We start from the raw sequence: 111,402 nt of genomic DNA on the forward strand, positions 1-111,402 counted from the left end.
GGCGTGGGCAAGGAGATGTTCGCGCGCAGCCTGCACCGCAGCAGCGACCGCGCCGGCCAGCCCTTCATCGCCATCAACTGCGCCGCCATTCCCGAGACCCTGATCGAGTCCGAGCTGTTCGGCGTCGAGCGCGGCGCCTTCACCGGGGCCGGGGCCTCGCGCCCCGGGCGCTTCGAACGCGCCGACGGCGGCACCCTGTTCCTCGACGAGATCGGCACCCTCAGCCTGGTGGCCCAGGGCAAGCTGCTGCGTGCCCTGCAGGAAGGCGAGATCGAGCGCGTGGGCGGCACCCGAACCCTGCGGGTGAACGTGCGGCTGGCAGCCGCGACCAACGAGAACCTGCGCGCCGCCGTGCGCGAGGGGCGCTTTCGCGAAGACCTGTTCTACCGGCTCAACGTCTTCCCCATCCACCTGCCGCCGCTGCGAGAACGGCGCGACGACATCCCGCTGCTGATGCAGCACTTCCTGGACCACTACCGCGAGCGCTACCAGCGCGACGTGCCCGGCTTCAGCCAGCGCGCCGTCAAGGCGCTGTTCAACTACGGCTTCCCGGGCAACATCCGCGAACTGCAGAACCTGATCGAGCGGGCGGTGATCATGGTCAACGACGGCGAACTGATCGACGTGCACCAGCTGTTCCGGGGAGGCGAGGAACTGGGCGAGGGCGTGCTGTCGCTGCAGGCCGAAGGCGGCACCGGCGGGCGCCTGGTCGGCACACCCGAAGGCACCGCCGTGGGGGCGACACAGATGCCCGGCCAGACCCTGGAAAGCGCCGAGCAGCAGTGGATCGCCGCAGCCCTGCGGCGCACTGGTGGCAACATGGCCGCCGCGGCCCGGCAGCTGGGCATCACCCGGGCCACCCTGCTCTACCGCGCCCGCCGCCACGGCCTGCCGGTCGGCCGCAACGCCCGTCCCTGAAGGCGGCCAGCGCCACCACCCGCTGCCCCATGAAAAAAGGGCCCCTTGCGGGGCCCTTGTGTGTCAGGCGGGCGCGTCAGACGCCCAGCACCGGCATCACTTGAAGTTGTACTGGACGCCGACGCCCAGGTACATCAGCTCTTTCCACGAACGAGCTTCATCGGAGCTCTTCTTCAGGAACACGTCGAAGTCGCTGCGCAGGGACAGGTTCTTGCTGAACGCGTGGGTCAGGCCCAGGCCCAGGGTCGGGCGGGTCTGCGTGCCCTCCAGGGCGTCGGTATGCTTCACACGGGCCACGCCGGCCTTGCCGAACAGGCGGGTGGCTTCACCCAGGTCGGTGCCGACGGTGCCACGCAGGCCCAGGGCGCTGACCTTGGACTCCAGACCGTTCTCGAAGTCGTGACCCTTGCCGAACTGGGCGAAGGCTTCCGCACCCCAGAGCTTGTTGAACTGGTAGCCGGCGCCCAGTTGCAGGGCGGGCTTGGTGTCGTGGTCGTTGTGCTGGGCGATGCCGTCGATCGGGCCGTTGCCCACCAAGTCGCGCTGGGCGCCGACGGTGCCGAAGACGTACGGGAAGGCGACGACTTCCGCGGCCTTGGGCACCACCGGGGTGGGTGCAGGCACCGGAGCGGGCGCCGGCGCAACCGCCACCGGGGCGGGCGGGGGGACCACGGCGGGCGCGGGTGCCGGAACGGCCAGGGGAGTGGGGCGCGGCAGCAGGTCGGAGAAGTGGTTGTCGCACTGGCGCATGGTCACGCGCACGATCTTGCCGCTGGCGTCCTTGTACGCGTTGACTTCCATGTTCGGGCTGAACGGGATCCACTTGCCCTGCAGCGCCTTGCTCACACCGCCACGGCCGCGGGCGGTGGCCACGCCCTTGTCGCAGGCGCCCTTGCTGTAGTTGGGGCTCAGGTCCTTGAGCAGCATCGGGGAGACCGAGGCTTCGCCAGCGCGCAGCTTGGGCTTCTGCTTGGTCTGGGGCTTGTAGAACTTGGCGGAGCCGTTCTGGATGGCGGCGTCGCAGGCCTCGGGCGTGGCGTAGCCGGTGTTGCCGTCGCGGTCGGTCGTCATGCCGGCGGTCTGGGCCGTGGCGACGGAGGCGATGGAAACCAGCATGGACGCCAGGGCGACCCGATGAATAGCAAAGGACATAAAGGACTCCAAATAAAATTGATGTTTTTCCCAGGCTGTGCCGCTGCAAGGGCACAACAGGATGGTGCGGCGCAACAGAGGCCGCCCACGCAGGCCGAAAGTGTACCTTTCGACCTAAATCCGCCTGTAACAAGCCGCAATCTTGCGGGTTTTGACTATCGACTTGTGCATTGCAGCATACCGCAGTGCGAACCTGTTGCTTTTGACGCAACACCGCCCGGCCCGAGGCCCGACCGATGACCCCTGAAAAACTCGCCTTCGAAAACAAGAAACTCGAAAAACGCCTGTGCCGGGAGGTCGGCCGCGCCATCGTGGACTACAACATGATCGAGGAAGGCGACCGCGTGATGGTCTGCCTCTCGGGCGGCAAGGACAGCTACGGCCTGCTCGACATCCTGATGAAGCTGCAGAAGCGCGCGCCGGTGAACTTCGAGCTGATCGCGGTCAACCTGGACCAGAAGCAGCCCGGCTTCCCCGACCACATCCTGCCCGAGTACCTGTCCAGGCTCGGCATCAAGTACCACATCGAAACGCAGGACACCTACTCCATCGTCAAGGAGAAGATCGAGCCGGGCAAGACCATGTGCAGCCTGTGCTCGCGCCTGCGCCGCGGCATCCTCTACCGCGTGGCGCGCGAACTGGGCTGCACCAAGATCGCGTTGGGCCACCACCGGGACGACATGTTGCAGACCCTGTTCCTGAACATGTTCTTCGGCGGCAAGCTCAAGGGCATGCCGGCCAAGCTGGTCAGCGACAACGGTGAGTTCATGGTGATCCGCCCGCTGGCCTACGTGCCCGAAAAGGACCTGATCCGCTGGGCCGAGGCACGCCAGTTCCCCATCATCCCCTGCACGCTCTGTGGCAGCCAGGAGAACCTGCAGCGCAAGCAGGTGGGCAACCTGCTGCGCGACTGGGACAAGCAGTTCCCCGGCCGGCTGGAGAACATGCTGCACGCCCTGCAGCACGTCGTGCCCAGCCACCTCATGGACCGCTCGCTCTACCCCTTCCAGACCCTCAAGACCACCGGCGCGCCGGTGGAAGACGGCGACCTGGCCTTCGACGAGGAGCCGCTGGAGGCGCCCCCGCGCGTGGCGGACGAGGACGCGGACGAAGGGAACGCGCCGGTGCCGCGCACGGTCATACCGATTGCCGCCACCACCTGACCCCGGTGCCGTGCCAGACGCCCACCCAGCCGGAGGACCCATGACCCGCCTTGCCCTCACCCTGCTGACCACCCTCGCACTGGCCGGCTGCGCCGGCACCTACCGCGTGGACAACGCGGTGCAGAGCTACGCGCACTGGTCGGCCGACATCCCCACCGGCGCAGCGGGCACACCGGCCGCGGCGGTGCCCAAGGCCCCGCAGACCTACCGTTTCGAGCGACTGCCGTCGCAGCGGGAGGGCGGGCCCGCCGAAGACCAGAACCGGCTGGAGGCCTGGACCCGGACCGTGCTGGAGACACACGGCTGGACGGTCGCCGAGGCGCCGGCCAACGCCCCTTGGCGCGTGCAGGTCACGGCCAGCTCGGTGCGCAACGCGCGCAGCCCCTGGGACGACCCCTGGGGCGGCTGGCGCTTCAGAGGCCAGGTCGTGGCCGGCAACGGCCAGTTCTTCTGGGCCCCCATGTTCATGGTGCCGATGGACATGCCCTGGTACGAGCGCAAGGTGGCGGTGGTGGTCCGCGACGCGGCCTCGGGCCGTGTGGTCTACGAGACCCAGGCCAGCCACGACGGCCGCTGGAACAGCACCCCGGCGCTCTGGCAGGCCATGCTGCAGGCGGCGCTCAACGGCTTTCCGGTGCCCCCGGCCGGGCCCCGCCAGGTCGACGTCGATCTGCCGCGCTGACCCGGGCCAGCCCCCTCAGCGCGACGGCGGCTCGATCAGGGCACGCACCGCATCGGCCAGCGCGTCCATGCTGTCCTGCTTGCCCAGCACGTCGGTCACCCCCGCAGCGGCCGCGGCGCCGAGCAGCGCCTCGTTCACATGCCCCGAGACGATGGCGATGCGCAGCCCGGGCCGAAGCGCATGCACCGCCTGCGCCAGCTCCACGCCGCTCATGCCCGGCATGTTGTGGTCGGTCACGCACAGGTCCACCGGCTCCTGGCTGCTGCGGAACCAGGCCAGGGCCTCCTCCCCGGACAGAAAGGTGCTGACCCGGTGGCCGTGCTTGCGCAGCAGCCGCCCCGCCAGGAACACCAGCGCCTCGTAGTCGTCCACGTAGACGATGTGCCGCCCCGGCACCGCGGCGACGGCGGGCGGCGGCGCCGTTGGCGCGGGCGTCTCGGCGTCGGCCGCACCGGAGGCCAGCGGCAGGTAGACATCGAAGCGCGAGCCTTCGCCCGGCGTGCTGTGCAGCGTGATCGCCCCCTGGTGCGCCTTGACGATGCCGTGCACCACCGACAGCCCCAGCCCGGTGCCCCTGCCGGGCGCCTTGGTGGTGAAGAAGGGCTCGAACACGCGCCGCTGCGTCGCCTCGTCCATGCCCGGGCCGTTGTCGGCCACGCTCAGCAGGGCATAGGCGCCGGGCGGCAGATGGCCCAGCCGCAGGGCCTGGACCGCGTCCAGCTCCACCTCGTCGAGCCCCACGGTGATGTCGCCCGGGCGCTCATCCAGCGCCTGCCAGGCATTGGTGCACAGGTTCATCAGCACCTGCTGCACCTGCGTCGCGTCGGCCAGCACCGGCAGCGGCGACGGGGCCAGGCGGGCCGTCAGCCGCACGCCCGCGGGCAGCAGCGAGCGCATCAGCCGCAGTGCCTCGTTCACCAGCGGCTTGAGCGGCTGGCGCTGCAGTTCCTGCGTCTGGCGCCGGCTGAAGGCCAGGATCTGCTGCACCAGCTGGCGCGCGCGCACGGCCGCGCGGTGGATCTCGGCCAGGCTTTCCTGGGCGGCATGGCCCGGCCCCACGTCCTCGCGCGCCAGGGCCAGGTTGCCCAGGATCGCGGCCAGCAGGTTGTTGAAGTCGTGCGCCACGCCGCCGGCCAGGGTGCCGATGGCCTCCATCTTCTGCGACTCGCGCAGCTGCGCCTCCAGCGCCCGCTGCTGTGCCTCGGCCTGCTTGAGCTCGGTGATGTCGGTGTGGGTGCCCACCATGCGCAGCGGGCGGCCGCCCGCGTCGCGCGCGATCACCATGCCACGCGAGAGCACCCACTTCCAGGTGCCGTCCTTGCAGCGGATGCGGTACTCGTTGCGGTAGAGCGGGCTGCGGCCGTCGAAATGCGCCTGCCGGTCGGCCTGCATCTGGGCCAAATCGTCGGGGTGCGTGCGTTCATCCAGTTCCTGCGCGCGCGGGGCCAGCTCCTCGCCGGAGTAGCCGTACATGGCCAAGATGCGCGGCGACACGTATTCCTCGCCGGTCACCAGGTTCCAGTCCCAGACGCCATCGCCCGCGCTGTCCAGCGCAAGCTTCCAGAGCGCCTCGCTGTCCCTCAGCGCGAGCTCGGCCTGCATGCGCTCGCTGATGTCCTCGACCGTCCCCTCGTAGTAGAGCAGCCGCCCCTGCGGGTCGTACACCCCGTGGGCGTTCTCGTTCACCCAGCGGTGCTCGCGGTCGCAGTGGCGCACCACCTCGGAGACGAAGCCGCGCACAAAGCCTTCGCGCACCAGCTGCGCCTGGAACTCGGCCCGGCGCCCGGGCTGCAGGTACCAGTCGCTGGCCGCCCGGTTCACGTCGGCCAGCATGGCCTGTTCGTCGTCGTAGCCGTTGAGCAGCACCAGCGCGGGGTTGGCGCGCAGCATCACGCCGTCCCTGGAACTGCGGTAGGCACCGATCGGCAGGAACTGGAACAGCGACGAAAAATCCGCCACGCGGGCGTCGTGGTGCTCGGGCATCGCCGCACATTGTGTCTCGCCCGGTGATCCGCCCGCATCTGCCGGTTGTCCGGTGGTCAGACCGTCGGTCCGGCGCTACAGTGGCCGCTTTCTTCCCCGAGGGCTTTTTCTTGCACGTCACCCGCATCATCGCCGTGCGCCATGGCGAAACCGACTGGAACCGCGACACCCGCATCCAGGGCCACACCGACATCGCGCTGTCCGACAGGGGCCGCTGGCAGGCCGAGCGCCTGGCACAGGCCCTGCGCGACGAACCCATCGCCGCGTTCTACGCCAGCGACCTCTCGCGCGCCTTCGACACCGCCAGCACCACGGCCCGCGCGCACGGCAAGCCGGTGCAGGCCCACCGGGGCCTGCGCGAACGTGCCTTCGGCCGCTTCGAGGGCCTGACCTGGGCCGAGATCGAGGCCCACCATCCGCAGGACGCCCTGGCCTGGCGCAAACGCGTGCCCGAGTTTGCCCCGCCCGGCGGTGAGTCGCTGGTGCAGCTGCGCGAGCGCGTGGTGGCCGCGGTCGACGAGATCGCGGCGCGCCACCCCGGCGAGCAGCTGATGCTGGTGGCGCACGGCGGTGTGCTGGACATCCTCTACCGCGCCGCCACGCGGCTGGAGCTGCAGGCGCCGCGCACCTGGGACCTGAGCAACACCGCGGTCAACCGCCTGCTCTGGACACCCGAAGGCCTGGGCCTGGTCGGCTGGGCCGACACCGGCCACCTGCAGGACGGCGCGCTGGACGAGAGCACCACCTGAACCACCCCGGCCGCCCATGAGCCCCAACCAGGTCATCGTGCTCGCCACGCCGGTGTTCCTGCTGCTGATCGCGCTCGAGTTCTGGGTGGGCCGGCGGCGCGGCCGCAACACCTACGCGCTGGCGGACACGCTCAACAGCGTCGGTCTGGGCATGCTCAGCCGCGTGGCCGACGTGTTCACCCTCGCGCTGCGCCTGGGCATCTACGTCTGGGTGCAGGACCACGCCGCGCTCTGGCGCGACGACGCCTTCTGGACCTCGCCCGCCGGCTGGCTGCTGGCCCTGGTGTTCTACGACTTCCTGTACTACTGGAACCACCGCCTTGGCCACGAGGTGGGCGTGCTCTGGGCCGCGCACGTGGTGCACCACCAGAGCCAGCACTACAACCTCTCGACCGCGCTGCGCCAGCCCGCCAGCTACGCGCTGCTGGGCTGGGTGTTCTACCTGCCGATGGCGCTGGCGGGTGTGCCGCCGCTGGTGTTCGCGGTGGTGGGCCTGGTGGACCTGCTCTACCAGTTCTGGATCCACACCGAGCAGATCGGCTCGCTGGGCCCTTTCGACCGCTGGTTCGCTTCACCCTCGAACCACCGCGTGCACCACGCGGTGAACGGCCGCTACCTGGACAAGAACTACGGCGGCATCCTGATGCTCTGGGACCACCTGTTCGGCAGCTTCGAGCCCGAAGACCCGAAAGAGCCCTGCGTCTACGGCACACGCAAGCCGCTGGACAGCTGGGACCCGGTGTGGGCCAACGCCGAGGTCTACGCCGCGCAGGCCCGCGACAGCGCGCACACGGCCCGCTGGCGCGACCGGCTGCGCACCTGGCTCCGACCGCCCGGCTGGCGCGCGGCCGATGTGGCGGCGCGCTGGCCCGCCCCGGCCTTCGACCTCGCGACCGTGCAGCGCTTCGACCCACCCGCCGCACGGGGCACGCAGGCGCTGGCGGCGCTGGTGTTCGTGCTGCTGCTCGGCGGCGTCGCCTTCTTCCTCTGGACCGCCGACGCTCGACCCCTGACCGGCAACCTGCCCTGGACCGCCGCCCTGCTGGCCGGTCTCTGGGCGCAGGGCGCGCTGCTGCAGGGGCGCATCGGCCCCGGCCTGGCGCTGATGGTCCTCAGCGCCGCAGTGGCCACGCTTGCCGCCGCCGAAGGCTGGACCGGGCTGCACCGGGTGTTCAAGCCACTGACCATGCTGGTCGCCATCGGCCTGGTGTTGCGCGCGGACGGGCGCGGCCGAGGCTGGCTGCTGGCTGCACTCGTCGGCTCGCTCGTGGGCGACGCCTTCCTGATGTTCGACGGCTTCTTCATTGCCGGCCTGGCCTCGTTCCTGCTGGCCCACCTGGCCTACATCGTGCGCCTGCGGTCCGACGCCCCGTGGTTCGCCGACCGGCGGGCGCTGTGGGCGGTGGGCGCCGTGGGCCTGGCGATGTACGCGCTGCTCTGGAGCGGAGGTCCCTGGGGCGGCGGTCTGCCGGCGGGCCTGCGAGCGCCGGTGGCGGCCTATGTGCTCGCCATCGCACTGATGGCGTCGCAGGCCCTGGGGCGGGCCCGTGTACATGCGAGCCCGGCGGCCTGGTGCGTGGCGGCGGGTGCCCTGTGCTTCATGGCCAGCGATGCCTTGCTGGCGACCGACCGCTTCCTCGTGCCGCTGCCGGCGCGCGACCTGCTGGTGCTCGCGAGCTACTACGCGGCGCAGTGCCTGATGGTGGCCGGCCTGCTGCGCGAGGCGCCGCGTCAGGGCGCGTAGACCCGGGCTTCCAGGCCCAGCGCCCGCACCTTTGCCGCCGCCTGCTCGGCCTGTTCGCGCCGCTCGAAGGGTCCCACCCGCACGCGGGTGAGCGGACCGCGCGCCGACTCGATGGGGTCCTCCAGCACGGGCAAGCCGGCGTCCACCAGCAGCGATCTCGCCCGCTCGGCGTTGGCTTCCCGGGCGAACATGCCCACGTTGACGCCGAAGCCCCGTGGTCGGGGCCGGAGCACCGGCTCCGCGGGTGGGGGCGCGGGCGCCGCGGCCGGCTCGGCGGACACGGCCACCACCGCCGGGACCGGGGGTTGAACGGGGGGCTCGGGCGCAGGTGCCGCCGGTGCAACCTCGGTCGGTGCGGCCTCGGCCGGCGACACCGCGGCAGGAGCCGACGCGGGCTGCAGCGGCGGTCGCACCGGCCGCTGAACCTGCACCTCGTCCACCACGGGCGGACGCCACCGCTGCCAGACCACCCCCGCCAGCAGCACGACCACCAGCAGGACCGCCGCCGCGGCCACACGGCCCGCAAAAGCCCAGGCGAGCGCCGAACGCTCCAGCCGCTGCACCGCTTCCTGGAAGCTGTCGGCCTCCTCGACCGCAGTGGCCACCCGGTCGCGCAGCCCCCGGTGCAGGAACGCCATGCCCCACAGGCCGGGCAGCGCGCACCACAGCACCACGGCCGACACCGTCAGTCCGACCTGAATGCCCGTGGGCACACCCTCCGCGCGCATCCAGAGCCAGCCCAGCGCCGCCACCGCCGCCAGCGCCAGTCCGGCCTGCGCCAGCACCGCGTCCCACAGGCGCCAGTACACCAGCCAGGCCAGCTGGCCCAGCGCGGCGCGCGTGTTCCAGACCATGGCCGAGCGACCGCGCTCTTCGAAACGGGCGATGACCGGCAGGTAGGCGCCGGCACCGGACGGACCCAGGGCCGCGCGGTACAGCGTCGCGGCGCTGGCCGGCAGTCCCGTCGGGTCGTCCTGCGCCCTGTCCACGTCAGCCGGCGTCCTGGAACAGCTGGTCGCCGGATGCCGGCGGCGCCACGCCCAGGTGGCGGTAGGCGGCCAGCGTGGCGGTGCGCCCGCGCGGCGTGCGCTGCAGGTAGCCCTGCTGGATCAGGTAGGGCTCGATCACGTCCTCGATGGTGTCGCGCTCCTCGCCGATGCTGGCAGCGATGTTGTCCAGCCCCACCGGACCGCCGTCGAAGCGGTGGATCACCGCCTCCAGCAGCTTGCGGTCCATCAGGTCGAAGCCCTGCGGGTCGACGTCCAGCATGGTCAGCGCGCGGCCCGCGATGTCGGCCGTGATGCGGCCGTCACCCTTCACGTCGGCGAAGTCGCGCACGCGGCGCAGCAGGCGGTTGGCGATGCGGGGCGTGCCGCGCGAACGGCGCGCGATCTCGAACGAGCCGGCGGCATCGATGGGCGCGTTCAGCAGACCAGCGCTGCGCGTGACGATGCGCGAGAGCTCTTCGGCGGTGTAGAACTCCAGCCGCGCGACGATGCCGAAGCGGTCGCGCAGCGGGTTGGTGAGCATGCCGGCGCGGGTGGTGGCGCCGACCAGGGTGAAAGGCTGCAGGTCCAGCTTGATGCTGCGCGCCGCCGGCCCCTCGCCGATCATGATGTCGATCTGGTAGTCCTCCAGCGCGGGGTAGAGGATTTCCTCGACCACCGGCGAGAGCCGGTGGATCTCGTCGATGAACAGCACGTCGTTGGGTTCCAGGTTGGTCAGCAGCGCCGCCAGGTCCTTGGGCTTTTCCAGCACCGGGCCGCTGGTCTGGCGCAGGTTCACCCCGAGTTCCTGCGCAATGATGTGCGAGAGCGTGGTCTTGCCCAGGCCGGGCGGCCCGAACAGCAGCACATGGTCCAGCGCCTCGGCGCGCTTCTTGGCCGCGCCGATGAAGATCTCCAGCTGCTCGCGCACCTTCTGCTGGCCCACGTATTCGTCCAGCAGCTTGGGGCGCAGCGCGCGCTCGATCGCTTCTTCCTTGGGCGAAAAAGTGGTGGCTGAAACGACCCGCGGTGCGGGGGCGAAATCGTCGGTCTGGATACTCACGGAGCCGACTATACAGGCCTGTTTCCGGGGCCTGGCTCAAGTCGGTGGCGCCGGCTGCCGATACCCGGAACACCCCCGTTTCACGACCCGCCCGCCATGAACCGAACCGCCGCCGCCCACCATCCAGCGCCTCCGGCGCTGATCCGGACCGCCCTCGCTTCGGCGCTGGTACTGGCCGCCATCTGGTTCCTGACGGCGCCCGGCACAGCCCGCGCGACCGGTGGTGCCGCGACCGCAGCCCCGCCGCCACCCACCCCCATCGCGCTGCCCGTGGGCACCGCCAAGCCCGGCGCCCAGCCCAAAACCGCCACAGCCGAGCCGGCTGCCGCGTCCGCCTCAGACCCACAGGCCGTCGCCGCAAAAATCAAGGCGGTGCTCGACAAGCACCGCGGCACCGAGCACGCGCCGCCGCCCGCCCACCCGACCTCCACCCGGGTGGTCAAGGCCATCCGCGAAGGCCACGCCGCCCCCGAGGCCCATGGCGGCAGCGCGGCCAAGGGGCACGACCCCCACTGGGCCTACGAAGGGGAGCATGGCCCCGAGCACTGGGCCCGCGTGAAGCCCGAATTCAACGTCTGCGCCATCGGCAAACGCCAGTCGCCGGTGCACATCCAGGAGTCGGCCACGCTGCAGGGCCCGGCCGAACCGCTGCAGTTCGACTACCGTCCCACCGGCGGCAGCGTGGTGCACAACGGCCACACCATCCAGGTCGATCTGGAGCCCGGAAACACCCTGAGCGTGCGCGGCTCCACCTACGAGCTGCTGCAGTTCCACTTCCACCACCCGTCGGAAGAGCGCGTCAACCACCGCAGCTTCGCGATGGTCGCCCACCTGGTGCACCGGAACCACGAAGGCCAGCTGGCGGTGGTGGCGGTGCTGATCGACCCGGGTGCGGCCAACGGTCTCATCCACAAGGTCTGGACCCACATGCCGCTGGACAGCGGCGACCGGGTGCGCCTGCCCGCAGGCCTGATCGATCTGCGCGAGCTGCTGCCCACCGACCAGCGCTACTACCAGTTCATGGGCTCGCTCACCACCCCGCCCTGCACCGAGGGCGTGCTGTGGAACGTGCTCAAGACCCCGGTGACCGTGAGCCGGGAACAGCTCAAGCTGTTTTCGCAGATCTTCCCGAACAACGCCCGCCCGGTGCAGGCGCTCAACGGGCGGGTCGTTCGCGAGGGGATGTGAGCCGCCGCGCCACCGTCGGGGCGCCGCTGTACTCGTACTGGGTCAGGCCGTCGGCGCTGCGGCCGGCGCGCCGTCCCACCGGCTCGATCGGGTGGGCCTTCACGCGCGCCAGCAGGGCCGGGTCCAGGGGCGCGCGACCGGTGCTCGCCTGCTCAAGGAAAAAATCCATGTTGATCTGCCCCGACTCGACCACCACCCGGTCCAGCGGACAGGCCACCTCCTCCTTCTCCTCCCCTGGGGCGCAGCGCTGCGGGTCGTAACCGATGTCTTGCACCGGCACACGGACCGTGTTGATCAGCAGGGCCTCCCCGGCGCGGACCTCCAGCGTGGCCAGCGGCCCCCGCCTGCCGAAGGCCAGCACGCGGTCGACCACGTTGACCGCCGGGCGGTAGCGCTTCTCCTCGTACCAGCCCGCCTCCTGGGCGATGCGTTCGTAATAGGTGGGCGGGTTCTGGCCCCACACCAGGCAGTCGCCGTAGCGCCCCGCGGACGCGCAGTAGGGGGCTCCGGGAATCATCCCCCGCTCGACCACGCGGTCCTTCCAGACCCGCTCGATGTACAGCTCGCTGTACATCCGGTTGAGCATGATGACTTGCCCCACCGCCCCGACGGCGCCCGGCGCCGGCAGGGCCCCGGGGACCGCCCGCCCGGGCCCGGCGTAGCCGGACACGCCCACCAGGTGGTAGGTGCCCGGCTCGACCACCGCCATCTGGTAGGCGGTGCCGATGCGGGTCTTGGCCTCGGCCATGATCGACAGCGTGAACCGCTGGTCCGGGTTGCCCTGCCGCACCCACAGCGCCCCGCCCGCGGTGAACCCCGGACTGATGACCACCGCGCGGCCGGACTTCAGCGCCTCTTCCATCTTGCCGCTGGGCGTGAACGCACAACCCGACAGCGCCAGCACCACCAGGTGCAGCGACCACATGACTTTTTTCATTTCCCCTCCCCTGGCCGTGTCCGGCCTGTGCCTGCCTACTTCGCCAGCGACTTCAGCGCCAGCTTGATGCCCTCGCTCACCCCCACGCCCGCCGGCAGCGCCTTGAGCGCCGCCGCCGCGTCCTTTTCGCTGTAGCCCAGGGCCATCAGTGCCTGCTGGATGTCGCTGGCCGCATCGCCGACGGCGGTGGCCGCGCCCGGCAGCGGCAGGTCGGCACCCAGCTTGCCCTTGAGTTCGAGCAGCAGGCGCTCGGCGGTCTTCTTGCCGATGCCCGGCACCTTGACGATGCGGCCGGCTTCCTGCGCCGTCACCGCCTGCGCCAGCTCGGCCACCGAAAGACCCGAGAGCACCGAAAGCGCAGTGCGCGGGCCGATGCCTGAAATCTTGACCAGTTGTCTGAACGCCTCGCGCTCGGCCGCAGAGCCGAAGCCGTAAAGGATCTGCGCGTCCTCGCGCACCACGAAGTGCGTCAGCAGCGACACCTTCTCACCCGCCGCCGGCAGGTTGTAGAAGGTGCTCATGGGCACGTCGACCTCGTAGCCCACGCCATGGCAGTCGATCAGGATCTGGGGCGGGTTCTTTTCCAGCAGCGTGCCGGTCAGCTTGCCTATCATTGGGGGCCTTTCACCAATCAGCCCGGGATTATCTGTTTTGATCCTCCGCCACACCTTCTCCCCGCCCGACAACCCGCGCATGGCCCACCTCTGCGGGCCCATGGACCGCCACATCCGCGCCATCGAGGCGGCGCTGCACGTCAAGGTGGCGCACCGTTTCGAGCAGTTCCGCATCGAAGGCCCCAAGGCCAAGGCGAACCAGGCGCTGGAGGTGCTGCAGGCGCTGTACGAGATGGCCAAGAAGCCCATCCCCGAAGAGAAGGTGCAACTCATGCTGGCCGGCGACACCGCGCTGCCGCCCGGCGGCGACGAGGCCACCACGATGCAGACCCGCCGTGGCGAGGTGCGCGGGCGCACGCCGAACCAGGCGCGCTACCTGGACAACATGGCCACGCACGACATCACCTTCGGCATCGGCCCGGCCGGCACCGGCAAGACCTACCTGGCGGTGGCCTGCGCGGTGGACGCGCTGGAACGCAGCGCGGTGCAGAAGATCGTGCTGACGCGCCCGGCGGTGGAGGCCGGCGAGAAGCTGGGCTTCCTGCCCGGCGACCTGGGCCAGAAGGTCGACCCCTACCTGCGCCCGCTGTACGACGCGCTCTACGACCTGATGGGTTTCGACAAGGTGCAGAAGGCCTTCGAGCGCCAGCAGATCGAGATCGCACCGCTGGCCTTCATGCGCGGGCGCACGCTCAACCACGCCTTCGTCATCCTCGACGAGGCACAGAACACCACGCCCGAGCAGATGAAGATGTTCCTCACCCGCATCGGTTTCGGCAGCAAGGCCGTGGTGACCGGTGACGTGAGCCAGATCGACCTGCCGGTGACCCAGCTCTCGGGCCTGATCGACGCCGAGCGTGTCTTGAAGCGCGTGACCGGCATCGCCTTCAACCGCCTGACCAGCGCCGACGTGGTGCGCCACCCGCTGGTGGCGCGCATCGTCGACGCCTACGACGCGCGCAGCCCGGGTGCGGCCGAGGCGCCCGCCCGCACCCGCCGCAAGTCCGCCTGACCCTCCCGCCCGACGCTCCGAACATGGCCCTGCCCGCCCTCTCCCTCTCGCTGCAGTTCGGCGACCTGAAAGACGCCGCGCGCCACCGCGCCGCGCTGCCCCGCCACACCGTGATGCGCTGCATCCGCCACGCGCTGGAGGCCGACGCCGAGATCACCGTGCGCATCGTCGACGCCGAGGAAGGCCAGGCGCTCAACCGCAGCTACCGCGGCAAGGACTACGCCACCAACGTGCTGACCTTCGACTACGCCACCGAGCCGGTGGTGATGGCCGACCTGGTGCTGTGCGCGCCGGTGGTGGCGAAAGAGGCCAAGGAACAGAAGAAGGCCCTGGCCGCCCACTACGCGCACCTGCTGGTGCACGGCACCCTGCACGCCCAGGGCTGGGACCACGAGACCGGCGAAGCGGACGCCGAGGCGATGGAGGCGCGCGAGATTGAAATCCTCGCGGGTCTGGGCATCAAGAGCCCGTACTGATCAGCGGACGCTCTGCCCTTCGATCTCGACCAGCAGGTCGCTTCGGCAGACGTCGGCCAGCACATACGTCACCGGCGCATCGCCCAGGCGCTGCGCAACCACCTCGCGCACGGCATCGAGATCGGCCGCATGGCGCACATAGGCGCGGTAGCCCAGGTCGCCCAGCGCGAACGCGCCGCTGCGGGATTTCAAGGAAGCCTGCGCCAGCACCGCCGCAATGTTGTCCAGGCTCTCCGCGGTCTGCGCCCGCACATCGCCCGGGTGCACCGTTTCATGCCCGACGATGCTGGCCGTGCCCGAGACGAACAGGATTTCCTGGCCCGGCGGGTGCACCAGCGCCGCGCGCGAAAAGGTCGGGCTGCGCGGGCCGTAGCGGTCCGGGTAGAGAAAGGCGCTGACCTGGCGCGGGTTCTCGACCGGCACGATGGGCGTCGGCCCGGCGAGAAAGGCCACCGTGAGCGGGCCGGACGCCACGCCCAGCGCGCAGGCCGCCGGCACGCGGCCCACCACACTGCGTGCACCGGCCTCGAAGGCATCGCCGCGGCCCATGTTGAACTGCCGGTAGCGCTCCAGACCGTCGGCTTCGCCGTTGATGTCGGCCATGTAGTTCCACAGCCGCCACAGGTGCGGCAGGCCCTCGGCGTCGAGCAGGCGGAAGATGCGCGCATAGACCTCAAAGGCCGCCTGCTGCATGGGGCTGCGGCCCGGTTCGGGCAACACGCCGGCCTCCGCCACATCGACCACGCCGAACAGCAGGTCGCCGCTGCGGCGCCAGGCCACGCCCTCGTGCGCGCCGGCCTGCATCGGAGCGCCCTCCGGCACCACCCAGCACTCCAGCAGCGCCTCACCGCCGTGCAGCACCGGGGTCGACAGGTTCTGCAGCGGCCAGGCCGCCGGTGGTGGTGAGCCGGTACCGACGTGAAAGCCGCCGAGCACACGCCCGGCCGGCAGCGACGACAAGGAACAGGAGGTCAGGAGCGACAGGCTCATTCGGTCAACAGCATGGAAACGGGAAGGACGCGCTCAGCTCATGCGCATCGGGATGGTGACCGGGCCGTCGTTGACCAGGTGCACCTGCATGTCGGCGCCGAAGCGCCCGGTGGCGACGGTCGGGTGCTGCGCACGGGCCAGCGCCACGAAGCGGTCGTACAGCGCCTCGCCCAGGGCCGGCGGCGCCGCACCGGTGAAGCCCGGCCGGTTGCCGCCCGAGGTGTCTGCGGCCAGGGTGAACTGGCTGACGACCAGCAGACCGCCGCCCACGTCCAGCACGCTGCGGTTCATCTTGCCGGCCTCGTCGGCAAAGACACGCAGCTTCAGTATCTTGGACAGCAGCTTCTGGCCCACGGCCTCGGTGTCGGCGGGCTCGGCGCACACCAGCACCAGCAGGCCATGGCCGATCTGGCCCACGGTCTCGCCCGCGATCTCGACGCGGGCTTCGCTCACCCGCTGCAGCAATGCGATCATTTCAGGTCCGCCTCATCGTAGAAATGTGCCTCCACGTCCGAGGGCAGCAGCTGGATGCTGGCGCGCAGCCCCGGCACCGCACTCATCAGCGCCTGCTCGACACTGGTTCGCACGGCCGCGGCGCGGCCCAGGGTCCAGCCCGAAGGCATGTGCATGTGCAGGTCCACGAAGCGCCGCTGGCCCGCCTTGCGGGTGCTGACGTGGTCGAAGCGGATGATCTCGGTGTCGCCACGCTTGTGGGCAAACCCGGCCAGGGTCTGTTCGATGGTGGCCATCACCTCGGGCTCGACCGCCTCGTCCATCAGGCCCTGGGTCGAGCGCCAGATCAGGTGAAAGCCTTCCTTGAGAATGTTCAGTGCCACACCGATGGCCACCACCGGGTCCAGCCACAGCCAGCCCGTGACCTGCACCAGCGCAATGCCCGCCACCACGCCGGCCGAGGTCCAGACGTCGGTCACCAGGTGCCTGGCGTCGGCCTCCAGCGCGATCGAGCGGTGCTCCTTTGCCGCGCGGAACATCACCCAGGCCAGCAGGCCGTTGAGCGCCGAACTGGCCACCGACAGGGCCAGACCCCAGCCCACCTGTTCCAGCGGCTGCGGGTCGAGCAGGCGCTGACCGGCGGTCCAGACAATGCCCAGCGCGGCGACGATGATCAGAATGCCCTCGAAACCCGAAGAGAAGTACTCGGCCTTGTGGTGCCCATAGGGATGGTCGTCGTCGGCGGGTCGGGCTGCGATGGTGACCATGACCAGGCCGAACACGGCACTGGCCAGGTTCACCAGCGACTCCATGGCATCCGACAGCAGGCCGACCGAGTCGGTGACCCACCAGGCCAGGGTCTTGAGGGCAATGGTGATCGTGGCCACCACCACCGAGGCCATGAGCAGGCGGCGGGGGGTGAGCCATGACGAAACGGAGGAACTCATGGCCCGATTGTCGCCCGGTGATCCGATGAAACTTCGGACCCCGAAACGTGTAATTTTGTAACCCCTCGGTACCCGTTCGGTGCCAGAATGCCCCGAGAGCGAGACAAGCATGAACCACCCTACGCCCGCTGACGACACGTTCTGGATAGGCCCCACCGACGCCTGGCTGCTGGCCGAGGGCAAGCATCTGCGGCCCTGGCAGAAGCTCGGCGCCCACCCCACCACCCTGGGCGGCCAGACCGGCGTGGCCTTCGCCGTCTGGGCGCCGGCCGCACGCTGGGTCGGGCTCCGCGGCGACTTCAACGGCTGGCAGCCGCAGGCCATGCGCCACCGGCCGGAATGCGGCGTGTGGGAGCTGTTCGTGCCCGGCGCGGGTGTGGGCGCCTGGTACAAGTTCCAGGTCGAGGGTGCCGACGGCCGCACCGTCCTGAAGACCGACCCGTGTGCGCGCGAGACCGAACTGCCGCCCGGCAACGCGGCCCGGGTCTGCGAACCGCTGCGCACCGCGCCCCCGCCGACCGGACCACACCAGCGGCCGGCGGCGCCGATGGCAATCTACGAAGTCCACGCCGGCTCCTGGAAGCGGCCCGGCGGCTGGAACGTCATGCCCACCTGGGACGATCTGGCGCAACACCTGGTGCCCTACGCCGCCGGCCTGGGCTTCACCCACCTGGAGCTGCTGCCGGTCAGCGAGCACCCGTTCTACGCCTCCTGGGGCTACCAGCCCACCGGCCTCTACGCACCCACCGCGCGCTACGGCCGGCCCGACGGTTTCCGGCGCTTCGTCGACGCTGCGCACGCCGCCGGCCTGAAGATCATCCTCGACTGGGTGCCGGCGCACTTCCCGGCCGACGAACACGCGCTGGCCCGCTTCGACGGCACCGCGCTCTACGAACACGCCGACCCGCGCGAGGGCTTCCACCGCGACTGGAACACCCTCATCTACAACTTCGGCCGCCACGAGGTGAAGAACTTCCTGGTCGGCAACGCGCTGTACTGGATCGAGGAATACGGCATCGACGGCCTGCGCGTGGACGCCGTGGCCTCCATGCTCTACCGAGACTACAGCCGGCCCGAAGGCGAGTGGGTGCCCAACAAGGACGGCGGGCGCGAGAACTACGAGGCCATCGCCTTCCTGCGCGAGGTGCACGAGGTGCTGCAGCGCGAGGCGCCGCAGGCCATGACCATCGCCGAAGAGTCGACCGCGTTCCCGCAGGTCACCGGCGCCGTGCGGCACGGCGGTCTGGGCTTCGACCACAAGTGGAACATGGGCTGGATGCACGACACCCTGGCCTACATGGCGCAGGACCCGGTGCACCGGCGCTGGCACCACCACCAGATGAGCTTCGCGATGATGTACGCCTACAGCGAGGACTACGTGCTGCCGCTCTCGCACGACGAGGTGGTGCACGGCAAGGGCTCGCTGCTGGCCAAGATGAGCGGCGACGCCTGGCAGAAGATGGCCAACCTGCGCGCGCTCTACGCCTGGATGTACGCCCACCCGGGCAAGAAGCTGCTGTTCATGGGCGCCGAGCTGGCGCAGCCCACCGAGTGGAACCACGACGCCGAGCTGCCCTGGCACCTGCTGGAGCAGCCGGCCCACGCCGGCGTGCAGAACCTGGTGCACGACCTCAACATGCTCTACCGCCGACAGCCGGCGCTGCACGCGCGCGACACCGACCCCGACAGCTTCCGCTGGCTGGTGGTCGACGACGCCGACCAGTCGGTGATGGCCTTCGTGCGCTTCGGGCGCACGCTGGAAGACACCCTGGTGGCGGTGGCCAACTTCACCCCGGTGGTGCGCCACGACTACCGCGTCGGCCTGCCGCACGACGGCGCCTGGACCGAGCGCCTGAACACCGATTCGAGCCACTACGGTGGCAGCAACGTGGGCAACCACGGCCGTGTGCAGGCGCAAGCCCAGCCCTTGCACGGCCAGGGCTGGTCGGCGCCGCTGACCCTGCCTCCGCTGGGCGTTCTCTGGCTGCAACCCGAGAAGACATGACACACGCGGCCACACCGGCGCTCGGCGCCCACCTCGTCCACCACAACGGCGCCGAGGGTGTGCGTTTCACCGTCTGGGCGCCCGAGGCGACGGCGGTGGAGGTGCAGCTGTTCGGTGCGCTCCGCGAGTCCACCGGCAGGGTGGTGCTGGGCGCGGTGGGCGATGGCCTCTGGTCGTGTTTTGTGCCCGGCCTCGGCGCCGGCCAGGCCTACGGCCTGCGCGCGCACGGCCCCTGGAACCCCGATACCGGACAGCGCTTCAACCCGGCGCGGCTGCTGATGGACCCCTGGGCGACAGGCTTGGTCGGCGACACCGCGCGGCTGGCGCTGCAGACCGGCCACGCGGTGGCCAACCCGCTGCAGCCGGGGGAACCCTGGGCGCAGCACCGGCCCGAAGCGGCGGACAACGCGGCGGCCATGCCCCGCTGCCTGGTGGTCGACACCGCCGCTGAACTGGCGGCCGGCGCTGCGGTCACGCCCGGTCCGAGCATCGCGCCCGAGCGCGTGGTGCTCTACGAGGCCCACGTCAAGGCCCTGACCCGGCTGCACCCCGAGATCCCGCCCTCGCTGCGCGGCACCTACGCCGGCCTGGCCCACCCCGCGGTGCTGGACCACCTGCGCCGCCTGGGCGTGACCACGGTCTGTCTGCTGCCGGTGCACGCCTTCATCAGCGAGCGCCACCTGCTCGCACGCGGCCTCACCAACCACTGGGGCTACAACACGCTCAATGCCTTCGCGCCGCACGCCGGCTACGCGGCCTGCACGGCCGGGCGCGACCCGGTGGACGCTGCCGAGGCGCAGGCGGTGCGCGACGAGTTCCGCGCCATGGTCGACGCCCTGCACCGGGCCGGCCTCGAGGTGGTGCTGGATGTGGTGTTCAACCACACCGCCGAAAGCGACCTCGACGGCCCCACGCTCTGCTGGCGCGGACTCGGCCAGAACCAGTGGTACGCCATGGGCGAGCGCGGTGTGCCGCACAACTTCAGCGGCACCGGCAACAGCCTGAACGTGAGCGAACCGCGCGTGCTGCAGTGGGTGATGGACAGCCTGCGCTGGTGGGTCGCGGCCTATGGCGTCGATGGCTTCCGCTTCGATCTGGCGGTGTCGCTGGGCCGTGTGGCGGCGCAGGGCCACCGTTTCGACCGCCACGCACCGCTGCTGACCGCGATGCAGCAGGACCCGCTGCTGCGCCGCGTGCGCCTGATCGCCGAACCCTGGGACATCGGCCCGGACGGACACCGCACCGGCGGTTTCGCGCCCGGCTGGCTCGAATGGAACGACGCCTTCCGAGACGGCGTGCGCGCCTTCTGGCTCGGCCACCCGGCCTCGCGCGGCGAACTCGCCACCCGTGTCTGCGGCAGCAGCGACCGGTTCCGCCACAGCGCCCGCACACCACTGGCCAGCGTGAACCTGCTCACCGCCCACGACGGCTTCAACCTGGCCGACCTGACCTCGTATGCCCGCAAGCACAACCGGGCCAACGGTGAAGACAACCGCGACGGCCACGGCCACAACCTCTCGGCCAACGGCGGCACCGAAGGGCCGACCGACCAGCCGGCCGTACTGCGGCGGCGCGGGCTCTGGCGCCGCGCCCTGCTGGCCACGCTGTTCTGCGCCCAGGGCACGCCGCAGCTGCTGGCCGGCGACGAGATCGGCCACAGCCAGCGCGGCAACAACAACGCCTACTGCCAGGACAACGCCCTGACCTGGCTGGACTGGCCGCACGCCGACCCGGCGCTCGCGACCTTCGTGGCCGGACTGACCGCCCTGCGCCGTGCCCACCCCGGCCTACGGCAGGCGCGCTGGTTCGACGGCCGTCCGCCCGCGGACGGCGCCGCGCCCGACATCGCCTGGTTCGACACCGACGGCGCACCGCTGAGCGCCGCCGCCTGGCGCAGCCACGACCACCGCACGCTGGCCGCCGTCGTCACAGTCGGCGAAGGCGTGCAGCCGCCGCGGGAGTCCCTGGTGGTGGTGTGGCACGCGGGCGAAGCCGCCGAACTGCAGCTGCCGCCGGGGCTCTGGGCGCTGCAGCTGGACAGCGCGCAGGCGCTGGTGGCGGGCGGCCCCGGCGCCCCGGCGGGCCCCCCGGTCGAGGGCCGGCTGGTGCTCAGCGAGCCGACGGTGTGCGTGCTGGTCCGGGCCTTGCATGGCCCGTCGAGCCCTTCCGATCCCGCTTCATGAACACCACCGTCCACCCCCTGCTCGCGCGCCGCACCAGCGGCGTGCTGCTGCACATCACCAGCCTGCCCGGCCCGCACGGCTGCGGCGACCTCGGCCCCGCCGCACGCCACTTCGTCGACTGGCTGGCCGCCGCCGGCCAGTCGCTCTGGCAGGTGCTGCCGCTCTCGCCTGCCGGTCCCGGCAACTCGCCCTACCAGAGCGTCTCGGCCTTCGCCGGCAACCCGCTGATGGTCGACCTCGACGACCTCGTGCGCCAGGGCTGGCTGCCCTGGACGCCGCGCCAGGGCTTCGACCACCACCGCTGCGACTTCGAGCGCGTCGCGCCCTGGCGCATGGCCTGCCTGCGCAAGGCCTGGAACGGCTTCGCCGAGCGCGCCAGCGATGTGTGCCGCGCCGCGCTCGCCGACTTCTGCACCGAACACGCGCACTGGCTCGACGACTACGCCCTGTTCATGGTGCTGGACGAGCGCTACGGCGGCCCCTGGTCGCGCTGGCCGCAGCCGCTGGCGCGGCGCGATCCGGCCGCGCTGGACGAGGTGCGCGCGCAGTCGGCGCACGCCCTGGGCTTCTGGCGCTTCGTGCAGTGGCGCTTCTGGGTGCAGTGGCAGGGCCTGCGCGACTACGCCCGCTCACAAGGCGTACAGATGGTCGGCGATGCGCCGATCTTCGTGGCCCACCACAGCGCCGACGTCTGGGCCCACGCCGACCAGTTCCTGCTGGACGAGCGCATGGAGCCGCACGTGGTGGCCGGTGTGCCGCCCGACTACTTCAGCCCCACCGGTCAGCGCTGGGGCAACCCGCTCTACAACTGGGACGCCATGGCGCACCACGGCTACCGCTGGTGGAAGGACCGGCTGGCGCACCAGTTCAGGCAGGTCGACATCGTGCGGCTGGACCATTTCCGCGGCTTCGAGGCGCACTGGGAGATCCCGGCCAGCGAGCCGACCGCGGTGGCTGGTCAGTGGCAACCGGGGCCGGGCCTGCATTTCTTCGACGCCATCACCGAAGACCTCGGCCCGCTGCCCATCATCGCGGAGGACCTGGGCCTGATCACGCCCGAGGTCACCGCGCTGCGCGAGGCCTGCGGCTTCCCGGGCATGCGCATCCTGCAGTTCGCCTTCGGCAGCGGCCCGAAGAACCCTTACCTGCCGCACAACCTGGAGCGCCACGCCGTGGCCTACACCGGCACCCACGACAACGAGACCACGGTGGGCTGGTGGGCCAGCGCACCGGCCGGTGAGCGCCACGCGGCGCTGGACTACCTGGGCCCCTGCATCGCCACCGAACCGCACTGGACCCTGGTGCGCGCGGCCTCGCAGTCGGTGGTCAACACCGTGGTGGTGCCGTTCCAGGACGTGCTCGGCCTGGACACCCGCCACCGCATGAACACGCCCGGCATGGCCACCGGCTGCTGGGAGTGGCGCTTCGAATGGAGCCAGGTCAACCACGAGCCGGCCGAGCGCCTGGCCGCCATGACCCGCGCGCACGGCCGCTGGCCTGAACACTGAACCCGCCCCCTGTTCCACAACATCCGGAGACACGCATGGACAAGACATCCCCCCAGCAACTGGCCCGCCGCACCATCGGACTGGTGCTCGCAGGGGGCCGCGGCTCGCGGCTCAAGGCCCTGACCGACCGGCGCACCAAGCCGGCGGTGTACTTCGGCGGCAAGTTCCGCATCATCGACTTCGCTCTGTCCAACTGCCTGAACTCCGGCGTGCGCCGCATCGGCGTGCTGACCCAGTACAAGTCGCACTCGCTGCTGCGCCACCTGCAGCGCGGCTGGAGCTTTTTGCGCAACGAGTTCAACGAGTTCATCGACCTGCTGCCCGCGCAGCAGCGCATCGACGAAGACAGCTGGTACCTGGGCACGGCCGACGCGGTCTACCAGAACCTGGACATCCTGCGTGCCCACAACCCGGAGTACATCCTCATCCTGGCCGGCGACCACATCTACAAGATGGACTACGCCGAGCTGATCGCCGACCACGTGGCCCAGGGCAAGAAGTGCACCGTGGCCTGCATCGAGGTGCCGATTGCCGAGGCCAGCGCCTTCGGCGTGATGGCCATCGACCCCATGCGCAACATCGTCGAGTTCGTCGAAAAGCCGGCCAACCCGCCGGCCATGCCCGGCAAGCCCGGGGTCTCGCTGGCCAGCATGGGCATCTACGTGTTCGATGCCCAGGCGCTGTTCGCCGCGCTGGAGAAGGACGCGGCCACACCCGGCTCCAGCCGCGACTTCGGCAAGGACGTGATCCCCGCCATGGTGGCCGAGGGCCAGGCGGTGGCGCACCCCTTCGGTATGTCCTGCGTCAAGAGCTCACCCGAGGCCCCGGCCTACTGGCGCGACGTCGGCACCGTGGAGGCCTACTGGGCCGCCAACCTGGACCTGACCAACACCATTCCCGAGCTGGACATGTACGACCGCGACTGGCCGATCTGGACCTACCAGGAGCAGCTGCCGCCGGCCAAGTTCGTGTTCAACGACGACGGCCGCCGCGGCATGGCGGTGGACTCCCTGGTCTCGGGCGGCTGCATCATCTCCGGCGGTTCGGTGAACCGCTCGGTGCTGTTCTCCAAGGTGCACATCCACTCCTACGCCGAGGTCGACGAGGCCGTGCTGCTGCCCGAGGTCGACGTGGGCCGCGGCTGCAAGCTGCGCAAGGTGGTCATCGACAACGGCTGTGTGATCCCGGAAGGCATGCAGATCGGATACGACGCGGACGAAGACGCCAGGCGCTTCTACCGCTCGGAGGGCGGCGTGGTGCTGGTGACGCGCGCGATGCTCGAGGCCCTGAAGTGAGCCTGCGCGTCCTCTACGTCTGCTCCGAGGTGTTTCCGCTGCTCAAGACCGGCGGTCTCGCCGACGTGAGCGCGGGCCTGCCGCCGGCCCTGGCGGCGCAGGGCGCGGACGTTCGCCTGCTGCTGCCGGCCTTCCCGTCCATCGTGGCGGGCGTCGTGCCCGAAGGGCCGAGCCTGCTGGTGCCCTCGGGCGACACCGTCGGTCTGCCGCCGGGCCTCGGCCCGCGGCCCGACACCGTGAACGGCCCCACGCCCTGGCTGCAGCACGGACGCATCGAGGCCAGCGGGCTGCCGGTGCTGCTGCTGCACGCGCCTGGCCTGTACGACCGCCCCGGCAACCCCTACCAGGACGCCGGCGGCAAGCCCTGGCCCGACGCGGCCGAACAGTTCGCCTGGCTGGGCTGGGCCGCCGCCCTGCTGGGCACCGGTCTGGACAGTGGCTGGGTGCCCGACGTGGTGCACGGCCACGACTGGCACACCGGCCTGGCCTTCGCCTACCTGAACCGCCTGGTGGCCGCCGGCCACCGCCGCCCCGCCACGGTCTTCACCGTGCACAACCTGGCCTACCAGGGCGTGTTCGGCCCGCAGGTCCGCGCCCGCCTGGGCCTGCCCGATGCGCTGTTCCACCTGCACGGTCTGGAGTTCCACGGCCAGGTCTCGTTCATGAAAGCCGGCCTGCAGTTTGCCGACGCCCTCACCACGGTCAGCCCGACCTACGCGCGCGAGATCACCGGCGAGGAGCAGGGTTGCGGCCTGGACGGCGTGCTGCGCGAACGGCGCGACCGCCTGCACGGCATCCTCAACGGCGTCGACGACGCGGTCTGGGACCCGGCCAACGATGCGCTGGTGCAGCCCGGCTACAGCGCCGAGGACCTGCGCGGCAAGGCCGCCGCCAAGGTGCGGCTGCAGCAGCGCCTCGGCCTGCAGGAAAGCCCCGACGCGCTGTTGTTCTGCGTGGTCAGCCGCCTGACCGAGCAGAAGGGCCTGCACCTGCTGCCCGGCGTGGTCGACGAACTGGTGCACCGCGGCGGCCAGCTCGCCGTGCTGGGCGCGGGAGACCCGCTGATCGAACAGGCGCTGCAGCATGCGGCGCAGCGCCACCCGGGCGCGGTCGGCCTGCACATCGGCTACGACGAAGCGCTGGCCCACACCCTGATCGCGGGCAGCGACGTGATCCTCGTGCCCTCGCGCTTCGAACCCTGCGGCCTGACCCAGCTCTACGGCCTGCGCTACGGCACGCTGCCGCTGGTCCGCGCCGTGGGCGGCCTGGTCGACACGGTCACCGACAGCAGCCTGGAAAACATCGACGACGGCCGCGCCAGCGGTTTCGTCTTCCACGGGCTGACCGAGGCCGAGCTGCGCGCGGCGATCCGCCGCGCCTTCGCCCTGCGCCGCCGCGAGGCCGACTGGCGCACCGTGCAGCGCCACGCCATGTCGCTGCGCTTTGACTGGGCGCGCGCCGCCACCGACACCCTCAAGGTGTATGCCCAGGCCCGTACCGACGCCACTGGCACGGCATCTGCTTGATCCGAACACCCCTCGCACTGCAACGCACCGACATGCCCAACACGCTCCTGCCCTCCACCGTCGGCACCGCCACCGCCGCCTTCGAATACGACCAGCTGGAAAACAGTGTCGCGGCGCTGCGCAAGTCGATCGCCAACCGGCTGGTCTACGCCGTCGGCAAGGACCTGCGCTCGGCCACCCGGCGCGACTGGCTGTTCGCCCTGTTCCACGCCGTGCGCGACCGCATGATGCACCGCTGGCGCGAGACGCTGGCGGTCTCGCAGGACAGCGACGCCAAGCGCGTGTACTACCTCTCGATGGAGTTCCTGACCGGCCGCGCGCTCACCAACGCCCTGCTCTCGGTCGGCATCTACGACGACGCCAGGGAGGCCTGCACCCAGCTGGGCGCCGACTTCGATGCCCTGATCGACCTGGAAACCGACGCTGGTCTGGGCAACGGCGGCCTGGGCCGCCTGGCGGCCTGCTTCCTCGATTCGATGGCCACGGTCGGCCTGCCGGGCATGGGCTACGGCATCCGCTACGACTTCGGCATGTTCGCGCAGAAGATCGTCGACGGCCGCCAGGTCGAGGAGCCGGACTACTGGATGGTCAACGGCAACCCCTGGGAATTCATGCGACCCGAGTTCAGCTACGAGGTGCAGTTCGGCGGCCGCCTGGTGCAGGAGGGCGACCACGTGCGCTGGGTCGACACCGACGACGTGATCGCCACCGCGTACGACACCGGCGTGCCCGGCCACGAACTCAGCAGCGTCTCCACGCTGCGCCTGTGGACCGCGCGCGCCACCAGCGGCATCAACCTCGACGCCTTCAACAAGGGCGACTACATGCGCGCCGTGGAGGCCAAGAACCAGTCGGAGAACGTCTCACGCGTGCTCTACCCCGACGACTCCACCGAGCACGGCAAGGAATTGCGCCTGCGCCAGGAGTACTTCTTCGTCAGCGCCTCGCTGCAGGACATCCTGCGCCGCTACCTCAAGAGCCACGGCAGCTTCGATCAACTGGCCGACAAGGTCGCGATCCACCTGAACGACACCCACCCCGCGCTGGCCGTGCCCGAGCTGATGCGCCTGCTGGTGGACGAGCACCAGCTCGAATGGGACGCAGCCTGGGACCTGTGCCAGCGCATCTTCAGCTACACCAACCACACCCTCATGAGCGAAGCGCTGGAGACCTGGCCGGTGGACCTGATGGGCCGGCTGCTGCCACGCCACCTGCGCATCATCTACGACCTCAACGCGCGCTTCCTGGCCGAGGTGCACGACCGCTTCCCGAACGAGAACGACCTGCTGCGCCGCGTCTCCCTGATCGACGAGCACGGCCAGCGCCGCGTGCGCATGGCCTACCTCTCGGTGCTGGCCAGCCACAAGGTCAACGGCGTCTCGGCCCTGCACAGCGACCTGATGGTCAAGACCATCTTCGCCGACTTCGCACGCCTGTGGCCCGAGCGCTTCAACAACAAGACCAACGGCATCACGCCACGGCGCTGGCTGTCGCAGGCCAACCGGCCGCTGTCGGCACTGATCGACGCGCGCATCGGCACCACCTGGCGCCGGAACCTGGATGAGCTGGCGCAGCTGCGGCCGCTGGCCGACGACCTGGAGTTCCAGAGCGCCTTCCGCCTGGCCAAGACCCAGAACAAGAAGCGCCTGGCCGAACGCATCGCGCAAGAGACCGGCATCGTCGTCAGCACCGACAGCCTGTTCGATGTGCAGATCAAGCGCATGCACGAGTACAAGCGCCAGCTGCTCAACCTGCTGCACGTGGTCACGCGCTACCAGCAGATCCTCGCCCGCCCGAACCACAACTGGGTGCCGCGCACCGTGGTCTTCGGCGGCAAGGCGGCCTCGGCCTACTACATGGCCAAGCTGGTCATCAAGCTGATCAACGACGTCGCGCGCGTGGTCAACCACGACAAGCGCGTCGGCGACAGGCTCAAGGTGGTGTTCCTGCCGAACTACCGCGTCTCGCTGGCCGAGGTGATCATCCCGGCCGCCGACCTGTCGGAGCAGATCTCGACCGCCGGCACCGAGGCCTCGGGCACCGGCAACATGAAGTTCGCGCTCAACGGCGCGCTGACGATTGGCACCTGGGACGGCGCCAACATCGAGATCGCCGAGAACGTGGGGCTGGAGAACATCTTCATCTTCGGCCACCGCACCGAACAGGTGGCGGCCCTGCGCGCCAGCGGCTACAACCCGCGCCGCTACTACGACCACAACTACGACCTCAAGACCGCCATCGACCGCATCGCCGAAGGCGCCTTCAGCCCCGAGCAGCCCAACCGTTTCCACGACATCACGCGCACCCTGCTGGAGTCGGACTACTACCTGCTGCTGGCCGACTACGCCGACTACGTCGCCACCCAGCACAAGGTCGACGAGCTCTACCGCCGCCCGGGCGAGTGGGCGCGCCAGGCGATCCTCAACGTGGCGGGCATGGGCATGTTCTCGTCCGACCGCACGATCCGCGAGTACGCCGACGAGATCTGGAACGTCAAACCGCTCTTTGACTGAGGCCATGACAGAATCCGCCGCATGCGGACGAGCGGCGGATCGGTGCGGTGGTGGTGGCTTGGCGGCGCGGTGCTCGCCGCCGCCGGCGCGGTCGTGATCGCCCGCCAGGCCATCGACGACCAACGCGCCCTGTTCGAGACCGACGCCCGCATCGTGCACCGCCTGCTGAGCCAGCAGGTCGTGCAGCACGACGCCATCCTGGACACGCTCGCCCTCCTGCAACCCGCACCGGACACCAGCGGCGCCGCCGCGCCCGAGCAGCGCCTGCCGTCGCTGTACCCGCACATCCTCTCGGTGCAACGGCGCGAACGCGGCGCCGCCTGGTCCGACCCCGACCTGACTGCGGCGGAGCAGCGCTCGGCGCAGGACCGGCGGCCGGCCTTGGCCCGCCCGGACCTGGCCTCGGGCCGCTACCGGCTGGTGCTCGCCGCCCAGCCCACCGCCTACGCGCTCACCATCGACCTGCGTGGCATGGTGCCTTGGGACGAGTGGCCCATGCCGGCCGACAGCAGCCCGGTGCGCGTGCTGCTGGAACACGCGGGGCAGCGCCACGAACTGCAGCGCGGCGACCCGGCCGCACTGGCCGGCCCTGGCGGCTGGCGCTTCGAGTTCCACAAGCACCTGGCCGCCGCCAGCCAGCCCTTCGATGTGGTGGCCGAACGGCGGCTGGGCTGGTCGCAACTGCCCTGGGGCCTGATGGGGGCGTGGTCGGCCCTGGTCGCCACCGCGTTGACCCTGGGCGCCCAGTGGCAGCGCCAGCGCACTGCGCGGCAGCGCGCCGAAGAACTGCTGCGCCTGGGCCAGGTGGCGCGCCTGAACACGCTGGGCGAACTCGCCGCCGGCATGGCGCACGAGCTCAACCAGCCGCTGACTGCGGTGCTCGCCAACACGCAGGCCGCGCAACGCCTGCTGGCCGAGGACCCGCCCGAACTGGACACGGCGCGCCAGGCCATGGCGCAGGCGGTGGACCAGTCGCGCCGCGCGGCCGAGGTGGTGGGCCGTCTGCGGCGCACCGTGGAGCGGCCCGGCACGCCGGACGGTGTGTCGTCCGCGCTGCTCCCGCTGGACCTGGGCGAGGCGGCGCGGCGGGCGGTCCACCTGCTTGAACCGGAATGCCGCCGGCGCGGCGTGGCGCCGCAGGTGCAGGCCGATGCCGTGGTGGCGGTGACCGGCGACCCGGTGGCCGTCGACCAGATCGTGCACAACCTGCTGATGAACGCGCTGCAGGCGATGGACGCGGTGGACCCGGCCACCCGCGCGCTCACGCTGACCACCCGTCGCGAGGGCGGGATGGGCGAACTGGGTGTGGCGGACCGGGGCCCCGGCATCGCCGCCGAGGCCCTGCCGCGCCTGTTCGAGCCGTTCTTCTCCACCCGTGAAGGCGGGCTGGGCCTGGGCCTGTCGCTGTGCGAGACGCTGGCCCAGGGCATGGGCGGGTCGCTCGCCGCCACGAACCAGGCGGGCGGCGGCGCGGTGTTCACACTGCGCCTGCCGCTCTCCGGGGGCAACCCATGACCAGCCTCTCTCCCACCATCCACCTGATTGACGACGACGCGGCGGTGCGTGAAAGCCTCGCGCTGCTGATCGGCACCGTGGGCCTGCGGGTGACGACCTGGTCCGACCCGCAGGCCTTTCTCGACGGCTTCGACCGCGACGGCATCGGCGCCATCGTGCTGGACGTGCGCATGCCCGGCATCAGCGGCCTGACCGTGCTCGACACGCTGGTGGCGCAGGGCGTGGACCAGCCGGTGATCATGCTCACCGGACACGGCACGGTGGAGATGTGCCGCCGCGCGTTCAAGGCCGGCGCGGCCGAGTTCCTGGAGAAGCCGGTCAACGACGAGTTGCTGATCGAGGCGCTGCAGAACGCGGTGCGCCAGCACGTGCGCACCCGCGAGCGACACCAGGCCGACCGCGCGGCGCGCGAACGCTACGCGCAGCTCTCCGAGCGCGAACGCGAGGTGCTGGGTCTGATCGTCTCGGGCCTGACCAACAAGGAGATCGGCCGTGCGCTCGACCTCTCGCCGCGCACGGTGGAGACGCACCGCGCCAACCTGTTCGCCAAGCTGCAGGCCGAGTCGCTGGCGCAGCTGATCCGGCACTACGCGGCCCTGGTGGACGAGGCGTCCGCCGGTTGAGGCCCCGGGCGCCGGTGCCGCTCCGTAGTTCTACGGAGCCCGGCACGTAGCCGTCCGAATGGGCCGGCTGCCGCTGAATTTCTACAGTTCTCCCACGGTTGATCCAACCGCATCCAACCCCAGGAGAACCAAATGAAAGTCACCGCTTCCGCCACCGCCCTCGTCCTGTCCCTGATCGCCGGTGCCGCCAGCGCACAGGCCGTGCGCACCGAAAAGAACATGTCGCTGGAGCTGGCCAACCAGATCGCCGCTGCCACGGTCGCCGCGTGTGCCGCCAGCAACTACAACGTCGCCGCCGCCGTGGTCGACCGCGCCGGCACCCTGCGCGCGCTGCAGCGCGCCGACAACGCCGGCCCGCACACCGTGGGCGCCGCGCAGGCCAAGGCCTACACCTCGGCCTCGGCGCGCAACACCACGGCCGCGATGCTGGAAAGCGTGCAGAAGAACCCCGGTGCGCAGACGCTGGTGGACATCCCCGGTTTCCTGGTGCTCGGCGGCGGGGTGCCGGTGAAGGTGGGCAACGAGGTGATCGGCGCGGTCGGCGTGGGCGGTGCACCCGGCGGGCATCTGGACGAGCAGTGCGCGAACGCCGGCATTGCCAAGGTCGCGGACCTGCTGAAATGAAAGCCCTGCTGCTGGCCCTGTCGCTGGCGTTCGGCGGCGTCACCGCAACGGCCCAGGTCGCGCCCGGCGCGGCCGAGGCCGCGGCCTACACCGGTCTCCACGCGGCCGCCCACAAGGGCGATGTGGCCAAGGTCCAGCGCCTGGTCGCGTCGGGCGCCGCGCTGAACGCCACCGACGGCTACGGCCGCACGCCGCTGCACGTGGCCACGTTCGCCCGCCAGCGCGAGGCGATCGGTGCGCTGGCAAAGACGGGCGCCGATCTGAACCGGCTGGAGGCCGACCGCTATGACGCGGTGACCATCGCGTCGGTCGCGGACGACGAGGCCACGCTGAAGGTGCTGCTGGAACTGGGTGCCAGCGCGAAGCAGGTCACCAGCCGCTACGACGGCACGGCCCTGATCGCGGCGGCGCACCTGGGGCACGACGGTGTCGTGCGGCAGCTGATCGCGGCCGGCGCGCCGCTGGACCATGTGAACAACCTGCACTGGACGGCGGTGATCGAGTCCATCGTGCTGGGCGACGGCGGTGCACGGCACCAGGCGACGCTGAAGGCGCTGATCGACGCGGGGGCGAATCTCCAGCTGACGGACCGCAGTGGTCAGACGCCGTTGGCGCTGGCGAAGGCTCGCGGGTTCACGGCCATGGTTGCGTTGCTGGAGAAGGCTGGGGCTCGGTGAGCCTCTTGCTCTCCCGCGTTGCCTCATGGCCCAAAGCGATGGGGCGGACGGCTCCGCTCATGTCCCCCGGGCTGGCTGCGCCAGCCCTCCTCCTTTACTTCGCTGCGCCATCCGCCCCATCGCTTTGGGCCGCACAAACTTGGGCGCGCCCATGGTTGCACGCCCACATCACTTCGGAACGGGGTGACAGCGCGTTCTGTGCAGTGAGGTAAAGGAGGAGGACCGGCGCAGCCGGTCCGGGGGACACGAACGGAACAGAGCGCGCTGGCGCCCCGATCCCGACACAACGCAGGAATGAAAACTCAGGCCAAAGTCACGCGAGCAAACTTCCGCTTGCCCACCTGCACGACGTAAACGCCAGCACCCAGCTTCAACCCCTTGTCGCTGACCACCGACGAGTCGATGCGCACGCCACCGCCGTCGATCAGGCGGTTGCCCTCGCCGTTGGACGCCACCAGCCCCGCCGCATTCAGCAGCGCCGCCACGCCCATCGGCGCACCCGCCAAAGACACCTCCGGAATTTCGTCCGGCACCCCGCCCTTGCTGCGGTTGATGAAATCCTGCTCCGCCGCATCGGCCGCGGCCGCGCTGTGAAAGCGCGCGGTGATTTCCTTGGCCAGCATCACCTTCGCGTCCTTGGGGTTGCGACCGGCCTCCACTTCCTTCTTCAGCGCCTCGATCTCGGCCATCGACTTGAAGGACAGCAGCGTGTACCAGCGCCACATCAGCGTGTCCGAAATCGACAGCACCTTGGCGAACATGGTGTTGGGCTCTTCGGTGATGCCGATGTAATTGTTCTTGGACTTGGACATCTTCTCGACGCCGTCCAGGCCTTCGAGCAGCGGCATGGTCAGGATGCACTGGGGCTCCTGGCCGTATTCCTGCTGCAGGTGACGCCCCATCAGCAGGTTGAACTTCTGGTCCGTGCCACCCAGCTCCAGGTCGGCCTTGAGCGCCACCGAGTCGTAGCCCTGCATCAGCGGGTACAGGAACTCGTGCACGCTGATCGGCGTGCCGGCCTTGAAGCGGTCGTGGAAGTCGTTGCGCTCCATCATGCGCGCCACCGTGTACTTGGCCGCCAGCTGGATCAGGCCCATCGAGCCCAGCGGCAGGCTCCATTCGCTGTTGTAGCGGATCTCGGTCTTCGCCGGGTCCAGCACCAGGCTGGCCTGTTTGTAGTAGGTCTCGGCGTTGGCCTTGATCTGCTCGGGGGTGAGCGGCGGGCGGGTGCTGTTGCGGCCCGAAGGGTCGCCGATCAGGCTGGTGAAATCCCCGATCAGGAAGATCACCTGGTGCCCCAGGTCCTGCAGCTGGCGCATCTTGTTGAGCACCACTGTGTGGCCGATGTGGATGTCGGGCGCCGTCGGGTCCAGGCCCAGCTTGATGCGCAGCGGCACGCCGGTCTGCTCCGACTTCGCCAGCTTTTTCACCCAATCGTCCTGCGGAATCAGCTCGTCGCACCCCCTCAAAGTCACCGCCAGCGCCTCGCGCACGCCGTCCGTCGGCTGGACAGCTCCGCCGGCCGGCAAGGACACGGCTGAAACATCGGTATCGCTGTGATTCATAAGGGTTTTTTCAGATGCGCAACCCCCTTGCGGGGCTACAATTGCGGGTTTGGCGAGCCCCGGATTCTAGTGGGCGCGCTCCGCTGCTCAGCCTCCGTACGAGTGATCAGGGCAGGTTCTTCTGACGACAGGCGGCTTCGTTCGCCGCTTTTGCCGGACACCGATTTTGAAGTTCACCTCTCGCCACAACCAACTGCCCACCCTGGCACGAGCCACCAGCGATTCCCTGCTGTCCAGCATCGCCCGCCATCCCCGCCGCGTGATGGCCGGCATCGGTGTGCTGCTGCTGGGCACTGGCGTCACCGCCTTCGGCATTGCCCCCCTGGCCCCTGATGCCTCCCTGCTGCCCGTTCGGCAGGTGGTCGAAGAGATCCAGGCCCAGCCACTGGCCCCGCTCGAAGGAGCGGCGCTCGACACCTGGTCGCTCTTCCGCAGCGACACCCTGCGGCGCGACGACACCCCTCAGAGCCTGCTGCAGCGCCTGGGGGTGGTGGATGCGGCGGCGGTCGCCCTGTTCCGCAGCGACAGCAATGCCCACGAGCTGTTTGCGGGCCGGACCGGCAAGCTCGTCACCGTGGAAGCCAACAGCCGCCAGGAACTGGTCCGGCTGACAGCCCGCTGGCTGCCCGACGATGGCCGCAGCTTCCAGCGCCTGGTGATCGAGCGCCAGGGCGACGGCTTCAGCTCCCGTGTGGAAAGTGGTGAACTCACCGTCCAGTCACGACTGGCCAGCGGTGTGATCCGCAGTTCCCTGTTCGCTGCCACCGACGAAGCCGGTCTGCCGGACAGCGTGGCCGTGCAACTGGCAGAAATGTTCTCCGGCGACATCGACTTCCGGCGCGACCTTCGCGAGGGCGACCGTTTCTCCGTGGTGTACGAGAGCCTGGAAGCCGATGGCGAGTCGCTTCGTGCCGGCCGCGTGCTAAGCGCCGAGTTCATCAACGACGGGCGAGAGCACGAGGCCGTCTGGTTCGAAGAACCCGGACTCAAAGGCGCCTATTACGGCTTTGATGGCCAGAGCTCGCGCAAGTCCTACCTCGCCTCGCCGCTGGAATTCTCGCGGGTGAGCAGTGGCTACGGCATGCGCTTCCACCCCATCTCCGGCCAGCAGAAGGCCCACCTCGGCGTGGACTACGCGGCCCCCACTGGCACGCCGGTGCGCACCATCGGCGACGGCGTGGTGACCTTCGCCGGCTGGCAGCGCGGGTACGGCAACACCATCGAGGTGCGGCACCGCGACAACCAGACGACGCTCTTTGGCCACCTCAGCCGCATCGACGTCAAAGTGGGCCAGAAGGTCGCCCAAGGGGAGTTCATTGGCGCGGTCGGTTCCACCGGACTGTCCACCGGTCCCCACCTGCATTTCGAGTTCCGCGACAATGGCGTGCACCAGGATCCGCTGGCCATCGCCCGCCGGAGCGAGAGCATCCCGGTGAGCCCCGCAGCCCGTGCCCGTTTCGACGCCGTCGCCCAGTCGATGCGGACGCAACTCGACGCCGCGGCCATGGTTCAGCAAGCCAGCGCGCAATAAGCGACGCACCCGCCAGTGCCAAACAAAAAGGGAGCCATGGGCTCCCTTTTTGTTGCCAGCTTGAAAGAGGGCTCAGACGCTGAAGCTGGATCCGCAGCCACAGGTGGTGGTGGCATTCGGGTTGCGGATCACGAACTGGGCCCCTTCGAGGTCTTCCTTGTAGTCGATCTCGGCACCCACCAGGTACTGGTAGCTCATGGCATCAATGAGCAGGGACACGCCGTTCTTCGTCATCTGCGTGTCGTCCTCGTTCACCACCTCGTCAAAGGTGAAGCCATACTGGAAGCCGGAGCAGCCTCCGCCCTGAACGAACACGCGCAGCTTGAGGTCCGGATTGCCCTCCTCGGCCACCAGATCGGCCACCTTGGCGGCGGCGCTGTCGGTGAAGATCAGGGGTGCGGGCATTTCGGTCTGGGTGGATTCGGCGACGGCGCTCATGGTGTTCCTCGGTACGGTGGGGCGGTGGCGTGCGAGCCTGACTCACACACGCTGACCCCGAATGGTAGGGCAAATCACTCGGGATTGCGCTCAGCCGTTGTTTGCCGCCAGTTTCAGTGTGGGTTTGTCTTCGAGACTGCCGGTCATGGGCTTGAGCTGACCCGCAATGGTGGCCCCCTGGTGCATTTCCAGCGACTTGTAGGACACGTCGCCTTCGATGCGGGCCTTGGGTTGCAGTTCCAGCAGCTCGAAGGCGAACACCGGCCCCTTGACCGTGCCGTTGATGATCACATGATCGGCGTGTATCTGACCCGTCACGCTGGCCGACTCACTGATCACCAGGATGCTGGGCTGCTCGTCGCTGGCACGGATGTCACCCACCACATCGCCGTCCACCCGCAGCCCGTCGTGAAACAGCACATTGCCTTCGATCCGGGTGCCCTGCGCGATCAGACTCTTGATGGGTGGCTGCTTTTTCTTGTTGAACATGTCGTGCTCCGGTGCAACGGAATCAGAGTTTGATGGTGTGCAGAGCCTTCACGGCCCCACCCTGGAGGATTCTGGCGGAGACGGTTTTTACCACGGCCTGCGGCGGCACGTCCACCAGCCCTTCCTGCCGCAGATAGCCCTTGATCAGCACCGCCTGTGGCGTCGACGCGTGCTGCGCCGCCCAGGGTTTGCCGTCGAGCGTGCCGGTGAAACTGATCTCCAGCTGCCCCTTGAACTCGGGGGCGTTCTTTTCAGCCTGGATCATCAGGACCTGCCATCGGAGCTGGGCCTCGGCGACCCGTTCAATCTGAAGCCCCCGGATGCTCAAAGCATCGGAACCGGTGCCAGGAATCAGGCGCTCGAAGAAACCGAGATCACTGCGCAGCGTCAGGTTGTCGGCCTGCAGCTGCCGTATCTGCAGGAGCAGTTGCTCCTGCGCGGTCTTCTCGGTGGTCAGCAGGCTCTCGGAAGTATTGGCCACAGATTGCGCCTTGCCCAGGGCCTCCCGCAGCTGCCGCACTTCGGCGCGCAATGTCTGCAGCTCCTGTTTGGCATTTCGATCCAGCCCGGCAATCTCCTTCCCGAACTCGAAGGCCCAGAGTGCCAGTGCCCCGGAGAACCCCAGCACCACCGCCGCCAGCAGCCAGCGCAGCGGCCAGGGCGTGGCGCTGCGAATGGCCATGCGCGGCGCACTGACCGTCAGCCTTCGGCGCAGCAAACGCAACCTCATCGGACGGCTCCTTTCCGGAAACAGATGGTCACAAAAAACAAAAACCGCCCCAAGACGAGCTTGAAGGCGGTTTCTGCGGCAGTGAACAGCGAATTAGCGCTTGCTGAACTGCTTGGCGCGGCGTGCAGAACGCAGACCGACCTTTTTACGCTCGACCTCGCGAGCGTCGCGGGTCACGAAGCCAGCGTTGGACAGCTCGGACTTCAGTGCGGCGTCGTAGTCGATCAGGGCGCGGGTGATGCCGTGGCGGACGGCGCCGGCCTGGCCGGATTCACCACCACCGTGCACGTTCACCTGGATGTCGAACGCCTCTGCGTTGTTCGTCAGCAGCAGGGGCTGCTTGGCGATCATGATCGAGGTCTGGCGGCCGAAGAACTGCTCGATGTCCTTGCCGTTGACCGTGATCTTGCCGGTGCCTTTTTTCAGAAACACACGGGCGACGCTGGATTTGCGACGGCCGGTGCCATTGTTCCATTCACCAATCATCGTCGGCTCCTCAGATGTCCAGCACTTGCGGCTGTTGGGCGGTGTGCGGGTGCTCGGCGCCGCCGTACACCTTGAGCTTCTTGATCATGGCGTAGCCCAGAGGACCCTTGGGCAGCATGCCCTTGACGGCCTTCTCGAGCGCGCGGCCGGGGTGCTTGGCCTGCATGTCGCGGAAGCTGGTGGCGTAGATACCGCCCGGGAAGCCCGAGTGACGGTAGTACATCTTGTCGGTGTTCTTGGCACCGGTCACACGCAGCTTGGCTGCATTGATGATGACGATGAAGTCACCGGTGTCGACGTGAGGCGTGTAGATGGCCTTGTGCTTGCCGCGCAGACGGAGGGCCACTTCACTGGCGACCCGTCCGAGAACCTTGTCGGTTGCGTCAATCACAAACCACTCGTGCTTCACGTCAGCGGGCTTGGCGCTGAACGTTTTGGTCATGAGTTTTCTCTTGCGAGTTGGTTTGGCGGACCCTTTTCCACGGTCGGTCGTTCTCTGACGGAACGCTCTTAGGTGGTGTTCAAACACTTCGCCGCGGGGCCACGAAATCGCTGCGAAGCCGAGCATTGTACGATTTTTCGCCGCTGGCTGGCAAACAGGACCCGCAACGGGTCGGCCGGCGCTACCATCGCCCGATGTTCAGTTACCGCCACGCCTTTCATGCCGGCAACCACGCCGACGTGCTCAAACACATCACCCTGATGGCCACGCTGCGCCACTTGATGAAGAAGGAGGCGGGCATCACCCTGGTCGACACCCACGCGGGCGCCGGTCTCTACCGGCTGGACGGCGACTACGCCGAAAAGGGCGGTGAAGCGGCTGATGGCATTGTGAAGCTGATGGCGGCAATGAGGCCGGCCACCGGCACGCCACCCACGTCCACCACGGCGCTGGACGACTACCTCGACCTGATTGCGGGCTTCAACCCGGACGGCCAGTTGCGCATCTACCCGGGTTCGCCGTTCGTGATGCAGTCGCTGATGCGCGCAGAATCGCGCGACCGCCTGAAACTCTTCGAGCTGCACCCGACCGACAGCCGCACGCTGAGCGCCAACATCGCCCAGCTCGAAGCCGGGCGCCAAATCGCGGTGGCGCTGCAGGACGGCTTTGAGGGGCTCAAGCCCCTGCTGCCACCCCCGCCCTCGGCGTCGGGCTCCAAGCGCGCCCTGGTGCTGATCGATCCGAGCTACGAGATCAAGAGCGATTACGCGAAAGTGAGCGCCTGCATACAGGAGTGTCTCAAGCGCTTCCCCACGGGCACTTATCTGGTCTGGTACCCGGTCATTCCCCGCGCCGAGGCGCACGACCTGCCGCGCCGACTCAAGACCCTGTGCAACCAGGCCCAGCGCTCCTGGCTGCACGCCACGCTGAGCATCGGGCATGGCCCGCTGGCCCTCGGCGAGCGCCCGGGCCTGACCGCCAGCGGCATGTTCGTGGTCAACCCGCCGCACACACTGAAGGCCGAGCTGCAGGCCACGCTGCCACTGCTCGTGACGCTGCTCGGACGGGGCCGCGGCCAGTCGAAGTCCGTGGAAGCCAGCGGGGCCTGAGGAGCGAACCACAGGCCCCGGGTAAATCCCGACCCGCCACCGGCGAATTAACCAACCGACCGGTCGGTTAATTCCCTATACTGCGTTTCCACCCCGCCTGACGGGTGCAGGAGACGCGCATGTACACCCAGTCTTTTTCAGTCGCCGACGGCGACGCCAAGGGCGCACCCAAGGCCGGTGCCACCCCCATCCGCGCCGAGGACGCCGCGCTGCAGGCGCATTTCGACACCGTGATCGACGCCGACGGCAAGGTCGAACCGCGCGACTGGATGCCAGAGGCCTACCGCAAGACCTTGGTGCGCCAGATCAGCCAGCACGCCCACAGCGAGATCGTCGGCATGCTGCCCGAGGGCAACTGGATCAGCCGCGCACCCAGCCTCAAACGCAAGGCCATCCTGATCGCCAAGGTGCAGGACGAGGGGGGCCACGGTCTGTATCTGTACAGCGCCGCCGAAACCCTGGGCACCAGCCGCGACCAGATGCTGGACGCGCTGCACAGCGGCAAGGCCAAGTACAGCTCGATCTTCAACTACCCGACGCTCAACTGGGCGGACGTGGGCGTGATCGGCTGGCTGGTGGACGGCGCGGCGATCATGAACCAGATCCCGCTGTGCCGCTGCAGCTACGGGCCGTATGCGCGCGCCATGATCCGCGTCTGCAAGGAAGAGAGCTTCCACCAGCGCCAGGGCTACGAGGCCCTGCTGGTGATGATGCAGGGCACGGCCGGGCAGAAGGCCATGGTGCAGGACGCCGTGAACCGCTATTGGTGGAAGTGCCTCGCCATGTTCGGCCCACCGGACGCCGACAGCCCCCACAGCGTGCAGGGCATGCGCTGGGGCATCAAGCGCATCAGCAACGACGACCTGCGCCAGAAGTTCATCGACGCCACCGTGCCACAGGCCGAGGTGCTGGGCGTGACCCTGCCCGACCCCGACCTGAGGTGGAACGAAGCACGCGGTCACTACGACTACGGACAGATCGACTGGGACGAGTTCTGGGCCACGGTCAACGGAAACGGCCCGATGAACAAAGAGCGCCTGGCCACCCGGGTCAAGGCGCACGAGCAAGGGGCCTGGGTGCGCGAAGCCGCCCTCGCCCACGCCACCAAGCAGCAACAACGCCAACAGAAGGAGGCTGCATGAACGCGCCCGCTTTGAAGGAATGGCCCCTCTGGGAAGTCTTTGTCCGCAGCAAGCAGGGCCTGGAACACAAGCACTGCGGAAGCCTGCACGCCAGCGATGCGCGCCACGCGCTGCAGATGGCGCGCGACGTCTACACCCGCCGCCAGGAAGGGGTGAGCATCTGGGTCGTGCCCTCGACCGCCATCACGGCCAGCGAGCCCGACAGCAAGGACAGCTTCTTCGACCCCGCGGCCGACAAGGTCTACCGGCACCCCACCTTTTACGAGATTCCGGAAAAAGTGGGGCACATGTGATGAAGGCGCCGGTCGACTATTTGCTGCACCTCGCCGACAGCGCCCTGGTGCTGGGGCAGCGCAACGCCGAGTGGTGCGGCCATGGCCCCATCCTCGAGGAAGACCTGGCCCTGGCCAACAACAGCCTGGACCTGATCGGACAGGCCCGCCTGCTCTACCAGCACGCGGCCGACCTGATCAACAGCGACGCCGCACTGGCGCAGCGCTTCGCGCACCTGCAGGGCGCGCGTCAGGATGGCCGGGTGACCGAAGACACCCTGGCCTACTTCCGCGACACCGCCGAGTTCCGCAACCACACGCTCATGGAGTTGCCGCACCACGGCGCACTGGTCGGCTATGCGGTGGCCGAGCGCGACTACGCCACCACCATCACCCGCAACTTCCTGGTCAGCGCCCTCATGGTGCTGGTCTGGGACCGGCTGCAGGCGTCGAAGGACGCGCAGCTGGCCGGCATCGCGGCCAAGTCGCTCAAGGAGGTGCGCTACCACCTGCAACACGCGGGCGACTGGCTGGTGCGCTTCGGCGACGGCACCGAAGAATCGCACCACCGCGCCCAGGCCGCCGTCGACCACCTGCTGCCCTACTGCGAGGCTTTCTGGCAGCCCGGCCCGGCCGAGCGCGCCGCGGCGCAGGACGGCACCGGTGTGGACATCACCGCGCTGCGCGGCGACTGGAACACGCTGGTCAACGAAACGCTGGCCGAGGCCACGCTGACGCGCCACGACCAGCCGCACCAGGGCTATGTGGCCCAGGGCCATGTGGGCGTGCACACAGAGCACCTGGGCTTCCTGCTGGCCGAGATGCAGAGCCTGGCCCGCGCCCACCCGACCGCCGTCTGGTGAACCCCATGGGCGTGGCCGCCGATTCGTCCCTGCAGGCCGTGGCCCAGGCCGTGGCGCACTTGGCCGACCCGGAGATTCCGGTGATGAGCCTGGGTGAGCTGGGCATCCTTCGCGCCGTGCGCGTGGGAAGCGACGGTGTGCCGGAGGTGGTCATCACGCCCACCTACAGCGGCTGCCCGGCCATGGGCCAGATCGAGGACGACATCGTGGCGACGCTGCGTGATGCGGGACTGCCCGGCCGCGTGGTGACCCAGCTCTCGCCCGCCTGGACCACCGACTGGATGAGCGAAGCCGCGAAAGAGAAGTTGCGCGCCTACGGCATCGCGCCACCGCAGTGCGGCAGCCAGCCCGCCTCGCCCGCCGGTGTGCTGCAGTTCAGCCGGCACGCGGCCACACCGGTTCGTGTCCCCTGCCCGCAATGCGGATCGCACAACACGACACAGACCGCGCCTTTCGGCTCCACGGCCTGCAAGGCACTTCACCGCTGCCTGGACTGCCTGGAACCCTTCGACTATTTCAAGCCGTACTGAACCATGAGCACCGCCGCCTCCCGCTTCCACGAACTCACCGTTTCCCGCGTCGATCCGGAAGCGGCCGGCGCGGTCGCCGTCTCGCTGGCGATTCCCGAGCCCCTGCGCGAGACCTTCGCATTCGAGCCCGGCCAGTTCCTGACCCTGCGCGCCGACATCGGCGGCCAGGACGTGCGCCGCAGCTACTCCATCAGCAGCCCGCGCAGCCGCCTCGTCGAACATGGTGAAGTCACGCTGGGCATCCGCCCGGTAGAAGGCGGGGTGTTCTCCAACTGGGCGGCCACGCAGCTCAAGGCGGGCGACACGCTGCGCGTGATGCCGCCGGACGGGCGCTTCACCATCCACAAGCCGCGCGCGATCCACCGCGTGGGTTTTGCGGCGGGCTCGGGCATCACGCCCATCCTGTCGATCATGACGAGCACCCTGGAAGAGTCGCCCGACGCGAAGTTCACCCTGGTCTACGGCAACCGCCGCATGGCCAGCGTGATGTTCAACGAGGCCCTGCAGGACCTCAAGGACCGCTACCCGGACCGGCTGACGCTAATCCATGTGCTCTCGCGCCAGTCGCTGGAGGTGCCGCTGCTCGAAGGCCGCATCGACGGTGCCAAGGTGCGCGAGATCATCGCCGCGCTGCTGCCCGTGGGCAGCATGGACGAGGTGTTTGTCTGCGGCCCCGAGGCCATGATCGAATCAACGGAACAGGCGCTGCGGGAGGCCGGCGTGCGGCCCGACCGCATCCACACCGAGCGCTTCACCTCGCCGACGCTCGAAGCCCTGCCCGCAGAGCAGCGAAAGACCGCGGTGCTCGGTCACCCCGCCGTGCGCACCGACGGCGAGGTGGCCCTGACCGTGGTGGTCGACGGCAAGTCGCACGCGCTGCGCATGAACCGGGACGAACGCGTGCTCGATGTCGCCCTCGGCGCCGGCCTGGACCTGCCCTGGTCGTGCAAGGGCGGCGTCTGCTGCACCTGCCGGGCCAAGGTGATGGAGGGCGCGGTGAGCATGGACAAGAACTTCACCCTCGAGCCCTGGGAGACCGACAAGGGCTTCGTGCTGTCCTGCCAGGCGCGGCCGACCACCAGCACGCTGGTGGTCAGCTACGACGAGCGCTGAATCAGAACTTCCAGCCCAGGCCCACGCCCACCAGCACCGGATCGACCTTGAACTTGCCGATCTCGCTGCCACCGGCCGAGACCTTGGTGCCGATGTAGACCTTCTTCACGTCGACGTTGAGGTACAGGTCCTTGCCCACGGGGATGTCGACGCCGGCCTGCAGCGCGGCGCCCACGCTGTTGCGCTTGATGTCCACGCCGGCCGGCAGGTTCACCGAGCTGAAGCGGGTGTAGTTCAAACCCGCACCCACATAGGGCTTCACCGGGCCAGCCGGGAAGTGGTACTGGACGCTGAGGGTGGGCGGCAGGTGCTTGAGGCTGCCAATTTCGGCGCTGCCGGCGGACAGGGTGTGCTTCTGCGGCACGGTCAGGATCAGCTCGGCGGCCAGGTTGGGACTCAGGAAATAGGTGAAGTCCACCTCTGGCAGCCACTTGTTGTTGATGGACAGGTCCAGGCCGGTGCTGTCCTTGTTGGCGCTGTTCAGATGCACGGCGCGGGCGCGGACCAGCAGGTCGCCGGCCTTGAGGTCCTGGGCCAGCACGGGGGCGGCCACCAGGGTGGTGAGGGCTGCGATGGCAATGATGTGCTTCTTCGACATGATCAACTTCTTCCTCGTCACGGGAACATTCCCGCGCGGGGATTGGAGTCGCCCACCCAGGCTGGCGGCTTGCGTCAGGTCAAAAGAAAAGGGCGCCGCAGCCGCGGGCGCCCTTCTTCATTGCCGTGGATTGACCCAGGTCAAACCGATGCCAGCGCCTGCTCCAGATCGGCGATCAGGTCGTCGATGTGCTCGATGCCAATCGACAGGCGGACCATGTCCGTGCTGACACCGGCTTTTTTCAGCTCATCGGGGTTGAGCTGCCGGTGCGTGGTCGAGGCCGGGTGGCAGGCCAGCGACTTGGCGTCGCCGATGTTCACCAGGCGGGTGAACAGCTGCAGCGCGTCCTGGAAGCGCGCGCCGGCAGCGATCGCGTCGTCGGCCCTGAGGCCGAAGCTGATGATGCCCGACGCGCGACCACCCATGTATTGCTTGACCAGCCCGTGGTCCCTGTGGTCGGGCAGGCCGGCGTAGTTGACCCAGCCCACTTTGGGATGGCTCTGCAGGTGCTGCGCCACCTTCACCGCGTTCTCGCAGATACGGTCCATGCGCAGCGCCAGTGTCTCGATGCCCTGCAGGATCTGGAAGGCGTTCATCGGCGAGAGCGCCGCCCCCATGTTGCGCAGCGGCACCACGCGCGCACGGGCGATGTAGGCGGCCGGACCCAAGGCCTCGGTGTAGACCACGCCGTGGTAGCTCACGTCGGGCTCGTTCAGGCGCTTGAAGCGCGCCTTGTGCTCGGCCCAGGGGAACTTGCCCGAATCCACGATGGCACCGCCGATGCTGGTGCCGTGGCCGCCCAGGTATTTGGTCAGCGAGTGCACCACGATGTCGGCGCCGTGCTCGAACGGGCGGCACAGGCAGGGGCTGGGCACGGTGTTGTCCACGATCAGCGGCACGCCGGCCGCATGCGCCACCTGGGCCAGCGCGCCGATGTCGGTCACGTTGCCCAGCGGGTTGCCCACCGACTCGCAGTAGATGGCCTTCGTGCGCTCGTCGATCAGGGCGGCGAATGCGGCCGGGTCGCGCGGATCAGCGAAGCGCACGGTGATGCCCTGCTGCGGGAAGGTGTGGGCGAACAGGTTGTAGGTGCCGCCGTAGAGCGTGGAGGCCGAGACGATGTTGTCGCCGGCCTCGGCGATGGTCTGAATCGCGTAGGTGATCGCCGCCATGCCCGAGGCCACGGCCAGCGCACCGATGCCGCCTTCGAGCGCGGCGAGGCGGGCTTCGAGCACCCCATTGGTGGGGTTCATGATGCGGCTGTAGATGTTGCCCGCGACCTTGAGGTCGAACAGGTCGGCGCCGTGTTGCGTGTTGTCGAAGGCGTAGGCCACGGTCTGGTAGATCGGCACCGCGACGGCCTTGGTGGTGGGGTCGGGCGTGTAGCCGCCGTGCACGGCGAGGGTTTCAAGTTTCATGCGGGTCTCCCTTGGCTGCTGGATGAACAGCCGGTCATTCTGGCAGCAACTCGACCTGGGCCACCCCGCGCCCCTGCAACCCCAGTGCGTGGAACGCCGCCTGGCTCAGGTCGATCACGCGCGAACGCTTGAAAGGGCCCCGGTCGTTGATGCGGACCACCACCTCCATGCCGGTGACCACGCTGCGCACCCGCACGCGGGTGCCGAACGGCAGCGTCCTGTGCGCGGCGGTCATGGCGTGCCGGTCGTAGCGCTCACCGCTGGCGGTGCGACGGCCGTGAAATCTCCGGCCGTACCAAGAAGCCAGTCCCCTTTCGAGAGCGTTTGCGGCGTCGCCGGCCTGGACAGGGTCACGTGTCCCGGCAGCGGCCGGCTCGGTGGTGGCAGGCGCAGCGGGCTCGGCCGCCGCGCGACCGATGCCTGCCGCAGGAACAGCAGGCGCCACAGACGCCGCAGCAGGTGACCGGACCGCCCGGGCATCCTCCGGCCCAGAAGGGATGGGTGGGGCGGCACAGCCGGCCCACACCACCATCAGCGCGGCCAGCGAAATGAACCGGATGACGCGCTTCAAAAGCGCCAGTCCAGACGCAGGCTGACGCCCTGGTCGGTCATTCCCCCACGCAGGCTCAGGTCGTATTGCACACGCATGTCCACGGCCTCGCCGGCTTTGTGGACCAGGCCCAGACCCAGTTCGGCCAGGGTACGGCGTCGCTGCGTGCCGGGCGTGGAGAACACCGGGCCGCCCCCGACGAACTGGGCCGAGGTGCTGTCGCGGTCACCGGCCAGGTCGTAGCCGACGGCCGCCTGCGCCAGCAGATGGCTTTGCGCTCCTACAGGATGGCGGACGTCTACCCCCAGTTTGGCGACCAGCTCCTTGGCTTTCTGTGCAGCGACCTGCAGGTCGAGCGCTCCGGCGCCCGTTTCGGTGTACGCGTTGCTGCGCGCGCGGCGCCAGTCAAGGCCTACCGAAGGCGTGACCGATGTGGCGGCCACCGCCATGGGCCGTCCCAGACTCACCCCCAGGTGTGAGGCATGGCCGCGGTAGCTGGCCTGCGCCGAGCGTCCGATGAAGCCCAAGGCGCGCGCGGACTTGACCGAGCTGCGCGAGGCATCGGCCTGCCATTGCAGGCGCCATGCCGCGAGATCGTAGGAACCGTAGCCCAGCACCTGAACGCTTTCCAGGTCGCTGCGGTGACCCAGCGCAAAGTCGCGGCCCTCCACACGCCCATCCAGATAGGCCAGGCCGAAGCCGATGCTGCTGCCTGGCGCCAGGGAGGTCTGGTGACCTCCGGCCAGGCCTTGCGTGCGCACCCGGTAGCCACTGGCCTGACGGTAGCGGTCCTGATCGGCCACGGAGCTCAACGGCTGCACCCAGAGTCCCGTCCCGGGCTCCGCAGCGGCCCCGTCCGCCCCACCCCTGGCCTGCTGCCCGGACACGGCCGAGCCGGTGCTCGACACATGTGCCAACAGGGCCTGGACCGCGTTGCCGTGCATCGAAGGCATGGCCTGCCCCACGGCGCGCGCCACCGACGCGTCGTCGGGCAGACGCCCCAGCGCCGTCACCACCGCATCCCAGTCGGTGCCAGTGCGCCCACCTCGGATGTAGCCGTCCAGCACCTGGGCGGTCGGCACGCCATTGGTCAGCCCCGCCCGGATGGTCGCCGGGACAATGCCCTGCCCGGAGGAGGGCACAGGCGCTGGCGCGGAGCCTCCGCCGTGGGCACTGCTGCCACCGCCCCCCCCGGGCGAGGGACCCGGTCCTGGCTCGGGGTCTGTACCCGCCGCCTGGACGAGCAGGTCGATCTGGCTTCCACTGGTCTGCGACTGGAAGTTGAACAGGGCGCTGTTGTCGGACACGTTGGTGCTCGGCGCAGCGTTGGTGAGGGTGCCTCCGGCGGTCAGCACGCCCGCCAGCGTGTCGCCTGCGGCCAGGGTATTCGTGGCGTTGACATCCACCACGAAGGTGGCGCTGGGCTGCAGGTTCACATTGCCCGACACCGTCAGGCGACCAAAGCTGGAGGCGCTGCTGGCGCCCAAGCGCAGTGCTCCGGACTGCGTGTAGTTGCCCGTAATCTGGGCGTTGGTACCCTCGGGGATCTGCAGGGTGCCGGCGTTGTCAAAAGCATCGGGCGTCAGGGAGTAGGCCTCGATGACATGCAGTGTCGACCCCACCACCAGACGCGCCCCTGACTGGATGCGGAACAGGTTGGACCGGAAGGTGTTCTCGGTGGTGAAGACAGCCCCGGACAGGATGTTGATGGAGCTGCCCGTGCCCACATTGTTCACAGGCCCCGTGATGCGCGCGGCGCTACCGCTCAGATTGAGCGTGGTGTTGCCGGTCTGGATCCCGCCCAGGATGTGGCCCGCATTGTTGAGGGTGCCGAGCGTGCCGGTGGACTCGATGGCATTGGTGCTCCCGGAGCCGGCCTGGATCTCGGCGCCCGCCTCGTTGTTCAGGATGGTGATCGTGCCAATGGTGTCGTTGTACACGCCCAGGGCAAACGACCCGGCACCGATGCGCCCACGGTTCGTGATCTCGGTGATGGTCCCCTGGTTCCAGATGCCGTCGGACGGGTTGCCGACGATGTCACCGTCGTTGGTGATCTGAACACCTGTCTGCCCCGAACCGACCCGCACCCCCACGACCGTACTCGCACCGTCGCCGGTGATGCTGCCTGTACCGGTGACCGACAGCGCGTCACCAGTTTGCAGCTGACACTCACCGACACGGGCATCCGCCACAGTGATAGCACCCGACCCGACACATGAACCGGTGCCGGCCATGGCGGTCGGAGCCGGCAGCCCCACCGCCAGAACGGACGCCGTGGCCAGCCCGGTGGCGGCTTGTCGAAACTCGCGGCGCCGGGCGCGCGCGCTGTCAGACCGGAAAGCATGTGCAGGCTGCTTGGACATGGGTCACCCTCGAGAAAGTCGGCGAATAGGAATCGGTTTATCCGATCCTTGAGCGATGGGCATTATCTTCTTACACCATCGAGCGTCCGTGCCTGGTCCCCGGCGGGCGTTTGTGGCCGACGCGACCGGCCCGATCAATGCCCTGTCAGCCGTCGCACGATCTCCAGCGTCGCCACGCTCTGGTTCATGGTGTAGAAGTGCAGCGCCGGCACGCCGGCGCTGCGAAGCTGGTCGCACAGGTCGGTCGTCACGTCCAGGCCGAACGCCTTGATGGACTCCGTGTCGTCGCCGAAGGCCTGCAGACGCAGGCGGATCCAGCGCGGAATCTCGGCGCCGCAACTCTCGGCAAAACGCAGCAGGCCACTGGAGTTGATGATGGGCATGATGCCCGGCACCACCGGCACGTCGGCGCCCAGCTTGTGCGCGTCGTCCACGAAGCGGAAGTACGCATCGGTGTTGAAGAAGAACTGGGTGATGGCCGAACTGGCGCCGGCCCTGACCTTGGCCACGTAGGCCTGCAGGTCAGCCTCGGGCGACCTGGCCTGGGGGTGCATCTCGGGGTAGGCCGCCACCTCCAGATGGAAATGGTCGCCGGTCTCGGCGCGGATGAAGGCCACCAGATCGGCCGCGTAGCGGAACTCGCCCATGCTGCCGTAGCCGCTGGGCAGGTCGCCACGCAGCGCCACCAGGCGGCGCAGGCCCATGGACTTGAACAGCGCCAGCTTCTCGCGCACCGATTCGCGCGAGGCGCCGACACAGGTGAAGTGCGACGCGCCCTGCTGGCCCTCGTCCAGGATGGCCTGCACGGTCTGCAGCGTGCCGTCCTGCGTGGAACCACCGGCGCCATAGGTCACCGAGCAGAACTCGGGCTGCAGCGCGTACAGCTTCTGGCGCACGGCGCGAAGCTTCTCGGCGCCCTCGGGCGTCTTGGGCGGAAAAAACTCGAAACTCAGGGGCAGGCCCATACGAAGAACTCCCGGTTGCCATCACCGCCGGTGATGGCGCTTTCAAAATAGTCCCGCAGCCGCAGGCCGTTGTCGTCGCAGGCCTGCGCGATGCGTTGCCGCACGAGCGGATAGCTGGCGGCATCCTTGACCAGGCCACCTTTGCCGATGTGCGCGGGTTGCAGCTCGAACTGCGGCTTGACCAGCATCAGCAAGCCGCCTGATGGTTTGAGCAGCGACACGATGGCCGGCCACACCAGGGTCTGCGAGATGAAGGACAGGTCGCCGACGATCAGATCGAACCGTTCGCTTCCGCCACCGGCATCCGCCAACTGCTGCGCCGTCAGTTCACGCGCGTTGCACTTCTCGATGCAGACCACGCGCGGGTCGCCGCGCAACGCCGGATGCAACTGGCCCTGTCCCACGTCCACGCCGACGACCTGCTTGGCGCCACGCTGCAGCAGGGCGTCGGTGAAGCCACCGCTGCTCTGCCCCACATCGAGGCAGCGCAGGCCGGTCACGTCGAGGTGGCAGTGCGCCAGCGCGCCGTCCAGCTTGAGCCCGCCGCGCGACACGAAGCGCGACTCGGCCGTGTCCTGCAGTTCCAGCTCCGCTGTCTCGCGCAACTCCTCGCCGTTCTTGGTGACCGGTTTCCAGTCACCGCCGGAAAGGCGCCAACGAACACCCGCGGCAATCAGCCGCTGGGCTTGCGAACGCGACGCGGCCAAGCCGCGATCGACAAGAAGTTGGTCAGCACGCATGGTCGAGCGCTACAGACAAAACCCAGGGCGCCGCGGAACCGGCTTTGCCGGGCCGCCAGCGCCGCCCCCTTGAGGGGGTCGCGCGAAGCGCGGCAGGGGTTTCAATATCTGTAGGTGTCCGGCTTGTACGGACCGCTCTTGGGCACGCCGATGTACGCGGCCTGCTCGTCCGACAGCTCGGTCAGCATGGCACCGACCTTCTTCAAGTGCAGGCGCGCGACCTTCTCGTCCAGGTGCTTGGGCAACACGTAGACCTTGCCCACGTCATAGCCTTCGGGGTGCGTGAACAGCTCGATCTGCGCGATCGTCTGGTTGGCGAACGAGTTGGACATCACGAAGCTGGGGTGGCCGGTGCCGCAGCCCAGGTTCACGAGGCGGCCCTTGGCCAGCAGGATGATCTTCTTGCCGTCGGGGAAGATCACGTGGTCGACCTGGGGCTTGATCTCTTCCCACTGGCACTTCTCTTCCAGCTTCGCGACCTGGATTTCGTTGTCGAAGTGGCCGATGTTGCAGACGATGGACTGGTCCTTCATCGCCGCCATGTGCTCGTAGGTGATCACGTCGCGGTTGCCGGTGGTGGTCACGAAGATGTCGGCCTTGTCGGCGGCCCATTCCATGGTCACGACCTTGAAGCCTTCCATCGCGGCCTGCAGGGCGTTGATGGGGTCGATCTCGGTCACCCACACCTGGGCGCTCAGGGCGCGCAGCGCCTGGGCCGAGCCCTTGCCCACGTCGCCGTAGCCGCAGACCACCGCAACCTTGCCGGCGATCATCACGTCGGTGGCGCGCTTGATGCCGTCCACCAGCGACTCGCGGCAGCCGTAGAGGTTGTCGAACTTGCTCTTGGTGACCGAGTCGTTGACGTTGATGGCGCGGAACATCAGCGTGCCCTTGGCCGACATTTCCTTGAGGCGGTGCACGCCGGTGGTGGTCTCTTCGGTCACGCCCAGGATCTGCGCGCTCTTGCGGCTGTACCAGGTGCCGTCCTCGGCCAGCTTGGCCTTGATGGCGGCGAACAGGATGCGCTCTTCCTCGCTGCCGGGGTTGGCCAGCACGGACAGGTCCTTCTCGGCGCGCTTGCCGAGGTGCATCAGCAGCGTGGCGTCGCCGCCGTCGTCCAGGATCATGTTCGGGCCTTCGCCTTCGGAACCCTTGGGGCCGAAATCGAAGATGCGGTGGGTGTAGTCCCAGTAGTCGACCAGGGTCTCGCCCTTGACCGCGAACACCGGCGTGCCGGCCGCGGCGATGGCGGCGGCGGCGTGGTCCTGGGTGGAGAAGATGTTGCACGAGGCCCAGCGCACGTCGGCGCCCAGGGCTTTGAGGGTCTCGATCAGCACGGCCGTCTGGATGGTCATGTGCAGCGAGCCGGTGATGCGCGCGCCCTTCAGGGGCTGCTTGGCCGCGAACTCTTCGCGGATGGCCATCAGGCCGGGCATCTCGGTCTCGGCGATCTTGATTTCTTTGCGGCCCCAGTCGGCCAGGCCGATGTCGGCGATGACGCTGTCGGTGACAACGGCGGGAATGCGTGCGTTCATGGTTCGCTCCATTGAAGGTTGATGAACCACTTCACGGGCGAGAGGGGGCAAAAAAAAGCCCATCGCACAGAGAAGTGGATGAGCGTCGTTGCATGGATGTCCGAGCCTCACGAACCGCGCCGACCGGGGGTCGGGGGTGCGCTGCAACGCTCCTCGGATGGCCGCGATTCTACCGCAGGCGCCGATTCTGGGCATCTGCGAAACTGGCGGCCCTTTATGACCCATTCCCCGCTTTCCGACTGGCCGCTGGCCGCCCGCGCGCGCATCCACGGCGTGCTCACCGACATCGACGACACCCTGACGACCGACGGCGCGATCACGCCCGACGCGCTGGCCGCGCTGCACGCGCTGCGCGCCGCGGGCCTGCCGGTGTTCGCCATCACCGGCAGGCCCGCGGGCTGGAGCGAGCCCTTCGCGCGGGCCTGGCCGGTGGACGCCATCGTGGCGGAGAACGGCGCGGTGGCGCTCTGGCGCGCCGCCGACGGTGCGCTGCAGAAGGACTGGCTGCAGGACGAGGCCACCCGCAACGCCAACTTCGCCCGCCTGCAGGCGGTGGCGCAGCGGGTGCTGGCCGAGCTGCCGCACGCCCGCCTGTCGCAGGACAGCACCGGGCGCGAGACCGACATCGCCATCGACCACAGCGAGTTCGCCCACCTCCATGAGGCCGACATCCGGCGCGTGGTGGCGCTGATGCGCGAAGGCGGGCTCAACGCCACTGTCAGTTCCATCCACATCAACGGCTGGATTGGCGAGCACCACAAGCTCGAAGGCGCTCGCTGGATCGTGCGCCAGCGGCTGGGCCGCGACCTCGACGCCGAGATCGACCGCTGGGTCTATGTCGGCGACTCGACCAACGACGCGCTCATGTTCGGCCACTTCCCGCACAGCGTGGGCGTGGCCAACATCGCGCGCTTCTGGGACCAGCTCGCGCAGCGCCCGCGCTATGTGACCTCGGGAGAACGCGGCGCCGGTTTTGCCGAGGTGGCGCAGGCCGTGCTGGCCGCACGCACGGCCGGAGCCCGCGCATGAGCGCCGCCGGGCCGTTCCCAAGGCGCTCAGCCCCGCAGTGGGCAGCACGGAGGGTGGTCCAGTGAGCGGCCCGCTCCTGCCCCCGCCGTCCACCCCCGCCCCGACGGCGCCACCCGCGCTGGCCCGCCGCGGGCTCTGGGCCATCTTCATCGCCACCTTCTGCGAGCTGGTGGGCTACTTCATGCTCATGCCCTGGCTGCTGCTGCAGCTCAAGGACGGTGGCGAGTCCACCGCGCTGGCGGGGCTGTTCGCGGCCAGCGGCTGGGTCGGCGTGTTCTTCATGACACCCTTCGCCTCGGCCATCACCCAGCGCCTGGGCCGACGGCCCACGCTGTGGCTGTCGGCGCTCATCCCCGTGGTCTCCACCACCGGCTTCCTGCTCACCGACGCCCTGCCCGTCTGGTTCGCCTGCGAGTTCATCGCCGGCGCGGCCTCCGGTCTGCGCTGGGTGCTGGCCGAGGCGGTGGTGGCCGAGTTCGCGCCGCCCCACCAGCGCGGGCGCATGGTGGGCCTGTTCGAGACCATGGTCGGCACCACCTTCGTGATCGGCCCGGCCCTGCTGGCGCTGGTGGGCCCCACCAGCCCGGTGGCGCTGTGGATCGTGCTGGGCTTTCTGATGCTGGGCCTGCTGGGCAGCCTGTGGATTCCGCGCCTGCCGGCCGCCGCCGACGCGCACGAAGCGCGCGTCGGCCTGCACGGCGTCTGGCATGCGCTGCGCGCGCACCCGCTGATCATGACGGTCGGCTTCGTCGGTGGCTTCTTTGAAAGCGGCCTGACCTCCATCCTGCCGCTCTACGGCCTGGCGCTGGGCATGGGGGCCGCCGCGGCGGCGCTGCTGGTGTCGGCCAGCGGCCTGGGCAGCGCGCTGATGATGCTGCCCGCCGGCATGGCGGCGGACCGGCCCTCGCTGCAGCAGCGCCACGGCGGCGAACACGGCGCCCGGTTGCTGATCCTGCATGCCTGTGCCCTGATCACCCTGCTGGCCACGGTGCTGATTCCCTTCGTGGCCGGCGCCCCCTGGCTGGCGGCGGCGGTGGCCTTCGTCTGGGGCGGCGCGGGCGGCAGCCTGTACACGCTCGCCATGATCGACATCGGCTCGCGAGAGGAAGGCATCACCCTGGTCAACAGCACGGCGGTGCTGGTGCTCTCGTACACGCTGGGCGGCGTGCTGGCGCCCGCGCTGGGCGCCGCCATGCTGGACTGGGCGCCGGTGATCGGCTTCCCGGCGCTGCTGCTGGCCGTGGCCGGGCCCGGCTGGTGGCTGTTGCGGCGCGAACACCGCAGCCTGCGCTCAAGGCGCCGCGGCGGCGCCTGAGGGCGACTCGGCTTGCGCCGCGGGGCGAGGTCGGTCCAGCACCCGGTCGGCCAGGCCGCCGCCGACCCACATGCCCGCCAGCGCGAGCCAGGCGGTGACGGCAAAGATGGCGCCGCCGGTCATGCCCGCGCCCACCGCGCAGCCGCCGGCCAGCATAGAGCCGAAGCCCATGAAGATGGCGCCGGCGATGTAGCGCGGCATGGTGTAGCCGCCGCCGAAGCCTTCGAGCTTCCAGTCGCCTCCCACCAACGCACCGATCAGCGAACCCAGGAACACGCCGGGCATCAGGCCCAGGTCGAAGTTCCAGGGCTCGTCCGGGTTGCTGAGCACGCGCATCAGCCACTCGGCCGAGGGCCCGCTGAAGGTCATCCCCTGCACCTGGATCGGCTCGAAGGAGTGCGCCAGCACCTGGTAGGTGAACAGCCAGGCCAGCGCCACCGCCAGGCCGGTGCCGATGCCGCCCAGCCATTTCCAGACGCCCCAGCCGCTGTAGTAGGCGAAGAAGCCCGCGGTCACCATCCACACCGCGCCGAAGGCCAGGCCGTCGTTCGGCCCCACGCCGACCAGTGCCAGCAGGCTGCGCGCCGGCCCGCCCTCCACCACCCACAGGCTGGCGATCGCCTCGCGCCAGGGCGCCAGCACGCCGGCCAGCGAGGCCTGCGCCGTCACCGCGAAGATCAGGCCCGAGAGCAGCGCACGCAGGTTGCCGTTGGCCGAGAGCACCAGCAGGCGGCTGGCGCAGCCGCGGGTCATCACCATGCCGACGCCGAAGATCAGGCCCCCGATGAGCGCACCGGACAGACTACCCTTGGCTGCGACCTGGCGCGCCGTGCCCACGTCCAGCAGGCCGGACACGACGAACAGCTGAACCGCCACCACCGCGGTGGCAAACGCCAGCAGCCAGACCGCCAGTTTCTCGCCGAACCGGCCGTGCCAGAACTCGACGACGGCGGCGCGCAGGCAGAACTTCGAGCGCTGCGCAAAAAAGCCGAACAGCAGCCCGCTGAGCAGGCCGCCCACCAGCAGCACGCGGGGCTCGCCCCATTGTTCGATCCAGCCGGTCCAGTCCATTGCAGCACTCCATTCGCACATTTGCAATGACTGATATTACGACCGCCCGCACCGGGCCGGACTGATCCAGATCAGCCGCGGCGCAGAGGCATCTGGTAAATCCACACCGGTTTGCCCGGCACGGTTTCCAGCCGGGCCTGCGGCCGGTATCCCGTGGCCTCGAACTCCAGGCTGACCAGCCAGGCGCCCGGTGCCAGCTCGGCGGCCGCCTTTTCCATCGCGCGCGGCATGCTCTCGGGCCGCTGGAACAGGTAGACCATGCGGTAACCCGACCAGTCCTCGGCCCAGATGTCGGCGCGGCGCACCGTCGCGAAGCGGCAGCGCAAACGGCACAGGAGGGCCAGCGGCCAGCTCCACTCCAGTCCATGGATCCGCGCCCGCGGGTACTGGCGGCGCAGCGCGATCAGCCCGGCGCCGAGCCCGCAACCCGCGTCCACCACCGCCGCACCGTCGGGCAGCGGCGCCCTCTGCGCCAGCCCGTCCAGCGCATTTCCCGGCGTGGGGAACAGCGGCGCGTCGCCCCAGCTGCCCAGCGGATACAGCGCCAGCAGCAGGGCCAGCGGCAGCAGCCAGACCCAGCCCGGCACCGCGCCCGCCGCACCACTGGCCAGCAGGGAGAGCGGAAAACCGGCGAGCATGAACAGGCGCCGCCAGGGCGTGCGGCCGGTCCAGGCGGCCAGGCCGGCGGCCAGCAGCGCCACCACAAAGGCCGCCACCGGCGCCAGGCCGACCATGCGCAGGCCCGCGAACAGCGCCCAGGCGAGCGCCCAGGTGAGCAATGCGGGAAGCGGCCAGATCAGCATGCGGGCATTGTCATCGCTCGCTGCGCAGGCTTGCGTCGCAACCGACGCCGGCCGCGATCCAGCGCTTGGCCAGCCGGCGCAGCAGCGGTGCGGCCCAGCGCCAGCGCGGGCCGAGCACCACTTCGGCGTCGCTGATCGCGCCGCAGCGGTAGAGGTTTTGCGTGCCGTCCCAGCGCAGGGCGTCGCAGGCCCCGACGCGCTTGTGCGAGATCACCCGCCCCAGCGGGCAGGGCTCGGCCAGGCAGCAGACGCCACAGCCGTTGCAGGGCGCCCCCTGGGCCGGCTGGGCCGGTGCGGCCGGGTGGATGTGGATGACCTGGTGCGGCACGGCCACAGCGTAGCGCAACCAAGGTGCAGCTCCGCGGCGTCGCCAAGGCGATGGTGGCCGCTTGCCTGCGCTGCGCCGCCTGTCTATGGTGCGCCTTCCACCACAACATTCAGGAGACCACACCGTGACCGTCGATCCACGTTTTTCCGTGCTCGTCTCGGGCTACACCTTCTTCGAAAGCCCGCGCTGGCGCGACGACCGCCTGTGGCTGTCGGACTTCTACACCCATCAGATCATCCGCGTCGATCTGCAGGGCCGGGTGGAAAAAATCGCCGAGGTCCCGCAGCAGCCCTCAGGCATGGGCTGGCTGCCCGATGGCCGGCTGCTGGTGGTCTCGATGCGCGACCGCAAACTGCTGCGCCGCGAGGGCGACGGCCGGTTGGTCACGCACGCCGACCTGTCGTCCGTCGCGGGCGGCTCGGTGAACGACATGGTGGTGGACGCGCACGGCCGCGCCTACGTGGGCAACTTCGGTTTCGACCTGATGGGCGGCGGAACGCCGCAGACCGCCACACTGGCGCGCGTCGACCCCGACGGCTCGGTGCACGCGGCGGCCGAAGGCCTGTACTTCCCCAACGGCAGCATGATCACGCCCGACGGCCGGACCCTGATCGTCGCGGAGACCATGGGCAACCGCATTTCGGCCTTCGACATCCAGCCCGACGGCCAGCTGGGGCCGCGCCGCGACTGGGCCGCCTGGGCTCCGCTGCCGGCCATGACCGACGTGCCGAGCGTGCTGGGTGCACTCAAGGCGGCACCCGACGGCGCCACGCTGGACGCCGAGGGCGCGGTGTGGTTCGCCGACGCCGTGGGCCACCGCGTGGTGCGCATGGCCCCGGGTGGCGATATCCTGGAGAGCATTTCCACCGGGGACCAGGGCGCTTTCGCCTGCACGCTCGGTGGCCCCGATGGCCGCACCCTGTTCGTCTGCGTGGCGCCGGACTTTCTCGAACACGCGCGCAAGGCCGCCCGCGAGGCGGCCATCTGGACCACCACCGTGACCGTGCCGGGCGCCGGACGCCCCTGAACGCAACCGCCCCGCCCTGCGGGCGGTTCAGCGCGCCAGCACCGGCGCGAGCACCTTCCCGGTGTGCGTGCCGAGCCTGACCACATCCTCGGGAGTCGCCGCCGCCACGATGCGGCCGCCGCCCGAACCACCTTCGGGACCCAGATCGATGATCCAGTCGGCCTCGGCCATCACGTCCAGGTCGTGCTCGATCACGACCACGCTGTGGCCGCCGTCCACCAGCCGGTGCAGCACGCGGATGAGTTTTTCCACGTCGGCCATGTGCAGGCCCACCGTGGGTTCGTCCAGCACGTACAAGGTGTGCGGCGCCTTCTGCCCGCGGCGGCCGATGTCGTCGCGCACCTTGCTCAGTTCTGTCACCAGCTTGATGCGCTGCGCCTCGCCGCCGCTCAGCGTCGGGCTGGGCTGGCCCAGCGTGAGGTAGCCCAGGCCCACGTCCTTGAGCAGCTGCAGCGGGTGGCTGATGGCGGGCATGCTGGCGAAGAACTCGACCGCCTCGTCCACCGCCATCTGCAGCACGTCGCCGATGTTCTTGCCCTTCCAGGTGACGGCCAGCGTCTCGGGGTTGAAGCGTGCGCCGTGACAGACCTCGCAGGGCACCTTCACATCGGGCAGGAAGCTCATCTCGATGGTGCGCAAGCCCTGCCCTTCGCAGGCCGGGCAGCGGCCTTCGCCGGTGTTGAAGCTGAAGCGGCCCGGGCCGTAACCACGCGCCTTGGCTTCCAGCGTGTCGGCGAACAGCTTGCGCACCGTGTCCCAGAAACCGATGTACGTGGCCGGGCAGCTGCGCGGGGTCTTGCCGATCGGCGTCTGGTCGACTTCAAGCACGCGGTCCACGGTCTCGCTGCCCAGCAGCTTGCTGCAGCCGGTCCAGGCGGGGCGCACACCTTCGTTGTCCCAGGCCTGGCGGCCGGCGAAGGTGCTGCGCATGGAAACCGCTTCGGCCACATTGGTCAGCAGCACATCACGCGCGAGCGTGGATTTGCCGGAACCGCTGACGCCCGTGACCACCACGAGGCGCTTGAGCGGCACCGCCACGTCCACCTGCTGCAGGTTGTGCATGGTGGCGCCGCGCAGCTCGAGCGGCTCGCCATCGGGCGTGACGACCCGGCGCGGTTGCAGCGGGTGTTTCATGGCGTGCAGCAGGTAACGCCCGGTCAGCGAGTCCGGGCTCGCCGAGAGGTCGTCGACCGTGCCCTGGGCCACCACGCGGCCACCGCGCTTGCCGGCGCTGGGGCCGATGTCGATGATGTGGTCGGCGCGGCGGATGGTGTCTTCGTCGTGCTCCACCACCACCAGGGTGTTGCCCATGTCTCCCAGCTTGTGCAGCGCGTCCAGCAGGATCTGGTTGTCGCGCGGGTGCAGGCCGATGGTGGGCTCATCCAGCACGTAACACACGCCCTGCAGGTTGGACCCCAGTTGTGCCGCGAGGCGGATGCGCTGTGCTTCGCCGCCAGACAGCGTGGGCGCGCCACGGTCGAGCGTGAGGTAGCTCAGACCGACTTCTTCGAGGAAGGCCAGACGGCTTTCGATCTCGGGCAGCAGGTCGCGTGCGATGTCGGCCTCTCGGCTGCTCAAACCGCCTTCCGCCATGAGCGCACGCACCTTCTGCCGCACCTCGCTCACGGACAGCCGTGCGATGTCGGTGATCGACACACCGCCGAAACGCACCGCCCGCGCCTGCGGATTCAGGCGCGTGCCTTCGCAGCTGGGGCAGGCCTCGTCGGTCAGGTCCTCCACCTCGGGCTCGGCAAAACTCTGTTCGCGGCCCTTCTGGTTGTCGTCGCGCACCGAATCGTCCAGCGCCTTGCGCTGCTCGCGCGAGAGCTTGACGCCGGTGCCCACGCAATCCGGACACCAGCCGTGCTTGCTGTTGTAGGAGAACAGGCGCGGGTCGAGTTCGGGGTAGCTGGTGCCGCAGACCGGGCAGGCGCGTGTGGTGGAGAACACCTCCAACTTGCCCAGACCGGCGGTGGACCGGCCCTCGGCCAGCGCGGAGGCCAGCCCGTCCAGATCGGTCAGCAGGTGCAGCGTGCCCTTGCCCAGCTCCAGCGCCCTGGCCAGCTGCGTGCGCAACCATGCCTCGTTCGCGGGGTCGACCACGCCGTCGGCCACCGGCAGTTCGATGGTGTGCTCCTTGAAGCGGTCGATGCGCGGGAACCCGGTGGTGGGCAGGAACTCGCCGTCCACCCGCAGGTGGGTGTGGCCGCGCGGGCGCGCCCAGTCGGCCAGCTCGGTGTAGACGCCCTTGCGGTTGACCACCAGCGGCGCCAGCAGGCCGATGTGGCGGCCGCGGTAGCGCGTGAGGATGGCGGCGGCGATGCTTTCGGGGCTTTGCGGCATCACGGCCGCACCGTCGTGCACGCAGTGCTGCGTGCCCAGCTTCACATAAAGCAGGCGCAGGAAGTGCCAGACCTCCGTGGTGGTGCCCACCGTGCTCTTGCGCCCGCCGCGCGAGAGCCGCTGCTCGATCGCCACCGTGGGCGGGATGCCGTAGACCGCATCGACCTCGGGCCGGCCCGCGGGCTGCACGATGCTGCGCGCGTAGGCGTTGAGGCTTTCGAGGTAGCGGCGCTGGCCTTCGTTGAACAGGATGTCGAAGGCCAGCGTGCTCTTGCCCGAGCCGCTCACGCCCGAGATGACGTTGAACTTGCCGCGCGGGATGTCCACGCTCAGGTTCCTGAGGTTGTGCTCCTTGGCGTTGACGATGCGCACCGCGTGGTCACCGGCCCGGGCATGCCGCCGCTTCACTGCGTACGCCGGACGGGCTTCGCCGACCGCGTGCACCTTGTCCATGGCGGCGGCGTAGTCGCGCAGCGCTTTGGCGGTGTGGCTGGTTTTGTGTTCACGCACCTCTTCCGGCGGACCTTCGGCCACCACCAGGCCACCGCCGGCACCGCCTTCGGGGCCGAGGTCGATCAGCCAGTCGGCGCTGCGGATCACGTCCAGGTTGTGCTCGATCACGATCAGCGAATGCCCCGCTTCGAGCAGCTTGCGCAGCGAGCGCATGAGCTTGGCGATGTCGTCGAAATGCAGGCCCGTGGTCGGTTCGTCGAACAGGAACAGCGTGCCCTTTTTCGCGAGCGCCTGGCGGCTGGCTGCGCTGTTCTTGGCCGCCTCGGCCAGGAAGCCGGCGAGCTTGAGGCGCTGCGCCTCACCGCCTGAGAGTGTGGGCACCGGCTGGCCCAGCTTCACGTACTCCAGCCCCACGTCCACGATGGGCTGCAGCACGCGGATGACCTCGCGGTCGGCCTTGAACAGATCGGCCGCTTCGCTCACGGTGAGTTCCAGCACATCGGCCACGCTGAGCAGGCGGCCGCCGCGCTCGATGCGCACCTCCAGCACCTCGGGTCGGTAGCGTTTGCCATCGCAGTCCGGGCAGCGCAGGTACACGTCGCTGAGGAACTGCATCTCCACGTGCTCGAAGCCCGAGCCGCCGCAGGTCGGGCAGCGCCCGTCGCCGCTGTTGAAGCTGAACTTGGCCGCGGTGTAGCCGCGCTGGCGCGACAGCGGCGCATCGGCGAACAGGGAACGGATGGCGTCCCAGGCGCCGACGTAGCTGACCGGGTTGGAGCGCGCGGTCTTGCCGATGGGCGACTGGTCGACATAGACCACGTCGCTCAGGAAGTCGGCGCCCAGCAGGCGGTCGTGCGCGCCCGGCGTTTCGGTGGCCTTGCCAAAGTGGCGCAGCAGCGCGGGCGCGAGCACGTCCTGGATCAGGGTGGACTTGCCCGAGCCCGAGACGCCGGTGACCACCGTGAGGCGCTGCAGCGGGAACTCGACGTAGAGGTTCTGCAGGTTGTGCTCGCGCGCGCCTTCGAGGATCAGGCGCGGCGTGCTGTCGGTGACCATGCGCTTGAAGCCCATGCCCACCTGCTTGCGCGCGCCCAGGTAGGCGCCGGTCAGGGTGTCGGCGCTGCGGATGGCCTCGGGCGTGCCGTCGAACACGATCTGCCCACCGCGCTCGCCCGGGCCGGGGCCCATGTCGATCAGACGGTCGGCCGCCAGCATCACGGCCGGGTCGTGCTCCACCACCACCAGGGTGTTGCCCGCGTCGCGCAGGCGCAGCATGGCGTCGTTGATGCGCGCCATGTCGCGCGGGTGCAGGCCGATGCTGGGCTCGTCGAGCACAAAGAGCGTGTTGACCAGCGAGGTGCCGAGCGCGGTGGTGAGGTTGATGCGCTGCACCTCGCCGCCGCTGAGCGTGCGGCTCTGGCGGTCGAGGGTGAGGTAGCCGATGCCGACCTCGCAGAGGTAGCGCAGCCGCGTGTTGATTTCTTCGAACAGCAGCTTGAGCGCCTGCTGCTCGCCGCCTTCGCCGCCGCTGCCCGCCAGCGTGGTGGCCAGGTCGTCGAAGAAGCGCCGCAGGCTGGTCAGCGGCATCAGCATCAGGTCGTGCAGGCACAGGCCGGGCAGGGCTTCGAGCTGCGCGCGCGACCATTGCACGCCGGTGGGCAGGTAACGCTTGTCCGCGGGCAGCACCGCGTCGGCTTGCGCTTTCGTACCGATGCGCCAGAGCAGGCTGTCCGTTTTCAGGCGTGCGCCGCCGCAGCTGGGGCATTCGGTGTAGCTGCGGTACTTGGACAGCAGCACCCGGATGTGCATCTTGTAGGCCTTGCTCTCCAGGTATTCGAAGAAGCGCGCCACGCCGTACCACTGCCTGCCCCACTGGCCGTCCTTGTAGCTGGGCGTGCCGCCGATCACCCACTGCTTCTGCTCGGGGGTGAGCTTGTTCCAGGGCGTGTCGCGCGGGATGCCGGACGCCTCCGCGTGGCGCATCAGGTCGTCCTGGCACTCCTTCCACGCGGGCGTCTGGAACACCTTGATGGCGCCGTTGCGCAACGTGAGTTTCTGGTCCGGGATCACCAGGCCGTAGTCCACCCCGATGACGCGGCCGAAACCGCGGCAGGCCTCGCAGGCGCCGACGGCGGAGTTGAAGGAGAAGGCCGAGGGCGTGGGTTCGGTGTAGCGGATGTCGCTTTCCGGGCAGTGCAGACCGGTGCTGAAACGCCAGATGTCCGGCTCGCCCTCCTCCTTCAGCACATAGACCATCAGCTTGCCCGCCCCGCGTTTGAGCCCGGCCTCGATGGCTTCCATCACCCGCGCGGGCTCGGCGTTGCCGATGCGGAAGCGGTCGGCCACCACGTCCAGCAGCTTGACCGCCTCGATCACCGGCTTGGCCTTCTTGCCCTTGGCGGGCGCGTCTTCTTTCGCCTCGCGCTGCACGGTGCGCTCGGCCTGCACGCGGGTGTAGCCGCTGGCCGAGAGCCACTGCTCCACCTCTTCGGGCGTGGTGCTGGCGGGCAACTCCACCGGAAACGTGACGACGAGACGCGGATCACCCTGTTCCACAGCGCGCCGCTGCAACTCCGCAAAGATCGACTCCGGAGAATCGTGCCGCACCGGCAGCGCGGTCTCGCGGTCGAACAGCTGGGCGCCGCGCGCGAACAGCAGCTTGAGGTGGTCGTTCAGCTCGGTCATGGTGCCGACCGTGGAACGCGATGACCGCACAGGGTTGGTCTGGTCGATGGCGATCGCCGGCGGCACGCCTTCGACCCTGTCCACCGCCGGCTTGTCCATGCGGTCCAGGAACTGCCGCGCGTAGGCGCTGAAGGTCTCGACGTAGCGGCGCTGGCCTTCGGCGAACAGGGTGTCGAACACCAGGCTGGACTTGCCCGACCCGCTGGGCCCGGTCACCACGGTCAGCTCGCCGGTACGGATGTCCAGGTCCAGGTTCTTGAGGTTGTGCTGCCGCGCGCCCCGGATGCGGATCGTGCCGCTGCCGTCTGCGGGCGCCTCGGCGGGAGACAGGGGTTCGTCGGCGGGGCGGAGATCGTCGGACATGCAGGCCTTCCTGGGTGGGAGCCGAACATTCTAGGAGCCGCACGTCGGCCTGTCCGTGAGCTACGTCATTCCCCCAATGCCCCCTCCCCGCCCGCTGCCTAGACTGGCGCGCACAACACCAAGGAGACAAACGAATGACAAGCAAAAGAACACCGCGCCGGACCCTCGGCGCCCTGGGCCTCGTCGCCGCACTGGCCTTCCCCGCTGCGGCCTGGTCGCAGATCCGCATCGGCCAGACCGCCGGTTTCAGCGGGCCGGTGGCCGCCGGGGTGAAGGAAACCACCGATGGCGCCAAGCTCTACTTCGACGCCGTCAATGCCAAGGGCGGCGTGAACGGAGAGAAGATCGAGCTGGTCTCGCTGGACGACAAGTTCGACCCCAAGTTGGCGGCCGAGAACGCCAGGACGCTGGCCGACGACAAGCAGGTGGTCAGCCTGTTCCTGAACCGCGGCACGCCACACACCCAGGCCATCCTGCCGGTGCTGGCGGACGCCAAGCTGCCTCTGGTCGGCCCCTCCACCGGCGCCATGGCGCTGCACAAGCCGGTCCACCCCTGGCTGTTCAACGTGCGTGCCACCTACCAGCGCGAGGCCGAGCGTGCGGTGCAGCACCTGAGCCTGATCGGCATGGACCGCATCGGGGTGGTGCACGTGGACGACAGCTTCGGCGCCGACCTGCTCGAAGGCGCCCAGAAGGGCTTCTCCTCTGTGGGCAAGAGCCCGCTCTTCGTCGAGAAGTTCGATCGCGCCCAGTGGGATTTCAGCGCCATCGCACCCAGGGTCGCCAGCTCGGGCGCCCAGGCGCTGCTGTTCATCGGCTCGGGCGTGGCGGTGGCCGACGGCGTGGCAGCCATCCGCAAGGCCGGTTCGCGCGCGCAGATCATCACCAACTCCAACAACGCCTCTGCCGGCTTCGTGAAGTCCCTGGGCCCCCACGCTCCGGGCACCATCGTCACCCAGGTCTTTCCCTACGAACGCTCGCTGTCGGTGGCGATGGTGAAGGAGGCGGCCGACCTGGCCAAGGCCAAGGGCCTGGATGGCGTGAGCCCGGCGATGCTGGAAGGCTTCGCGGCCGCCAAGGTGCTGGTCGCGGGGCTGCAGCGCGCGGGCGCCAACCCGACCCGGGCCAAGCTGCGCGACGCGCTGGAAGGGCTGTCCAGGCTGGACATCGGCGGCCTCGAAGTGGGTTTTGCACCGGCCGACCACACCGGTCTGGAATTCGTCGACCTGTCCATCATCGACAGCGGCGGCAAGTTCCGCCGCTGAGCCCCCTCAGCCCAGGAAACCGAGGTTCCTGGTGCTGAAATTGGTCAGGTTCGGCAGGATGGCGTTGAGCTGCGGGTCCGAGGCGCCGAACCAGCGCAGCAGGGTCGCCGCGTACTGGTCGACCGAGGTGGTGGGAATCCACCGCCCGTGCAACTCCCAGGAATGCACGCCAACGTCGTTGGGGCCGCCCGGCACCAGCTCGGGATAGCTGCCATAGACGGCACCGCCTTGCACCGCGCCGCCCATCACCAGGTGGTGGTTGCCCCAGGCGTGGTCGGTGCCCGAACTGCTGTTGGGCACCAGGGTGCGGCCGAAGTCGCTCTGGGTGAACAGGGTCACGTTGTTGCCCATGCCGATGGCCGCCATCGCGTTGTAGAAGCAGGCCATGGCGTCGGCCAGGCCTTGCAGCAGACGCGCGTGAACGCCGCTGAGGCTGTCCGCGGCGATCTGCTCGTTGTGGGTGTCGTAGCCACCCTGCTGGGCGAAGAAGATCTGCCGGTCCCCCTGCACGGTGGCGCGCCCGGCCACCAGCTTGGCGATCTGGTAGAGCTGGCGGCCAAGGTCGGTACCAATCGCCCCCTGCGCATTGGTCAGGGGTGCGAAGGCCGTGTCGATCAGGGTCGGCGCTGCCGGGCTGGGGCTGACGCGCACGATGGCGCCCAGCCGGGACGACATCTCGAACGCGGTGCGCTGCTGCTGCGCGTAGGCGTCCAGGAGCACATTGGAACTGCCCAGATTGCCGGTCTGGTACAGCGCCTCCAGCGCGGTCTTTCGTGCGACCGTGGACCCCGAGGTGCCCTCCAGCCCTTGTACCCCGAAATTGCCACCCGGCCCCGGCAACACCAGCGGCGTGCCCAGGGCCGACAGCCCGAAATGGCCGTTGCCGCCGACCGAGATCACCGGGTTGGTGGTGCCCAGGGTGTCGGTCGCACGGCCACCCCAGCCGGTGCGCTCCAGCGAGCGGGCGCTGGCGGCTTCCCACTCGATCTGCTGGTCCGAATGAGAGAACAGGTTGTCCGGGATCCAGGGCGAGGTGCCCGGAAGGCCGCGGAACTCGGTCTTGGTGAGCGGCCCGAACAGCGGGCCGACATTGGCCACGGCAGCGATCTTGCGCGCGCTGCACACGGGCGCCAGCGCCGCCATGGACGGGTGCAGGCCCACGTCCGTGCCCGCCAGCGGCACCAGGCTGTTGCGCGGCAGGGCGAGCGTGCCCCGCACGGCGGCGTACTGGCCGTGGCGCGTGGCATCGGTCGGCACGACCGTGTTCTGCCCGTCGTTGCCGCCGTACAGGAAGATGCAGACCAGAGCCTTGTAACCGTCGGACTGGGCCTTCACCGGGTTCTGCAGCAGGGCGGACAGGCTGCCCGCCCCGAGCGCGCCCGCCAGCGAGGCTCCGCCCCAGCGGAGCCACTGGCGCCGGCCCATCGGCATGGATGGCGATGTGTGTGGTCGTTTCATGTCGGTCACATCCCTTCAGCGGACCAGGTGGTACTGGGGCGAGGCGAACACCAGGAAAGCGGCCTGGCGCACCCGGTTGATCCGCTCGCTGGAGGTCCGGGAAGGAAACGCGTTGACGGCGGTGATCACCGCCGTGCGAGACCCCGAGGGCAGCGGCTCGCCCAGCGCCAGCAGGGACAGCCGGTCCACGAGTCTGGCGGCATCGCCCGCGTCCGCCTCGAACCGGCTGAGGTCCACCCGGGTGCCCACCGCGCCGGGCACCGTCGCGCTGGGGCCGGAACCGTTCCAGAAGACGAGGTAGTTGACGTAGTTGATCCGGTTGAGCGCGGTGTTGGCGTTGTGGATGCCGAACGCCGGCCCCACCAGGGCCGTCCCGGCCACGGGGTAGTCGGGCGGGTAGAAGTTGAACACCGACGGTGGGCGGAAGGCGTGCTGGCGCATGTCTTCACCCCACCACCAGCCCAGCGCCTCGCCATCCGTCCGGCCGTTGAGCGCGCGCAACACGCCGGTGAACAGCTGGATGGGTTCGCGCAGCCGGCCGGCCGAGCTCGCCACTGGCGGGTTGCGCGCTTCCGTGTCCAGCAGCACCGCGGCCACGGTGGCGGCCAGGTCGCCCTTTCTGCCCGCGCCGAAGCTGCCATGCCGCCCGGTGCTGAACGCCGTCGCCACCCGCTGCACATAGCCCGGACTCGGATTGCTCGTGACCAGTTGCTGTATCAGGTGCCGGGCCACGAACGGGGCCACGTTCTGGTGGGCCATGATGCTGTCGAGCACCGCTTCCAGGGCGGCCGGCGCGGTGTTGCCCGAGGCCAGGCTCACGCCGGACAGCAGGTTGCGCGCCGAGGTGTTGTGGAACGACGCCACCGACACCATGTCGCCGTCGTAGAACTGGCAGTTGGAGCCCCGGGGCCAGCAGCCCCAGGGCGTCGCGCCTCCGGGGGGGTAGGTCCACCCGGTGAGCGCATGGGCATAGGCCCGCACGCGCTCGTTGTCGTAGGTGGGCGTGCAGCCGCCGCCCTGCAGGGTTCCGTCCTGGTTGAGCAGGCAGGTGCCCAGTGAGAACAGCTGCAGCAGTTCGCGTGCGAAGTTCTCGTTGGGCGCGTCCTTGTCGTTGTTGACATGGTCAAGGTAGTCGCCCATGACCGGCGACAGGATGACCTTGCGCAGCAGGTCGCGGTAGTTGCCGAACGCATGGTCCAGCAACATGTTGTGGTAGTTGCGCAATCCGTAGGTCCCGCTGACCTCGTAGTTGGACACCACCAGCATCTGCTGCAGCGCCAGCCCGACCCGCAGCCGCAGCTGGTCCCGGCCGGTCACCGCATGGCGGTAGAAGTCCCAGACCAGGGGCGTGGACGAGTTCCAGTCGCGCCAGCACTGGTCGCCGCGGGTGTCGCAGAAGTCCACGCTCTGGCTGGTGTGCTTGTGCACGGCATTGGTGCCGCCACTGGTGTAGCGGGACCGCGGATGTTGCACCGTGATGACCCCGCGGACACCGCTGGGAATGGTTCTGAGGCCCTGGCGAGGCTCACTCATCTGGTCTGCAATCCATCCCGCCGCACCCCACTCACGAAGCAGCGCCACGAGCGACTCGGTGGGACCAAATGTCGCCTGGTTTGCCAGTCGGACCGCGTCCGCCTGGGTCATCAGCGCCTTGGGCGCCGAAAGAGTGCGGGCGCCGTCGGCGGAGCCGCCCACCGCGGAACGTCCGGGCGAGATCGGATCGGACAACAGGACGGCGTCTTCGTCCTCGCCGGCCGCAAGGCTTTCCGTCACGGGGATGCTGGCAGACGGCATCGTCCGCACGGACGCCTGCTCTGCGCCGGAGCCGGTTTCGCCACCGCCGCAGGCGGCGAGCGCCATCGCTACAGCGAGCCACGGCAGCCGCAGCCACGGCACGCGCCCGCACAGGCGCCCGGACGGTCCGAAAAGGAGGGGAATGGCGTTCATGGGCCGCCAATGTAGGCGGCGGAACCCCGCGCGCGAAGCAACCGATCCGACCGCCGTTACAGCATTCGAACAAGTTACATCGCGTGACAAACTCGTCGGTTGCGCGCACGCCCAGGCCAGCCGCCTGGTGCGAAAAGGCGGCCGCTGAGCCCTCAGTCCTTGACGATCAGCACCGGCAGGCGGGTGTGCGTGAGGACCTTCTGCGCCACGCTGCCCAGCACCAGCGCCTTGACGCCCTGCCGGCCGTGCGAGGCCATCACGATGAGGTCGCAACCTTCGGCCTGCGCCGTCTCGATCACCCCTTCGTAGACCACGTTGCGCTCGATGGTGTCGCCGGCGAACCGCACGCCTTCGGCGGCAAAAACCTTGCCCAGCGCGTCCAGCGCCTGCCCCGCCACGCTGCGCGACTCGGCCAGGTAGGCCTGCAGGCCGGCCGCCGAGGCATCACCGATGCCGATGTAGGGGAACGGATCGATGACGTAGACACCGATGACTTCGGCACCGTGGGCCTTGGCCAGCTGGACGGCGGTGGAGGCGGCCCGCAGGGCGAGCGCGGAACCATCGGTGGGAACGAGGATTTTCTTGAACATGTCGGGTCTCCTTGTGGGTGAACGCATTTCGCAGAAGGTCCGGGCGCCGGGTGCGCCCACGACTGCAACCATATTAGTGGCATCCCTCGCGGGCGACTCTGCGCGAGATCAACGAGGCCGCTTCAGGCCTTGCGCTGAACACCCACCGGCAGGCGGTGTGCCGCCTCCCATGCGTCCCCCTGAAACCAGGCCGCACCATCGAGGCTCTCGCGCAGCATGGGCAGCGCGTCCAGGCCCCAGAACACCCGCCCGCCCGCCACCATCGACGGCACGCCGAACAGGCCCCGTGCCAGGGCTTCGTCGGTGTTGTCGCGCAGCCGCTGCTTCACCACGTCACTGTCGGGTTCACTCCAGGGTCTGCCGCGCTGCCGCATGTGGTCCCGCAGCTGCGATTGCAGGGCTTGCAGCCGGGCAGGATCGAGCGGGTCGGCACCGCCGTGCCAGACGTGGTGGAACAGCAACTCGGTCACATACCGGTTGGTCTGGCCGGGCGCATCGTCGGTGGCGGTGCACAGCCCCAGGCGCAGCAGCGGCAGCGGGTTGAAGGGATGCATGGCCGGCAGGTCCAGCCGCAGGCCGTGGTGTTGCGCCAGCCAGAGCACCTGGCGGTAGGTCCAGTCGCGCTTGGACGGGATCTCGGCCGGGCCGAGCTGCCCGTGCGCCTTGAGCAGCGCCGCGAACAGCACCGGGCGGTAGCGCACCACCACGCTCAGGCCCTCCAGGGCCTGCGGCAGGCGCTCGAAGGCCAGGTGGGCGTAGGGCGAAATCGGGTCGTAGAAAAAGTCGATCTCGTGCAGGGTGGCGGCCATGGCAAAGGGCGTGGTCAGGTGAGGGTCCGAGGCACCTGGCGCGACTCGATTCGCTCCCAGATCGCCAACCGCTGGGCCTCGCCGGCCTGGCCCCAGCCCGCGATCTCTTCCACCGTGCGGTAGCAGCCGCTGCACAGGCCCGTGGCCGGATTCATCTGGCAGACCGAGATGCAGGGCGAAGGCACCTCGGGATCAAGGTGGCGCGCGCGCGCGTCTTCGAGGTTGATCAGGGGTTTGGGGCGCGGTGGTGGCGGGGCCTCGCGGCGTCCGAAGAGTTTCTTGAACATCTTGAAAGGTTCAGGGGGAAGGGGGCGCGGTCACATCGAGCACCGGGGCGCCGATGAGCCGCTTCAGGTCGTCGGGGCTCAGGCGGAACACGCCGTGCGGATGACCGGCCGCGGCCCAGATCACGTCGAAGCGGAACAGCTGGTCGTCGATCAGCGTGACCGGCGGCTCGGCGTGCGCCAGCGGAGAGACGCCGCCGATGGAAAAACCGGTCTTGGCCTTGACGAAATCGGCGTCTGCGCGGCCGAGCTTGCCGCCCTCGGCGCAGACGATGGCCTGGACCTTTTTCTCGTCGACTCGCAGGTCGCCCGAGGTGATGACCAGCACGGCTGCGTCGTCGCCGGACGGGTGGTTTTTGCGCCGGAAGATGATGCTCTTGGCGATCTGGCCCAGGGCCACGCCCAGCGCGTCGGCGGCCTGCTGCGCGGTGCGGGCCGCGTCGTCAAGCATCACCGGCGCATGCGGGTGACCCAGCGCCGCCAGCACCTCGGTCACGCGCTGCACGCCAGGTGGCAGGGGTTCGGAAACAGACAGGTTCATGGCCCGCGATGGTAGCGGCCTCAGCCGCCCTTGCGCACCAGCAGCAGGCTGGCCCCCATGGCCATCAGCACGCCACCGAACACGCGGTTCTGTGCGCGCCGCGCCTTCGCCGTCGCCAGCCAGCGCTGCGCCCGCGAGGCGAGGAAGGCGTAGCCGTGCATCACGACCAGGTCCACCCCCACCGAGGTGGCCAGCAGGATCAGCAGCTGCAGCCACAGCGGCCGGTGCGGGTCGATGAACTGCGGCAGCACCGCCACCATGAACACAATGCCCTTGGGGTTGGTCACATTGGTCATGAAGCCTGTGAGCATCCGCTCGCGCACGGTGGGCAGTCCCGGGTGCTTCACCAGCGCCTCACCTGCGGCGGGGGCCTGCTGCGCGACCGGCGCGCGCCATTGTTTCACGCCGAGGTAGAGCAGGTAGGCCGCCCCCACCACCTTGACCACGGTGAACGCGGTCGCCGAGGCCAGCAGCAGCGCGCCCACACCCACCCCGGCGATCAGCAGGATCACGGCCAGGCCCAGCTGCAGGCCGGCGATGGTGGTGCTGGTCTGGCGCACCCCGTAGGCCAGGCCATGGCTCATCGACAGCACCGCACCGGAGCCCGGCGAAATGGCAATCACCCAGGACGCCGCAAAAAAAGCCAGCCAGACACTGAAATCCATGGCGATCACCCTGCCCTTTTCGCGATCAGCGCCCGCGCCACGCGCGAGCCGCTGGGCCGGCCCAGGTGCCCGCTGATGAACTGGCCGGCGTCGACCAGCTTGTCGAGGTCGATGCCGGTCTCGATGCCCATGCCGTGCAGCAGGTAGACCACATCTTCGGTCGCCACGTTGCCGGTGGCGCCCTTGGCGTAGGGGCAGCCGCCCAGCCCAGCCACCGACGACTGGAAGTTCCACACGCCCAGTTCCAGCGCCGCCAGCGTGTTGGACAGCGCCTGGCCGTAGGTGTCGTGGAAGTGGCCGCTGATGTGGTCGATGCCGAAGTGCTGCAGCGTCGCCTCGATGGCGGCCTGCACCTTGCGCGGCGTGCCCACGCCGATGGTGTCGGCCACGTCCACGCGCTCGACACCGATGCCTTTCATCAGCCCCGCAAGGTATTCGACACGCGACGGTGCAATGTCGCCCTCGTAAGGGCAGCCCACGGTGCAGCTCATCGCGCCGCGCACCGCGATGCCGGCCGCCTTGGCCGCCGCGACCACAGGTGCAAAGCGTTCGATGCTCTCGGCGATGGAGCAGTTGATGTTCTTCTGGCTGAAGGCCTCGCTGGCCGCACCAAACACCACGATCTCGTCGGGCCGGTCGGGCACCGCCGCCTCGTAGCCCTTGAGGTTGGGCGTGAGCACCGAGTAGCGCACACCGGCCTGGCGCGCGATGCCGGCCATCACCTCGTGGTTGTCCGCCATCTGCGGCACCCACTTGGGGCTCACGTAGGAGGTGACCTCGATCTCCTTCAGGCCCGCGGCCTGCAGGCGCTGCACGAGTTCGATCTTGACCGCCGCCGGCACCGGCTGCTTCTCGTTCTGCAGGCCGTCGCGCGGGCCGACGTCGATGAGGCGGACCTGGGAAGGGATGTTCATGGTGTGGTTCTTTTTCAATAGCCGCGGACCGGGTCCACGACACCGGCGATGGGCTGGCCGGCTTCGAGGGCGCGGATCTTGCCCGCGATCTGGGCGATGCTCTCGTCGCGCAGCGTGCGCGCCGAGGTGTGGGGTGTGACGGTGATCTTCGGGTGCTGCCAGAACGGATGCGCCGCCGGCAGCGGCTCGGTGCGGAACACGTCCAGCGTGGCGCCGGCCATCTGGCCGCTGTCCAGCAGGGCGAGCAGGTCGTCCTCCACCAGATGCGCGCCGCGCGCCACGTTGATGAGGTAGCCACCGGGCTTCAGGCGGCCCAGCGTCCTGCGGTTGAGGATGTCGCGCGTGTCGGGCGTGAGGGGCAGCAGGTTCACCAGCACGCGGCAGTGGGACAAAAAGGTTTCGAAGCCAACCTCGCCGCTGTGCGTGACCACGCCTTCGACGGCCTTGGGCGTGCGGCTCCAGCCGTGCACCGGAAAGTCGAACACCCGCAGCGCCCGGGCCACACGCTCGCCCAGCACGCCCAGACCCATGACGCCGACCGGGAAGTCGCGCCGTTCGCGCGGCTTGCGGAACGACCACTGGCCGGCCTTCACGTCGGCCTCGTAGCCGTCGAACTCGCGGAAGTGGCGGATCACCGTGTGGCAGACGTACTCGGCCATCTGCACCGACATGCCGGCGTCGTCGAGGCGCACCACCTTCGCGCCCGCCGGCAGGCGCAGCTTCAACAAGGCATCGACACCGGCGCCGATGTTGAACAGGCCCTTGAGCACCGGCTGTTCGTCCAGAAACTGTTGGGGCGGGGCCCAGACCACCGCGTGGTCGGCCTGGGGCGCGCCGGGTTGCCAGACCTCGACGGTGGCGCCGGGCAGCGCCGCGCGCAGGCCCTCCAGCCAGGGTTCGGCCTTGGTGTCGGTGCAGCAGAAAGTGATGTTCATGCGCCGAGCTTACCCAGCCCCGCATAACCCTGTGGTCACGCGGAGGCGGCCTGCAGCTTCAGCAGTTCCGCGCCCTCGGCCACCTGGTCACCGGGTGCAAACAGCAGCTCGGCCACCGTGCCGTCGGCCGGTGCGGCGATGGTGTGTTCCATCTTCATGGCCTCCATCACCGCCAGCGGCTGGCCCTTCTTCACCATGTCGCCGGCCTTGACCGCGAAGCTCACCACCTTGCCCGGCATGGGCGCGGTCAGGCGCCCGCCCTCGGCCGCCGTCTCGCCGGCGTGGGCCAGCGCGTCCAGCTCGGTGATGACGGTGGCGCCGAGGTCGCAGAACAGGTGCACGCTCTCGCCGAGCTGCCAGCACTGCACGGTCTGGCGCTGGCCGTTGAAACGCAGGTCGACCGCCGTGCCGCTGTCCACGGGCAGCGCGCCAAAGACCAGTGGGCTGGCCACGCCGCCCACGGCCAGCTGCAGCGCGCCGTCGTGCCCGTAGGTCAGTTTCGCCGTCAGGGGCTCGCCCAGGTACTCGAAGTCGAAGCGGCGCTGGGTCAGGCCGAACGGGCGCCAGCCGTCGGTGCGCGAGAAGGGGTCGGCATCCTCCCCGGCCTTCTCGTGCACCAGGGTCTGGGCCACGGCGGCGGCCACCGCGAGGCCGAGACCCACCTTGTCCTGCTTGAACAGCACGGCGGCTTCGCGCGGTATCAGCGCGGTGTCCAGCTGCGCGGAGGCGAACGCGCCGCTGCGCACCACGTGGCGCAGGAACTGCACATTGGTCGCGAGGCCCACGATGCGGGTCTGCACCAGCGCCGCGTCCAGCTTCGCCAGCGCCTCGGCGCGGTTGGCGCCGTGCACGATCAGCTTGGCGACCATGGAGTCGTAGAACGGGCTGATGGTGTCGCCCTCGCGCACGCCGTCGTCGAAGCGCACGCCGCCGCGTTCAAACGCCACGTGCGCGGGCTTGCGGTACACGTCCAGGCGCCCGGTGGCGGGCAGGAAGTTGTTGTCGGGGTTCTCGGCGCAGATGCGCGCCTCGATGGCGTGGCCCTGCATGCTCAGCTCGTGCTGCTGCAGCGGCAGTGGCTCGCCCGACGCGACGCGCAGCTGCCACTCCACCAGATCGAGGCCGGTGATGGCCTCGGTCACCGGGTGTTCCACCTGCAGACGGGTGTTCATCTCCATGAAGTAGAACTTCATCTGTTCGGGGTGGTCGTAACCACCGGGCTGCTCGACGATGAACTCCACCGTGCCGGCGCCCACATAGTTCACCGCCTTGGCCGCGGCCACCGCCGCCTCGCCCATCTGCTGGCGCAACGCAGGCGTCATGCCCGGGGCGGGCGCCTCTTCCAGCACCTTCTGGTGGCGACGCTGCACCGAGCAGTCGCGCTCGAACAGGTAGACGCAGTTCCCGTGCGTGTCGCCGAACACCTGGATCTCGATGTGGCGCGGGCGCTGCACGTACTTCTCGATCAGCACCGCGTCGCTGCCGAAGCTGTTGATGGCTTCCCGTTTGCACGACGCCAGCGCCGCCGCAAAGTCCTCGGCCTTGTCGACCGCGCGCATGCCCTTGCCGCCGCCGCCCGCGCTGGCCTTGATCAGCACCGGGTAACCGATGCGGTCGGCCTCGCGCTGCAGCAGCGCCGGGTCCTGGTCGGTGCCGTGGTAACCCGGCACCAGCGGCACACCGGCCTGCTCCATCAGGCGCTTGGACTCGGCCTTCAGGCCCATGGCCTCGATGGCCGAGGACGGCGGGCCGATGAACACCAGCCCCGCCTGGGCGCAGGCGTCGGCGAAGGCCTCGTTCTCGCTCAGGAAACCGTAGCCGGGGTGGATCGCCTGTGCGCCCGTGGCCTGGGCCGCCGCGATGATGCGCTCCCACTGCAGGTAGCTCTCCTTGGGCGCGCTGCCGCCGATGTGCACCGCCTCGTCGCAGGCGGCCACGTGTTTCGCGTTGGCGTCGGCGTCGGAATACACGGCCACGGTGCGCACGCCCAGGCGGCGGGCGGTGGCGGCGACGCGGCAGGCGATTTCACCGCGGTTGGCGATCAGGATCTTGGAGAACATGCGGCTTTTCCTAGGCAGAGGCAGAGTCGGGGGAGAACAGATGGCGCAGCCGGCGGAACGCCGCGCGCAGGAACTTGAACAGCATCCAGGTGACGACCCACATCAGCACCAGCGCGATCAGCAGCAGGATGCCGAAGATGACTGGGTGGTTGGTCGCCAGCCAGACGGCGCCGATCACCAGGCCGTCTTCAAGCAGGCTCATGAACACGTTGGAGAAGGGCTCGGGCGAGGTGTTGATGGCCGCGCGCGTGGTGGTCTTGGCGGCCTGGCTGCTGGCGGCCAGTGTGCCGCCCATCAGTGCGGCGACCACGGCCATGGTGGCGTTGTCGGCGCCGAACACACCGGCGGCCAGCGCCGCGCCGGCGGGGATGCGCACCACGCTGTTGACGATGTCCCACAGCGAATCCAGGCCCGGAATCTTGTCGGCGAAGAACTCGACAAACAGCAGCGCGCCGCTGACCGCGAGCACCGCCGGGTGCTGCAGCACCTGCAGGCCCTCGGGCAGCGGAATCCAGCCGGCCAGCCCCATGGAGCCGACCAGGAACACCACGGCGTAGAGCCGGAAGCCGCTGGCCCAGCCCAGCGCGGCGGCCAGTGCGAGCAGGCTGGTCATGTCCAGGCGACTGGCGGCTGCGCCCACGCCCTCGGCGACCTGGCTGCCGATCTGCGCGCCGGCCTCGGCCGCCTGCTGCCCGGCTTGGACACCAAAGCCCCTGAGCCACTCGACAAAGCTGTTCCAGATCGCGTCCATGGGCTGTCCTCCTGAAGGGAAAGGACCAGATTACCCCGCCAGCCAGGCGGGTTTGCGCTTCTGCAGAAAAGACGCCACACCTTCGCGACCTTCGTCACTCGCGCGGATGTCGGCGATGCCTTCCACGGTCGCGGCGATGAGCTGCGCGTCGATGGTGCGTTCGGCCACGTCCTGCACCAGCTTCTTGCAGGTGCGCACGGCCGCCGGGCTGGCGCTCACCAGGGCCTGCGCCAGTTCGGCCACCTTGGCATCGAGCGCATCGGCGTCCACCAGCTCGTGCACGAAGCCGATGCGGTGCGCCTCTTCGGCGCTGAAGCGCTCGGCGGTGAGGAAGTAGCGGTGCGCGGCGCGCGCGCCCATGGCGCGGATCACATAGGGGCTGATGGTGGCCGGGATCAGCCCCAGCTTCACCTCGCTCAGGCAGTAGGTGGCGGTGCGCACGCTCACCGCCATGTCGCAGGCCGCGACCAGGCCCATGCCACCCGCAAACACATCGCCCTGCACGGCGGCGATGGTGGGCTTCGGGCATTCGTAGATGGTTTTGAGCATGGCGGCGAGCTGCCCGGCGTCGGCGATGTTTTCCTGGCGCGTGTAATCGGCCATGCGCCGCATCCAGTTCAGGTCGGCCCCGGCGCAGAAGGCCGGGCCTTCGGCGGCCAGCACCACGGCGCGCACGTCGCCCCTGGCACCGACCGATTCGAACGCGGCCTTGAGCTGCTGGATCACGGCGTCGTTGAAGGCGTTGCGCACCTCGGGGCGGGTGAGCGTGATGCGGGCGATGCGGTCGCTGACCGCCACAGTCAGTGCTTGGGTCATGCCTTGGATTCCTCTTGCAACAGGTACACCAGGTCCAGCTCAGGGCACGGCCGGCCCAGCGCCGTGAGCGCGGCCGTGATCTGGCCGCGGTGGTGAGTCCCGTGGTTGAACACATGGGCCAGCGTGGCCGCGAACGGCAGCGACATCGCCTGCCCGCGCATGTTGGTGTAGTTCAGCACCCCGTCGAAGCGCTCGACCGGCCAGGATTCGATCAGCGGCAGCCAGTTGGCGGCGCCGCCCTTGAGCGCCTGGCCCAGGCGGTCGCGGTCGGGTTCGACCTCGGCGTTCAGTTCCACCCTGGGCGACACACCCCGGGCAAAACGCGGGTACCAGAGCATGTGCTCGCCCACCAGCAGGTGGTTGAGCGTGCCGTGGAGGCTCCGGAAGAACAGGCCGCAGTCCTTGCGGTAATCGGCCTCGGACACGGCCGCCACGGCCTCGACCAGGCGGCGCGTGGCCCAGACGTTGTAGCGGGCCAGCTGCAGGAAGTGGGTGTGCGCGTCCATGGCGCTCACATGCGGAACAGGCCGAACTTGGTCTCGGGGATGGGCGCATTCAGCGACGCGCTCAGCCCCAGCGCCAGCACGCGCCGCGTGTCGGCCGGGTCGATCACACCATCGTCCCACAGCCGCGCGGTCGCGTAGTAGGGATGGCCCTGCACCTCGTACTGCTCCTTGATGGGGGCCTTGAACGCGGTTTCTTCCTCGGCGCTCCACTGGCCGCCCTTGGCCTCGATGCCGTCGCGCTTGACCGTGGCCAGCACGCTCGCGGCCTGCTCGCCGCCCATCACGCTGATGCGCGCGTTCGGCCACATCCAGAGGAAGCGCGGGCTGTAGGCGCGGCCGCACATGCCGTAGTTGCCGGCGCCAAAACTGCCGCCGATGATGACGGTGAACTTGGGCACCGCGGCGGTGGCCACGGCCGTCACCATCTTGGCGCCGTTGCGGGCGATGCCTTCGTTCTCGTACTTGCGGCCGACCATGAAGCCGGTGATGTTCTGCAGGAACACCAGCGGCGTCTTGCGCTGGCAGCACAGTTCGATGAAGTGCGCGCCCTTGAGCGCCGATTCGGAAAACAGGATGCCGTTGTTGGCGATGATGCCGACCGGCATGCCTTCGATGCGCGCGAAGCCGCAGACCAGCGTGGTGCCGAAGCGCGCCTTGAATTCGTCGAACTCGCTGCCGTCCACGATGCGGGCGATGATCTCGCGCACGTCGAAGGGCTTGCGGGTGTCGGTCGGGATCACGCCGTAGAGCTCCTCGGCCGGGTACAGCGGCGCCACCGGGTCGATGGTCGCAATCGGCGGGACCTTGCGGGCGTTGAGGTTCTTCACCGCCTGGCGCGCCAGCGCGATGGCGTGCAGATCGTTCTGCGCCAGATGGTCGGCCACGCCACTCAGGCGCGTGTGCACGTCGCCACCGCCCAGGTCTTCGGCGCTCACCACCTCGCCGGTGGCGGCCTTCACCAGCGGCGGGCCGCCCAGGAAGATGGTGCCCTGGTTCTTGACGATGATGGTCTCGTCGCTCATGGCCGGCACGTAGGCGCCGCCCGCGGTGCACGAGCCCATGACCACCGCGATCTGCGCGATGCCCTGCGCGCTCATGTTGGCCTGGTTGAAGAAGATGCGGCCGAAGTGGTCGCGGTCGGGGAAGACCTCGTCCTGGTTCGGCAGGTTGGCGCCGCCCGAGTCCACCAGGTAGATGCAGGGCAGGTGATTCTGCTGCGCCACTTCCTGGGCGCGCAGGTGCTTCTTCACGGTCAGCGGGTAGTAGGTGCCGCCCTTCACCGTCGCGTCGTTGCAGACGATCATGCAGTCCACGCCGCTGACGCGGCCGATGCCCGCGATCACGCCGGCGCAGGGCGCGTCGCCGTTGTACATGGCGTGCGCGGCCATGGGGCTGAGCTCCAGGAAGGGCGTGCCCGGGTCCAGCAGCATCTGCACCCGGTCGCGCGGCAGCAGCTTGCCGCGCGCGGTGTGCTTGGCACGGGCGGCCTCGCCGCCGCCGAGCGTGGCCTTCTCGATCTGGGCCTTCAGGTCGTCCACCACCGCGCGCATGGCGGCGGCGTTGGCCTGGAAGTCGGCGGAGCGGGCGTTGAGTTTGGTCTCGAGTGCGGGCATGGTGTGCTCTCAGGCTGTTTTGGCTTCGGCCAGCCCCAGCTGGTCCTTCATGGCGTCGCGGATCTTGAACTTCTGGATCTTGCCGGTCACCGTCATCGGGAAGGCCTCCACGAAGCGGATGTAGCGCGGCACCTTGTAGTGCGCGATCTGGCCCTTGCAGAAGGCGCGCACAGCCTCCTCGTCCAGGCTCTGGCCCGGCTTGACGATGACCCAGGCGCACAGTTCTTCGCCGTACTTAGGGTCGGGCACGCCCACCACCTGCACGTCCTGCACCTGCGGCATGCGGTAGAGGAATTCTTCGATTTCGCGCGGGTAGATGTTCTCGCCGCCGCGGATCACCATGTCCTTGATGCGGCCAACGATGTTGACGTAGCCCTCGTCGTCCATGGTGGCTAGGTCGCCGGTGTGCATCCAGCCGTCAGCATCGATGGCTTCTTTCGTCTTCGCCTCGTCGCCCCAGTAGCCGTGCATCACCGAATAGCCCTTGGTGCAGAACTCGCCGCGTTCGCCGCGCGGCACGGTGGCGCCGGTCTCGGGGTTGACGATCTTCACCTCCAGGTGCGGCTGCACCAGGCCCACGGTGGACACGCGCTTGTCCAGCGGTGTGTCGGTGCTGCTCTGGCAGCTCACCGGGCTGGTCTCGGTCATGCCGTAGGCGATCGTCACCTCGCCCATGTGCATGTCGGCCTGCACCCGCTTCATCACCTCCACCGGGCAGGGCGAGCCGGCCATGATGCCGGTGCGCAGCGTGTGCAGGTCGAACTCCCTGAAGCGCGGGTGGTCCAGCTCGGCGATGAACATGGTGGGCACGCCGTGCAGACCGGTGCAGCGCTCGGCCTGCACCGTCTGCAGCACCGCGAGCGGGTCGAAGGCGTCGCTGGGGTAGACGATGGTGCTGCCGTGCGTGAAGCAGGCCAGGTTGCCCAGCACCATGCCGAAGCAGTGGTACAGCGGCACGGGGATGCACAGCCGGTCCTCGGGCGTGAGCTTCATGCACTCGCCGATGAAGAAGCCGTTGTTGAGGATGTTGCGGTGGGTCAGCGTCGCGCCCTTGGGGAAGCCCGTGGTGCCGCTGGTGAACTGGATGTTGATCGGGTCGTTGGGCGAGAGGCCGGTCGCCGCCTGCGACACGCGCGGGTCGCCCACCTGGCCACTGGCCAGCAGCGCGGAGAAACGCATCATCCCCGGCTGCTCGGCGCCCTCGCCCGCCACGTCGATCCAGGCCACGGTGCGCAGCTCGGGCAGGCGCCGGGCCTGCAGCGCACCGGGAGCGGCGGTCGCCAGCTCGGGCGCCAGCTCGCGCAGCATGCCCAGGTAGTCGCTGGTCTTGAACTGCGCCATGGACACCAGGGCCTTGCAGCCGACCTTGTTGAGCGCGTATTCCAGCTCGGCCGTGCGGTAGGCCGGGTTGATGTTGACCAGCACCAGGCCGACCTTGGCGGTCGCCAGCTGCATCAGCACCCATTCCACGTTGTTGTGCGACCAGATGCCGATGCGGTCGCCCGGTTGCAGGCCCAGGCCCAGCAGCGCACTCGCCAGCCGGTCCACCTCGGCCGCCAGCGCGGCATACGTGTAGCGCCGCCCCTGGTGCACGCTCACCAGCGCCTCGCGCTGCGGCTGGCGCGCGGCCATGGCGTCGAAGAAGGCGCCGATGGTCTGCTCGATCAGGGGCACGTCGGTGCGGCCTGCGGCGTGGCTCAATGTCATGTCCATGGGGTTGTCTCCTCTGGCGTCCAGGCGAAATCCGGCCCCCAGCATAGCGGCCCACCCCGCTTTCCGGGCGGGCAAACAGGTCACAAATCGCGCCATCGATCTTGCCATTCATGGCAGACTCCGGCCATGCCTGCCCCGCGCCCCAAAGCCCCCACCCACCGGCCCCTGGTGGCGGCCACCCCCATGGCCTTTGTCAAGGCGATTGCCCACGCCTTTGCGCTGCGCGGGCTGTCCCCGCACGCGGCGCTCGAAGCTGCACAAATCGCGCCATCGGACATCCAGCAGCCCGATGCCCGCATCACCGCCCTGCAGATGGAGTGGCTGTCGGCCGCCGCGATGCAGGCGCTCGACGACGAGGCCCTGGGCTGGTTCGGCCGCCCCCTGCCCTGGGGCAGCTACGGCCTGCTGGCCCGCGCCTCGCTCTCCGCCCCCACGCTGGGCGTGGCCCTCAAGCGCTGGTGCCGCCACCACGGCCTGCTCACCCGCGACATCACGCTGGCCGTCGAGACCGGGGGCGACGAGGCCCGCATCGTGCTCACCGAACACCGACCGCCCGGCGGCGACGGTTCGCTGCGCGAGTTCTGCTTCGTCTCGGTGCTGCGCAACGTGCACGGCCTGGCCTGCTGGTTCGTCGATTCGCGCATCCCGCTGCTGGGCGCGAGCTTTCCGTTCGCCGCGCCGCCGCACGCCGACGCCTACCGCGTGCTGTTCGACGGGCCGACCCGCTTCGAGGCGGACGCCACGGCGATCCGCTTCGACGCCCGCTACCTCGCCCTGCCGATCAAGCGCGACGAGGCCGCGATGAACCAGATGCTGCAGCGCGCGCTGCCGATCCAGGTGCGCCCCTACCGGCGCGACCGCCTGCTGGTGCAGCGCGTGCGGCAGGTGCTCACCACCCAGCCGCTGGACGCCCACAACGCCGACGACCTGGCCGCACTGCTGCACACCTCGGCGCGCACCCTGCACCGCCAGCTCAAGGAAGAAGGCGCCACGCTGCAGGCGCTGAAGGACGAGGTGCGGCGCGAACGCGCCATCGACCTGCTGCAGCGCACCCGCCGGCCGATCAAGCAGATCGCCGCCGCCACGGGGTTCCAGAGCGAGAAGAGCTTCATCCGCGCATTCAAGGCCTGGACGGGGGTGGCGCCGGGGGAGTGGCGCGATCGGGGCGGCCCATGAGCGCAACAAACCCGAGTTGACCAGCCGGTGGCCCTCCGTTCAACCCCATCACGGTCTCGCAAGTCCTTGATTCGCTGAACATTTTTCTGCAGCCGGGGCATTCGGTCCGCCGCTGCTTCATGCGAGTAGTCGGGCGGAAACCCGCTGCGGAGAATCTTGCGATGCGACCGCCCCACCCCTTCTGCCTCCGCACCTGGTTCAGCGCCCTGATCCTCGTCATGCTGGCCACCTTGCTGCCGGCGCAGGCGTCCGAGGCGGACTGGGACCGGGTGCTGAACCGCATCGATGCGGAAGGACTCAACATCCACAGCGTGCTGGTGCTGCGCGGGGACCGCCTCGTCGCCGAGCGCTACCGCAGCGGGCAGGACCGGGGGCTGTACAGCCTCTGGTCGTCCTGTCGGCACTTCGGCCCCGACGACCTGCACGACATGCGGTCGATCAGCAAGAGCGTGGTCGGCCTGGTGTACGGCGTCCTGCTGGCGCGCCAGGAAGTCCCGGACCTGGACACGACGGTTGCGTCGCTGTACCCCGACCATCCGGCGCTCGATCAACCGCCGAAAAACGCGATCCGCATCCGGGACCTGCTGACGATGAGCGCCGGCCTGGCGTGGGACGAACCGTCTCCCGTGCGACGCACATCCGATGACGACCAGACGCCCCTGACCTGGACGGGCTCTTTCTATGCCACCGTGTTCGGGCGCGAGGTCGTGGCCCGCCCGGGCCAGACCTTCGTCTACAGCGGCGGGCTGACGTCGGTGCTGGTCGACGTCATCGAACGCTCCACCGGCCGCCCGTGGAACGAGGTGGTCGATGCCGAGCTGTTCCAGCCGCTCGGCATACAGACCTGGACCTGGGGCCGTGACCTCCGGGGCCGCGCCGTTGCGCACGCCGGCCTGCGCCTGCGCCCGCGCGATCTGCTGAAGATCGGCACCTTGGTGTTGCAGGGCGGGCAATGGCAAGGACGGCAGGTCGTGCCATCGGCCTGGGTCCGGGCCACCACCACCGCCCAGATCCGGGCCAGCGACCGCTTCGGCTACGGCTTCCAGTGGTGGACCAGCGAACAACCCGCTGCGGGTCGATCGTGGGCGGTGGTCCAGGCCATCGGCAACGGGGGGCAGCGGCTCTTCGTGGTTCCTGGCCTTGACCTGGTGGTGGCCATGACGGCCGGGGACTACGGCCAGCCCGCCATCCTGACGGCCGAGGACGCTGTATTCGCCACGCTGCTGGCGCTCGCCGCCGGCGAGCCTCCGCCCGCGGCAACGGCCAGGTAAGCGTGGACCAGGCGAACCGCTTCGTCCTCCAGCGCCTGGTCGGACGCGGGCAGTGCCCCCGCGTCTTCGGTCAAGGCCCGGGCGATCCCCAGCACGGCGCGCGAGATGACAAACAGCTGCGCATCGGTCAGGGAACGGCCCGCCAGCGGACCGCGGGGGTGCGACACGATGTGCCCCACCTGCGCCCGCACCTGATCGGCGTCGTCGCCCGCCAGGCCGGCACCGATGTAGGCGCTCAGCAAGGTCCGGCGCAGGCCGGCATCCTGCCGGTGGCGCTGGAACAGCACACGGACGATGGCACGCACAGGGTCTGCGTCCTGCGCCGCCCCGGCCTCCAGCGCATCCGCCACCGCCTGCCGGTCCGCCTGCAGCAGCCGGCGCGCCAACGCCACCAGAATCGACTGCTTGTTGGGGAAGTAGCCGTACAGCGTGCCGATGCTCACACCCGCCCGCTCGGCGATCCGGTTGGTGTTGAAGCCCGCCAGTCCCTGCTGCTGGAGCTGGCGCCAGGCCGCCTCCAGGATCACGGCCACGGTTTCGTGCGCCCGCACCTGGCGAGGGCGGCGGCGTGTGAGGGGATCGGTTTTTTTCCGCTGGGCGCTCATAGGCCTCATTCTGGACTTGGCGCCACAATGGGCCGCTTCAATCACCCGGAGGTTCCGCATGGCCCGGCTCAAGTGGATCGTGTTCGCCCTGCTGGCGCTGGCCGTTGCCGCCGTGCTGGCCGGACAGCTGGGCCTGCTCGGCGGGCGCATGCCCGACGACCTGGGCGTGAAGGATGGCCGGCTCAAACCGCCGTCCACCACACCCAACAGCGTCAGCAGCCAGGCGGCGCTCCACCCCGACCACCCGATGCGCGCCTACGCCGAGATCGCGCCGCTGCCGATCCAAGGCGACGGACCTTCCACCCTGGCCCGCCTGCGGCAGCAGCTGCAAGCCATGCCAGGCGTGAAGATCGTCCGGGACAACGGCGACGGCTACTTGTACGCGCAGTGCACCACGCGCTGGATGAAGTTCATCGACGACATCGAACTCTGGGTCGACCCGGTCCACCACGTGGTGCAGGTGCGCTCCGCCTCGCGCGTGGGGCGCAAGGACTTCGGGGTGAACCGGGAGCGGGTGGAGGCACTGCGGGCGGGGTTGGCGGGGAAGGGGTGAACCCGGGCCACGACCCGAAGCGCATGTCGCCCTGCATGAGCACCGTTTCGCGGAGGCCCTTTTCCACATGAACTGTCTTGTCGTGGTCGCGCACCCTGTCGCCGACAGCCTGTGCCATGCCTTGGCTCAGTGCGCCATCCAGGCGCTGACCGAAGCCGGGCACACGGTGCAGGTCGAACCTCTCTATCAGAACGAGTTCTCGCCTTCGCTGACCGCGAGTGAGCGCCAGAGCTACTACCACCTCCCGTTTGATTCCTCGGCCGTCCAGCCTCAGGTTTCGCATTTGCTCTCCGCTGAAGCGCTCGTGCTGGTGTTTCCTACTTGGTGGTTTGGCTTCCCGGCCATCCTGAAGGGGTGGTTCGACCGCGTCTGGGCGCCTGGCATTGCCTACGACCACGGCACCGATCTGGGCTCGATCACGCCAAGGCTCCTCAAGTTGCGGCGAGCGCTTGCCATCACGTCGCTGGGTTCCCCGTGGTGGGTGGACCGCCTGCTGTTGCGGCAGCCTGTGAAACGGGTGTTGAAAACGGCGCTCATTGGCACATGCGCGCCCGCATGCCGGTTCGAGATGCTGTCGCTCTACAAGGCGGAGCGCCTCTCTCCCAATGAGGTCGAAGCGTTCTGTTCACGCATTCAAAGAAGGCTCGCCCAATGGTCGTAGCCGGCGCTACCCGGCAGCCGCACCCCATGGCACCAAGCACATCATGTCCAACCTCAAGAACTGGGCCTTCCTCCAGCGGTTTCGCCTCCTCGTCTTCGCGCTGGGCACCGCATGCCTGGCCGTGCTGGCCGGCGCCGTCTATCAATCGCAAAAGACTGCCGCGGATCTGAAAAAATTCCCGCCCCCGGGGCGCATGATTCCAGTCAATGGATTCAACCTCCATCTGTTCTGCATCGGCTCCGGTTCTCCAACCGTCGTTCTGGAGGCTGGGCTGGGTGAAAGCTCTTTGAGCTGGTCTTTGGTTCAACCCAGGCTGGCGCAGAACCTGCGGGTTTGCTCATATGACCGTCCAGGGCTTGGCTGGAGCGATCTGATCAATGCGCCCATCCAGGTCGACGACGTGGCCAGGAATCTGCATGCGCTGCTGAACAACGCGGGCATTTCTCCGCCTTATGTATTGGTCGGGCACTCCCGTGGAGGCATTTACGTGCGCGCGTTTCACCGGCTGTTTCCCGGGGAGACGCGCGGCATGGTCCTGGTCGATTCGGCCCATGAGCAAGGCCCTCTGCACCAGTATCCGCATGCCGCATGGGCGTATCTGACGCAAGCCGTGCAGATGGCGATTGCCGAGCCCTTGTCCCGCATCGGCCTGGTCAGGCTGATGGGCCTGGCCGACGCCGACCGCAGACCTTCCCCGTTGCCACCGGATGTGCTGGCGGCGAAAACCGCTGTGCAGAACCGAACGGACACCGCGCGCGCAGTGGTCCATGAAATGGCCGTCATGCGCCAAAGCCTCAGCGCAACCACACCTCCTCCAGCCAGCTTGGGAAGGCTTCCCTTGCTGGTGCTGACGGCCGGCAACCTAGTGGACCAGAGCCTGGTCACGCGCGACGCCGAGAAATCTGGCCAAGACATCGAAACAGAGAGAGCACTCGCCCGAATTCGCCAGACCGAACAGGCCGAACTGGCCAGCTTGTCCACCCAGTCAATGCATGTCGTTGTCAAAAACAGCGGTCACTTCATCATGCAGGACCAGGTGGACGAGTTTGTCAGGGCCGTGGGGGAATTTGTAAAACACCACGCGCTGGATGGAGTTCTTCGATGACCTCGACCGCTGGGTCGACCCGGTGAACCAGGTGGTGCAGGTGCGCTCGGCCTCGCGCGTGGGGCGCAAGGATTTTGGCGTGAACCGGGAGCGGGTGGAGACGCTGCGAAGGGTGGGCTGGCGGGGCGGGGTGAACGCTCTAGCCCCGGGGCCCCGTGTGCGCTGGCGGTAGCCTTGGGGACGTGCTGTCAATAGGTCCCTCGAACAAGCCCAACCTTCCGATCAGATCCAACACCACGCCATCAATCTGCACGCGTATCGCATCGCGAACAGCCCCATCCACCCTGGGGTGAAGGGTGGGCCCTTTCTCAAGTGCCACAAAAGGAAGGCGCTGGAAGCTCTCCGAAGACACCATATGAACCTCTTGTGGGTGGGACGGATTCAGGATGCGGGCATCCAGTTGGACGTAGGTTGCAGATGCAGCCTCCATGCCAAACCAAGTGTGCTGACGAAGCCCGATGCCGCTGACGTAGGGCGGTCGGTTGAACACCTTGTCCGGCCCATAGCCTGGAGCGATGACCAACACGACCTCGTTGGTCGTGTCGATCATCTGGGCAAGGCCGACCTGTGCTCCCGGCTGAAGAACAAGGGCACGGGCCTTCCGACCAGCCTGACGCAGCACGGCGACGCTGCGCTCTTCGATCCAATGTTTGATGGCCCAGTCCGGGTCCGAATGAACGGCAGACTCATTGTTCAAAGGCGTCGTCCCCACCCAGGACAGCGACAGCTCGTTGGGAACCCTCACCACCACGACCAAACCCTTGTCTCCCACTTGCGACCGTATCCGCAAGGGATCGACAGACCCACACCCTGCGAGGATCGCAGAAGCAGCCAGACACATCGCCAAGAGCAGTTTTTTCATCGTTTCTTTATCCAGTTTCAGTTCCGTCTCGTCCGCCCCGATGGTCAGACGGAAGCACACACGCCGCCACCCTCAAGGTCTTGAGTCGGCAGCTCCCGACGGCCCAGGAATCCCCCGCCCCTCCACCGCTGCAGGTGCCACCGGATAGGCGCTGGCCGATGGTCTGGCGGGCTGCGCCGCCGGCGCCACCGCGGGTGGAGCGACAGGAGCCGCAGTTGGCGCCGGCGCGGGAGCAGGCGCCACCGCCTTGCCCAGCCCCAGTTGGCTCACCAGGCTCTGCAGCGCCGCGTCCACCTGCACCTTGAGCGACTCCCGCGCCGCGGCGGCCACGTCGTCGTTGAGCCGCGGGCCGGTCAGCAGGGCGGGCGCAGGCACGCGCTGGGCGGTGTGCACCGTGGCCTCGCCGAGCACGGCGCCGAAGGTGCTGGGCACCAGCAGGTCGGCGCGCAACGAGACGTGCGCGGCGGATTCGGTGTTGACCCGCACGATGCTGCGCTGCGCGATGCCCAAACCATTGAAGCCCTCCCGGGTCGCCCAGAGGCTGTCGCCAGAGGGTGCGGCCGAGAGCAGCAGCACGTGGTCGGTGGGGGTCCTGAGTTCCTTCAGCTCCTTGAGCGCTTCCTCGCGGCGGGTCGAGGTGATGGTGACGCGCTGCACGCTGGAGAAGCGCCCCGAGGCCTTGAGCAGTTCCACCGTGCTGTTCTCCAGCTGCTCCTTGAGCCCCCAGCCCGGCACGAAGGCTTCGCCGAATTCGTTGTTGAACGGCGTGGTGCCGCGCCAGGACAGGCGCAGGGTGGTGCCCACGGTGCTGATGACGGTGATGGAGCGGCCCTGCAGCCGCGCCTGCACGCTGGGTCTGTCGACGGTGGCGCAGCCGGTCAGGCCCAGGCTGGCCAGCGGCAGGACGGATGAACGAAGCAGGAGCTGTCGGCGGGTGATGGGCATGGCGCGTTTTTACCGCAGCGCGGGCAGCAAGCGCGCCAGCTCGCCCATGTGAGGAACGACGCGCGCCACCGGCAGCCCGTCGAAGGCACGGCCGTCGCCGTGCGGGCAGTAGCCCCAGACGGTGGCGCCGGCGGCCAGGCCCGCCTGCGCGCCTGTGGCGGTGTCTTCGATCACCAGGCAGCGCGTGGGGTCGACGCCCAGGTGCGCCGCCGCGGCGAGGTACACATCGGGGTGCGGCTTGGAGCGCGGCAGGTCGTGGCCGCTGAAGATGCGGTCTTCGAAGTACGGTGCCATGCCGGCCATGCCGATCTGCATCACCACCTTGGGCCGGTCGGCGCCCGAGGCGCAGGCGATGCGGCCCGCGGTGTGGGTGTGCGCGGCAACCACCGCGTCCAGCGCGCCGGCCACAGCCTTCAGCTCGGCCACCAGACGCTGGTTGCGCCGCTCGTAGAACGCCCGCATCCACTCTTCGGTCAGTGGCTGTCCGGTTTCCGCTTCGATGAGGGCGCGCTGGTCGCGCACCGCGCGACCGATGAAATGGTGCTCGCACTCGGCGGCCGTGAGCGCCCAGCCGGCCTCGTTGAGCATCTGGCGCAGCACGCCGTTGGTGATGGGCTCGCTGTCCACCAGCACGCCGTCGCAGTCGAACAGGACCGCTTCAAACCGTTCCATCAATGCATGTCTCCATCCACGTAATACCAGCGCCCGCCCTCGCGCAGGAAGCGGCTGGTTTCGTGCAGGCGCACGCCCCGGCCACCGACGCGCGAACGGGCGACGAACTCGACCTCGGCGTGGTCGGCATCGACCTCGCGGTGGCGCTTCACCTCCAGCCCCAGCCACTTCTGCCCCGGCTCCAGCGTGAGCCCGGCGGGGCGGGTGCGGGTGTGCCAGCTGGCTTCCAGGTACTCCACCCGCCCGAGCACAAAGGCGCTGTAGCGCGAGCGCATCAGGCGCTCTGCATCGGGCGCCGGGGTGTCGTGGTCGAGGTAGCGGCCGCAGCACTGTGCATAGGCCATTGCGCGGCCGCGTGCATCGCGCTGACCGCAGGGGCAGTCGTCCGGCGGCAAGAAGTTCATCCACGCGCCGCCTTGCTCGCGGCCTTGTGGGCCTCCAGCGTTTCGGTGGGCGCGCCCTCTTTCACCCAGGCGGCAAAGCCGCCATCGATGTGGGCGACGTTGTTCATGCCCATGTCCTTGAGCGCCTTGGTGGCCAGCGCGCTGCGCCAGCCGGCGCCGCAGAACAGCACGAACTCCTTGCCCTCGTCCCCGAACACCGGCTTGAAGTAGGGGGATTCGGGGTCGACCCAGAACTCCAGCATGCCGCGCGGCGCGTGCACGCAACCGGGCACCGTGCCTTCGCGCTCCAGCTCGCGCGGGTCGCGGATGTCGACGACCTGAAGCGTGGGGTCGCTGCCCAGGCGCGCCCGCACCTGTTCGACGCTGTAGGTGGTGATCTGGGCATTGGCCTCGTCGACGAGGGCGCGGAACCCTTTGGTGATCGGCATGGCGGTGTCTCCTGTCCGGTGGGTGGGCGAAAAGGCCATCGTAGCGCGCCCTGCAGGGCCCGCGCCAAGCTGCTAGGGTACGGGCCGCAAAGGAGATTGCCATGACCGACCTGTCCGCTTATCCCGTCACCCGCAAGTGGCCCGCAGAGCATCCCGACCGGCTGCAGCTCTACAGCCTGCCCACGCCCAACGGCGTGAAGGTCTCGATCATGCTGGAGGAGTGCGGCCTGCCCTACGAGGTGCACCGTGTGAGCTTCGACACCAACGACCAGTTCACGCCCGAGTTCCTGTCACTCAACCCGAACAACAAGATCCCCGCCATCCTGGACCCGGCCGGCCCGGGCGGCCAGCCGCTGGCGCTGTGGGAGTCGGGCGCGATCCTGGTCTACCTGGCCGAGAAAACAGGAAAGCTCCTGCCCGCCGACCCGGCGCGCCGCTACGAGACCCTGCAGTGGCTGATGTTCCAGATGGGCGGGGTCGGCCCGATGTTCGGCCAGGTGGGCTTCTTCACCATCTTCGGTGGCAAGGACTACGAAGACAAACGCCCGCGCGACCGCTACACCGGCGAGACCAAGCGCCTGCTGGGCGTGCTGAACCAGCGCCTGAAGGGCCGGAGCTGGGTCATGGGCGACGAGTACACGATCGCCGACATCGCCATCTGGCCCTGGGTGCGCAACCTGGTGGAACGCTACAAGGCCGGCGACCTGGTGGGCTACGCGGAGTTCACCGAAGTGCAACGCGTGCTGGCCGCGTTTGTGGCACGGCCCGCGGTGGCCAAAGGCCTGACGATTCCGGCTGCGCCGAACTGAGGCGCAACAAAAAACACAACCTGCTCGGCGCGCAGTGCCTCGGCCCAGGGCACCGCGGAACCGGCTTTGCCGGGCCGCCAGTGCCGCCCCCTTGAGGGGGTCGCGCGCAGCGCGGCGGGGGTGGACTCTGCTTCGCGGCGCGGGGGGTTACAACGATCTCGCAATGATGATCTTCTGCACGTCGCTGGTGCCTTCGTAGATCTGGCATACGCGCACGTCGCGCCAGATGCGCTCGACCGGGAAATCGTTCACATAGCCGTAACCGCCCAGGGTCTGGATCGCCGCCGAGCAGACCTGTTCGGCGGTCTCGCTGGCGAACAGCTTGGCCATGGCCGCTTCCTTCAGGCAGGGCCGGCCCGCGTCGCGCAGCGCGGCAGCGTGCCAGATCAGCTGGCGTGCGGCTTCCAGCCTGGTCGCGCACTCGGCCAGTCGGAAACCCACCGCCTGGTGGTTGAAGATGGCCGTGCCGAAGCTCTGGCGCTCCTTGGCGTAGGCGATCGCCACGTCCAGCGCGCTGCGCGCCATGCCCACGCTCTGCGCCGCGATGCCGATGCGGCCGCCTTCGAGTGCGGACAGAGCGATCTTGTAGCCCTCGCCTTCCTGGCCGATCCGGTTCTCGACCGGGATGCGGCAGTTGTCGAAGTTGATCTGCGCCGTGTCGCTGCTGTGCTGGCCGACCTTGTCCTCCAGCCGCGCGACCACGTAGCCCGGGTTGTCGGTGGGCACCATGAAGGCGCTCATGCCCTTCTTGCCCGCGCCCTTGTCGGTCACGGCGATCACCACCGCGGCCTGGCCGTTTTTCCCCGAGGTGATGAACTGCTTGACGCCATTGATCACGTACTCGTCGCCCTCGCGCACCGCCGTGGTCCGCAGACCCGACGCGTCGGAACCGACGTGCGGCTCGGTCAGGCAGAAGGCGCCGAGGATGTCGCCGCGCGCCGCCGGCACCAGCCACTGCTGCTGCTGCGCCGGCGTGCCGTATTTCATCAGGATGGCGTTGTAGGGGCAGTTGGTCACGCTGATGGCGGTGCTGGTGCCGCCGTCGCCGGCTGCGATCTCTTCCAGCACCAGGGCCAGCGTCAGGTAGTCCAGCCCCGCACCGCCCAGCTCCTCGGGCACGCAGATGCCGTAGGCACCGAGTTCGGCCAGGCCCTGGTGCACGTCCTTCGGGAAGTGGTGTTCCTTGTCCCACCGCGCGGCGTTCGGCCACAGCTCTTCCTGCGCGAAGCTGCGCACGGCGTCGCGGATCATTTCCTGGTCTTGGGTCAGCAGCATCTGGTGTCTCTTCGGGTGGTGTGGTGTTCGGTCACCACGAGCTGGCGCGCCGGCCATCGTGGTGGATGAGTTGTCCGTTGTCTTCGGCCGTCAGGCTGGCCAGCACGGTGCGCAGGCCGCGCACGCTGGCCTCGGCGGTCAGCGGCGCCGCGCCGCCGCCCATGTCGGTCTGCACCCAGCCCGGGTCCAGCGCCACCAGGGTCGCCTTGGGGTAGTCGAAACGTGCGCTGCTCGCGGCCATGTTCAGCGCCGCCTTGCTGGTGCGGTAGAGCCAGCTGTGACTGCCCGGCACCGGCCCGATCTGGCCCATGGCCGAGGAGATTGCGCCGAACGCGCCGCCGGCCGCCTCGACCGTGGGCATGACCTGAGGCAGCACCTGCATCAGGCCCAGCACATTGGTGTGCATCACGGCATCGAAAGCCTGCTGCGTGGGCGGCGAGGTGGCGCCGCCGTGGCTCATCACGCCGGCCACGTAGAGCGCGACATCGATTTCCTCGCCATCGAGCTGCCACGACAGGCCGCTCACGCTGGCGGGGTCGGCCACGTCCACACGCAGCGGTTCGGCGCCCAGCTCGCGCAGGCGTTCCAGCCCCTCGTCGTCGCGCGCCGTGGCGATCACGCGATCGCCTGCCGCGCGGTACTGGCGCACGAACTCCAGCCCGATGCCGCGCGAGGCGCCGATGACGAGGACGGTGGCCATCAGATCAGTTCAACCGCCATGGCGGTGGCTTCGCCGCCACCGATGCACAGCGTCGCCACGCCCTTCTTGCCACCGCGCGCCTGCAATGCGTGCAGCAGCGTCACCAGGATGCGCGCGCCGCTCGCGCCGATGGGGTGGCCCAGCGCGCAGGCACCGCCGTTGACGTTCACCTTGTCGTGCGGAATGTCGAGTTCGGTCATCAGCGCCATGGGCACCACGGCGAAGGCTTCGTTGATCTCCCACAGGTCCACATCGCCCACGCCCCAGCCCGTCTTGGCCAGCAGCTTCTGCGTCGCGCCCACCGGCGCGGTGGCGAACCAGTTGGGTTCCTGCGCGTGGGTGGCGTGGGCCACGATGCGGGCCAGCGGCTGGAGGCCCTGGGCCTTCGCCGTCGACTCACGCATCAGCACCAGCGCGGCGGCGCCGTCGTTGATCGACGAGGACGAGGCGGCGGTGATGGTGCCGTCCTTCTTGAAGGCCGGCTTGAGGCCGGGGATCTTGTCGAGCTTGACCTTGCCCGGCCCTTCATCCACCGAGACCACGCGCTCGCCGCTGCGGTCTTTCACCGTCACGGGCGCGATCTCCTTGGCGAAGGCACCGCTCTCGGTCGCGGCCTTGGCGCGCGTCACCGAAGCGATGGCGAAGGCGTCCTGCTGCTCACGCGTGAAGCTGTATTTGGCGGCGCAGTCTTCACCGAAGGTGCCCATGCTGCGACCGGGTTCGTAGGCGTCTTCCAGACCGTCGAGCATCATGTGGTCGTAGATCTTGTCGTGGCCCATGCGGTAGCCGCCCCGCCCCTTGAGCATTAGGTAAGGCGCGTTGGTCATGCTCTCCATGCCGCCCGAGACCATCACCGTCGCGCTGCCGGCCAGCAGCATGTCGTGCGCCAGCATGGTGGCCTTCATGCCCGAGCCGCACATCTTGGACAGCGTCACCGCACCGGCCGACAGCGGCAGGCCGCCCTTGAGCGCGGCCTGGCGCGCGGGCGCCTGGCCCTGGCCGGCCATCAGGCAGTTGCCGAACAGCACCTCGTCGACCAGCCCGGCTTTCACGCCGCTGCGTTCGACCGCGGCCTTGATGGCCACGCCGCCCAGGTCGTGGGCAGACAGCGCGGCGAAGTCGCTCTGGAACGAGCCCATGGGGGTGCGGGCGGCGCCGACGATGACGACGGGATCGGTGGTATTGCTCATGGGAATCTCCTTTGAAAAAGTCAGTCCAGAAGTTCTTTGTGCGCCTGCGCGCGAAAGCGCCGGGCACGTTCGTAGGGGAACACGTCGTACACGTGTCCCGCGGCGATGCGTTCCTTGTGCGCCTGCCAGAACGCCGGGTCCAGCAGGTCGGCGTGGTGCTTCATGAAGTCCTCGCGCACCATCGGATTGCCCAGCAGGAAGGGCCCGAAGGTCTCGGGAAACACGTCGTGCGGGCCGACCGAGTACCAGACCTCGCCCGACATCTCGTCTTCCTCGTTGCGCGGCGGCGGCACGCGGCGGAAGTGGCAGTCGGTGATGTATTCGATCTCGTCGTAGTCGTAGAACACCACCTTGCCGTGGCGCGTGATGCCGAAGTTCTTCCACAGCATGTCGCCCGGAAAGATGTTCGCGGCCACCAGGTCCTTGATGGCGTTGCCGTACTCGACCACCGCCTGGGTGATCTGCCCGCGCGCCCGGCGCAGCGAGGTGTCGTCGACGTCGGGGGTCTGCAGCGTGTCGAAGGCTTCCTGCAGGTAGATGTTGAGCGGGATCATGCGCCGCTCGATGTAGCAGTGCCTGAGGACGACCTCGGTCGTGCCGTCGCCGTCGCGGTCGCTGATCTCCAGCTGGCTGGGCGCGTACTTCTGGATCTCGGCGATCAGCTCGTCGGTGAAGCGGTCGCGCGGAAAGCCCACCTCTGAAAACTCCAGCGTGTCGGCCATGCGGCCCACGCGGTCGTGCTGCTTGACCAGCAGGTACTTGCCGCGGATCTGCTCGCGCGTGGTGTCTTTCTGCGCCGGGTAGAAGTCCTTGATGAGCTTGAAGACAAACGGAAAGCTCGGCAGATCGAACACCAGCATCACCATGCCCTTGATGCCGGGTGCGATGCGGAACCTGTCCGTGCTGTGGCGCATGTGCGCCAGGAAGTCGCGGTAGAACAGGGTCTTGCCCTGCTTGGCCAGGCCCAGGGCGTTGTAGAACTCGGCGCGCGGCTTGCGCGGCATCAGGCTGCGCAGGAACTGCACGTAGGCGCTGGGCACCTCCATGTCGACCATGAAATAGGCGCGCGCAAAACTGAACAGCATCAGCAGGTCGTCCTCGCCGAACAGCGCGGCATCGATCACCAGGCGGCCGTTGCCGTCGTGCAGGATGGGCAGGGCGAACGGCACCTCCTGGAAGCCGTTGATGATCCTGCCGACCACGTAGGCGCCCTTGTTCCGGTAGAACAGGCCCGAGAGCGCCTGGATCTGGAAGTTGGCGCGCAACTTGTGGTGGTCGAAACGCTGGCGCATGGCTTCGAGCACCAGCCCCGCGTCGCGCCCGAGGTCGTCGAAGGGCACGCGCAGGTCGAAGTCCTCGATCATGCGGCGCACCTCGGCGCGCATGGTGTCGTGCGTCGGGTAGTAGCTGCGGTAGGTGGGCAGCGCCTTCGGCTCGTCGTTCTCGATGTACTCGGTGGAGACCGCCGGGCGCACGAAGATGAAGTCGTTCTGGAAGTAGGCGCGCTTGAGGATCTTGGTGGTGACCGAGTTGAAGAAGGTCTCGGCCAGCTCCGGCTGGTGGTGGTTCACCAGCAGCCCGATGTAGTGCAGCTTGACCTGCTCCCACACCGCCATGGGCTGCTGGTCGGCCTTGTACTCCTTGACCAGGCGTTGCAGGCATTCGCGCACCCGCAGGTCGTAGAACTCGATGCGCTCGCGCTGCGCCCGCTGCTGGGCCGCCCAGTCGCGCGATTCGAAACGGTGCTTGGCGCGCGCGGACTCGGCGCGGAACAGGCGGTAATGGCGGTTGAACCCGTCCATCATCGCCTTCGCGATGTCATAGGCCACGGTCGAATCCAGCCGCTGGGGGAACATGGCCTGCGGGCGCCTCAGGTCTCGGCGCGGGGGTATCGCTTGAGCGCGTTGCGGAACTGCGGCATCACCTCTTCCGGCCGGCTGATGCTCACGCCCAGGTCTTTCACCAGGCCGTCCTTGAGGCCGTAGCACCAGCCGTGCACCGACACCTTCTGGCCACGCGCCCAGGCGTCCTGCAGCACATTGGTCAGCGCCACGTTGCCCACCTGCTCGATCACGTTCATCTCGCACAGCACGTCCTCCTGCACCGCCACGGGCAGGTGGTCCAGGCGCTTGCGGTGGCGCATCTTCACGTCGTGCACATGGCGCAGCCAGTTGTCGGCCAGGCCCACACGCATGCCCTTGAGCGTGGCGAGCACGCCGCCGCAGCCGTAATGCCCCACGACCAGGATGTGCTCGACCTTGAGGTACTCGACCGCGAACTGGATCACCGACAGCGCATTGAGGTCCGAGTGCACCACCACGTTGGCCACGTTGCGGTGCACGAACACCTCGCCCGGCTCCAGGCCGGTGATCTGGTTCGCCGGGACGCGGCTGTCGGAGCAGCCGATCCACAGGTACTTGGGGTTCTGCTGCTGCGCCAGCTTCTGGAAATAGCCGGGGCGCTCCAACTCGGTCTGGGCGGCCCAGTTGCGGTTGGCGTCGATGAGGTTTTGAAGTGGATGGGTCATGCGGCGATGTTACCTACGCGCCCCGCGCAGCGGTGGGGCGTGGCAGCCTCATTCAGCACGTTTCCGCGAACAGTTCGCGGCCGATCAGCATGCGGCGGATTTCGGACGTTCCGGCGCCGATCTCGTACAGCTTGGCGTCGCGCCACAGGCGGCCCAGCGGGTACTCGTTGATGTAGCCGTTGCCGCCGTAGATCTGCACGCCCTCGCCGGCCATCCAGGTGGCCTTCTCGGCGGTCCAGAGGATGACCGAGGCGCAGTCCTTGCGCACCTGGCGCACGTGCTCGGTGCCCAGCAGGTCGAGGTTCTTGGCCACGGTGTAGGCAAAGCTGCGCGCGGCCTGCAGCACGGTGTACATGTCGGCGACCTTGCCCTGGATCAGCTGGAACTCGCCGATGCTCTGGCCGAACTGCTTGCGGTCGTGGATGTACGGGATCACGTTGTCCATGACCGCCTGCATGATGCCCAGCGGCCCGCCGGTCAGCACCGCGCGCTCGTAGTCCAGGCCCGACATCAGCACCTTGGCGCCGTTGTTCAGGCCGCCCAGGATGTTCTCGGCCGGCACCTCGACGTCCTGGAACACCAGCTCGCCGGTGTGGCTACCGCGCATGCCCAGCTTGTCGAGCTTCTGCGCGATGCTGAAACCCTTCATGCCTTTTTCGATCAGGAAGGCCGTGACGCCGCGCGCGCCCATCTCGGGCTCGGTCTTGGCGTAGACCACCAGGGTGTCGGCGTCGGGGCCGTTGGTGATCCACATCTTGCTGCCGTTGAGCAGGTAGTAACCGCCCTTGTCCTCGGCCTTGAGCTTCATGCTGATGACGTCGGAGCCGGCGCCGGGCTCGCTCATGGCCAGCGCGCCCACGTGTTCGCCGCTGATCAGCTTGGGCAGGTACCTGGCCTTCTGCGCGTCGCTGCCGTTGCGGTTGATCTGGTTCACGCACAGGTTGCTGTGCGCGCCGTAGGAGAGGCCCACCGAGGCGCTGGCGCGGCTGATCTCTTCCATGGCCACCATGTGGGCCAGGTAGCCCATGTTGGCGCCGCCGTACTGCTCGGGCACGGTGATGCCCAGCACGCCCAGCTCGCCCATCTTGCGCCAGCAGTCCATGGGGAACTGGTCGTCGCGGTCGATCTGTGCCGCACGCGGCGCGATCTCGGCCTGCGCGAAATCGCGCACCGCGTCGCGCAGGGCATCGATGTCTTCACCAAGCTGGAAGTTCAGGCCGGGCAGGTTGCTCATGGGGTTCTCCTTGGGGTGGATCGGTTGTTCAGTAGGTCTTGGGCACGGGCACCAGGGTCTGCTGCATCACGGCGCAGTCAGACCGTTTGCCGTCGGCCCCGATGTGCACCACCTCGGCGGTGGTGACGATGATGCGTTTGCCGCCACGCACGACGCGACCGGTGGCCTGGAGTTCGCCGCCCTGGAAGGCCGCGAGGAAGTTGATCTTGTATTCCACGGTGGTGACTTCCATGCCCTCGGGCGCCACCGTCAGGGCCGCGTAGCCGCCCGCTATGTCGGCCAGCGCACCCATGGCGCCCCCGTGAAAACCGCCCTGCTGCTGCGTCACGCATACGCTGTACGGCAGGGCCAGCGTCACCGTGCCCGGCGCCACGGCCAGCAGGCGCACGCCCAGCGCCTGCATCATGCCCTGGCGGTCCAGGCTGGTCTGCACGCGCTGGCGCAGGGCGTCGTGGCTGGGGTTTGTCTCGCTCATTTTTGATTTACGTTTACGTAAACGTCAATTATGACCGAGACCGGCGGACCAGGGCAAGCCCGGGCCGGCCGGTGATCAGCTCCGTGCCAGACCGGTGAAGAGCCGCCGGAACGCTTCGAGGTACGGCCCCGGCGCTTCGCCCTGCGCCATGGCCAGCGCCGCCCGGTCGAAGGCGGCGGACAGCAGCACCGTCAGTTCATGCAGCGGCGCCGGCCCGTGGGTCCCACCGAGCAGCTGTGCCAGGCCGTCCCGGAGCGCCTGCGTGCCCGCGCGCTCGCTCAGTGTCATCACCTGCGTCGGCGGCAACACCGAGGGCGCCTCCAGCAACAGCAGCCGGGCCCGCCCCGGTTGTGCCATCGAGGCGAAATACGCCTCGGCTCCGGCCAGCAGTGCGTCGACGGGTCGGTCGTGGTGGGCCGAGCCCCGGGCCACATCGTCGGCCACCGCCTGCGCCAGCTGCTCGGCGACCGCCAGGAACAGCGCCGTCTTGTCGGCAAAGTGGTGGTAGAGCGCCCCGCGGGTGAGGCCGGCGGCGGACACGATCTCCGGCGTGCCCGTGGCGGCGTAGCCGCGATGGAGAAACAGCTCCCGCGCCGCGGCGATGAGGGCGGCGCGGGTGGTGTCGGTGCGCTCGGCCTGCGAGCGACGAACGGCGGCAGCGGGTCTTTGCATACATACAGCCTGTATGTTAGATTGAAGATACATGCGGATTGTATGTATGCAACCGGAGCAGCGACATGAAGATTTCCCAGTACTACCCCGTTCTCATGACCGATCGCGTCGAGCCGACGGCGCAGTTCTACGAGCGGTATTTCCGTTTCTCGCGCCAGTTCAGCAGCGACTGGTACGTGCACCTGCAGTCGACCGACGACCCTTCGGTCAACCTCGCCATCCTCGACGGCGACCACGACAGTGTTCCCGCCTGCGCACGGGGTGGCCGCGCGGGCGGGCTGCTGCTGAACTTCGAGGTGGCCGATGTCGACGCCGAGTACGCCCGAGCGCGGTCCGAAGGGCTGGACGTTCGGCTGGACCTGCGCGACGAGGCCTTCGGCCAGCGGCACTTCATCGTGCGCGACCCGAACGGGGTGCTGATCGACGTGATCCAGCCGATCCCGCCGAGCGCCGAATTCCTGGCGCAGTACGCCGACGGCGCGGCGGCGGCCCCACCGGCCTCCGGGCTCAGCGGCTGAACCAGAGCGCGATCAACCCCAGCGTCGCCGGCACGGCCTGGACGAACAGGATCTTGCGGCTGGAGGTGGCGGCGCCGTACAGGCCGGCCACCAGGATGCAGGCGAGGAAAAAGACCTTCACGGCGAAGCCTTCCGCACCCAGCCACAGCCCCCAGAACAGACCGGCCGCCAGGAAGCCGTTGTACAGCCCCTGGTTGGCCGCCAGCACCTTGGTCGCGGCCGAGAACTCCGGCGTCAGGCCGAAGGCCTTGCGGCCCTTGGGCGTGTCCCAGAGAAACATCTCCAGCACCAGGATGTAGACGTGGATCAGCGCCAGCAGGGCGATGATGATGGTGGCGACCAGGCTCATGAAGCGACTCCGACAGCAGAAGGAGCCGCCGAGTCTAGGCCTTGTCGGCCTTTTCCACCTTGGCCAGCAGCGCCCGCGCCTCTTTCTCGTGCACCTTGACCTCGTCGAGGTTGGCCATGAGGTCGGCCAGCTGCTCCTCGAGCTGGCGCTTGTGGTCGGCCAGCACCGTCAGGAACTTGCGCAGCTGCGGCCCGGTGTCGCGCGGGCTGTCGTACATGTCGATGATGTCCTTGGCCTCGGTGAGCGAGAGCCCCAGGCGCTTGGCGCGCAGCGTGAGCTTCAACCGGGTGCGGTCGCGCGCGCTGTAGACCCGGTTGCGGCCGCCCGGCCCTTCGCGCTGCGGCTGCAGCAGCCCCATGTCTTCGTAGAAGCGGATGGCGCGCGTGGTCAGGTCGAACTCGCGCGCGAGGTCGCTGATGGAATAGGTCGGGTTGGTCGCCATGGTGGTCGCAGGGGGTGTCGGCTTTCGGACAGCGGCGACGGGGATCGATCCCTAGAATGCGTCGCATCTTGACGTTTACGTCAACGTCAGTTTAACGGAAGCCTTTCAGGAAACACCCGTGACCCCTTCCCCCAGAGACGCGCTCGAAGCCCGTCTGCACTACCCGCTGGGCGATGCCCTGCCCCCATCCGGCGGCGCCATCGTCGTGGCGCCCGGCGTGAAGTGGGTCCGCATGAGCCTGCCCTTCGCGCTGGACCACATCAACCTCTGGCTGCTGCGCGACCGGCTGGGCGGCCGCGAGGGCTGGACCGTGGTGGACACCTGCATCGCACGCGAAGAGGCGAAGGCGCAGTGGGCACAGATCTTCGAGCGCGAGCTGGACGGGTTGCCGGTGCTGCGCGTGATCGTCACCCACATGCACCCCGACCACGTCGGTCTGGCGCAGTGGCTGTGCGAGCGCTGGAGCACACCCGGCCACGAGTGCCGGCTCTGGATCAGCGGCATGGACTACCACATGGCCCGCATCGGCTCGCAGAGCACCACCGGATTCGGCGGCGACGGCGCCGCCGCCTTTTTCCGGTCCAACGGCCTGCTCGACCCCGACGCGCTGGAGAAGATCCGTGCCCGCGCCGGCTACTACCCCGGTCTGGTGCCCGGCGTGCCCGCCCAGTTCCGGCGCCTGATGGACGGGCAGGTGGTGACCATCGGCGGCCACGGCTGGCGCTGCATCGCCGGGTACGGCCACGCGCCCGAACACATGGCACTGCACAGCGAAGCGCTGGGCGTGCTGATCAGCGGCGACATGGTGCTGCCGCGCATCAGCACCAATGTCAGCGTCTACGACGTCGAACCCGAGGGCGACCCGCTCGCGCTGTTTCTCGACTCGCTGGAGCGCTACCTGCCGCTGCCCGAAGAGACGCTGGTGCTGCCCTCGCACGGCAAACCGTTCACCGGCCTGCACGAACGCATCCGGCAGCTGCAGGACCACCACGCCGAGCGGCTGACCGAGGTGCTGGCGGCCTGTGCGCGGCAGCCGCACAGTGCCTGGGAGATGATTCCGGTGCTGTTCCCCCGGCCACTCGACCTGCACCAGAGCACCTTCGCCCTGGGCGAGTCGGTGGCCCACCTGCACCGCCTGTGGCTCCAGGGCCGGCTGCAGCGCCACACCGGTGCCGACGGCGTGCACCGCTTCCATTCAACGGTCTGACCGGAACGCGCCCGCCCGCCGGGACCGGGTTCCTACAATGGCCGCCCCTGGCCATGAGAACCGTCCCGTGCCTTCTTTCCTCTCCCGGCTCCGCGCCCTGGTCCCTCCCCCGCTGACTGTTGGCCGGCGGGAAATGCTGCTGGGCTGCCTGGGAGCCGGCCTGGGCCTGTGCATCACCGAATGGCTCAGCCACCACACGCTGGGCATGTCCGAACCCTGGTTCCTGGCGCCCATGGGTGCCTCGGCCGTGCTGCTGTTCGCGGTGCCGGCCAGCCCGCTGGCGCAGCCCTGGTCCATCGTCGGCGGCAACACCGTGTCGGCCCTGGTCGGCGTGAGCTGCGCCCTGCTGCTGGGCCACTCCGGACTGGCGGCCGGGGCCGCCGGTGCGCTGGCCATCGCGGCGATGTTCGCGCTGCGCTGCCTGCACCCTCCGGGAGGCGCGGTGGCGGTGACGGCCGTCCTGGGCGGACCGGCGGTGGCGCACCTGGGCTACCAGTTCGCGCTCTCTCCGGTGGCGCTCAACTCGGGCCTGCTGATGCTGACGGCCCTGCTGTTCAACCACCTGACGCACCGGCGCCACCCGCACCCCGCCACGGCCCCCTCACACCATACCCGGGACCCGCTGCCCAGCCGGCGCCTGGGCTTCACCCACGACGACCTGACCCGCGCGCTGGCCAGCCAAGGCGAGCTGCTGGACATCCGGCCGGAAGACCTGGAGGACATCCTGGTGCGGGCCCAGCTGCTCGCGAGCCAGCGCCAGTGGGGCGAGGTGCGGTGCCGCGACATCATGTCGCGCGACGTGGTGCACATCGGCCCGCGCGACTCGGTGGACGAGGCCTGGGCGCGGCTGGCCCGCCACAAGATCAAGGCGCTGCCGGTGGTCGGGGCGAACGGCCGGCTGTGCGGCATCGTCTCGCTGCACGACTTCTTCATCGGCCACAGCGCGCCCGATCCGCGGCGCCAGCCGGTCATGAGCACGGCCCGCTACGTCGAGGAGATCATGACCCGCAAGGTGCGCTCGGCCCGGCCGGAGCAGCCCATCGGCGACCTCGTCGGCCTGTTCTCCGACGGCGGCTTGCACCACATGCCGGTGGTTGATGAGGCACAGCGGGTGGTCGGCATGATCACGCAGTCCGACGTGGTGGCCGCGCTGTTCCGCAGCCGGCCGGAGGCGGCCCGCTGAGCCGCGCGCTCAGTCGCGCAGCGGCACGGCCGCCCGCCTGAGCGCCTGGCGCCGGTCCAGGTGGTCGGGCATCACGCTGGCGACCACGTCCCAGAACTGCGGGCTGTGGTCCATGTGGCGCAGGTGGCTCAGCTCGTGCACCACCACGTAGTCGATCATTTCGGGCTTGAGGTGGATCAGCCGCCAGTTCAGGCGGATGGTGCCGTCGGCGCTGGCGCTGCCCCAGCGGGTGCCGGCGCTGGACAGCCGCAACTGGCGGTACGACACGCCCAGCTGCGGTGCAAAACGGTCCAGGCTCTCGCGGAACACCTGCTGCGCCTGCCGCATCAGCCAGGCCTGGGCGGCGTCGCGGATCTGGACTTCGGTCGCGGTACGGGCCAGCCCCAGCCGGAGCACCGGCGGGGCCGTCCCTTCGCCAGGCTCCAGCGCCGCACCGGCCTGCGCGGGCGCGTGGGCCGAGTCCAGCACCAGCCGTACGCGCTGCCCCAGGAAATCGAACTCGGCGCCGTCGGCCCAGACCGTTCGCGCGCGCTCCAGCGCCCCGGCGCGTTCGCGAGATGCGCGCAGCTTGTCGAGCACCCAGCCCGACTTTTCCTGGATGAAGGCCTCGACCTCGCCCACCGTGGTCCAGCGCGGCGCGCGCACGCTCAGACCGTCCGGCCCGACCGACAGGCCGATCGTGCGGCGCTTGCCGCGCTTGAACTCGTAGCCCACCTCGCAGCCGGCCAGGCGCACGCGCCGGTTGGCGCGCGGGTGGTGCCAGGTTCCGGGCTGGAACACCGCCGACATCGGCTCGGCCGGGGGCGCATCGGCCATCGGCGCCGATGCCACCGCTGGCGGTGGGAGCACCGGATCGGGTCCGGCCAGGAAATCAAGCGCCAGCTGGACGAAGCGCTGCATGTCCGGTGTCAGCCTTTGGTGTAGGCCTCGGGATCAAGCCGGTGCATTTCCGCCTCGATCCAGTCCTCGACCTCTTTCATCAGCTCGTCGGCCTCGCGCCCCTGACTGGGAATCGGCTTGCCGATGGAGAACTCCACCGTGCCCGGCTTCTTGATGAAGGCCTTGCGTGGCCAGCACTTGGCCGAGGTCACGGCAATCGGGATCACCGGCGCGCCGGTGCGGATCGCCAGCCGCGTGCCGCCGGTCTTGTAGACACCCTTTTCGCCGCGGGCGATGCGCGTGCCCTCGGGGAACATGATCACCCAGGTGCCCTGGTCGAGCAGGCGCTGGCCCTGCTGCACCACCTTGACGAAGGCGCGCGCACCGTCCGCGCGGTCGATGTGGATCATGTCCATGCGCGCCATCGCCCAGCCGAAGAACGGCACCTTCAGCAACTCCTTCTTGAACACGAAGGCCAGCGGATGGGGCATCAGCGCCGCCATGCTGAAGGTTTCCCACAGCGACTGGTGCTTGACCAGCAACACCGCTGGCGCCGTCGTGCCGACCGGCAGGTTCTCGTAGCCGATCACCTGGTTGCGGATGCCCAGGATCACCGTGCCGCCGTCCACCGCGAGCTTGAGCCAGCGCGCGCACATCCAGTAGACCTGCGTGCTGTTGAGGAAGGGCGCGGCGATGACCACCGCCAGCGCCCAGGGCACCACGGTCACCACCATGAACAGCATGTGCAGCACCGAGCGCAGGAAATGGATCAGGATCATGGAAGAACAGGCTCAGGAAGTGGCCACGGGCTGCGCCAGCAGCCAGTCGGCGAAGGCACCCAGGTCGTCGTGCAGCTGGGTGCCGGGCGGCAGACCGGGCACCAGCGCGGCGTCGGACACGCCGACCTCCCGGCGCAGATGCCCGGACTTGCCGGTCAGCAGCAGATGGGTCGGGCAGCCCGCGGCTGCGCCGGCCTGCACATGGCGCAGCGCGTTGCCCGCCACCGGCACCTCGGCGGGCGGAATGCCGAAGCGCTCCGCCACCTGCTCGAACAGGCCGGGCTCGGGCTTGCGACAGTGGCACGCGTCCTCCGGCGCATGGGGGCAGAAGAAGATTGCCTCGACCCGCGCACCCGCCGCGGCCAGCGCGCGGTGCATCTTGGCGTGGATGGCGTTGAGAGAGGCCATGTCGAACAGACCGCGGCCGATGCCCGACTGGTTGGTGGCCAGCACCACGCGCCAGCCCCCTTGGTTGAGCCGCGCCACGGCTTCGAGCGCCCCAGGCAGGGCCTCCCACTCGTCGGGCGAAGCCACGTGGTCGTCACGGCTGCGGTTGAGCGTGCCGTCGCGGTCGAGGATCAGCAGTTTCATGCGGGCTTCCTTCGGGGTTCCGGGACGGCCAGATCGTACGGTTTACGCGGCAAGTCGGGAGAGATCGGCGACGCGGTTCATCGCCTCGTGCAGCGACTTCAGCAGCCCCAGGCGGTTGGCCTTGAGCGCCGGGTCGTCCGCGTTGACCATCACGCCGTCGAAGAAGGCATCGACCGGCGTGCGCAGCGCGGCCAGCGCCTGCAGGCTGGCGGTGTGGTCGCCCGCGTCGAACTTCGCGTTGGCGGCGGGCACGGTGGCCTGCATGGCGGCGTAGAGGTCCTTTTCGGCGGGTTCGGCAAACAACGCCGGGTTGACCGCGGCGCCCTCGCCTTCGGACTTCCTGAGGATGTTGCCGATGCGCTTGTTGGCGGCCGCCAGCGCGGGCGCTTCGGGCAGCGCGGCGAAGGCGCGCACGGCCTGCAGGCGCTGGGCCACGTCGGCCAAGCGCTGCGGGCGCAGGGCCAGCACGGCGTCGACTTCCTGCGCGCTGGCGCCTTGCTCGCGCAGGTTGCCGGCGAGGCGGTCGTAGATGAAGTCGGCCAGGGCCGGCGTGGCGTCGCTGATCTTGTCGCCGAAGGCCGGCACCGCCGCCGACAGCAGCGCGGTCAGGGCCAAAGGCAGGTCCTTCTCGACCAGCATGCGGATCACGCCCAGCGCATGGCGGCGCAGCGCGAACGGGTCCTTGTCGCCGGTCGGCAGATTGCCGATGCCGAACATGCCGACCAGGGTCTCCAGCTTGTCGGCCAGCGCCACCACCACGCCCGTCTGGGTGCGCGGCAGTTCGTCGCCCGCGAAGCGCGGCTTGTAGTGGTCTTCGATGGCGAAGGCGATGTCGTCGGAAAGGCCGTCGTGGCGCGCGTAGTAGCCGCCCATGATGCCCTGCAGCTCGGGGAACTCGCCCACCATGTCGGTCACGAGGTCGGTCTTGGCCAGGCGCGCGGCCAGCAGGCAGCGGGCCGCCAGTTCCGGACCACCCAGTTGCAGGCCGATGGTCTCGGCAATAGCGCAGACGCGCTCCATGCGCTCGCCCTGCGTGCCCAGCTTGTTGTGGTAGACCACCTTGGACAGCGCCGGCACGCGGCTTTCCAGTGTCTTCTTGCGGTCCTGGTCGAAGAAGAACTTGGCGTCGGCCAGGCGCGGGCGCACCACGCGCTCGTTGCCACCGATCACCGCGCTCGCATCGTCGGGGCGGATGTTGCTGACCACGAGGAACCGGTTGCTCAGCTTGCCCTGCGCGTCCAGCAGCGGGAAGTACTTCTGGTTGGCCTTCATCGTGAGGATCAGGCACTCCTGTGGCACGTCGAGGAACTGCTTCTCGAACTCGCAGATGAGCACGTTCGGGCGCTCGACCAGTGCCGTCACTTCGTCCTGCAGCGCATCGTCTTCGATGGGCTTGCAGCCACCGCCGACCTTCGCGGCCGCGGCGGCCAGCTGGCGCACGATCTCGGCCTTGCGCTCGGCGAACGAGGCGATCACCGCGCCGTCCTTGGCCAGCGTGGCGGCGTAGGCATCGGCGTCGGCCAGCGGCACCGGGTCCATGGCCGCCTCGAAGCGGTGGCCGTGCGTATCACGGCCCGCGGTCAGGCCCAGCGCCTTGACCGGCACCACGTCGGCGCCGTGCAGCGCGACCAGACCGTGCGCCGGGCGCACGAAGTTCACACTGGTCCAGCCGGGCAGTTCGCAGTCGGATTCGAGCTGGTAGCTCATGACCTTGGGGATCGGCAGCTTGGCGATGGCCTCATCCAAGGCCTTCTGCAGGCCCGCGGTCAGCTCGACGCCGGGCTGCACGCTGTCGAAGAACAGGGCTTCGGCCTTGCCGTCCATGGCGCGCTTGAGGCCGGTCACGGCCGAGGCATCGGCGCCCAGACCGGCCAGTCGCTTGAGCAGCGCGGGCGTGGGCGCACCGCTGGCGTCCAGACCGACGCTGACGGGCATGAGCTTCTGCGACACGGCCTTGTCGGCCGCCTTCGCGGCGACGCCGGTCACGTGCGCTGCCAGGCGGCGCGGCGAGGCGAACGGCGTGACCACCGCATCGGCGGCGGCCAGGCCCTGGGCCTTGATCTGTTCGGCCAGCACGCCGGCAAACGCATCACCCAGCTTCTTGAGCGCCTTGGGCGGCAGCTCTTCCACAAACAGTTCGACGAGGAGGTTCTTCGTTGTCATTCTTCTTCTCTCGATCTCAGGCCACTTTTTTCTCTATCTGCGCCACCCACTCGCGCGGTGCCATGGGGAAGCCCAGGCGTTCGCGGCTCTCGTAGTAGCTCTGTGCCACGGCACGCGCGAGGTTGCGGATGCGGCCGATGTAGGCGGCGCGCTCCGTGACGCTGATGGCACCGCGCGCATCCAGCAGGTTGAAGCTGTGCGCGCACTTCAGGACTTGCTCATACGCCGGCAGGGCCAGCTGCTGCTCCATCAGGTGTTTGGCCTGCTTCTCGTGCGCGTTGAAGGCGGTGAACAGGAAGTCGGCGTCGGAATGCTCGAAGTTGTAGGCCGACTGCTCTTTCTCGTTCTGCAGGTAGACGTCGCCATAGCTCATGGTCTCGGTCCACTTGAGGTTGTAGACGTTGTCCACGCCCTGCAGGTACATGGCCAGACGCTCCAGACCGTAGGTGATCTCGCCCGTGGCGGGCTTGCAGTCGATGCCGCCGACCTGCTGGAAGTAGGTGAACTGCGTGACTTCCATGCCGTTGAGCCAGACCTCCCAGCCCAGGCCCCAGGCGCCGAGCGTGGGGTTCTCCCAATCGTCTTCCACGAAGCGGATGTCGTTCTTCTTCAGGTCGAAGCCCAGCGCTTCGAGCGAGCCCAGGTACAGCTCCAGGATGTTGGCCGGCGCGGGCTTGAGCACCACCTGGTACTGGTAGTAGTGCTGCAGGCGGTTCGGGTTCTCGCCGTAACGGCCGTCCTTGGGACGGCGGCTGGGCTGCACGTACGCGGCCTTCCAGGGCTCGGGGCCGATGGCGCGCAGGAAGGTGGCGGTGTGGCTGGTGCCGGCGCCGACTTCCATGTCGTAGGGCTGGAGCAGGGCGCAACCCTGCCGGTCCCAGTAGGACTGCAGGGTCAGGATGATTTGCTGGAAGGTCAACATGGTCGGGTGCCGACGACGGGCGGGTCGGCAAAAGTGAAGCGGTGTGTGGCGCGGCGGCCGCCCCACCGGCGGGCCGCGCAAAACCCTGGATTTTACGGGCCGGGCTGCGCCTGGCCGCCGCCTGCCCGGGCCGGCCGGCGCGCTCCCGTCCGGCGCACCAGCGCCGCGAGCGCCACCACCACCAGGCACGACACCCAGAGCGGCCCCTGCCCCCAGCGTGAGGCCCAGATGGCGTAAGGCGTCAGGCCGGTGCGGCCCTGCACCGAGACCTCCAGCCGGTCGCGCACCAGCCTCGGCAGGCGCTCGGTCACCACGCCGCGGTGGTCGATGGCCGCGGTGGCGCCGGTGTTGGTGGCGCGCAGCATGGGGCGGCCCAGCTCCATGGCCCGCAGGCGCGAAATCTGCAGGTGCTGGTCGATGGCCACGGTGTCGCCGAACCAGCCGATGTTGCTGAGGTTCACCAGCACCGTGGGCGCCACGGCAGGGTCGCGAAACGAGGCCGCCAGCTCTTCGCCGAACAGGTCCTCGTAGCAGATGTTGGGCGCCACGCGCTGGCCCGCCCAGTCCCAGCCCGGCTGCGCCAGCGCCCCGCGCGCGAAGTCGCCCAGCGGGATGTGCATGAGGTCGGTGAACCAGCGGAACAGGGGTGGGATGAACTCGCCGAAGGGCACCAGGTGGTGCTTGCTGTAGCGGTAGAAGCGCTCGCCCGGGAAGCCCCCGTCGCGTCCCTTGAGCATGTCGGCCGACAGCCCCCAGGCCGAGTTGGTGTAGCCCGACTCCATGGAACCCAGCGGGATGCCGACCATGACGCCCAGTCCCGGCGAACCCACCGGTGCCGAGGACTCGATGACGCCGAACAGCGGCTCCCAGAACTCCGGCCCCAGTTGCTGCGGCAGCACCGGCACGGCCGTCTCGGGCGCCACCACCAGGTCCGGGCCGGCGCCAGCGAGCTTCGCGCGCGCGGCCTCGGCGATCTGCGCCGGGTACCAGGACAGGGCCGTGGCCACACCGGTGCCGGTTTCGAACTTCTCGTTCTGCGGAATGTTGCCCTGCAGCAGCCAGACACGCAGTGACCCGGCATCGGCCGTTCCGCGCAGGCCGGCCTCGCGCCAGTGTTCGCCTAGCACCACACTGAGCAACAAGGCCAGGGCGACGGCGCCCGCGCCCACCTGGCCCAAGGTTGTGGTCCAGTGGCGCACCGGCGCCTGCAGGCGCCCGCCGATCCGACGCACGTTGGGGAACAGCCGCCGCAGCAGCCCACCCCACACGGCCGGCACCAAGAGCGCCAACGCGTAGGCCAGCAGCGCAGCGATCAGGCCCATGCCGTAGACCCCGACCCAGGGCGCCCAAGCCGCCATCAGGTCCGCCTGCGCATAGCCGCCAGCGCCCCAGGGCAGGCCGGTGAGCCAGCGGCCGCGCACCAGCTCGGCGAGGGTCCACAGCGCCGCGAACAGCAGCGCCTGCAGCCAGCGCGGCCGCGGCGCCCAGGCGCACAGCGCCCAGGCCGCCAGCCCATAGAACAGGGCCAGCGCGGCGGACAGCGCTGCCACGGCGAGCACCGCCATCCACGAGGCCAGGCCACCGTAGGTGTGCATCGACACGTACAACCACCAGAGGCTGCCGGCCAGCCAGACCCAGGCGAACACCCAGCCGCGCCAGAAGGCCTGACCATTGCGGTGGGCATGGCGCAGTGCAAACACCAACAGGGCCAGCGACACGATCTGCAACCAGCCCACGGGCGCGCCGGCCGCCACACCCGGCGGCATCCAGGCGGTCCATGGCCAGGCCAGCGAGGCGGCCTGCAGAGCCCCGCCCAGCACGCAGACCAGGAACCAGAACACACCCGAGCCCCGGGCCTGACGCCCGGGCGGCAGGCCCGTCAGTGGCGACAGACTGGAGGGGGTGTGCAGGTTGCCGAACAGGCTGCGCATGGGCCGAAAGGCGCGTTCAGGCGCCGGCGGCGGGCACCGGCATCACCTTGAACCACTTCACCGCGCCGCCCTTGGTGTGCAGCACGACAAAGCGCAGACCGTCGATCTCGTGCAGCTCGCCGCGCTTGGGCACATGCCCCATGGTGTGGGCGATCAGGCCGCCGATGGTGTCGAAGCCGTCCTCCGCCAGCTTCAGGCCGAAAGACTCGTTGATGCGCTCGATGGCGGTGTCGCCGCTGACACGCCAGGTCCCGTCGGCGAGCGCGAAGATGTCGCCATCGTCCTCGGCGACATCGAACTCGTCCTCGATCTCGCCGACGATCTCTTCGAGCACGTCCTCGATGGTGATGAGACCGGCCACACGGCCGAACTCGTCGATGACGATGGCCAGGTGGTTGCGATTGCCCCGGAACTCGCGCAGCAGGTCGTTGAGGCCCTTGCTCTCGGGCACGAAGGTGGCGGGGCGCAGCAGCGCGCGGATGTTGAGCTCGGGAGCGCGCTGCAGCTTGAGCAGGTCCTTGGCCAGCAGGATGCCGATGATGTTCTCGCGCTCCCCCTCGTAGACCGGGAAGCGCGAGTGCGCGGTGTCGATGACCAGGTGCAGCAGCTCGTCGAACGGCGCATCGATGTCGAGCACGTCCATGCGCGGGGCCGCCACCATCACGTCGCCGGCGCTCATGTCGGCGATGCGGATCACGCCTTCGAGCATGACGCGCGATTCGGCGTTGATGATGTCGTTGTCCTCGGCCTCGGCGAGCGTTTCTATCAGCTCGTCCTTGGAGTCGGGTCCGGGGTGGATGAATTCCGCGAGTTTCTGCAGGAATCCACGTTTGTCTTCATGCCGCAGGCTGCGCTGCGGCCCCGTACTGGGGGGGTTGTCGGCCACTGGGGAGAGGGGGTGGTTGAAACAGCGCCAAAGGATACCGCATGCACATGACGCAAGCGAGAGACCAGCCTGGCCAGCACACGCCGTGGAACTGGCTCCGCCAGGCCACAGGCGTGCCCCCCTCCCAGGGGGCAAGCCGCGTCAGCGGCGCAGGGGTGTCACTTCATCCTGTCGCGCGAGTCGCGCACGCCCTGCCGGATTTCCTGCAGCAGGGCCAGCGCGTCCCAGAAGTTCTTGGCCTGGGCCTTGAGCTGGTAATTGGTCAGGGCCAGCTGCTCGTCGATGAGCTCGGTGACGCGGGAATCGAAATCGGCCGGCGGCAGGCGCAGGTGTGCCTCGCTCTCGGGGCCGTCCCGCTCGATCACCGCCCCCGCCTTGCGCGCGATGCGCAGCATCGCCGTGTTCTCGGACAGCGCATGAACGAACAGCAGGTTCACGCCCTCGTTGCGCGCGTGCATCACGGCGCGTTCGAACAGGCGGCTGCCATACCCGCGTCCCCGGGCGGATTTCGACACCGAGACACCGAACTCGGCGCAGCTCGAGCAGCTCGGATCGATCGAGTAGGCGAGGTGCGCCATCGCGATCAGCTCCAGCTTGCGGTTGAAGATGCCGAACAGTTCGTCGCGCCCGAAGTGGAGCTTGTCCACGTAGCGGGCGATCTGCTCGTCGTTGGCGGCGTAACCGAAGCGAAGGTAGCGGTCGTGTGGCGTGAGCGCGAGCAGGTGCGCCCGGATGCTGGCCGCGTGGGAGCGGCCTATGGAGCGGATCGGCACCCCGGCGCTGCCAGCGGTCGGCGTGCGCTCCGGTGCAGGGGTGGCGGTGGCGTCGTTCGACATGGCGTGGAATGTAAGGGTTTTCCCTATATCGACAAGGTGCAGCGGCTCTGAACCTGGAAAAACCCGATGAACGGCGTCAGACCGGCAAGGCGGTGGTGCTCTTGACCCGGTCCATCACGAAGCTGGTCTTGCAGTCCTGCACCGAAGGGTGGCGCAGCAACACGTCCATCATGAAGCGCGAGTAGGCGGCCATATCGGCCACCACCAGGCGCAGCAGAAAGTCCATCTCGCCGGTCAGCGCAGCGCACTCCACCACCTCAGGCCAGCCCATCACGCTGGCGCGGAACTCGTCCATGGGATTGCGCTTGGCAGCACCGCTGTGCTTTTCAAGCCGCACATTCACCCAGGCGGTCAGGCCCAGGCCCACCGCCTCCGGTCTGACCAGCGCGACATAGCGGGCGATGACCCCGGTCTCTTCCAGCCGCTTGACCCTTCGCAGCACCGCACTGGGCGAGAGCCCCACGGCCTCGGCGATCTGGTCGTAGGTCGCGCGGCCGTCGACCTGAAGGCTGCGCAGGATGTGACGATCGAGCTTGTCCAGTGCTTGCATTCTTCTGATTCTGCAGGATTACTGCAATCTGGACCAGTGGAGCGCCCCCTTTCGCAGCCATCGTGCGACCCTGTGCTTCTACAGTGGCGCATTCGGCCGATCACACAGGAGACCACCATGAATGCCAGCCTGCCCACCTCCACCACGACCGCCTTGAGCACTTGGGACAATCCCATGGGCACCGACGGTTTCGAATTCATTGAATACGCCGCGCCGGACCCGGCCGCCATGGGCGCGCTGTTCGAGCGCATGGGCTTCAAGCCCATCGCGAAGCACCGCCACAAGGCCGTGACGTTGTACCGCCAGGGCGGCATCAACTTCATCATCAACGCCGAGCCCGACAGCTTCGCACAGCGCTTTGCCCGCCTGCACGGCCCCAGCGTCTGCGCCATCGCCTTCCGTGTGCAGGACGCCAAGGCCGCCTACGAGCGCGCCATCTCGCTGGGCGCCTGGGGCTACGCCAATGCCGCCGGCCCGGGCGAGCTGAACATCCCCGCCATCAAGGGCATCGGCGACTCGATCATCTATTTCATCGACCGCTGGCGCGGCAAAAACGGCGCGAAAGAGGGAGACATCGGCAACATCGGCTTCTACGACGTGGACTTCTACCCGCTGCCCGGTGCCGAGCTGAACCCGGCGGGCCACGGCCTGACCGTCATCGACCACCTGACGCACAACGTGCACCGCGGCCGCATGGCCGAGTGGGCCGGCTTCTACGAGCGCATCTTCAACTTCCGCGAGGTGCGCTACTTCGACCTGGAAGGCCAGCAGACCGGTATCAAGAGCAAGGCCATGACCAGCCCCTGCGGCAAGATCCGCATTCCGATCAACGAAGAGGGCAACGACAAGGCCGGCCAGATCCAGGAGTACCTGGACCGCTACCAGGGCGAGGGCATCCAGCACATTGCGCTGGCCTCGACCAACCTCTACGACACGGTGGATGCGCTGCAGATGGAGGGCCTGAAGCTGCTGAACACCAGCGAAACCTACTACGAACTGCTGCCCAAGCGCATCCCGAACCACGGCGAAGACATCGAGGCGCTCAAGGCCCGCAACATCCTCGTGGACGGCGCCCCGGGCGAACTGCTGCTGCAGATCTTCAGCGAGAACCAGCTCGGCCCGATCTTCTTCGAGTTCATCCAGCGCAAGGGCAACCAGGGTTTCGGCGAGGGCAACTTCAAGGCTCTGTTCGAGACCATGGAGCTGGACCAGATGCGCCGGGGCGTGCTCAAGAACTGAGCAGGTCGCTGAACGCGGGAAGGGCCAGCGTCCCTTCCATCACTTCGTCCACGAACGCCATCGCCACATGCGGCTGGCCATGGACGAAGCGGTTGTCGGCCCCGGTCAGGGTGGCGGTGGAAGCCGGGAACACGATGTTGTCGGCGTTGGAGTACCAGCAGGTGAACACTGCGTAGGTGCCCGCGGGCCAGCGCTCGGTCTCACGGCGCTGCAGTGCCTGCAGCCAGTGGCCGTCCCGCCGCATCTGCCGCCCGTTCGCTACGTGGCTGAACTGCCCCAGCCAAGTGCCGTGGTGCGGTGAACCGATGGTGACGATGTGGCGCACCCGGGTGTCGGCGTCGGGCGTCGCAGCACGCCAGGCTCGCGCCGCCAGTCCTCCCATGCTGTGACACACCAGCACAGGTGCGGTTCCGGTCAGTGTCTGGGCTCGCCGCACGGCATCGTCGATCAGCGGTATGTAGTCGTCGATCGACCCGAACACTGGTTCCAGGTTGACACTGGTGTATGGCAGGCCACGCGCGCGCAGCGTCTGCATCCACGGCAGCCAGAAGCCCCGGTTGCAGACGAATCCATGCACAAAGACCACGGCCGGCCGCCCCTGCGCTGAACCAGCGTGATCGTCCGGCAGGCCGCGCCAGCGAAACGGCTGACGCCAGGAAAACACCCGGGGCGCG

General features: G+C 68.9%; 107 protein-coding genes and 1 riboswitch (2 of these 108 cut by a window edge). Of the genes, 40 read left to right on the forward strand and 67 right to left on the reverse strand.

Translation table 11 applies throughout. The annotated features are described in order from the left end of the window. Window positions 1–918, forward strand: the 3' portion of a protein-coding gene (locus RCO38_RS04780) for a sigma 54-interacting transcriptional regulator (RefSeq protein WP_308327139.1). Its footprint begins 894 nt before the window's first position; 918 of the gene's 1,812 nt are visible here — the last part of the coding sequence; its start codon lies off the left edge, out of view; the stop codon is at window positions 916–918. Between the two features lie 96 nt (window positions 919–1,014). Here the strand turns inward: RCO38_RS04780 and RCO38_RS04785 are convergent, their stop codons facing one another. After that, the gene (locus RCO38_RS04785; protein WP_308327140.1) at window positions 1,015–2,070 is read right to left on the reverse strand and encodes an outer membrane protein; all 1,056 of its coding nucleotides are present in this window, start codon (window positions 2,068–2,070) and stop codon (window positions 1,015–1,017) included. 236 nt (window positions 2,071–2,306) lie between these two features. On the opposite strand from RCO38_RS04785, the gene ttcA reads away from it, so the two are divergent. Both ttcA and RCO38_RS04795 read left to right on the forward strand, forming a co-directional pair. Then, window positions 2,307–3,233 (forward strand): tRNA 2-thiocytidine(32) synthetase TtcA, encoded by a 927-nt coding sequence (gene ttcA / locus RCO38_RS04790; RefSeq protein WP_308327141.1) that lies wholly within the window; start codon window positions 2,307–2,309, stop codon window positions 3,231–3,233. Window positions 3,234–3,273: 40 nt separating this feature from the next. Next, window positions 3,274–3,915 carry a DUF4136 domain-containing protein gene (locus RCO38_RS04795; RefSeq protein WP_308327142.1) on the forward strand — a complete coding sequence of 214 codons (642 nt, stop codon included), beginning with the start codon at window positions 3,274–3,276 and terminating at the stop codon, window positions 3,913–3,915. A 15-nt stretch (window positions 3,916–3,930) separates the two neighbouring features. On the opposite strand, the gene RCO38_RS04800 is transcribed toward RCO38_RS04795, so the two are convergent. Then, window positions 3,931–5,898, reverse strand: a complete 1,968-nt coding sequence (locus tag RCO38_RS04800) for a hybrid sensor histidine kinase/response regulator (protein ID WP_308327143.1) — start codon at window positions 5,896–5,898, stop codon at window positions 3,931–3,933. Between the two features lie 110 nt (window positions 5,899–6,008). Between RCO38_RS04800 and RCO38_RS04805 the strand changes: the two genes are divergently transcribed. Together RCO38_RS04805 and RCO38_RS04810 are read left to right on the forward strand one after the other, a co-directional pair. Then, window positions 6,009–6,647 (forward strand): histidine phosphatase family protein, encoded by a 639-nt coding sequence (locus RCO38_RS04805; protein ID WP_308327144.1) that lies wholly within the window; start codon window positions 6,009–6,011, stop codon window positions 6,645–6,647. Window positions 6,648–6,663: 16 nt separating this feature from the next. Then, complete coding sequence (locus tag RCO38_RS04810) at window positions 6,664–8,391, forward strand: lysoplasmalogenase family protein (protein WP_308327145.1); 1,728 nt, start codon at window positions 6,664–6,666, stop codon at window positions 8,389–8,391. On the opposite strand, the gene RCO38_RS04815 is transcribed toward RCO38_RS04810, so the two are convergent. Then, complete coding sequence (locus RCO38_RS04815; protein WP_308327146.1) at window positions 8,379–9,380, reverse strand: SPOR domain-containing protein; 1,002 nt, start codon at window positions 9,378–9,380, stop codon at window positions 8,379–8,381. The genes RCO38_RS04810 and RCO38_RS04815 overlap by 13 nt on opposite strands. A gap of 1 nt (window position 9,381) precedes the next feature. Further along, window positions 9,382–10,440 carry a Holliday junction branch migration DNA helicase RuvB gene (gene ruvB / locus RCO38_RS04820; protein ID WP_308327147.1) on the reverse strand — a complete coding sequence of 353 codons (1,059 nt, stop codon included), beginning with the start codon at window positions 10,438–10,440 and terminating at the stop codon, window positions 9,382–9,384. 96 nt (window positions 10,441–10,536) lie between these two features. Between ruvB and RCO38_RS04825 the strand changes: the two genes are divergently transcribed. Further along, window positions 10,537–11,628, forward strand: a complete 1,092-nt coding sequence (locus tag RCO38_RS04825) for a carbonic anhydrase (RefSeq protein ID WP_308327148.1) — start codon at window positions 10,537–10,539, stop codon at window positions 11,626–11,628. Here the strand turns inward: RCO38_RS04825 and RCO38_RS04830 are convergent. Then, the gene (locus RCO38_RS04830) at window positions 11,597–12,565 is read right to left on the reverse strand and encodes a hypothetical protein (RefSeq protein WP_308327149.1); all 969 of its coding nucleotides are present in this window, start codon (window positions 12,563–12,565) and stop codon (window positions 11,597–11,599) included. The genes RCO38_RS04825 and RCO38_RS04830 overlap by 32 nt on opposite strands. Before the next feature lie 35 nt (window positions 12,566–12,600). Continuing rightward, on the reverse strand, window positions 12,601–13,179 hold the full coding sequence (ruvA, locus tag RCO38_RS04835; RefSeq protein WP_308327150.1) for a Holliday junction branch migration protein RuvA: 579 nt from the start codon (window positions 13,177–13,179) through the stop codon (window positions 12,601–12,603). A 37-nt stretch (window positions 13,180–13,216) separates the two neighbouring features. Between ruvA and RCO38_RS04840 the strand changes: the two genes are divergently transcribed. Together RCO38_RS04840 and ybeY are read left to right on the forward strand one after the other, a co-directional pair. Further along, entirely contained in the window at window positions 13,217–14,191 is a 975-nt protein-coding gene (locus RCO38_RS04840) for a PhoH family protein (RefSeq protein ID WP_308327151.1), read from the forward strand. A gap of 23 nt (window positions 14,192–14,214) precedes the next feature. Further along, window positions 14,215–14,667, forward strand: coding sequence for an rRNA maturation RNase YbeY (gene ybeY, locus RCO38_RS04845; protein ID WP_308327152.1), 453 nt, complete (start codon window positions 14,215–14,217; stop codon window positions 14,665–14,667). Here ybeY and RCO38_RS04850 read toward each other — a convergent pair whose 3' ends face one another. Genes RCO38_RS04850 through RCO38_RS04860 form a run of 3 tightly spaced genes read right to left on the reverse strand, consistent with a single transcriptional unit; the run spans window position 14,668 to window position 17,057 of the window. Further along, entirely contained in the window at window positions 14,668–15,657 is a 990-nt protein-coding gene (locus RCO38_RS04850) for a chorismate transformation enzyme, FkbO/Hyg5 family (RefSeq protein WP_308327153.1), read from the reverse strand. 33 nt (window positions 15,658–15,690) lie between these two features. Continuing rightward, window positions 15,691–16,131 (reverse strand): D-aminoacyl-tRNA deacylase, encoded by a 441-nt coding sequence (gene dtd / locus RCO38_RS04855; protein ID WP_308327154.1) that lies wholly within the window; start codon window positions 16,129–16,131, stop codon window positions 15,691–15,693. Next, window positions 16,128–17,057, reverse strand: coding sequence for a cation diffusion facilitator family transporter (locus RCO38_RS04860; RefSeq protein WP_308327155.1), 930 nt, complete (start codon window positions 17,055–17,057; stop codon window positions 16,128–16,130). Before RCO38_RS04860 ends, dtd begins: the two co-directional genes overlap by 4 nt. Before the next feature lie 109 nt (window positions 17,058–17,166). Between RCO38_RS04860 and glgB the strand changes: the two genes are divergently transcribed. From glgB to RCO38_RS04910, 10 genes are all read left to right on the forward strand, one after another. After that, entirely contained in the window at window positions 17,167–19,062 is a 1,896-nt protein-coding gene (gene glgB / locus RCO38_RS04865; RefSeq protein ID WP_308327156.1) for a 1,4-alpha-glucan branching protein GlgB, read from the forward strand. Further along, window positions 19,059–21,245 (forward strand): glycogen debranching protein GlgX, encoded by a 2,187-nt coding sequence (glgX, locus tag RCO38_RS04870; RefSeq protein ID WP_308327157.1) that lies wholly within the window; start codon window positions 19,059–19,061, stop codon window positions 21,243–21,245. The genes glgB and glgX overlap by 4 nt, the downstream gene beginning before the upstream one ends. Continuing rightward, entirely contained in the window at window positions 21,242–22,753 is a 1,512-nt protein-coding gene (malQ, locus tag RCO38_RS04875) for a 4-alpha-glucanotransferase (protein ID WP_308327158.1), read from the forward strand. Before glgX ends, malQ begins: the two co-directional genes overlap by 4 nt. Window positions 22,754–22,788: 35 nt before the next feature. Next, the gene (glgC, locus tag RCO38_RS04880; protein WP_308327159.1) at window positions 22,789–24,048 is read left to right on the forward strand and encodes a glucose-1-phosphate adenylyltransferase; all 1,260 of its coding nucleotides are present in this window, start codon (window positions 22,789–22,791) and stop codon (window positions 24,046–24,048) included. Between the two features lie 2 nt (window positions 24,049–24,050). After that, entirely contained in the window at window positions 24,051–25,574 is a 1,524-nt protein-coding gene (gene glgA / locus RCO38_RS04885; RefSeq protein ID WP_308327332.1) for a glycogen synthase GlgA, read from the forward strand. Between the two features lie 32 nt (window positions 25,575–25,606). Further along, window positions 25,607–28,087, forward strand: a complete 2,481-nt coding sequence (locus tag RCO38_RS04890; RefSeq protein ID WP_308327160.1) for a glycogen/starch/alpha-glucan phosphorylase — start codon at window positions 25,607–25,609, stop codon at window positions 28,085–28,087. A 21-nt stretch (window positions 28,088–28,108) separates the two neighbouring features. Continuing rightward, window positions 28,109–29,602, forward strand: coding sequence for a sensor histidine kinase (locus RCO38_RS04895; protein WP_308327161.1), 1,494 nt, complete (start codon window positions 28,109–28,111; stop codon window positions 29,600–29,602). Continuing rightward, window positions 29,599–30,225: a response regulator transcription factor gene (locus tag RCO38_RS04900; protein ID WP_308327162.1), complete on the forward strand. Its 627-nt coding sequence runs from the start codon at window positions 29,599–29,601 to the stop codon at window positions 30,223–30,225. Before RCO38_RS04895 ends, RCO38_RS04900 begins: the two co-directional genes overlap by 4 nt. A gap of 132 nt (window positions 30,226–30,357) precedes the next feature. After that, the gene (locus RCO38_RS04905; protein ID WP_308327163.1) at window positions 30,358–30,849 is read left to right on the forward strand and encodes a GlcG/HbpS family heme-binding protein; all 492 of its coding nucleotides are present in this window, start codon (window positions 30,358–30,360) and stop codon (window positions 30,847–30,849) included. Then, window positions 30,846–31,526 carry an ankyrin repeat domain-containing protein gene (locus RCO38_RS04910; protein WP_308327164.1) on the forward strand — a complete coding sequence of 227 codons (681 nt, stop codon included), beginning with the start codon at window positions 30,846–30,848 and terminating at the stop codon, window positions 31,524–31,526. Before RCO38_RS04905 ends, RCO38_RS04910 begins: the two co-directional genes overlap by 4 nt. Window positions 31,527–31,828: 302 nt before the next feature. Here RCO38_RS04910 and tyrS read toward each other — a convergent pair whose 3' ends face one another. After that, window positions 31,829–33,091 (reverse strand): tyrosine--tRNA ligase, encoded by a 1,263-nt coding sequence (gene tyrS / locus RCO38_RS04915; protein ID WP_308327165.1) that lies wholly within the window; start codon window positions 33,089–33,091, stop codon window positions 31,829–31,831. Between the two features lie 166 nt (window positions 33,092–33,257). On the opposite strand from tyrS, the gene RCO38_RS04920 reads away from it, so the two are divergent. Next, a complete protein-coding gene (locus RCO38_RS04920; RefSeq protein WP_374694507.1) occupies window positions 33,258–34,622 on the forward strand; it encodes a M23 family metallopeptidase in 1,365 nt (454 codons plus the stop codon). 72 nt (window positions 34,623–34,694) lie between these two features. Here RCO38_RS04920 and erpA read toward each other — a convergent pair whose 3' ends face one another. The 5 genes from erpA to rplM all read right to left on the reverse strand — a co-directional run bounded on the left by erpA (window position 34,695) and on the right by rplM (window position 37,207). Continuing rightward, window positions 34,695–35,060: an iron-sulfur cluster insertion protein ErpA gene (gene erpA, locus RCO38_RS04925; protein ID WP_308327166.1), complete on the reverse strand. Its 366-nt coding sequence runs from the start codon at window positions 35,058–35,060 to the stop codon at window positions 34,695–34,697. A gap of 90 nt (window positions 35,061–35,150) precedes the next feature. Beyond that, window positions 35,151–35,549: a bactofilin family protein gene (locus RCO38_RS04930; RefSeq protein ID WP_308327167.1), complete on the reverse strand. Its 399-nt coding sequence runs from the start codon at window positions 35,547–35,549 to the stop codon at window positions 35,151–35,153. Between the two features lie 22 nt (window positions 35,550–35,571). Then, entirely contained in the window at window positions 35,572–36,279 is a 708-nt protein-coding gene (locus RCO38_RS04935; RefSeq protein WP_308327168.1) for a DUF6776 family protein, read from the reverse strand. A 93-nt stretch (window positions 36,280–36,372) separates the two neighbouring features. After that, entirely contained in the window at window positions 36,373–36,765 is a 393-nt protein-coding gene (gene rpsI / locus RCO38_RS04940) for a 30S ribosomal protein S9 (RefSeq protein WP_308327169.1), read from the reverse strand. Between the two features lie 10 nt (window positions 36,766–36,775). Then, window positions 36,776–37,207: a 50S ribosomal protein L13 gene (rplM, locus tag RCO38_RS04945; RefSeq protein ID WP_308327170.1), complete on the reverse strand. Its 432-nt coding sequence runs from the start codon at window positions 37,205–37,207 to the stop codon at window positions 36,776–36,778. Between the two features lie 194 nt (window positions 37,208–37,401). On the opposite strand from rplM, the gene RCO38_RS04950 reads away from it, so the two are divergent. The 6 genes from RCO38_RS04950 (at window position 37,402) to RCO38_RS04975 (ending at window position 42,236) form a co-directional block, all read left to right on the forward strand. Further along, window positions 37,402–38,316, forward strand: coding sequence for a 23S rRNA (adenine(2030)-N(6))-methyltransferase RlmJ (locus RCO38_RS04950; protein ID WP_308327171.1), 915 nt, complete (start codon window positions 37,402–37,404; stop codon window positions 38,314–38,316). A 119-nt stretch (window positions 38,317–38,435) separates the two neighbouring features. After that, window positions 38,436–39,458 carry a 1,2-phenylacetyl-CoA epoxidase subunit PaaA gene (paaA, locus tag RCO38_RS04955; RefSeq protein ID WP_308327172.1) on the forward strand — a complete coding sequence of 341 codons (1,023 nt, stop codon included), beginning with the start codon at window positions 38,436–38,438 and terminating at the stop codon, window positions 39,456–39,458. After that, the gene (paaB, locus tag RCO38_RS04960) at window positions 39,455–39,751 is read left to right on the forward strand and encodes a 1,2-phenylacetyl-CoA epoxidase subunit PaaB (protein ID WP_308327173.1); all 297 of its coding nucleotides are present in this window, start codon (window positions 39,455–39,457) and stop codon (window positions 39,749–39,751) included. Before paaA ends, paaB begins: the two co-directional genes overlap by 4 nt. After that, complete coding sequence (gene paaC / locus RCO38_RS04965) at window positions 39,751–40,593, forward strand: 1,2-phenylacetyl-CoA epoxidase subunit PaaC (RefSeq protein ID WP_308327174.1); 843 nt, start codon at window positions 39,751–39,753, stop codon at window positions 40,591–40,593. Before paaB ends, paaC begins: the two co-directional genes overlap by 1 nt. Window positions 40,594–40,598: 5 nt before the next feature. Continuing rightward, the gene (gene paaD / locus RCO38_RS04970) at window positions 40,599–41,123 is read left to right on the forward strand and encodes a 1,2-phenylacetyl-CoA epoxidase subunit PaaD (protein ID WP_308327175.1); all 525 of its coding nucleotides are present in this window, start codon (window positions 40,599–40,601) and stop codon (window positions 41,121–41,123) included. A gap of 3 nt (window positions 41,124–41,126) precedes the next feature. After that, the gene (locus RCO38_RS04975; RefSeq protein WP_308327176.1) at window positions 41,127–42,236 is read left to right on the forward strand and encodes a 2Fe-2S iron-sulfur cluster-binding protein; all 1,110 of its coding nucleotides are present in this window, start codon (window positions 41,127–41,129) and stop codon (window positions 42,234–42,236) included. A 1-nt stretch (window position 42,237) separates the two neighbouring features. Here the strand turns inward: RCO38_RS04975 and RCO38_RS04980 are convergent, their stop codons facing one another. The 7 genes from RCO38_RS04980 to ahcY all read right to left on the reverse strand — a co-directional run bounded on the left by RCO38_RS04980 (window position 42,238) and on the right by ahcY (window position 50,405). Further along, window positions 42,238–42,834: an OmpW/AlkL family protein gene (locus RCO38_RS04980; RefSeq protein WP_308327177.1), complete on the reverse strand. Its 597-nt coding sequence runs from the start codon at window positions 42,832–42,834 to the stop codon at window positions 42,238–42,240. A 140-nt stretch (window positions 42,835–42,974) separates the two neighbouring features. Next, window positions 42,975–44,252 (reverse strand): O-acetylhomoserine aminocarboxypropyltransferase/cysteine synthase family protein, encoded by a 1,278-nt coding sequence (locus tag RCO38_RS04985; RefSeq protein WP_308327179.1) that lies wholly within the window; start codon window positions 44,250–44,252, stop codon window positions 42,975–42,977. A 34-nt stretch (window positions 44,253–44,286) separates the two neighbouring features. After that, entirely contained in the window at window positions 44,287–44,784 is a 498-nt protein-coding gene (locus RCO38_RS04990; RefSeq protein WP_308327334.1) for a septal ring lytic transglycosylase RlpA family protein, read from the reverse strand. Window positions 44,785–44,819: 35 nt separating this feature from the next. Then, window positions 44,820–47,165, reverse strand: a complete 2,346-nt coding sequence (locus RCO38_RS04995) for an autotransporter family protein (RefSeq protein WP_308327180.1) — start codon at window positions 47,163–47,165, stop codon at window positions 44,820–44,822. Between the two features lie 134 nt (window positions 47,166–47,299). Further along, window positions 47,300–48,130 carry a methylenetetrahydrofolate reductase [NAD(P)H] gene (metF, locus tag RCO38_RS05000; RefSeq protein WP_308327181.1) on the reverse strand — a complete coding sequence of 277 codons (831 nt, stop codon included), beginning with the start codon at window positions 48,128–48,130 and terminating at the stop codon, window positions 47,300–47,302. Continuing rightward, entirely contained in the window at window positions 48,115–48,870 is a 756-nt protein-coding gene (locus tag RCO38_RS05005) for a TlyA family RNA methyltransferase (RefSeq protein ID WP_308327182.1), read from the reverse strand. The genes metF and RCO38_RS05005 overlap by 16 nt, the downstream gene beginning before the upstream one ends. Window positions 48,871–48,971: 101 nt before the next feature. Continuing rightward, window positions 48,972–50,405 (reverse strand): adenosylhomocysteinase, encoded by a 1,434-nt coding sequence (ahcY, locus tag RCO38_RS05010; protein WP_308327183.1) that lies wholly within the window; start codon window positions 50,403–50,405, stop codon window positions 48,972–48,974. 73 nt (window positions 50,406–50,478) lie between these two features. Further along, a riboswitch (S-adenosyl-L-homocysteine riboswitch) is annotated at window positions 50,479–50,566 on the reverse strand. A gap of 55 nt (window positions 50,567–50,621) precedes the next feature. Here ahcY and RCO38_RS05015 point away from each other — a divergent pair. Both RCO38_RS05015 and RCO38_RS05020 read left to right on the forward strand, forming a co-directional pair. Then, window positions 50,622–51,434, forward strand: a complete 813-nt coding sequence (locus RCO38_RS05015; RefSeq protein WP_308327184.1) for an HAD-IIB family hydrolase — start codon at window positions 50,622–50,624, stop codon at window positions 51,432–51,434. A 61-nt stretch (window positions 51,435–51,495) separates the two neighbouring features. After that, window positions 51,496–52,749, forward strand: a complete 1,254-nt coding sequence (locus RCO38_RS05020; RefSeq protein ID WP_308327185.1) for an MFS transporter — start codon at window positions 51,496–51,498, stop codon at window positions 52,747–52,749. On the opposite strand, the gene RCO38_RS05025 is transcribed toward RCO38_RS05020, so the two are convergent. The 3 genes from RCO38_RS05025 to RCO38_RS05035 form a co-directional block, all read right to left on the reverse strand. Continuing rightward, window positions 52,726–53,820: a YeeE/YedE family protein gene (locus RCO38_RS05025; protein WP_308327186.1), complete on the reverse strand. Its 1,095-nt coding sequence runs from the start codon at window positions 53,818–53,820 to the stop codon at window positions 52,726–52,728. The two genes, RCO38_RS05020 and RCO38_RS05025, sit on opposite strands and share 24 nt — an antisense overlap. A 71-nt stretch (window positions 53,821–53,891) precedes the next feature. Then, on the reverse strand, window positions 53,892–54,623 hold the full coding sequence (locus RCO38_RS05030; protein WP_308327187.1) for a class I SAM-dependent methyltransferase: 732 nt from the start codon (window positions 54,621–54,623) through the stop codon (window positions 53,892–53,894). Window positions 54,624–54,633: 10 nt separating this feature from the next. Continuing rightward, window positions 54,634–54,969 (reverse strand): hypothetical protein, encoded by a 336-nt coding sequence (locus RCO38_RS05035; protein WP_308327188.1) that lies wholly within the window; start codon window positions 54,967–54,969, stop codon window positions 54,634–54,636. A 67-nt stretch (window positions 54,970–55,036) separates the two neighbouring features. Between RCO38_RS05035 and RCO38_RS05040 the strand changes: the two genes are divergently transcribed. Next, window positions 55,037–55,978: an SMP-30/gluconolactonase/LRE family protein gene (locus tag RCO38_RS05040; RefSeq protein ID WP_374694517.1), complete on the forward strand. Its 942-nt coding sequence runs from the start codon at window positions 55,037–55,039 to the stop codon at window positions 55,976–55,978. A gap of 27 nt (window positions 55,979–56,005) precedes the next feature. On the opposite strand, the gene uvrA is transcribed toward RCO38_RS05040, so the two are convergent. Then, a complete protein-coding gene (gene uvrA / locus RCO38_RS05045) occupies window positions 56,006–61,822 on the reverse strand; it encodes an excinuclease ABC subunit UvrA (protein ID WP_308327190.1) in 5,817 nt (1,938 codons plus the stop codon). A gap of 134 nt (window positions 61,823–61,956) precedes the next feature. Between uvrA and RCO38_RS05050 the strand changes: the two genes are divergently transcribed. After that, window positions 61,957–63,087 carry an ABC transporter substrate-binding protein gene (locus RCO38_RS05050; RefSeq protein WP_308327191.1) on the forward strand — a complete coding sequence of 377 codons (1,131 nt, stop codon included), beginning with the start codon at window positions 61,957–61,959 and terminating at the stop codon, window positions 63,085–63,087. 6 nt (window positions 63,088–63,093) lie between these two features. Here the strand turns inward: RCO38_RS05050 and RCO38_RS05055 are convergent, their stop codons facing one another. From RCO38_RS05055 to RCO38_RS05135, 15 genes are all read right to left on the reverse strand, one after another. Further along, a complete protein-coding gene (locus RCO38_RS05055) occupies window positions 63,094–64,545 on the reverse strand; it encodes a DUF1501 domain-containing protein (protein ID WP_308327192.1) in 1,452 nt (483 codons plus the stop codon). A gap of 15 nt (window positions 64,546–64,560) precedes the next feature. Next, window positions 64,561–66,492: a DUF1800 domain-containing protein gene (locus RCO38_RS05060; protein WP_308327193.1), complete on the reverse strand. Its 1,932-nt coding sequence runs from the start codon at window positions 66,490–66,492 to the stop codon at window positions 64,561–64,563. 152 nt (window positions 66,493–66,644) lie between these two features. Beyond that, on the reverse strand, window positions 66,645–67,082 hold the full coding sequence (locus RCO38_RS05065; RefSeq protein ID WP_308327194.1) for a universal stress protein: 438 nt from the start codon (window positions 67,080–67,082) through the stop codon (window positions 66,645–66,647). 122 nt (window positions 67,083–67,204) lie between these two features. Then, window positions 67,205–67,879, reverse strand: coding sequence for a 2-hydroxychromene-2-carboxylate isomerase (locus tag RCO38_RS05070; protein WP_308327335.1), 675 nt, complete (start codon window positions 67,877–67,879; stop codon window positions 67,205–67,207). 26 nt (window positions 67,880–67,905) lie between these two features. Then, complete coding sequence (locus RCO38_RS05075; protein WP_308327195.1) at window positions 67,906–68,178, reverse strand: DUF1289 domain-containing protein; 273 nt, start codon at window positions 68,176–68,178, stop codon at window positions 67,906–67,908. Between the two features lie 10 nt (window positions 68,179–68,188). Continuing rightward, window positions 68,189–68,716, reverse strand: a complete 528-nt coding sequence (locus tag RCO38_RS05080; protein ID WP_308327196.1) for a YbaK/EbsC family protein — start codon at window positions 68,714–68,716, stop codon at window positions 68,189–68,191. 20 nt (window positions 68,717–68,736) lie between these two features. Beyond that, window positions 68,737–69,381, reverse strand: coding sequence for a LysE family transporter (locus tag RCO38_RS05085; protein ID WP_308327197.1), 645 nt, complete (start codon window positions 69,379–69,381; stop codon window positions 68,737–68,739). 5 nt (window positions 69,382–69,386) lie between these two features. Further along, window positions 69,387–70,295, reverse strand: coding sequence for a hydroxymethylglutaryl-CoA lyase (locus RCO38_RS05090; protein ID WP_308327198.1), 909 nt, complete (start codon window positions 70,293–70,295; stop codon window positions 69,387–69,389). A gap of 14 nt (window positions 70,296–70,309) precedes the next feature. Beyond that, a complete protein-coding gene (locus RCO38_RS05095; protein WP_308327199.1) occupies window positions 70,310–71,230 on the reverse strand; it encodes a 2-hydroxyacid dehydrogenase in 921 nt (306 codons plus the stop codon). Window positions 71,231–71,265: 35 nt separating this feature from the next. Then, complete coding sequence (locus tag RCO38_RS24245; protein ID WP_374694508.1) at window positions 71,266–73,290, reverse strand: acetyl/propionyl/methylcrotonyl-CoA carboxylase subunit alpha; 2,025 nt, start codon at window positions 73,288–73,290, stop codon at window positions 71,266–71,268. 10 nt (window positions 73,291–73,300) lie between these two features. Next, a complete protein-coding gene (locus RCO38_RS05115) occupies window positions 73,301–74,041 on the reverse strand; it encodes a DUF4126 domain-containing protein (protein ID WP_308327200.1) in 741 nt (246 codons plus the stop codon). Between the two features lie 30 nt (window positions 74,042–74,071). Further along, on the reverse strand, window positions 74,072–74,857 hold the full coding sequence (locus RCO38_RS05120) for an enoyl-CoA hydratase/isomerase family protein (RefSeq protein ID WP_308327201.1): 786 nt from the start codon (window positions 74,855–74,857) through the stop codon (window positions 74,072–74,074). Next, window positions 74,854–75,363, reverse strand: coding sequence for a DinB family protein (locus RCO38_RS05125; RefSeq protein ID WP_308327202.1), 510 nt, complete (start codon window positions 75,361–75,363; stop codon window positions 74,854–74,856). Before RCO38_RS05125 ends, RCO38_RS05120 begins: the two co-directional genes overlap by 4 nt. A gap of 5 nt (window positions 75,364–75,368) precedes the next feature. After that, on the reverse strand, window positions 75,369–76,976 hold the full coding sequence (locus tag RCO38_RS05130; protein ID WP_308327203.1) for a carboxyl transferase domain-containing protein: 1,608 nt from the start codon (window positions 76,974–76,976) through the stop codon (window positions 75,369–75,371). A gap of 9 nt (window positions 76,977–76,985) precedes the next feature. Continuing rightward, window positions 76,986–78,683: an AMP-binding protein gene (locus RCO38_RS05135; RefSeq protein WP_308327337.1), complete on the reverse strand. Its 1,698-nt coding sequence runs from the start codon at window positions 78,681–78,683 to the stop codon at window positions 76,986–76,988. 132 nt (window positions 78,684–78,815) lie between these two features. Here RCO38_RS05135 and RCO38_RS05140 point away from each other — a divergent pair, with 132 nt between their 5' ends. Both RCO38_RS05140 and RCO38_RS05145 read left to right on the forward strand, forming a co-directional pair. Beyond that, window positions 78,816–79,865 carry an AraC family transcriptional regulator gene (locus RCO38_RS05140; protein WP_308327204.1) on the forward strand — a complete coding sequence of 350 codons (1,050 nt, stop codon included), beginning with the start codon at window positions 78,816–78,818 and terminating at the stop codon, window positions 79,863–79,865. A 161-nt stretch (window positions 79,866–80,026) separates the two neighbouring features. Beyond that, window positions 80,027–81,136 carry a serine hydrolase domain-containing protein gene (locus RCO38_RS05145; protein WP_308327205.1) on the forward strand — a complete coding sequence of 370 codons (1,110 nt, stop codon included), beginning with the start codon at window positions 80,027–80,029 and terminating at the stop codon, window positions 81,134–81,136. Here RCO38_RS05145 and RCO38_RS05150 read toward each other — a convergent pair. Continuing rightward, window positions 81,037–81,741: a TetR/AcrR family transcriptional regulator gene (locus RCO38_RS05150; RefSeq protein ID WP_308327206.1), complete on the reverse strand. Its 705-nt coding sequence runs from the start codon at window positions 81,739–81,741 to the stop codon at window positions 81,037–81,039. The two genes, RCO38_RS05145 and RCO38_RS05150, sit on opposite strands and share 100 nt — an antisense overlap. 58 nt (window positions 81,742–81,799) lie before the next feature. Between RCO38_RS05150 and RCO38_RS05155 the strand changes: the two genes are divergently transcribed. The 4 genes from RCO38_RS05155 to RCO38_RS05170 all read left to right on the forward strand — a co-directional run bounded on the left by RCO38_RS05155 (window position 81,800) and on the right by RCO38_RS05170 (window position 84,232). Next, complete coding sequence (locus RCO38_RS05155) at window positions 81,800–82,294, forward strand: DUF1499 domain-containing protein (protein ID WP_308327207.1); 495 nt, start codon at window positions 81,800–81,802, stop codon at window positions 82,292–82,294. 67 nt (window positions 82,295–82,361) lie between these two features. Further along, window positions 82,362–82,955, forward strand: a complete 594-nt coding sequence (locus tag RCO38_RS05160; protein WP_308327208.1) for an NAD(P)H-dependent oxidoreductase — start codon at window positions 82,362–82,364, stop codon at window positions 82,953–82,955. Window positions 82,956–82,998: 43 nt separating this feature from the next. After that, window positions 82,999–84,060, forward strand: a complete 1,062-nt coding sequence (locus tag RCO38_RS05165) for an alpha/beta fold hydrolase (protein WP_308327209.1) — start codon at window positions 82,999–83,001, stop codon at window positions 84,058–84,060. Then, complete coding sequence (locus RCO38_RS05170) at window positions 84,044–84,232, forward strand: DUF1499 domain-containing protein (RefSeq protein WP_308327210.1); 189 nt, start codon at window positions 84,044–84,046, stop codon at window positions 84,230–84,232. The genes RCO38_RS05165 and RCO38_RS05170 overlap by 17 nt, the downstream gene beginning before the upstream one ends. Here the strand turns inward: RCO38_RS05170 and RCO38_RS05175 are convergent. The 5 genes from RCO38_RS05175 to RCO38_RS05195 form a co-directional block, all read right to left on the reverse strand. Next, the gene (locus tag RCO38_RS05175; protein WP_308327211.1) at window positions 84,200–84,922 is read right to left on the reverse strand and encodes a hypothetical protein; all 723 of its coding nucleotides are present in this window, start codon (window positions 84,920–84,922) and stop codon (window positions 84,200–84,202) included. The two genes, RCO38_RS05170 and RCO38_RS05175, sit on opposite strands and share 33 nt — an antisense overlap. Before the next feature lie 72 nt (window positions 84,923–84,994). Beyond that, entirely contained in the window at window positions 84,995–85,867 is an 873-nt protein-coding gene (locus tag RCO38_RS05180; protein ID WP_308327212.1) for a hypothetical protein, read from the reverse strand. A 9-nt stretch (window positions 85,868–85,876) separates the two neighbouring features. After that, on the reverse strand, window positions 85,877–86,539 hold the full coding sequence (locus tag RCO38_RS05185) for an HAD family hydrolase (RefSeq protein WP_308327213.1): 663 nt from the start codon (window positions 86,537–86,539) through the stop codon (window positions 85,877–85,879). Beyond that, window positions 86,539–86,943, reverse strand: a complete 405-nt coding sequence (locus RCO38_RS05190) for a YchJ family protein (RefSeq protein ID WP_308327214.1) — start codon at window positions 86,941–86,943, stop codon at window positions 86,539–86,541. Before RCO38_RS05190 ends, RCO38_RS05185 begins: the two co-directional genes overlap by 1 nt. Continuing rightward, the gene (locus RCO38_RS05195) at window positions 86,940–87,371 is read right to left on the reverse strand and encodes a rhodanese-like domain-containing protein (protein WP_308327215.1); all 432 of its coding nucleotides are present in this window, start codon (window positions 87,369–87,371) and stop codon (window positions 86,940–86,942) included. The genes RCO38_RS05190 and RCO38_RS05195 overlap by 4 nt, the downstream gene beginning before the upstream one ends. A 101-nt stretch (window positions 87,372–87,472) precedes the next feature. On the opposite strand from RCO38_RS05195, the gene RCO38_RS05200 reads away from it, so the two are divergent. Further along, a complete protein-coding gene (locus RCO38_RS05200; protein ID WP_308327216.1) occupies window positions 87,473–88,180 on the forward strand; it encodes a glutathione binding-like protein in 708 nt (235 codons plus the stop codon). Window positions 88,181–88,327: 147 nt separating this feature from the next. On the opposite strand, the gene RCO38_RS05205 is transcribed toward RCO38_RS05200, so the two are convergent. The 8 genes from RCO38_RS05205 to RCO38_RS05240 form a co-directional block, all read right to left on the reverse strand. Next, window positions 88,328–89,455 (reverse strand): acyl-CoA dehydrogenase family protein, encoded by a 1,128-nt coding sequence (locus tag RCO38_RS05205; RefSeq protein WP_308327217.1) that lies wholly within the window; start codon window positions 89,453–89,455, stop codon window positions 88,328–88,330. A 31-nt stretch (window positions 89,456–89,486) separates the two neighbouring features. Next, complete coding sequence (locus RCO38_RS05210) at window positions 89,487–90,155, reverse strand: SDR family oxidoreductase (RefSeq protein WP_308327218.1); 669 nt, start codon at window positions 90,153–90,155, stop codon at window positions 89,487–89,489. Further along, entirely contained in the window at window positions 90,155–91,345 is a 1,191-nt protein-coding gene (locus RCO38_RS05215) for an acetyl-CoA C-acyltransferase (RefSeq protein WP_308327219.1), read from the reverse strand. The genes RCO38_RS05210 and RCO38_RS05215 overlap by 1 nt, the downstream gene beginning before the upstream one ends. Window positions 91,346–91,365: 20 nt before the next feature. Further along, entirely contained in the window at window positions 91,366–93,201 is a 1,836-nt protein-coding gene (gene aceK, locus RCO38_RS05220) for a bifunctional isocitrate dehydrogenase kinase/phosphatase (RefSeq protein WP_308327220.1), read from the reverse strand. A 14-nt stretch (window positions 93,202–93,215) separates the two neighbouring features. Then, on the reverse strand, window positions 93,216–93,872 hold the full coding sequence (gene can, locus RCO38_RS05225) for a carbonate dehydratase (protein ID WP_308327221.1): 657 nt from the start codon (window positions 93,870–93,872) through the stop codon (window positions 93,216–93,218). Between the two features lie 52 nt (window positions 93,873–93,924). Further along, window positions 93,925–95,106, reverse strand: a complete 1,182-nt coding sequence (locus RCO38_RS05230; RefSeq protein ID WP_308327222.1) for an isovaleryl-CoA dehydrogenase — start codon at window positions 95,104–95,106, stop codon at window positions 93,925–93,927. A 28-nt stretch (window positions 95,107–95,134) separates the two neighbouring features. Then, entirely contained in the window at window positions 95,135–95,581 is a 447-nt protein-coding gene (locus RCO38_RS05235; protein WP_308327223.1) for a PaaI family thioesterase, read from the reverse strand. A gap of 75 nt (window positions 95,582–95,656) precedes the next feature. Continuing rightward, a complete protein-coding gene (locus RCO38_RS05240) occupies window positions 95,657–96,253 on the reverse strand; it encodes a TetR/AcrR family transcriptional regulator (protein ID WP_308327224.1) in 597 nt (198 codons plus the stop codon). A gap of 65 nt (window positions 96,254–96,318) precedes the next feature. Between RCO38_RS05240 and RCO38_RS05245 the strand changes: the two genes are divergently transcribed. Further along, window positions 96,319–96,771 carry a VOC family protein gene (locus RCO38_RS05245; RefSeq protein WP_308327225.1) on the forward strand — a complete coding sequence of 151 codons (453 nt, stop codon included), beginning with the start codon at window positions 96,319–96,321 and terminating at the stop codon, window positions 96,769–96,771. Here the strand turns inward: RCO38_RS05245 and RCO38_RS05250 are convergent. Then, on the reverse strand, window positions 96,761–97,120 hold the full coding sequence (locus tag RCO38_RS05250) for a DUF1304 domain-containing protein (RefSeq protein WP_308327226.1): 360 nt from the start codon (window positions 97,118–97,120) through the stop codon (window positions 96,761–96,763). The genes RCO38_RS05245 and RCO38_RS05250 overlap by 11 nt on opposite strands. A gap of 34 nt (window positions 97,121–97,154) precedes the next feature. Further along, on the reverse strand, window positions 97,155–97,562 hold the full coding sequence (locus RCO38_RS05255) for a MerR family transcriptional regulator (protein ID WP_066258252.1): 408 nt from the start codon (window positions 97,560–97,562) through the stop codon (window positions 97,155–97,157). 118 nt (window positions 97,563–97,680) lie between these two features. Here RCO38_RS05255 and RCO38_RS05260 point away from each other — a divergent pair, with 118 nt between their 5' ends. Then, window positions 97,681–98,769 carry an MBL fold metallo-hydrolase gene (locus RCO38_RS05260; protein ID WP_308327227.1) on the forward strand — a complete coding sequence of 363 codons (1,089 nt, stop codon included), beginning with the start codon at window positions 97,681–97,683 and terminating at the stop codon, window positions 98,767–98,769. A gap of 37 nt (window positions 98,770–98,806) precedes the next feature. After that, window positions 98,807–99,952, forward strand: coding sequence for an HPP family protein (locus RCO38_RS05265; protein WP_308327228.1), 1,146 nt, complete (start codon window positions 98,807–98,809; stop codon window positions 99,950–99,952). A gap of 9 nt (window positions 99,953–99,961) precedes the next feature. Here RCO38_RS05265 and RCO38_RS05270 read toward each other — a convergent pair whose 3' ends face one another. The 9 genes from RCO38_RS05270 to RCO38_RS05310 all read right to left on the reverse strand — a co-directional run bounded on the left by RCO38_RS05270 (window position 99,962) and on the right by RCO38_RS05310 (window position 109,489). Next, window positions 99,962–100,852 (reverse strand): M48 family metallopeptidase, encoded by an 891-nt coding sequence (locus RCO38_RS05270; RefSeq protein ID WP_308327229.1) that lies wholly within the window; start codon window positions 100,850–100,852, stop codon window positions 99,962–99,964. A gap of 8 nt (window positions 100,853–100,860) precedes the next feature. Continuing rightward, window positions 100,861–101,610, reverse strand: a complete 750-nt coding sequence (locus RCO38_RS05275; RefSeq protein WP_374694509.1) for a lysophospholipid acyltransferase family protein — start codon at window positions 101,608–101,610, stop codon at window positions 100,861–100,863. Window positions 101,611–101,622: 12 nt separating this feature from the next. Beyond that, the gene (gmhB, locus tag RCO38_RS05280; protein WP_308327230.1) at window positions 101,623–102,201 is read right to left on the reverse strand and encodes a D-glycero-beta-D-manno-heptose 1,7-bisphosphate 7-phosphatase; all 579 of its coding nucleotides are present in this window, start codon (window positions 102,199–102,201) and stop codon (window positions 101,623–101,625) included. Window positions 102,202–102,243: 42 nt separating this feature from the next. After that, on the reverse strand, window positions 102,244–104,364 hold the full coding sequence (glyS, locus tag RCO38_RS05285; protein ID WP_308327231.1) for a glycine--tRNA ligase subunit beta: 2,121 nt from the start codon (window positions 104,362–104,364) through the stop codon (window positions 102,244–102,246). Window positions 104,365–104,380: 16 nt separating this feature from the next. Next, on the reverse strand, window positions 104,381–105,286 hold the full coding sequence (glyQ, locus tag RCO38_RS05290) for a glycine--tRNA ligase subunit alpha (protein WP_308327232.1): 906 nt from the start codon (window positions 105,284–105,286) through the stop codon (window positions 104,381–104,383). 92 nt (window positions 105,287–105,378) lie between these two features. Then, window positions 105,379–107,217, reverse strand: coding sequence for an apolipoprotein N-acyltransferase (gene lnt / locus RCO38_RS05295; RefSeq protein ID WP_308327233.1), 1,839 nt, complete (start codon window positions 107,215–107,217; stop codon window positions 105,379–105,381). Window positions 107,218–107,233: 16 nt separating this feature from the next. Beyond that, entirely contained in the window at window positions 107,234–108,103 is an 870-nt protein-coding gene (locus RCO38_RS05300; RefSeq protein ID WP_308327234.1) for an HlyC/CorC family transporter, read from the reverse strand. Window positions 108,104–108,261: 158 nt separating this feature from the next. Continuing rightward, window positions 108,262–108,939 carry a GNAT family N-acetyltransferase gene (locus RCO38_RS05305; RefSeq protein WP_308327235.1) on the reverse strand — a complete coding sequence of 226 codons (678 nt, stop codon included), beginning with the start codon at window positions 108,937–108,939 and terminating at the stop codon, window positions 108,262–108,264. Between the two features lie 76 nt (window positions 108,940–109,015). Next, a complete protein-coding gene (locus RCO38_RS05310; RefSeq protein ID WP_308327236.1) occupies window positions 109,016–109,489 on the reverse strand; it encodes an Lrp/AsnC family transcriptional regulator in 474 nt (157 codons plus the stop codon). Between the two features lie 117 nt (window positions 109,490–109,606). Here RCO38_RS05310 and hppD point away from each other — a divergent pair, with 117 nt between their 5' ends. Continuing rightward, window positions 109,607–110,728, forward strand: coding sequence for a 4-hydroxyphenylpyruvate dioxygenase (hppD, locus tag RCO38_RS05315; protein ID WP_308327237.1), 1,122 nt, complete (start codon window positions 109,607–109,609; stop codon window positions 110,726–110,728). On the opposite strand, the gene RCO38_RS05320 is transcribed toward hppD, so the two are convergent. Continuing rightward, window positions 110,718–111,402 carry the 3' portion of an esterase/lipase family protein gene (locus tag RCO38_RS05320; RefSeq protein ID WP_308327238.1) on the reverse strand. It continues 290 nt past the right edge of the window, so only the last 685 of its 975 coding nucleotides appear in the window; its start codon lies off the right edge, out of view; the stop codon is at window positions 110,718–110,720. The two genes, hppD and RCO38_RS05320, sit on opposite strands and share 11 nt — an antisense overlap.

This window comes from Hydrogenophaga pseudoflava (genome assembly GCF_031020795.1).
Lineage (GTDB): Bacteria > Pseudomonadota > Gammaproteobacteria > Burkholderiales > Burkholderiaceae_C > Hydrogenophaga > Hydrogenophaga pseudoflava_A.

Excerpts from the sequence above, each read along its gene's own strand:
- RCO38_RS05230 (WP_308327222.1), bottom strand. The coding sequence starts at position 95,106 with ATGAGCAACCTGCCCGGCCTGAACTTCCAGCTTGGTGAAGACATCGAT.
- RCO38_RS05195 (WP_308327215.1), bottom strand. The coding sequence starts at position 87,371 with ATGCCGATCACCAAAGGGTTCCGCGCCCTCGTCGACGAGGCCAATGCC.
- RCO38_RS05155 (WP_308327207.1), top strand. The coding sequence starts at position 81,800 with ATGGCCCGGCTCAAGTGGATCGTGTTCGCCCTGCTGGCGCTGGCCGTT.
- RCO38_RS05175 (WP_308327211.1), bottom strand. The coding sequence starts at position 84,922 with ATGAAAAAACTGCTCTTGGCGATGTGTCTGGCTGCTTCTGCGATCCTC.
- uvrA (WP_308327190.1), bottom strand. The coding sequence starts at position 61,822 with ATGTCCGACGATCTCCGCCCCGCCGACGAACCCCTGTCTCCCGCCGAG.
- RCO38_RS05190 (WP_308327214.1), bottom strand. The coding sequence starts at position 86,943 with ATGAACTTCTTGCCGCCGGACGACTGCCCCTGCGGTCAGCGCGATGCA.
- RCO38_RS04810 (WP_308327145.1), top strand. The coding sequence starts at position 6,664 with ATGAGCCCCAACCAGGTCATCGTGCTCGCCACGCCGGTGTTCCTGCTG.
- RCO38_RS05025 (WP_308327186.1), bottom strand. The coding sequence starts at position 53,820 with ATGGACTGGACCGGCTGGATCGAACAATGGGGCGAGCCCCGCGTGCTG.
- RCO38_RS05255 (WP_066258252.1), bottom strand. The coding sequence starts at position 97,562 with ATGGCGACCAACCCGACCTATTCCATCAGCGACCTCGCGCGCGAGTTC.
- gmhB (WP_308327230.1), bottom strand. The coding sequence starts at position 102,201 with ATGAAACTGCTGATCCTCGACCGCGACGGCACGCTCAACCGCAGCCGT.
- RCO38_RS05180 (WP_308327212.1), bottom strand. The coding sequence starts at position 85,867 with ATGCCCATCACCCGCCGACAGCTCCTGCTTCGTTCATCCGTCCTGCCG.
- ttcA (WP_308327141.1), top strand. The coding sequence starts at position 2,307 with ATGACCCCTGAAAAACTCGCCTTCGAAAACAAGAAACTCGAAAAACGC.
- lnt (WP_308327233.1), bottom strand. The coding sequence starts at position 107,217 with ATGCGCAGCCTGTTCGGCAACCTGCACACCCCCTCCAGTCTGTCGCCA.
- RCO38_RS04800 (WP_308327143.1), bottom strand. The coding sequence starts at position 5,898 with ATGCCCGAGCACCACGACGCCCGCGTGGCGGATTTTTCGTCGCTGTTC.
- aceK (WP_308327220.1), bottom strand. The coding sequence starts at position 93,201 with ATGTTCCCCCAGCGGCTGGATTCGACCGTGGCCTATGACATCGCGAAG.
- RCO38_RS24245 (WP_374694508.1), bottom strand. The coding sequence starts at position 73,290 with ATGTTCTCCAAGATCCTGATCGCCAACCGCGGTGAAATCGCCTGCCGC.
- RCO38_RS04795 (WP_308327142.1), top strand. The coding sequence starts at position 3,274 with ATGACCCGCCTTGCCCTCACCCTGCTGACCACCCTCGCACTGGCCGGC.
- RCO38_RS05135 (WP_308327337.1), bottom strand. The coding sequence starts at position 78,683 with ATGACATTGAGCCACGCCGCAGGCCGCACCGACGTGCCCCTGATCGAG.
- RCO38_RS05145 (WP_308327205.1), top strand. The coding sequence starts at position 80,027 with ATGCGACCGCCCCACCCCTTCTGCCTCCGCACCTGGTTCAGCGCCCTG.
- RCO38_RS04785 (WP_308327140.1), bottom strand. The coding sequence starts at position 2,070 with ATGTCCTTTGCTATTCATCGGGTCGCCCTGGCGTCCATGCTGGTTTCC.
- RCO38_RS04935 (WP_308327168.1), bottom strand. The coding sequence starts at position 36,279 with ATGAGGTTGCGTTTGCTGCGCCGAAGGCTGACGGTCAGTGCGCCGCGC.
- RCO38_RS05235 (WP_308327223.1), bottom strand. The coding sequence starts at position 95,581 with ATGAGCGAGACAAACCCCAGCCACGACGCCCTGCGCCAGCGCGTGCAG.
- RCO38_RS05005 (WP_308327182.1), bottom strand. The coding sequence starts at position 48,870 with ATGCGTGCTGACCAACTTCTTGTCGATCGCGGCTTGGCCGCGTCGCGT.
- tyrS (WP_308327165.1), bottom strand. The coding sequence starts at position 33,091 with ATGAATCACAGCGATACCGATGTTTCAGCCGTGTCCTTGCCGGCCGGC.
- RCO38_RS04900 (WP_308327162.1), top strand. The coding sequence starts at position 29,599 with ATGACCAGCCTCTCTCCCACCATCCACCTGATTGACGACGACGCGGCG.
- ruvA (WP_308327150.1), bottom strand. The coding sequence starts at position 13,179 with ATGATAGGCAAGCTGACCGGCACGCTGCTGGAAAAGAACCCGCCCCAG.
- RCO38_RS05030 (WP_308327187.1), bottom strand. The coding sequence starts at position 54,623 with ATGCTGATCTGGCCGCTTCCCGCATTGCTCACCTGGGCGCTCGCCTGG.
- RCO38_RS05065 (WP_308327194.1), bottom strand. The coding sequence starts at position 67,082 with ATGTTCAAGAAAATCCTCGTTCCCACCGATGGTTCCGCGCTCGCCCTG.
- ahcY (WP_308327183.1), bottom strand. The coding sequence starts at position 50,405 with ATGAACGCACGCATTCCCGCCGTTGTCACCGACAGCGTCATCGCCGAC.
- RCO38_RS05060 (WP_308327193.1), bottom strand. The coding sequence starts at position 66,492 with ATGAACGCCATTCCCCTCCTTTTCGGACCGTCCGGGCGCCTGTGCGGG.
- RCO38_RS05085 (WP_308327197.1), bottom strand. The coding sequence starts at position 69,381 with ATGGATTTCAGTGTCTGGCTGGCTTTTTTTGCGGCGTCCTGGGTGATT.
- RCO38_RS04980 (WP_308327177.1), bottom strand. The coding sequence starts at position 42,834 with ATGTCGAAGAAGCACATCATTGCCATCGCAGCCCTCACCACCCTGGTG.
- RCO38_RS04895 (WP_308327161.1), top strand. The coding sequence starts at position 28,109 with ATGCGGACGAGCGGCGGATCGGTGCGGTGGTGGTGGCTTGGCGGCGCG.
- paaD (WP_308327175.1), top strand. The coding sequence starts at position 40,599 with ATGGGCGTGGCCGCCGATTCGTCCCTGCAGGCCGTGGCCCAGGCCGTG.
- RCO38_RS04975 (WP_308327176.1), top strand. The coding sequence starts at position 41,127 with ATGAGCACCGCCGCCTCCCGCTTCCACGAACTCACCGTTTCCCGCGTC.
- metF (WP_308327181.1), bottom strand. The coding sequence starts at position 48,130 with ATGGGCCTGCCCCTGAGTTTCGAGTTTTTTCCGCCCAAGACGCCCGAG.
- RCO38_RS04995 (WP_308327180.1), bottom strand. The coding sequence starts at position 47,165 with ATGTCCAAGCAGCCTGCACATGCTTTCCGGTCTGACAGCGCGCGCGCC.
- glgB (WP_308327156.1), top strand. The coding sequence starts at position 17,167 with ATGAACCACCCTACGCCCGCTGACGACACGTTCTGGATAGGCCCCACC.
- RCO38_RS05200 (WP_308327216.1), top strand. The coding sequence starts at position 87,473 with ATGACCGACCTGTCCGCTTATCCCGTCACCCGCAAGTGGCCCGCAGAG.
- RCO38_RS05185 (WP_308327213.1), bottom strand. The coding sequence starts at position 86,539 with ATGGAACGGTTTGAAGCGGTCCTGTTCGACTGCGACGGCGTGCTGGTG.
- RCO38_RS05170 (WP_308327210.1), top strand. The coding sequence starts at position 84,044 with ATGGAGTTCTTCGATGACCTCGACCGCTGGGTCGACCCGGTGAACCAG.
- RCO38_RS04890 (WP_308327160.1), top strand. The coding sequence starts at position 25,607 with ATGCCCAACACGCTCCTGCCCTCCACCGTCGGCACCGCCACCGCCGCC.
- rpsI (WP_308327169.1), bottom strand. The coding sequence starts at position 36,765 with ATGATTGGTGAATGGAACAATGGCACCGGCCGTCGCAAATCCAGCGTC.
- RCO38_RS05090 (WP_308327198.1), bottom strand. The coding sequence starts at position 70,295 with ATGAACATCCCTTCCCAGGTCCGCCTCATCGACGTCGGCCCGCGCGAC.
- paaA (WP_308327172.1), top strand. The coding sequence starts at position 38,436 with ATGTACACCCAGTCTTTTTCAGTCGCCGACGGCGACGCCAAGGGCGCA.
- RCO38_RS05250 (WP_308327226.1), bottom strand. The coding sequence starts at position 97,120 with ATGAGCCTGGTCGCCACCATCATCATCGCCCTGCTGGCGCTGATCCAC.
- RCO38_RS05270 (WP_308327229.1), bottom strand. The coding sequence starts at position 100,852 with ATGCAGCGCTTCGTCCAGCTGGCGCTTGATTTCCTGGCCGGACCCGAT.
- ybeY (WP_308327152.1), top strand. The coding sequence starts at position 14,215 with ATGGCCCTGCCCGCCCTCTCCCTCTCGCTGCAGTTCGGCGACCTGAAA.
- RCO38_RS05120 (WP_308327201.1), bottom strand. The coding sequence starts at position 74,857 with ATGACCCAAGCACTGACTGTGGCGGTCAGCGACCGCATCGCCCGCATC.
- RCO38_RS05305 (WP_308327235.1), bottom strand. The coding sequence starts at position 108,939 with ATGTCGAACGACGCCACCGCCACCCCTGCACCGGAGCGCACGCCGACC.
- glgX (WP_308327157.1), top strand. The coding sequence starts at position 19,059 with ATGACACACGCGGCCACACCGGCGCTCGGCGCCCACCTCGTCCACCAC.
- RCO38_RS05080 (WP_308327196.1), bottom strand. The coding sequence starts at position 68,716 with ATGAACCTGTCTGTTTCCGAACCCCTGCCACCTGGCGTGCAGCGCGTG.
- RCO38_RS05310 (WP_308327236.1), bottom strand. The coding sequence starts at position 109,489 with ATGCAAGCACTGGACAAGCTCGATCGTCACATCCTGCGCAGCCTTCAG.
- rplM (WP_308327170.1), bottom strand. The coding sequence starts at position 37,207 with ATGACCAAAACGTTCAGCGCCAAGCCCGCTGACGTGAAGCACGAGTGG.
- RCO38_RS05050 (WP_308327191.1), top strand. The coding sequence starts at position 61,957 with ATGACAAGCAAAAGAACACCGCGCCGGACCCTCGGCGCCCTGGGCCTC.
- paaC (WP_308327174.1), top strand. The coding sequence starts at position 39,751 with ATGAAGGCGCCGGTCGACTATTTGCTGCACCTCGCCGACAGCGCCCTG.
- RCO38_RS05210 (WP_308327218.1), bottom strand. The coding sequence starts at position 90,155 with ATGGCCACCGTCCTCGTCATCGGCGCCTCGCGCGGCATCGGGCTGGAG.
- RCO38_RS05130 (WP_308327203.1), bottom strand. The coding sequence starts at position 76,976 with ATGCCCGCACTCGAGACCAAACTCAACGCCCGCTCCGCCGACTTCCAG.
- RCO38_RS05140 (WP_308327204.1), top strand. The coding sequence starts at position 78,816 with ATGCCTGCCCCGCGCCCCAAAGCCCCCACCCACCGGCCCCTGGTGGCG.
- RCO38_RS05240 (WP_308327224.1), bottom strand. The coding sequence starts at position 96,253 with ATGCAAAGACCCGCTGCCGCCGTTCGTCGCTCGCAGGCCGAGCGCACC.
- RCO38_RS05215 (WP_308327219.1), bottom strand. The coding sequence starts at position 91,345 with ATGAGCAATACCACCGATCCCGTCGTCATCGTCGGCGCCGCCCGCACC.
- malQ (WP_308327158.1), top strand. The coding sequence starts at position 21,242 with ATGAACACCACCGTCCACCCCCTGCTCGCGCGCCGCACCAGCGGCGTG.
- erpA (WP_308327166.1), bottom strand. The coding sequence starts at position 35,060 with ATGAGCGCCGTCGCCGAATCCACCCAGACCGAAATGCCCGCACCCCTG.
- RCO38_RS04860 (WP_308327155.1), bottom strand. The coding sequence starts at position 17,057 with ATGAGTTCCTCCGTTTCGTCATGGCTCACCCCCCGCCGCCTGCTCATG.
- RCO38_RS05150 (WP_308327206.1), bottom strand. The coding sequence starts at position 81,741 with ATGAGCGCCCAGCGGAAAAAAACCGATCCCCTCACACGCCGCCGCCCT.
- RCO38_RS04985 (WP_308327179.1), bottom strand. The coding sequence starts at position 44,252 with ATGAAACTTGAAACCCTCGCCGTGCACGGCGGCTACACGCCCGACCCC.
- RCO38_RS05165 (WP_308327209.1), top strand. The coding sequence starts at position 82,999 with ATGTCCAACCTCAAGAACTGGGCCTTCCTCCAGCGGTTTCGCCTCCTC.
- RCO38_RS05055 (WP_308327192.1), bottom strand. The coding sequence starts at position 64,545 with ATGAAACGACCACACACATCGCCATCCATGCCGATGGGCCGGCGCCAG.
- RCO38_RS04850 (WP_308327153.1), bottom strand. The coding sequence starts at position 15,657 with ATGAGCCTGTCGCTCCTGACCTCCTGTTCCTTGTCGTCGCTGCCGGCC.
- glyS (WP_308327231.1), bottom strand. The coding sequence starts at position 104,364 with ATGACAACGAAGAACCTCCTCGTCGAACTGTTTGTGGAAGAGCTGCCG.
- RCO38_RS04905 (WP_308327163.1), top strand. The coding sequence starts at position 30,358 with ATGAAAGTCACCGCTTCCGCCACCGCCCTCGTCCTGTCCCTGATCGCC.
- RCO38_RS04950 (WP_308327171.1), top strand. The coding sequence starts at position 37,402 with ATGTTCAGTTACCGCCACGCCTTTCATGCCGGCAACCACGCCGACGTG.
- glyQ (WP_308327232.1), bottom strand. The coding sequence starts at position 105,286 with ATGTTGACCTTCCAGCAAATCATCCTGACCCTGCAGTCCTACTGGGAC.
- paaB (WP_308327173.1), top strand. The coding sequence starts at position 39,455 with ATGAACGCGCCCGCTTTGAAGGAATGGCCCCTCTGGGAAGTCTTTGTC.
- hppD (WP_308327237.1), top strand. The coding sequence starts at position 109,607 with ATGAATGCCAGCCTGCCCACCTCCACCACGACCGCCTTGAGCACTTGG.
- RCO38_RS05125 (WP_308327202.1), bottom strand. The coding sequence starts at position 75,363 with ATGGACGCGCACACCCACTTCCTGCAGCTGGCCCGCTACAACGTCTGG.
- RCO38_RS05115 (WP_308327200.1), bottom strand. The coding sequence starts at position 74,041 with ATGGACGCGATCTGGAACAGCTTTGTCGAGTGGCTCAGGGGCTTTGGT.
- dtd (WP_308327154.1), bottom strand. The coding sequence starts at position 16,131 with ATGATCGCATTGCTGCAGCGGGTGAGCGAAGCCCGCGTCGAGATCGCG.
- RCO38_RS05275 (WP_374694509.1), bottom strand. The coding sequence starts at position 101,610 with ATGATCCTGATCCATTTCCTGCGCTCGGTGCTGCACATGCTGTTCATG.
- RCO38_RS05095 (WP_308327199.1), bottom strand. The coding sequence starts at position 71,230 with ATGAACATCACTTTCTGCTGCACCGACACCAAGGCCGAACCCTGGCTG.
- RCO38_RS05075 (WP_308327195.1), bottom strand. The coding sequence starts at position 68,178 with ATGTTCAAGAAACTCTTCGGACGCCGCGAGGCCCCGCCACCACCGCGC.
- RCO38_RS04990 (WP_308327334.1), bottom strand. The coding sequence starts at position 44,784 with ATGGTGGTGTGGGCCGGCTGTGCCGCCCCACCCATCCCTTCTGGGCCG.
- RCO38_RS05160 (WP_308327208.1), top strand. The coding sequence starts at position 82,362 with ATGAACTGTCTTGTCGTGGTCGCGCACCCTGTCGCCGACAGCCTGTGC.
- RCO38_RS05015 (WP_308327184.1), top strand. The coding sequence starts at position 50,622 with ATGACCCATTCCCCGCTTTCCGACTGGCCGCTGGCCGCCCGCGCGCGC.
- can (WP_308327221.1), bottom strand. The coding sequence starts at position 93,872 with ATGACCCATCCACTTCAAAACCTCATCGACGCCAACCGCAACTGGGCC.
- RCO38_RS04930 (WP_308327167.1), bottom strand. The coding sequence starts at position 35,549 with ATGTTCAACAAGAAAAAGCAGCCACCCATCAAGAGTCTGATCGCGCAG.
- RCO38_RS04910 (WP_308327164.1), top strand. The coding sequence starts at position 30,846 with ATGAAAGCCCTGCTGCTGGCCCTGTCGCTGGCGTTCGGCGGCGTCACC.
- RCO38_RS05205 (WP_308327217.1), bottom strand. The coding sequence starts at position 89,455 with ATGCTGCTGACCCAAGACCAGGAAATGATCCGCGACGCCGTGCGCAGC.
- RCO38_RS04830 (WP_308327149.1), bottom strand. The coding sequence starts at position 12,565 with ATGAAAAAAGTCATGTGGTCGCTGCACCTGGTGGTGCTGGCGCTGTCG.
- RCO38_RS04825 (WP_308327148.1), top strand. The coding sequence starts at position 10,537 with ATGAACCGAACCGCCGCCGCCCACCATCCAGCGCCTCCGGCGCTGATC.
- RCO38_RS05040 (WP_374694517.1), top strand. The coding sequence starts at position 55,037 with ATGGTGCGCCTTCCACCACAACATTCAGGAGACCACACCGTGACCGTC.
- RCO38_RS05265 (WP_308327228.1), top strand. The coding sequence starts at position 98,807 with ATGGCCGCCCCTGGCCATGAGAACCGTCCCGTGCCTTCTTTCCTCTCC.
- glgC (WP_308327159.1), top strand. The coding sequence starts at position 22,789 with ATGGACAAGACATCCCCCCAGCAACTGGCCCGCCGCACCATCGGACTG.
- RCO38_RS05245 (WP_308327225.1), top strand. The coding sequence starts at position 96,319 with ATGAAGATTTCCCAGTACTACCCCGTTCTCATGACCGATCGCGTCGAG.